This window comes from Zunongwangia sp. L-65 (genome assembly GCF_056859415.1).
This window is the reverse complement of record NZ_JBSXOK010000049.1, coordinates 56,700-156,953: the sequence shown is the minus strand read 5'-3', so window position 1 is coordinate 156,953 and position 100,254 is coordinate 56,700. Positions and strand designations below refer to the sequence as shown.

Genomic DNA, 100,254 nt, shown 5'->3' with positions numbered 1-100,254 from the left:
TGTTAAGCTCTACCACTTTCTTATCAAGCAGCTTGCGCCATTTATGTTTGTCATCCAAATACAGGATTTGGTTAACGATATGGTTCTCGTTTAGCGTAAGCCCTAAGCCATCAATAAACCCTTGGTGAAATACAAAATCGTCTGAAGTGAATTTATCATTGGTTTTGCTAGTCTGTACACTTTCGCCAAAGCACAGTTCGCTGTTGATGGCCAGGGCATCAAAATAGTTTTCGCCGATGTTGACGTTTTTCTTATCTAGAATAATATCGGTGTCAAAGCCTTTGTTAAAGCCATTAAAATATTCTTTGGTTATCGCTTGAATTTCCTTTGGGTTAAGCGGAAAAAATTTCATTTTCCGACTGTTGTTGATAAAGGAAACGGAATCACTTACGGCACTTATAAAATGCTGAACATTGTCATCTAATTCCTGAATTATCGTTTTTGAGACCTTGCGGAAAGGGTTGACATATTTAGAGTTGTTCAGCGCTTTATTTTTGGTTAGGGTAAAGAAGAGATAACAGTTGTGGTTGATATATTTTCGGCCTTTAAAATGATCGCTTGTGGCTTTTTCCAAAAATGTGGTATAGGGAAGCTCTTCAGCGGTATATTGCTTTTTGAGATAGACATCTTGCTTGTGAACTACGGTACCGACAGGCAATGATTTTAATGCCTGAAACCAAGCCCCGTGCATATCCTCAAAATCCTTTTCAGACAAGGAATAGATTTCTGGTAGGTTTCCTTTATAGCATACCACAACATTGCCATTATTGGCAAATAGGATATTGTCTTGGATATCCGCAATGGGCTGATAAGTAGAAAGATTAATTGTGTTCATAATCGAGACCGGAATTTCGTTTGTTACTGATGCTTTTTGGGAAGGTTCGCGCTAGCTGGAAGACCTGGGGATTGTTGATGATTCTTATCAGGGCGATATATAAGACTGTATTAAGAACCAATACGCCGATGATCATTCCAAAACTGAACGAGAAAATAATAATGAGTAAAGAAGCTATGATGGATATTATCATCACCGCAAAGAGGGAGAGGGGCAGTCCAAAAATAACTGCCCTTTTCCTGATGTTTTTATAGACCTCGAACTTCTTCATAACAGATTCATTAACTGCCAAATGTCGCTTAGCGACTTAGACTACGATTCCAATGAGGTAGGTGAAAATGCCCACTACGGCACCGGCAATAAGGACAAAGACGAGCACACGGGTGATCCCTTTTTTGAGGTCAGCATTTTCCCCGAAGAAATGGCCGGCGTTAAAAAGAAAGCCGATCAAGAAAATGACCCCTAGGATGATGGGGAAAATGGTTCTAATGGTATTGGATACATCATCAACGGAATCTTCAATACCACCAATTTGTGCGAAAAGAGAATTTGAGAGAAGCGAAAGAAAGCTTGCCAGATAGATAGATTTTTTCATAACGGAACGGTTTAAATTTTTGATTCGTTTTCGTTATGAGAAAAGTAATGGTTTTATTGTTTAAATATCTGTAAATCAATTATTTGTTGATAAAATATCATTTATAATCAATTGATTTTTAATAGTGTTATTTCATATCAAATTTTATGAAATCTGGAAAGTAGGTTGTTGATAACTTGAAATGTAGAAAGGAAAAAGATGCTCAAAAACGTCAGTTTTGTGATTTTGCTTCTAGAAATGTGTGTGATTTTGGATAAGAACCGGCAACAAGAAAACGTATTCTTATTGATATTGGCCACGTCGGAAAAGACAACGGTGCATCTGAATAAATTGCATTAAAAAATATGGGATATTTGATATCGCCTTTGAAACTTTATAGCTCAAATAAAGTTAGAAAACGATATATATTTACTTAACTTGCAATAGACATACTCTTATTTACTTATCTAAGAGAAAAACTGAATAATGATTTGTTTTTTTACACTCTGTAATCATTCTCTAATTTATCCGTTTCAATTTACTCTATGTTTATTTTTTTCTAGGCTGGTATACTGTAAAATATAGCTGTTGCCATTTTTATATAGATTAGTTACTTAAAAACTCAGAATTTATTTTTGTATACTTTAATATTTTATAATAAAGGAAAGGATAATCCGATTTCAACTTCCCTATAAAATACTTTTGAAATAATTAGACTTATATTTATAGTAGGACTGCTTTTCCTTTTAACCGTAGATCAGTTTTCCTTACGTAAGCGTACTATTAGAGTTAATGTTCTAAAGGGAATTTAATCTATATAAATTTTCCAAAAAATCATTTGTATATAGGTGAAGTAAAAGTAAGTATCCCATTGCAATTTATCTAGCATCGCCTTTTTAAAGCGTATGTTATTTGTCATCGGCATCGTTTACGCTTATTAACTGATGAATCTGGGTTATCAGTTATTATCCTTATAAATGGAAAATAGGGTGCTTTTTGAACAAAGATCCCTTAGCTATAACCATTATATGATTTGGATCAAAACTGTATAGAAGGTAGCCAATCTGTTTTTTATTAATGAAACTATTAGCAACATGTTATATTATGAAGGATTGAAAATCAATAATTGGAAACATTTTAATGGTATTGTGGGGTTTATGCCTGAATGAATTTTTTCTTTTATTTTTTGAAATTTTAATAAAAGGGCGGTTTCCTTATTCTAACTACTCAACAGCAAAGACTTCTACACTATGTTTCCTTCCTTCCAGTATTTGTGACCCTAACGGAGTAACCTTAAAATTTTGGGAAATTTCCTTGTTTTGGTTTACCTGCTCGGAGATGAGTATTTTTCTATTAAAAATTTTACAGAGCCCCTGTATTCTGGAGCATACATTCATGGTGTCACCGTGAAAGGCAATTTCCCTTTTAAGATCACCAATTTCAATAGCTGTAACGATCCCTTCGTGGATGCCGGCACGAAAAACAGGTATTGATCCATAATGGGAATTAAACTGCTTTTCCTTTTTTTTTAACCTTTGATTTAAGGCAAACAAGAATTTAATGGAATTTAATGTATTAAAATGTTCTAATTTCCAGGTGATTACAATCTCATCACCAACATATTGATAGATGTGGGCTTTAAATTTTTTAGCTACCTGATTGACCTCCATGATGCTTTCCTGTATAAAACTACTATACTTGAGATGCCCCAGTTCTTCCGCCAAATGGGTAGAACCTTTGAGATCCAAAAATATAAAAAGTCTGTTTTCTTCCCGGGGGAATCGGTATTTGCCAAGGATCAAGGGCATGGTAAAACCTGGACTGTTTTTACTTACCATTTCATTTATAAAGCTCACAATAAAAATCATAAACAAAGTGTAGGTGAGGATAATGATATCAAAATTCCTTGTATTTGAAGGTGTGGCCATATATCCACTTATAAATAAGTAACTATAATCATTCAATAAATTTTTTATAATATTCAAAATAAGCCATAGAGCAACAAAATAAAAAATAGTCCTGACCAGACTGTCGAAGACTAAGGAGCTACTTTTAAATTGCAATATTTTCAATAGTCCTTCCATTAAAGAAAGTACTGTCCCTGTTAAGAGCCCAAAGGCCATAAAAAAAAGAAAGAGGTTAGGAAATTTAATATTCCAACTAATGCTCAATGGTATATTAACCATGTGGGCCGTATAATAGAGGATAACTGAAAGTACGCCATAAGCTATCAACCAAAAAACTACCTGCCTTAAAAACAACCTCAAAAGTGGGTATCGGTAGACAAGACTTAGTATGAACATTTTTTTATAATTACTCTATTAAAATGAAAATGGGACCCATTAATTTCTTGCGAATTTTATAGGTTGTTCGTTACAAACAAATACTTCGATTCTGCAATCTTATAATTCGCATAAGCATTAGCGTATTCAGTTTCTGCCGATTCTTCTTGTTGCTGCGCGTCTAATAGATCCGTAAGGTTGTTCAGTCCGCTGTTGTAATTATCCCGTTGAACCTTTAGGTTCTCATTGGCATACTCCAGATTGTCCTTAGCATAATTAATTTGCTTATAAGCATCCATCAGGTCGTACCAGGACTTCATAATCCCTATTTTAAGTTCGTCTTTGCGATCGTCGAAATTATTCTGTACAATTTTTTCCTGCAGCGCTTTTTGCTTCACTTTATGGCGACCGGCTCCCCACCAATCGGAGATGGGAATGCTTACCATCCCAAAGGCCACCGGCATAAACTGACTGTCAATCGCATCGTTGAACGTTCCGAAATAACCTGCATTTACTCCAACAGAAACCTGTGGTAATAAGTCGGCTTTTGTGATTTTCGTTTGCAATTGCGATGCGCTTATCGATTTTTCAAGCAGCTTGTAATTATTGTTGTTTTGAAAATCGAGATCGGGGTTAGGGTATTTAAGTCGGGGTGGGGTGACTTGCTTTAACGTATCGGCAACGACGGTGGTTGTATCGTAAATTTTCCCTACATAAAGCCCTAAATCAAGTAATGCCAGTTTACGCTGATTGCCGAGTTTGCTTTGTTGTAAAAGTACTCTACTGCGGTTGGTCCTTACCCGAAGTAATTGATTTTTAGCGATAAGTCCGGCTGAAAGCAAATCTTGTTGTTGCTTCAGTAATTCGTCCAGGTACATTTTGCTGGCGCGTATGGCTTTAAGTTGTTCTTGTACTTGTACCAGTTGCCAGTATTTTTGTTCGGTATTTAGAATTACCGAATCTGTTGCCTGCTCGGCTTGTATGGTTCGGGTTTCTGCCTGAAGACTTGCCAGGGCACTGGCGCTTCTTATTTTTCCTCCGGCGTAAACAACTTCGGTTGCTGTGGCTCCGGCCTGATAAAAATTATCGATTCCATCGGGCAGTATTTCTGGGATGGGCGGGACAAAGTCCTTAAACCCATATAAGCCGATTCCGGTTGCACTAACTTGCGGAAAATAATTGGCAATAGCTTCTTGTTTGGCGGCTTCAGCTTGTTCTATTCTTATTTTTCCGTTTTTGATATCGTTGCTGTACGATAATGCGGCTTCCTTAACTTCTTCTAAATTTAGTTTTTCTTGTGCAAGTAAACTTCCGCAGGACAAAAAACTTAGCATACACCAAATAACAAGGGGTGTACTGTTCTTTATTAGCATCTTTTTCATACTATTTCTAGGCGTTTGCATTATTTTCTTTTGTTTCTTCTTTTTCCTCTTCGTCTTTTTCGTTCCTAAAAAACAACCAGTATAATACGGGTAAAACATATAGGGTAAGTATCATAGACATCATTAAACCAAAGGCGATAACGGTTCCTAATGGTCCCCATAAACTTGATCTACTAATAATCATTGGCGTTACTCCAACGGCAGCGGCAGAGGAGGTAAGGAAAATAGGACGCATTCTTCGTTTGGCGGCGTGTGCGGCAGCTCGGTAAACTGAATGGTCGTGATGAACTCTTAATTCATTGGCAAAATCGATCAAAATAATACCGTTTCTTACCACGATCCCGCAAAGTGCCAATATCCCTAAGAAGGAAGTAAATCCAAAAGGATATTGCATTAACATTAGTCCTAGGGCTGCACCAAATATACTAAGTGGCATTGTGATGAAACTTAATAGGGCTTGTTTAAATTTCCTAAAATGCCAAAGCAGGATAAGGAAAATAATAAGGACACTTATGGATAATGAGATTCCCATAGGTACCAGGTTTTCCTGACTCATTTCGTGTTCACCTCCATAACCTACAGTGATACTGTCTGGAAGCTCCATTTCTTCGATTTTGGGACGAAGCTTGCCTAATATCACATTGGCTACGGCTCCTTTTTCAATATCTACACGTACGGTTAAGCAGCGCATTCCGTTACGTCTTACAATTTGTTCTTGTTCCCAACCCGGGGTTATCTTGGCTACCTGACGTAGTGGTACTGTTTTACCGGTATTAGGTGAGATAATGGATAATTCCCTTAGGCTGGAAACCGATTGATCTTTATGATCTTCAGCCTTTACTTTTACGTTAATGGCATAATCGCCGTCCCAAATCTGTGTGGCATTTAATCCTTCCATATTCATCGCTATGGTGTTGGCGATATTTTCACGGGTAAGGCCTATGCGTGATGCTTCGGCTTCATTAACATCAATGGCAACGGTTTGCTGCATTTCCCCATAATTGGTTCTGGACCAAATGGTTTCTGGGGTTTCTCTTGCCAGGTCAATGATTTTATCTCCGTAGCTTTTTAAGGTGTCGATATTATCACCAAAAAGGCGCACTTCTACCTGTGCGGGTTTGGCAATCATATTTAGCTGTTTCATCCTTAAATACGCGTTGGTAAACATTTCAGCGTATTTTTTATCATATTCTTTCAGCACTTCTTCCGTAGCATCGTCTGAGGTAGTGGTGACCAAAATTTGGGCATAGTTCTTAGCGGGAAGGTTGGGCGCGTAAACCATATGGAAACGCGGTGAACTTTCGCCTATAAAACTGGTATAGTCGTGAATACGCTCGTCTTTTTCTAAAATCTTCTCAAACTCTTTTACTACTTTTTCGGTTTCTTCGAGACTGCTGTTTTTAGAAAGATAAACTTCTACTGCAAATTGGTTCCTTTCAATTACCGGAAACAATTCCTGCGATAGGTTAGAGAAAAAGAATACTCCCACAACTATGGAAAGTACACCAATACCTACTGTAATTCTATAATGCTTCATTGCGCTTTCAACACTCTTATTGAAGAAGTGCTGTAACTTTTCTAGCATCGATTTTTTCTTCTCTTTGTCTTCTTCCTTTTTGTTATGGTGCAATCCTTTTTTAATGAATATGGTATTGAAGAAGGGCACTAATAATACAGAAATGGCGAGTGAAAGGAATAATGCCAGCATTATAGTATAGGGGAAGGTACTTAAAAAGTCTTTCGCGGTTCCTGTCATAAAAAATACTAAAGGCAGGAAGGTGGCCGATATGGCAAGGGTTGCTGTAAATACCGATGGGAAAAGTTCTTTGGCACTGTTAAGGGCGGCTTTCCAAACCGATTGTCCTTCATCTAGTTTCTCTACGTGGTTATCTATGACCACAATGGGATCATCTACCACAATTCCCAATACGATAATTAGGGCGGCTAAGGTTACGGTATTTAGCTCCATTCCCAGCATAAACATTAACGCAAGGGTGGCGAGAATGGTAATAGGAATGGTGGCTGCGGCAACTGAAGCTACACGAAAGGGTAGGAGCAGTAGCGTTACAATAATTACCCCGGCTAGGGCAAAGCCGAATTCTTTAAGGAAGTGGCTTATGGAATGATGAACTACTTCGGGCTGGTTGGCAATTTTTCTTAACTGAATATCCTGCGGAAGTTGTTCTTTAAAGGTGTCGAGTTTTTCATCAATTCGGTCTCCAAATTGTACAATATTGTTACCGGAAGCCATTTCGAGCGTAATGATCATCGCTTTGGTTCCATTGGCGGTAATAAAGGAGTCTGGATCTTCGTATTCTTTTTTTACTTTGGCAATATCTTTTATACGGATCACACGTCCGTCCCGATCGGTGCTTACAATGTGGTTGGAAATATCGGTCACATTTTTAAGAAACACCTCCATATTTATAGGACGGTCAAAAGTGGGCGACTCTAAAGTGCCGTTGGGCCGTATGGTTCCCTGCGATTGCAAGCTTTGCATTAAAGTGCCTGGGCTAATTCCGTATTGTGCCAGTTTATTTTGATCTACGTAAACCGAAATTTGCTCGGTAAGTCCGCCGGAGTGGCTAATTTTTGCCATCCCTTTCACCTGCCGAAGTTGATCTTCTATTTCTTCTACGTGTTTTTGCAGGTCTTTGTAAGGTCTGGTTTTAGATTCTACGGCCAGGATCATCGCGGCAGTACTTCCAAAATCACTGTTCACTATAATTCCCTTAACGCCGGGAGGGACACTACGTTGCTGAAAGATTAATAGGTCGTTTTTAAGCTTGTTCCAAAATTGTTCAGTTTCATTGTGGCCTACACGGTTGGCTACTTCCACATAAATGTACATTTCGCCATCACGGGTATAAGAGTAGGTTTTTTCTTTGTCTACTTCATTATAGCTGAACAGGAATTTTTCGACTTTAGCGGTAAGTTGTTCTTCTACTTCTTGTGAATTGGCACCGGGATAAAACCCCATTACCAATCCTTGCCGAATCGTAAATTCAGGAAATTCGTTACGGGGCATATTGAAAAGCCCTAACAAGCCAATCACCACAAAAACAGAAGCTAATGCCAGTGGAAAAGCTTTGTTTTTCATTGCCCATTCTATCATCGAACCTTGTTTTTTCATAAAATAAGGACTTATTGTTTGTTTATAATTGTAACCGGAGTGTCTTGAGTGAGCTTATGGTAGCCTGAAGTGATAAGTTGATCTCCTTTTTGTAAACCTTCAGTGATGGCGATGCCATTGTTGTATAGTTTTCCGGTTTTTACAATGCGTCTTTCTGCTTTGTTTTCGTTTACTACATAGACAAAATTTTCATTCTTTTCGGTTACCGATACGGTTTCTACAGGAACAATGAAAGTGTTAGAGGCTTCTTCTGAAGTATTTTCTTTTTCGGGAAGTGTAACGGTACAGGCCATCCCGGGCTTTATTTTTTTGTCTTTATTGTTAATGGTAATTTTTGCGGTATAGCTAGGGGTGTTACTGTCTGATTGTACGGATATTTCGGTAATTTCACCTTCATATTCGGTATCTAAGACTTCTATTTTTACAATGGCTTTATCTCCGGTTTGATATTGGTTTACCTGATCGTCTGGAATTGGAATGATGGCTTTAAGCTTATCGATATCAAAAAAATCGACGATGGGTTGGCCGGGTGATGCCAGATCTCCGGTTTCCATCATTTTTTCACCAATATAACCAGTAAAAGGAGCGGTAATACGGGTGAATTTCACGTTTTGGTAGCTGGCTTGCGCGGCTGCTTCGGCCTGTTTGTAATTGGAGCGTGCTTCTACCATTTTTACTTCAGCAATACTTCCTTTTTTATAGACTTCTTCTACACGATTGTAATTGTCTTTTGCCATTTCAGCTTGCGCTCTTCTTGCTTCATACTGTTTTTGATAGGCTGTACCATCTATTTTGGCAATTAGGCTTCCTTTTTGTACAAAATCGCCCATACCTACCGGAAATTGTTCAATGGTCCCGGATACCTGAAAACTTAGTTTTACGCTTTTATCGGCAGCAATTCTACCAGTGGCAGAAAAATGGGCTCCACTACTTTCTAAAGAAGTGTTGCCTACCATTACGGTTTTAACCTCGATGGGTTGAATTTCCCTTTCTTTTTCTTCTTTTTTACAACTTTGAAGCGTTAACGTTGCCAAACAAAACAAAAGGATGAAATGAAACTTGCGCATATGTTATAATTTTAATTTGTGAGGATTTTAGTTATTGATCGTATTTTAAACCTTTAATAAGAATATTGACAAGCCAATCGAGCCTTACTGACATATTTTCTATGGAACCGTAAAGGAGCATTTCTTTTTCTAAACCGCTATAGGCGGTTACCATAGTCATTGCTAAAAATTGCATATTTTCCTGACTAATGGGGGCGATTTCTTTTTTATGGATTGCCCACGTGAGTATTTCTTGAAAAATACTATTCTCTATATGTCTTAACTTCATAAATAGGGAATGAGCAATGTTGAAGTTTTGCTTAATGTCTTCTAGCAAAAAAGTATACTCTTTGGTTTTATTTATGAGACTTTTGAGTTTAATCTCATTATATAACCGTAGGTTTTCTCCAATAGTGTTAGATTTTTTAATTTTCGCTTTGGCAGGTTCTATTATAGAAAAGTATTCCATTTCGGCCACCTGCTCAAAAACTTCATGTTTGTTTTTAAAGTAATAGTAGAGTGTGCTTCTACCTTTATTTGCGGCTTTGGCAATATTATCCATTGTGACTTTATCAAACCCCAATTTTTTAAATACCGCCACGGAAGAATTAATAATGTGATCTTTAACTAAATCGTCTTTCATTGGACAAATATAATTAAAATGTTTAATTATAGATAAAAACCAAAATAATATCGAAATAAAAAATATGAATAATATGATTATCTAAAGTGACAACCAATCCACATAACCTCTTTATTTCCCTTACTGAATTTGAGACGAGAATGAATGAAAAATCCATATTAGAAAGGTTCAATGAAAAAGCACACCAAATTTTAAAGCAGCCGGGGTGTTTAACATAGAAAGATGCGATAATTAATTTATTATAAATTTGGATAAAGCCATAGAGCGTGAAATATTTTCGCATCTGGTTCACGAAGAAATTATTCCAAATTTGACAGATGTCAAAAATTTATTACCTGGCTAGTATAAATGTCTTAACATCGGGGTATACCGCTATTCATGTTAGGGAAGATAAAATAATAATAAAATACTATTAGATTGCTGGAGAAGTGCAAATATCAAAGGATAGCAAAATATTTGATTGAAAAAATAAAACAGAATTATCCAAAAAAAACTTATCAAAGCCACTTGCTACATCCCTCAAAAGGATTTTTTAAGCATCTGAGCTTTGTGCTTAAAAAACTGGATAAAGAACTTAATGGAATAATGATGGAACGTAGAATTGTTTAATAAAAAAAATCTCTAGAATATTTTTTAAGATTAAAAAAGAAAAGATAAACGTACAAATAATTCTTTATGAACATTCCTATGGGGATGCCTGTAGGGATATTCATTACCAATGGCTTATCTAATATTTTGAAGACACTAATATGACAAATCTTTTTTTGAGAGCTCTCTAAAAGAAATCCTATATAAAAGGAATATATTTTCTATACTCTCTAGAAAATTAAATTGTTGTTTCTATTGGGTTGGAAAGAGTTACGGACAAAGAATACACCTTGGTCAAGATGAAATTGAAACCAGATTTCCGAGAATTAAGGATTCGACAGTTGTTAACGAATAAAGCCTTGGAAAAACTCAAGAAATGAAATTGCACAGCATGATTTTGTATACCAATCATCCATTGTTTCTGGTTTTAAATATGTATTGCAAGTATGGTTTCCGGTTTGAGAAACCTTAAATTCTATTGGCAAAGAGAGCGACCAAAAAATGGTAAAGAATTTTTTTCATCCTGAAACCAGTAATTTCTAAGATTTTATACTACACTTTTGTCTTTACTTCTTTATAAAACGCGACTAACTTAAACAGCTGCTGCATTTGGCTGCTTACGCTGTTTCCGTAGCGTTCATCTTCTCATCATCATTAAGGTTGGTGATGATAGTTTAAATCGCCCCCATCCCTATAAATTCTTGGGATTTTCTAATGTTCTTAATGAATTACCATAATCCATATTAGGGTTTTAGATCGTTTTTATTCAATGTTTTCATAACAATCTGCTTCGGTAAAAAATTCCAACAAAAATAACTACTGCTAAAAGTAATTTTATTACGGTTGTCGAACTTCATGCGCTTATCAAACATTAATAATTGTAAATCCCTCTCTTTAAATAATTGCTTTGGAGCAGCATCATTTAGCCAAGTATTGGTCATTAAAAGAGCAAAAGGTTTTTTGAAGTAAAGGGCGCGTTCAAAAATTAAACGTTTGTTGGTAAAGGGTGGATTAGAGATAAGGATATCCCAATTCTTAGGTTCGTAGGTATAAAAATTTTCTCCATTTGAAATATGGGAATATACCACTGGACTTTGAAGAGAAATAAGTTTGACAAACCAACTATCTTTAGTATCAAAAGGACACCAAATGATTTTGCCTTTAGGGATATATTCTAAAATTGGAAGTACTCCATACGCAGGGGTATGGCATTCATCGTTTTTACCATTTGAATACAATATTTTTTTCGAATCTATCATACTCTTTTGTCGTTGCTTTTTTTATCAAAAGCAATTAAATTAAATAGTTCTCGCATCCGGCTTCGCACTCGATTTCCGTAACGTTCTTCAAGTTCATCAGCGTTTAGGTTGGTGGTAGCGTGAGTCTTGACTTTATGTTTGGTTTGCAAGTATAAATCATAACGAGATAAAAGCACTTCTCCCATAACATTCAAATCTTTTCCGTAAAACCTACCGGCGGGTTCTACGCCCAGATCGTCAAAGCAGAAGAATTTAGTATTGCCATATTCTTCAATAGTTTTGAAACCTAAATGATTAAAACTGAAACTTACATTACGGCAAGGGATCATTTCATAGGGGCGTTGAAAAGGAACTAAATGTCGAAGCAACTTCATTAAACTGGTTTTGCCACAACCTACCGGACCGGAAAGGAGGATTCCTTTTTCTAAATCGATATCAAATTTGCTGCAAGACTCACGGTCTCTGATAAAATATGAGCATAATTTCAAAAGTATCTTTTTATCCTCTTCATAAATCCTGAATCTTTTACCGAAAAGTAGTTTACCTTTTGCATCCAGGTAAATCAAGATTTTCAGAAAATCGTATGTTACGTTTTTACCGTCAAATTCACCTAGCGAATATTCCACGCCACCTTCGGTTATTTTAGAGGGGTTGTCCATAGTCTTTGGTTTTAGTGGTACGCAAGTTATCCTCTTTATGATACGCTTGCTTTTTGTTTGGCCTGTTTTCCTGGTCAAACAATTCGGTTCTATCCATCCAGTTCACGGCTAAGGCTTTCCAGTCACGTATGGCTTTTCCATCGCTCGTTTTCCAATCTTTGTTTTCGTAATGATCGAAAAATTTTTCTCCTTCATTTGCATCAAAATTTTTTTCAATAAAAAAATCTAAAACAGCCTGCCTGGCCTTTGGCTGTTTATTATTGTTTTCTTGTTTGTTATTGTTTATAGTAGATACCAATGCTTGTCCACTGGTGGGACGGTGCTGGTTCACTACCGGTTCACGTATGGGATGGTACTGTTCCGCAAGTTGCTCTAATTTGGGATCGTAGTGTCCCAGATCTGGTTCATCACTTGTCCCGATAATGGACATCTTAATTTTACTTCCTTTATAAGGATTATTTGATGGAAAATAGGTGAGGTAATTCCACGAGTTAAGGTCAGTTACCCAACGATGATAAGTAGATTTAGAACCAATCTTGGCCGCGCGCATCAAATCTCTACGGTTCACAAAAAAATCTTCTGCAAAACGGCTACTGTTCCATTCCTGAAACAGCGCCATATACAGACTGATGTGAGTAGGGTTTAAACGGTCATCGAAATAGAACGCTGAAAAAGCCGAATTCAATAGCTTAATGTAGTTCATCTCTTAAGAACTTAAATCGTGCTGAACACGATTTTCTTCCATTACGTTTTGGATCTCTTCAGCATCATAATAAATAATACCACCTACTTTTGTGTAGGGAAGGGTACCATTAATCCGTAAATTTTGAAGTGTTCCAGGACTTATTTGAAGTAAGTCCATCACCTCAGAAGATTTAAGATACTTTTTGATTTTTCCGGAAGATTGTTTGGCTAGAAGGTTTTTGATATCATCCAGTAATTCCATTTTGAATTCTTGAAGATCGTCGGTGGTAATAATACTTGTTGGCATAATAGAACGATTTATGGAAAAGCTTTAATAAATTTAAATAGTTAGCTTTTACCTGATTTAACTTTCGTTCTACGAATTTGGAGAGTTTTATTGGGTTTTCTTCACAAGTCGAACCCAAGTTGTGCAAAGATTTAACATTCTGTTATTTAGTGGTTTTTGAATTGGTTTAATATATAAAAGGCTTTTCTTATTATATAGAATTTGCTAAAATCTACTTTAAAGCAAACACCCAAGTTGAAACCAACTTGGGTGTTTGCTTTATAAATAATCTCTTTAAATTTAATTATCTGCTTCTTTAATTTTTTTCAGGAGGCTTGTTTTCAATAAATCTAAAAATCTAGCGTAATCTTCTTTACGTCCTCTGATTTCCAAAAAGCTTCGATAGTAATTTCCCAAGTTGATGTCAAATATTTTTTCAAAAGCGGTCGCTAAATCCTTAATGTCTCCTTTTACAGTTCCAGATGCTATTAATGAGTAAATAAGTTCAATTAAATCAATTTTATTTGAAGTCCACGTAAGACTCAAACTTTCTAATAATTTTTCATTGTTTGAAATTTTTCTTGTTGATTTTTTCAAGTCATTTAATTCATTGGTGTAATGGTTTAACAATAAATCATATGCCAAAATCTTTGCAACAGCATTATCGTGGCTAGTAGAGAATTCGGCATCGGTATAAAAATGAGATGTATCTGAAAGTAAGCCGATGTTATCATTACCACGTAAAAAATAAAACTCATCTAGAAAAGTAGCATTCTGTCTATAATATTTAATAAACTCAGCATTGTGATAATAATATTCCTGAAGTTTTTTTATTTCAGTGTCTAAGTATTTACGTTTTGACTTATCGGTACCTCTTGGTTTCTGAAGTAGGTATTTATATAATTTAGCATAAAACTTAAGTTGCCCTTAGATGAATGGTTTTTGCTTTTTGAAAAAGAGGATTTCATTTTCTTTATTGATAAAATTATTTTCTCGTAAAACAACTCTTAATTTTTGTAAATATTTTCGAGATATTTTAATGCCTTCTTCAACATTCGAAAATTCATTGAGGTTTTTGTCGTTAACGTCATCAAGCGCTAACTTACATTCATCAAGTATATGTTGTATTTCATTTGTCACTAAAATTTAGTTTTATCAAGCTGATTACATCTTATTGAACCTGCATAACTTCAATGATCATATTAAATCCTTTTCGAATTGATTATTAATATATTTATGTTGATAATCAATTATTTAGGTATGGATATTTTTTAAAACCTAATATAGTTCAATACATACGAAGCCATATTTTCTTAATTCATTAGCTAAAAAGTTATTTTGATGAGGTGGATAATTTACTCTCAATATGTTATCTACATCCTCTAAATCAAAATTCCAGTTTCCAGCTCCCACTAAAATGTCAAGCATTGCTCTAAGTTCATTTATATTGGTCTCAGTTGCTACTGAGGTCCTAAAAATTGATATTTCCATTTTAACCTCAACGTTTCTAACATTTTGTTTTTTAGGTACATTCATTCTATAGTTTCCCACCAATTTTCAAATTTTTGATCAATCATGTCTAGATATACCAGTTCACCGATTTTTGGAGTTATCAATGGAATATTACCCCCTTTATTTAATGCGGTAATTTCTGAAAGGGGTTCATTCCAAGGGTGTGCTGCAAGCGCAAATTTTGAAGAATGTACTGGAAATATCCGTTTCGCTTTTAAATCTACAGCCGCTTTTAATACATCTTTGGGAAGATTATGTATATATCTCCAAGCCTTATCATATTGACCGTTGTCCAATATTACTAAGTCTAAAGGACCGTGTTTTTCTCCAATTTCTTTATAATGGGTATCGTATCCGCTATCACCACCTAGATAGATTTTAAAAAGCGAGGTTTGCAGAACATATGAAGCCCATAGGGTGTTGTTTCTAGATAGCCCTCTCCCTGAAAAATGACGTGCCGGTTCTATAAAAACTATAAAATCCTTATCTAATTCGATTTTTTGATACCAGTCTTTTTCAATTATTTTTTTAGGGTCATATCCCCAATGTTCAAAATGAGAACCTACTCCAAGGCCACAAATAACTTTATTTATTTTGTCCTTTAAAGCCACCAAAGTTTTATAATCCAAGTGATCATAATGATCGTGGGAAATAAACAAGTAATCGATTTCAGGTAAATCTTTTACAGAATAAATATCCGTACCCTCAAATGATTTTATAGTATTTGGAATTGGGGAAGCACTGCCACTAAAAACAGGGTCAACTAAAATTCTCTTTTGGTTTATTTGAATAAAATAGGAGGAATGGCCAAACCAAACTAATACATTTTCATCAAGTGATAGATTTAACAAGTCTGTTTTAATTGAAGGTATTTTATCTTTAGGATAGTGATTAGGTTTATTTTTAATAAGGTTATCATACATCACCTCATAGTAATTATAACCCTTTGCCAAAACGGGAGTGTAATTTAAATTTTGGAATTTTCCATTCCGGTAATTGGGGGAACGTTTTATTTTTTCAAGTCTGGATCCAGTAGGTTTTTTGCCAAACATATCTTGTTGCATATATAAAAATGTAGATGTGATAAGCACGACCATTATTGTAATGAATATTATCATCAAATTTTTTATTATTTTTTTCACCTAAATTTTTTAAATTGTTTATAGATTCTTCGTTTCCTATTTCTTAGATAAGCTAATCACTTTATTAAATATAAAATCGACACCTTTATGAGGAAGAATAGAAGGTAAAGTCCAGTTAAAGAATCTTCCCGGGGTAAAAGTATAGCGTACTTTTGGAGAGGATGTTTCAAAAATTTTAAGGGTGAATTTGGCAATAGATGCTGAAGAGGCTGCATTTTTCTCAGCTTTTACCATCATTTTTTTGAAGCTTTTAAATGGTTGCTCATATCGACTGCCATTATATGATTTTTTATCCAGCTGATCTTTTTCCCATATTTTACTTTTAATCGCACCCGGCGCAAGAATAATTACCTTAATGCCGAATAAACTTAATTCTCGACGCAAGCTGTGTGAATAACCTTCTAATGCGTGCTTAGTCGTCGCATATGCGGAAAGAAATGGAAGGGACAATACACCACCTACTGAACTAACATTTATAATTCTGCCAGTATGCTTATTCGCTTTTGAACTAGTGCCAAGAAGTGGTAAAAGGGTTTGAGTAACGTGCATTAAACCAAAAAGATTGGTCTCGAATAAAGTTCTTGTATCTTCCAAATCCTGAAACTCGATGGGAGAAACAATTTCAATAGCTGCATTATTTATCAATCCATCAAGAAGTCCGTTCAGGGAAATCTCTTTTACATATCTCGCAAGATCGTTGACCTGTTCTGGATTCGTTACATCACATATTATAGGGTAAACATTTTCATTTAGTTCTTTTTTGAGTCTTTCGGCATCCTTGACTTTACGGATTGTAGCAATTACTTTGTAGTTAGCTTCTGAAAATTCTTTAGCAATAGAATATCCGATACCACTGCTAGTTCCCGTAATTAATATAGTTTTTTTCATTTTTTACAATTGAACAATATTTGTCAAAGGTATAATTATATATTGACAAAAAATGTATATTTGTAAAAAAAATATGACTAAGAAAGAACTAGAAGTCTTAAATGCCTCTAAAGCCATTTTTGTAAAGTATGGATATACCAAAACTACAATGAACGATATTGCTGAAGCAGTTGGAATTTCGAGACCTGGACTCTATCTTATTTACCCTAAAAAAGAAGAGATTTTCAAAGCTCTTATCCTTATGTTGTCGCAAGAACTTTCTGCGGAAGTAAAAAAAAGAAACGCTAAATTGAAAGAGCCGCTTTTAAAACTGAGAGAGGTGATGAATATTTGGGTAGTAGAAACGTACACTTGGTTAAATCAATCACCTGAAAGTGCAGAATTGTATGAAAATGAATTTTCTTTCACCAGAAATTGTATGCAAAAAAGTACAGACTTATTTATATCTGATTTAGAGGAAGTGCTAAAACTTTTTCCACATAAAAGCTTTAATAATGATATTGAACCTAGAGACGTTGCTGTTATTATCTCATCTGCGGTTATAGGTATTAAGAAACAGGTTGATGATCTGGATGACTTAAAAAGGCATATTGATTTACTTATACGAATTTGTATCAAGATTTAGATTTAATAATTTAAACTGAAATAAGTAAGTTGAATCGTATAGGTATCTTACTTACAGAAAGTATAAAATATTTATAAAACAATTTGAAATTTGATTCAGGAAATTTGGTGAATTTAATTTTTAATATCTATTAATCAGGTGCTTATTTGTTTTGTGAACTTTTGATAATAAGCAATTCAAATATATTTATCAGTATTACAGAATAATACTTGTCGTTACGAAATATATACAGCAATGTCAATCTATTAATTAAAAATGAATAATATTAATTTCGCGATTGTCAGTATTGTATTATAAAAGGTTTTGTTATCACTGAACCCTAATTAGGACTTCATTTACTAGTACTAGGCTTTCACTTCTAATTCTATATGAAATTCTTTTCAATTAGCTAATCGATTTTATAAGAACGTAAATCTTAATTTAAGTATTTGCCTTCAAAAATTAATAACACTGTCTAGCGCATCATCCGCATCTTTGTGAATAAAGTTAGCTTGATAATTTATCGTGGTGGTAACAGAAGAATGCCGATAAAGCTTCTGAAGCATCTGAATAGGAATTTTGTCACCTGAAATATTACCAAAACTATGTCTAGCAATATGCATACTCATCTTTTTGGTAATGCCTAGTTTAGAAGCAACTTTTTTTAAATGTCTATTCAGGTTTCGGGTTACAGTTTGTGTTCTTATAGAAACCTTTTGAGTGTCTTCCAAGTCCGTGACGGTTAAATAATCGAAAATTAAATCATTATTCAATTGACTGTTTTGGCGATATTTTTTGAAGATTGAAATAGCCTTATCAGGTGTTTTTAGGGTTACGAGCTTACTGTTTTTATTCATCCGGTATCTTAATCTACCATCATAAAAATCAGACCACTTTAGTTTTAAAACATCACCTACTCTTATACCAGCAAAATAGAAACTAATAAGCCATACGTCGACTGCTTTTTGCTGAGCTTCTGTCAAATCTCTGTTATTCTCTAATTTTTGAATTTCTTTTCTAGTTAGTCCAATTTTTTGTGATTCAGGAATTCGTATCTGTACTTTCCCTTTACCAAAAGGGTATCTTCCTCTATCCACTAAAGATTCAGATATCGCCAAATTATAAATAGTTCTTATTAAGATCAGATAATTCACAACTGTTCTTGGCGAGCGTTTTTTATTGTGGAGTAAATATGTTTCAAATTTCCTGAGAAGGGGAACATTAAGTTCATTAAAAGATAACTCATTTTTTCTGAGAAAACTCTTAAACTTTTTAAGGCGACCAAGTTCAGTGTCATATTGATGATATTTTTCTCTGTCCTTTAAGTTTTTAAGATGCATTTCTGCTACTACAAAAAAATCAACTTTTTTCTTCTGCCTAATATTTTTTTTAATTGTTGTTACGGTCTGGTAATCAGAATTATTTTCAGCTTCTAGGACTTTTTTATTTGTTTCGGCAACTTTAGTAAGTAAAAAGTTATTAATGAAATTAGCGTTAGGATGAGATTTTCTAACGCATCTATTTTTCTCATCCCAATATCTTTCTTCAATATATTGACCAGTTCCTAAATAAGAGCTTTTTCTATCTTTGGTAATCCTGACAGCGATTGGATATTGACCTTCAGGATTTCTTTTTTTTCGGAGTACTGCTTTAACGGTGGCCATAATAAATGTTTTAGACTATAAAGATAATAAAAACAGGTACAACATAGGTACAACATTTTGTAGATTTAATTGATGATATTTGATTTCAAATACTATTAAAATTTAATTAGAACATTGAAAGTCAGTATATTTATGTAATATTGATGTTGTGTGATAAAATACTCATAACCCGAAGGTCACTGGTTCGAGTCCAGTTCCCGCTACTAGCAATGACAAGGGTTTCAAGAGATTGAAGCCCTTTTTTTATTTCATATAGTACAGAATAAGTACAGAATCATCACATTTTCGATTTGACATTTCCCTTGATTTCAAATGGTATTATTTTGTAGCAAGAAATAGTATTGACGAACTATTTTAATATTTAAATGCATTTTTCATTAATTCCATTTCATTTCTTGGAATACCTAAATCCGTCGCTAGTTGTTCCCATTGGGCTACATTCTGTTGAATTATATTGATAATAGCATTGGTTTCTTTTTCTTTTAACCGAAAATAAGGAGCGACTTCCCTTACCAAGTCTAAATCCAAAGCATTGTCATTTTCTGAAATATTAAGTTTTAAGCCGGTGGCGTTCGGAGTTGGATTGATATCATAAGCCGGCGAAAGTCTCCAACCGGAATCCGTTAAAAGGAATCCGTGATTACGAAGGTGATCATCCGTATTCGAAATACACACATTAAACGCAATACGTCTCCATAACTTCCGGAGATCATTATCAACATTAGCCCCATTCTGCATCAAAAATTCCACAAGCTCCAAATAACTAACCCCATCTTGATAGTCCGTTCCGTCAGTATATCCTAATAAGGTCATTGCAGAGGCAAAGTGCGTTCGGGTGCCATTGTTGTTACGATCAAATCGTTGTGTTAGAAATGTATGTTGATGATGCGAAAATTTTTCTACCCTTGACGGTGCCATTTCAATACCAGATTTAATCGCAAGTCGATAGGCAAGCATTTCCCAAGCGCCCATATCCTGACGATCATTTTGACTTGGGAATTTAGCAATCCATAAACTTCCTTCGGTATCCCGAATGTTTGCCTTGGGTCTTGCACCTCCCAAAGAAGATCCTGGTGCCATTAGCATATTAAGCCATTTTAGGTATTCCGGATTTTCTGAGGCATCTTCTTTTTCTAGTTGTAAGCTGGCAAATTCAAGATCCCGAAGTGCAGCAAGAGGTGGTGCGGCCATCGCTCCATCATCATCTAAAAATGCACCATCGGACGTTGTTTTAAAACGAAGTCCTCCCATTCTGTTATTATCATAAACTCCGAGTAGGTAATCCGATTCCATTAAAGTGTTAGGCCGACGTTCTTCTTTCCTAGCTTTAGCAGCCTCTTTACGCATCATTAGAACTCGACCCCATCGATCAGGTGAGGAATCCAAGAAAATACCGAAATTGGATTTCTCATCAGTCAGGTACTGGGCTCCTTCGAATAATTGTAAATCTGGATCTATGATCTGGGCATAATCCGATTGTAACCATTCTTTAGCATATTCAAAGGAAAATATTTCTTTTCCTCTAGATGGCGTAGCATATAAACTCCCCATTAAGAATGGATCTTCAATTCCATCCCAATGCGCATATACCAATATTTCTTTTCGTTCCTTTGTCATTATTTCTTGGTGTTTTTGGGACCGCGTTCCTTTACGGTTAGATCGGCATCCTGTATTTTTCTGCCCAATATATCATCGTCAGCCAAAAGCAATATATCCTTCTCCAATCCTAATACTAATAAAACCTGGAGAATAATACCTAAAGAAATTGAAGGACTTCCTTTCTCTAGGGAAGAAAGTGTAGGTCGGGAAATCCCTGCCCGCTCTGAAACCTGATCCATTGTTAGTTTCCTGCGTAAGCGCGCTAACTTAATATTTTCTCCTACAGCTTGTAAAAGCTTCTTATTCTTAGGTAATAATATAATACTGCTTCTGGGCATAACGTTAAATATATTTTACAAATATACATATAAAAGTAAATAGTATTTTACGTTATTTAAAAATGATTTAAAGGGTAGTTGAAAGATTATCCTATTTGGCACAATGGTAAAGGGATTTCATTGAATATAGTATAGCTAAATCTTTGTATAAAATGTATCTCACCACATTACCGCTCTATTCCATGAACAGCTACATTTTGGCGTTACTAAACTATAGCATTGGTTTTTAGATCATTTAGTGATTTTTTAAGTAGATTCAATTCAGCGGTGTTTGGCTAAGGAAAATTTTATTAAATTTTTTGCCCATCGTTCATTGGACACTTTCACGACTTCTTTAGATAATTGATAAACAGATTGCTAAAATTTCTTAGGTTTTGAGAAAAAATTCTAATACAGTAAACGGATGCTCTGGGCTACTCTCAAAACCGAATAATAAGGCAAGTCAACTCAATGGCAAATCTAACTACAATATGTACCAATTAAACTACTTTTTATAGTTTTTATGCCTATAAATTTGTGATTGTATATACTTGAAATTCTGATGGATATGATAAAAGGAAAAGTATTGAAAAAGCTAAAGAACTATTAATTACGTCTTCCCTTTTTATAGCTTAAGTGTAGTATAAACTAGGTTTTGGACATCCACAATCCTTTAGCAAATTGTTTAAATTAAAAACCAATTATTCCCCTTTTAGCAGCAGATTTTTCTACTCAAACTAAGGATCGAAAGGGAATGACGAAAATACCCGCTATAATAAATTACGATAAACAATAAATAATTTTAAGCCTGGAGAACAAGAATAACATTCAAAAAACTAAAAAGCATTGAGAAAGAACAGAAAGAATGCTTACGTTAGAACTAAAAAATTAGAGGAAAATAGAGTTTTAACCCGTAAAATTTATGCTGAAGTTCCGCCCCGTGTTGAATATGAATTAACACGCATTGGTTATCAGTTGAAACCAGTAATTAGTGAACTTGAGACTGGGCTAAAAAACATAAAGAAATAACATAAACCTCACCTTGCGTAGCATACAAAAAATAGATTGTGAAAAACTTCGAAACCTTAATAAAAGAACATTTTGGGCAATTATCAAACCAGGAAGTAGCCTTTATCCGTCCCTATTTTCAGGAAGAAAAACTTCAGAAAAATGAATTTTTTACCCAGACCGATAAAACTTGCGACAAATTGAGTTTTGTAAAATCTGGCATTCTCAGAATTTATACTTTATCTGACGGCAAAGAAATCACCCAATGGATTTCTACCCAAAACTTTTTACTCACAGAAGTAATGGGGTTCTTTTTTAATCAGCCCAATCGGTGGGCCATACAGGCCCTTACAGAAACCGAATTACTAAGCATTACCAAGACCAATTACCTTAAACTTTGCCAGAAATTTCCTAAATGGAATGAGATTGAAAAACAATTGATAATGAAGTGCTTTATGATGATGGAAGACCGGATTTTTTCTCATTTATCAATGACCGCAGAAGAAAGATATGAGTTGTATTTTCAGCAAAATAAAAAATTATTTAATCAAGTGCCGTTGCAATACATTGCTTCCGTACTTGGTATGACCGCTGAAACACTCAGTAGAATACGAAAACGCCAAAATGAAAATTCTTGATTTTTATCAAGAGCTGCTGAATTTAAGTTGAAGACCTTTGATCTCAACAACTAAATGTAGCAATGATGATAAAAATGAGCAATCTTATAAAGCTTGAAGAAGTAGGGCAGTTTTTACTTTCCCTTCTCTTGTTTAATCAACTGGATTATGCCTGGTGGGTGTTCCCTGCCTGTTTACTCTTACCTGATTTGTCGATGTTGGGCTACCTGATAAATCCCTAAATAGGCGCTTGGATTTATAACCTGTTTCATCATAAATTTTTAGGAATTAGCCTTCTGTTATTGGGGTTTTTATGGAATCAACCACCGCTAGGCCTGGCCGGTGTTATCTTATTCGGTCATTCTGCAATGGATCGGATTTTTGGTTATGGACTAAAATATGAAGTCAATTTTAAAAACACTCATTTGGGATGGTTTGGAAAAGATTAAAAAATTTGGCAATCAATTGTTGCCACTTGTTTCTATACATGAACCTGCTTTTCTATTTAGAAAACAATAACAATTGTGGTGATCTACAGGAGTTTTATTTGACTATTTTTATTGGAACATTTCACGTGGAGTGAAGTCGAATGGTTTCGTTGGATCTATTATTTAAAACAACTTATAAGCCAAGCTATGAATAAAAAACAGTTTCTTTTAGGATTACTCTTAGTATGTGTTTTCGCTTGTAAAGATGCAACTAAAAAGTCTGATGAGCATCAATCCCCTAAAAATGAGTCAGCAATCGAACAAACAGGTGACGAAGCAAATTTCTCTTCACCACTCAATAAAGATGAGGTGGTTAAAAATATTCAGGGGAAATGGAAAGAATCGGAATATCCTTACCGAATGCTGGAAATTAGCGGACAAGAAGTTAAATTCACAGAAGAAGGAGTAGTGGAGCCACCAACATTCAAAGCATTCGAAATTTCAAATAAATGCCCTTTCCAGGTGAATAATATAAAAGAGGTTGATAAGAACACGATCATCCTTAGTTTAACCGAAGAGCAACGCTGTGAAAAATTGAAAATTGAAAATGAGACCTTGATTTTAAGTGGTTACAGCACCAATACAGAAGCCGATTATAAAATAGTCTATAAAAAGATGGAATAAGTCGTGATCCATTAAAGAATACACTTATAATTCGTGATTTTTTATAACTAATTACGGATGTAGATTTTTCCTATTCTTCCACCAAAACCAAGAAGCGATTACCCCCAGAATAATCGGTAAAGGCAAAAATACAATTCGCATAAAATCACTAAGTGCATTAGCAGTTTTATAAATGTAGGGGACCCATCTATATTCGTGAGTTGTATAAATGTACAAGTAATACACAATTATAATTCGGAACACCAAAACTAACAGTCCACCATATAAGATTTTTCTATACGACTTCGAAAATGTGGGTAAAGGCAATACGGTATAATAAAAAGTTATTACCAAACAGATAATCATTTCTATAATAACATACACTACGTTTATAAGTGTATAAGTAGGTGTTTGATTTGGATTTTTCGTATGAAGTAGCGATAGAAAATCCAGCACTTCGATAAGCAAGAAAAACGAATAAACCCCATAAAGTATAGCGCACCATCGTACCAGTGTTTTCCATTTGATGAAACTATTTCCCATTACTATTTAATTATATCAATTTAAGTATAGGTACACCAAGCTTAGCACGTTTTAATTATTAGATTAATTGGTACTAATTTACACTAGTATAGAAAATAATACTAACTTTTATTGGATTTATAGGAAACGATATAAGCTAGCTATTCCATCGACAAGCAGTAATTAATTTGTAGAGGCTTGCCGAAATAATTTTTTGAAGTTGTGAAAATCGAATATTAATAAATGCCGGTGAGCTTATCCCACGAGATTTAATTTCTAGCCGGTCATCCTATGTTTAGGATATGTAGGTTGTATTTTATCGTAGTCTAAAAGTTGAAATAAATTATATGAAAATCCTGTTTTAAACAGTTAAATTTATGAACATATTTTTTCATTAAACACTTAATAATAATTGTAAATATGCTAGTAGATATTATTCCCAAATTGCCAATGCGCAATAAAAATGTAACTGTAGATTATTACATGCATAATTTAGGTTTTAAGGAAATAGGTAACTATGAAGGATATTTAATGCTTCGAAAAGAGAATATAGAAATTCATTTTTTTGAATTTAAAGATCTTCGTCCAAAAGAAAATTATGGACAGGTATATATAAGAACCAATGATATTGAAAATTTATATAAATTTTTGCTCGCCAATAAAACAGAAATTCATCCAAACGGAACATTAAGTACCAAACCTTGGGGACAAAAAGAATTTTCAATACTTGACCCTGATACTAATTTGCTAACTTTTGGACAAAGTATTTGAAAATTGAACTTTCGGAAGCAAAAGCCACTAAAAACTAAATATTCCTGTAGACTAACCAATTCCCAATAAACCAAGTCTTAACTAATTCCATCCCGATAATGGTCGGTATTGGCGGTTATCGGCTATATATTGATAAATCTAGTTTTGGCTTAAATTATAAGGGTATAACGTTAGGCTTGGGTGGAGTGGAGAGCAATAAAGGTAGAGGTTTTATCGGCAAACCAATCTAAGGTACTACTGAAATTTATATGCATTTAGGCGTACTTCGCAAAAAATACTTTTAGAAGAGGATATCAAAAATCTTTTTAATTTTACGCTGATTAAAAAGATATAATACAACTTGTAATAGGATGCTAGCTGAAAGCTGAAAAGCCACTTAAACCTTTGAAAAATCATCTTTGAAATTTGAAATAAAATCGTTAATGTATTTCTTTGATCTATCGGATTTTCGAACTACTAAATGATGTGTCCTTTTTAATCCATTTTTTCCAATTCGCTTAAAGATCAAATCTTCAGACAATTTAAACGATTTTAAAGCCCATTTCGGCATACACATTATGCCCATATTGGCTTCGACCATTTCTAAAGCCACCTCGGTAATTGGAATAGCTGAAATTTTGTAGGGTGTAATTTTATTAGGTTTTAAAAACTTGTTATAAAACGAAACCGTTTCCAAAGGAAAAGAGTGGATGATTAAATGCACATCATAAAAATCATTGACCTCTAAAAATTCATCTTTGTTCAACGTATTTTCTTTATGTATAATGGCAAAAACCTCATCTTCATAAATTTCAATACTTGATAAATTTTCATTTTCAGGTTTGGAGGTAACTATAGCAATATCAATTTCGTTTGATAAAATTTTTGGTATGGGGTGGTGGGTTGCTTCAAGAATTAGATCAACATTAATGTCAGGATATAAAAGTGCCATTTTTTGTATAAAAGCAAAGAGGCCTTGATAAAAACTATAACATTCTGTACTTAATTTGATTGTACCAAAAGAGCCCATTCGCAATTGTTCAATATTTTGAAAACCTTTTTCAATACTTTCAAGAATGTTATTTCCTAGTTTATATAGTTCAATACCTTCCTCTGTCAGTTCCCATTTATTTCTTGTTCTAAGAAAAACTTTAAACCCTAATCTTTCTTCCAGTTCCCTTAATTGGTGACTCAAAGCAGATTGAGTTAAAAATAATTTTTCGACAGAATTGGCAATACTACCTTCTTCTGCAATGGTCTTGATTAGCCTAAAATATTTGATTTCCATAGAGCATAAAGTTAATCATTTAGAGCTATAAGGTAGATGAGGAAATTTCAGTTAGCATTTAAAAAAGCTCAATTTCCAAATTTAAATCGGGGAGTTGTTCAGGTTAATTTTGGCAAAAATCAACTTTAGAAATGATGCCAAAACAAATTGAATTTTACAAAAACAAACTCACCTACGAAATGGATCCTTCAGATTTATGGGACGCAATGGAAGATGGCGAGAATATTATAGCTCTGGATGCTCGAAAATCCTTTGGTTTTGATAAAGAACATATTCCAAATGCAATAAATTTTCCTCACAGAGACATGAATGAGGAAAGTACCAAACATTTGGATAAGGCAAAAATCTATGTTTGTTACTGTGACGGGATTGGTTGTAATGCTTCTACAAAAGCTGCTTTAAAAATGACTAAACTAGGATTTAAAGTAAAAGAACTTATTGGAGGAATCGAGTGGTGGAAATTTGATGGATATGCGACAACTGGTACACAGCCATCAAAAGGAGCTCAAATTGAATGTGCTTGTTGAAAGTTAAAAAGCTAATAAAGACATGCTCCAAAAATAATTGCCACAAACTATGGCTTTGTGCAGAGAACACGCTAATGTTTGGAAGAAAATAAGAGAGTAATAAGAATTAATTTATAGCAGCAAGGGCAATTGTTTTGCGATCTCTTAGAGTTGTGTGCAAGCAATAAGGTAACAGTGTCCACCTTAACTTTTAGCTATCTTTATCCCTAACCCACTAAACATATAAAACCTATTACAGCGCGTCTATTTGCCCTATTTGCCGATTTGGAATAAAAATCTCAATTAAAATCTATGGAACAAGATTTTATAATCAAGGTAGTATTAAGCCTTATCGTTGGGGGCATTTGGGTGGCTTCAAGCACCGTCGTTGTTGATAAATTCGGAACCAAAGTCGGCGGATTAATTGCCGGTCTTCCAAGTACCGTAGTGATTGCGTTATTTTTTATAGGCTTAAGTCAGGGAGTGGAAAGTGTCGTAGCATCCACATCTGTTGTTCCCTTAGCCTTCGCTGCAAACGGCCCTTTTATGTTGGTCTATGCAGCGCTATCCAAAAAGGGCTTGTGGTTATCAATGGGAGCAGCATTATTAGTATGGTTTGGCATCTCTTATCTTATCATCCTCTTAGACTTTAATAACTTTATTTGGGGGCTGGGTATTTGTATAGTAGTCCTTATAGTAAGTACTATTCTCTTTGAGAAAACATTCAGTGCATTGTCGATGGTAGGACAAAAAACCGAATATAAGGGTTTAAATCTTTTAGCAAGAGCCCTTTTTGCAGGGATAATTATTGGTGCAGCCGTTCTGGCTTCCAAATTTTTAAGTCCGTTATTTGGAGGGATTTTGGCCTCTTTTCCAGCAGTTTTTGTTTCCACTCTCATTATTTTACATAAGAGTCGTGGTGCAAAGATAGCTATAGGATTAGCAAAAGCATTATTAATAAGTGGATTTATAAACGTAATGTCTTATATAATCGCCATAAGATTGTTGTACACTTCGGTTGGGATATATTGGGGAACATTGATAGGGCTTTTAATTTCATTAGCTACAGCCTATGTAACACACCAGTTTATTCTAAAGAAACTAAAATAAATGAAACATATATTCTTCAAAAATCACCAAATACCGCAACTGTATAACCTGAGCAAAAGCAAATAAACTCAAAAAACAATAATAGTTTTCTATAAGTATTTTAATACCAATCAGAATTGGGAACGAGGATTTTTAGTTAGTTTTATAAGAAAATAATCCCAATACTTTTAGCAACTTATAGTACGCTCTTAAAAAAGCACTACGAACTATCGAATGAACTTGAACGACACCACAAGACTTTCACGGCTTACAGCCATACTTACCCTGTTGCAAACAAAACGCTTAGTCACAGCCACAGCCTTAGCGAGCAAATTTTCGGTAAGCGTTAGAACTATCTATCGTGACATTCGGGCCTTAGAACAGGCAGGCGTACCCATCATCACAGAAGAGGGTAAAGGCTATCTACTAATGGAAGGTTATACCATTCCGCCATTGATGTTTACTGAAGCCCAGGCCAATGCGTTGATCATTGCAGAGCAACTGGTCCTTAAAAATAAAGACACCTCTTTTATAAGAGATTATTCAGCGGCCATTGAAAAAATAAAAGCCGTGTTGCGTTATAGCCAAAAAGACAAAGCCAACCTACTTTCTGAAAGAACACAGTTTGAGCAAATTAAAAGCCTGGAAAGAAACAGCAGCAATTTATCTGACCTGCAATTTGCACTGACCAATTTTTTGCAAACCAAAATCGATTACATCAATGCGGAAGGAAAAACAACAACACGCATTATTGAACCATTTGCATTGTTGAGTACAGAAAACTGGTTGTTATTGGCTAAATGTCGATTGCGAAAAGAATTTAGGTATTTCCGTTTAGACCGAATTAAAAAATTACAGCTCTTAACGGAGAAATTTGAACCCCATCAAATGACTCTACAAGATTTTTTTGATAAAAATCACGATCAATAACACCCCTGACATACCCTTGTCATTCACTCATTTTAGCTTTGAACCAGTATTAATTTAAAAAAGCATAAAATGAACCTTAAAAAAATGATCACAGATTATTCCGCTTACAATTTAAGTGCTAACCGGCAATTGGTAAACTGGTTAAGCAATCAACCCGAAGAAAAACTCCAAAAAGAAGTGCCCTCAAGTTTTAAAGGAGTGCTCCCCACTTTAAATCATATTTGGGCGATTGAGGAAATGTGGTGCGCTCATCTTTTTAAAAATCAGGATGCCGTTAACCGTTATGGGATGCGAGACCTGAATTCTCAGGAAGTATTTGAGGGGGTACTTCACCGTTCAGCGGTCATTGCTGAAAAAGTAAATCAGTTATCAGATGAAGCACTAATCCAAAATAGCTATATCAAAACACCTTGGTTTGAAACCAATATTTCAATTGCCGAATATCTCCAACATTTGTTTAATCACGGTACCTATCACCGCGGACAAATTATTAGCATGGCCCACCAATTGGGTTTTACAGAAATCCCTTCAACCGATTTTTTATTCTTTAGCTTAACAATAGCCAACCAGTAAATAGGACAGCGGTCATAGTGTTCTCACACATAATGACTGCAATGAAAAATAAGAAAAGTGAACAAACAAGAATTCGAATTATTTTATCCAAAGAATAAACAGCATTGGCGTGAATGGCTATTTAACAACCATCACCGTAAAGATGCTGTTTGGTTGGTTTTTTATAAAAAACAATCGGACAGAAAAACCATTTCCTGGAGTGATGCCGTAGACGAAGCCCTATGTTTTGGCTGGATAGATAGCAAAGTCGAAAGCATAGACAAAGAAAGCTATAAGCAATACTTTTGCCAACGAAAACCCAATAGCACCTGGAGTAAAATCAATAAAGAGAAAATTGAAAAATTAACCTCAACTAACCAAATGACCAAGGCAGGTTTTAAAGCAGTAGAAAGAGCAAAACAAAACGGTTCCTGGACTATTTTAGATCAGGTAGAAGCACTTATCCTCCCGGAGGATTTAAAACAAGCCCTGGCCGGTTATAAAAACGCTTTAGAATATTTTGATGGGCTTAGCAAGTCCAATAAAAAAATGCTACTGTATTGGATCATTTCCGCCAAAAAGCAAGAAACAAGACAAAAACGAATCAACGAGCTGGCAGAACTTGCCGGTAAAGGCCAAAAACCCAAACAATTTAGATAGGATAAAAACACTTAAAAGAACGGTAGTATTTACACGAGCTACTCATCTAAAAAAATGGAAACTTAGTTGCGTTAAACCTGTAGATAGTATTCAGAAAAGTAAAAGAGATCAACCTTAATGCATTTTATTATGGTAGCTTAAAGTCTGCCACTTCGCGTAAAAATTGGTTATTATTTTAATATCGATAATAATATGACTTGAAGCTAAAATTAAGTTCTCGATATAATTTTGCTTTGTTCTACTTCACAAAATCATTCAACCGGGCCGATTTTAATTTCTTAATGCCATATGGGGTATAAAAAATGAAATGTATTTTATAGATTCATAGTTAGCGCCACACTAAATGGCGATAATTAGAAATCGGACTTTCTGTAAAACTGAACATTGAAATGGAAAATTATAAAACAAGAAAAATTAAATTTAAAGAAATAGTAGAAATAGGTACTTGGCAAGTAAAAGTATATACCATTTCCAAGAGTGGAGCATTTGACCATCCGCTTTTCTATAAAAGTGTTATTAGTCAACTTCCCAGCTGGTTTCAACAAGAAAACAGTTTCGATGATACGAACGATAAGATGGCATTTTTGATTTTACACGCCGGGACAGAAGGCATATTTTCATTGATTAATTGGTGGGTCGGGAAAAATATGCTGAATACTCATATATTTATGACGAATCCCGAAAAACCCAATGAATTTGAAAAAATATCGGGTGACGGACTCGCTCCCTGTATTTGGGAATTAGAAATAATTAATCACGAAAGGATCTCATGGATCAAGAATGTGCTAAAACAAATACCCAACCCCCATTTTAAAGAATATTTAAACGATACGATTAGTATAGAGCTATGATGAATGAACCAAAAATACGTTTTGTACAAAAAAAGGATTTATTGCAATTAGTGAATTTATGCAAGCTTCACGCAGATTATGAAAAGGCCGACTATGATGTTCAACAAAAAGAAGAATTATTGAATAAACATCTGTTCTCAGATCATCCAAGTCTATACTGCCTGGTGGTAGAGAAAGAACGTCGCCTTATAGGTTATACTGCCTATATGAAGCAATTTTCAACCTGGGATGCTACGAATTATATCTATATGGATTGCCTGTTTATGACAGAAGAATCAAGAGGCTTTGGTATTGGGGGAAAAATAATGGATAAGATTAAAGAAGAAGCCCAAAAACTAGGTTGCGCAATGATCCAATGGCAAACACCAGAATTCAATAAAAGAGCTATAAAATTTTATAAAAGAATCGGGGCCGTCGGAAAATCAAAAGAACGATTCTTTCTTAACGTAGAATAAAACCTATATAACCCTTTTCAAATCCAGTCACTTAATTTCAGCATAAAAACCGCTTTCATAATCATCAGGAGAAGCGGTTTTCTTATTAAGCTTAGCTAAGCTTCAAAAATCAGAAAAATTAACAAAAATCGTAAATAGGGATAACTTTATTCCTTATGGAGTAGCACTAGCAATAACCTTTGTAATCCCTTTGTTTACTTCAGTAGTACTTTTTATTTTAGCATTTCAGATTTTTAAGATTGAAAACTCAACCAATGAAAAATACCGTATTAAAATATCTATTAGTGCTAAACCTATTTGTTACAGCCGGTCTTGTGGTCTATATTGTAAAAAACAATAATGTAGAAATAGACCTCTCCAACGAAGTTTTAAAAGTGAGAGGGCTTGTAGTAGCCGATTCAATAGGCGTGGAGCGCGTGATTATAGGTACACACCTACCACCGCCACAATCCTTTGGGTATCGGTTTTATAGAGGAGACAATTCCGGTGTTTCCGGTGTGATGCTTTACGATCACGAAGGTCAGGAACGTGGAGGTTATGTCACCGACGATTCTTATGGAAATATATTTTTAACCCTGGATTCCAAAATTTCCCAACGTGTTTTATTTATGGCCGAGCCTCAAGGAGCATCCACGCTAAAAATGTGGGGTAAAAATGGAAACCAGATTAATCTTGGCGCTTCTGATGACGGAACCTGGTTGGATGTTTCAGACAACGGAAAAAAACGAAGTCTAATAGAAAGCAATTAATGCAATGAAATTTTATAAAATTACCGTACTCATTCTTACAGTTCTATTTTTCACTAACTGTGAACAAAAAATCACCATAAAGAAAAATAAATTCACTAGTATCAATCCGGTTACCTATACCGATGTCCTTTACAAATCAAACCGTGATACTGTTTTTGTTTCCACCTATAGCGGAAAAATATATGAGCTCATCAATAATAAAGAAAACAGAAAACAAATCGCAAGTATTGATGATGAAATATACAGTCTGGTTTATAATGCCCAAAGTGATGAACTCTATGCTGCAACTTTAAATTCTGGAGTGGTCATCATCAATGCATCAACCGGTGCAGTCACGGGAACCTTACCTATTCAACAGACCTGGGCATCTCAACTTTGCTATAATGAGCAAAGCGGACTCCTGGGAACATTCGACTATAAAGGAAATCATTATATATGGGATCTTAAAAATGATTATAAACTCTTGGAGACCCCAACAGAATTACAACAAATGCGTCCAAAATACATAGCCGATAACGGGGATATTTATTTTGACGGAAAGAGTAAAATCATTCGCTGGAATTATAAAACAAATGACATAGCTTCTTTGAACAGTAGTGGCCATATAGCCGATGTAGATGCTGAGAAAAATGTAGTACTGATAGGCGGTAAGGAGTTTGCTTTTTACAATGCTGAAGTAGATAGCGTCCTTTACAAGGAAAAACATCCAGACTGGCCCATCCATATTTCCGGAAAAGATCGAAAAGACAGCATCGTCAACGTTCCCTTAAGTTTAGAAGTACTGTCAGGCTTGGCAAGCCCTAAATTTATCTATACGTATGGATTAGATAAATCTATACGTAAATGGAATAAGTCATCAGGAAGTTTAGCCGCAACCTATACCAAACACAAAGGCAGTATAAGCGGAATGACAATGAATATCGATCAAAACCAATTGGTCACTATAGATCTTTTAGGGAACATTCAATTCTGGGATTTATAAAACTAATTTTAAGTAAGGGCGTTGAACCACGAGAGGAACTTTCCTTAAAGCATTTCATGGCAAACCCTAATACGTTTTAGAGATTTTCAGAGGAGGAGAGAAACGGGAAATGTTGCTAAACATAAACAACTTTCCATATAAAATTACGCTATACGTTATTTAAGACCACCCGAAATTAAACAGATTAAAATAAATGATAGGGCCAGATAAAAATATAAAATTTCCACTTGAGAATTACGACAGACTTTGTTTCTTAAAAAATGTTGTGAAGAACCCCAATATCATTGTTGGCGACTATACATATTATGATGATTTTGAAAACATAGAAAATTTTGAGAAAAATGTAAAATACCATTTCGATTTTGTTGATGACAAATTAATAATTGGGAAATTCTGTATGATTGCTTCTGATGTTAAATTCATAATGAATGGCGCAAATCATTTGACAGATTCATTATCTACTTATCCTTTTGCTATTTTTGGGAAAGGTTGGGAAAACGCCATGGACGGAAAAAACTATCCGAAAAAAGGGAATATTAATATCGGTAATGATGTTTGGATAGGCTATAATGCAGAAATCATATAAGTTTAAAGTTTAAAGTTTAAAAGTTCAAGGTTCAAAAGTTGTTGTGGGTCTGTAAATTAAACTCTGTCTGATATTTCAATTCCACTGGGGCTAGCCCCAGTGGAATTGGCGTTTATATCCAGTGATATTCTGTCTCCAAATTTAATATAAAATTGCTGGATCGTAAGGCTCCAATTATGTAAAGGAGCTGTCCATTTCTTTTCAATGTTTCTTGTAGCCAGGTAGACCAGCTTTAGAAGTGCCATATCATTGCTAAAGGCTCCTTTAGTCTTGGTTACCTTACGTACTTGTCTATGGAATCCTTCCACGGCATTGGTGGTATAAATAAGCTTTCTGATGGGCTGAGTATATTTAAAGTACTGTGATAGGTGCTCCCAGTTACGCTGCCAGCTTTCAATAACTACCGGGTATTTCTTGCCCCATTTCTCTTCCAGGTTCAGGAGCTGGTCTTGCGCTACTTCTTTGCTGGTAGCACGATACACCAATTTTAAGTCTGTCATAAACTCCTTCTGATCCTTAGAGGCTACATATTTCATCGAGTTCCTTATTTGATGAATTATGCACAGCTGCACCTCTGTTTTCGGGAAAATGCTGAGGATAGCTTCCGTAAAGCCTTTGAGATTGTCAGTACAGGCAATGAGTATATCCTCAAGTCCCCTATTTTGAAGGTCAGTAAGTACCTGAAGCCAGAAATTGGCACCTTCGCTTTCTGAAATATACATTCCAAGCACTTCTTTATACCCATCTTTGTTTATGCCCAGAATATTATAGAGCGCCCTATGTTTTATCTTCCCATCCACTTTGACTTTATAGTGCATGGCATCCAGCCATACGATACAGTAAAGAGGTTCTAAGGGACGATTTTGCCAGGCTTTAATATCAGGGATAATCCGGTCGGTAATCTCTGTTAGAACATTGTGGGAGATCTCAGTATCGTACATTTCTTTGATATGGCTGCAGATATCCCGGTAACTCATTCCCAGCCCGTAAAGACCGATTATTTTCTCGGAGAGGTTATCAGCCAGAATGGTTTGGCGCTTCTTTACGATCTCGGGTTCGAAACTACTGTGACGGTCCTGTGGTGTTTTAATATCAAAAGTGCCAACCCCTGTTTTAAGTTTCTTGTTACCCTTACCATTACGCTTATTTCCATGGGAGCGCTCTTCATGGTCAAGATGGCCATCCATCTCTGCTTCGAGAGCCTTGTCTAAAAAATTCTGTAGAAGCGGTGCAAAAGCACCATCCTTTCCAAATAGACTTTTGCCAGTGGTAAGTTGTTCTAAGGCTTTCTTTTCAATCTTGTTTAATTCATCTTGTGTCATTCTAATTCTGTTTGAGTATTAATATAAAATTTCTCAGACAGACTTCAAATTACACCCTCAGCTTTCACCGAATCATTCAATTAACTGAAAGAACTATAAGACTAATAATATTAAATTGTCTTTGGTATCGTAATAATATCAATTTTTAAAAATCTTTTCTTCCTAATTTCTTAAACTTATATTTTCTAAATTACTTAATATTAATCTTTTAAATCCAATCCAATTATACCTAAAAGATATATTTTAAACTTTTCTGAGAAAAGTGAACCTGATTTTTTAATTAAAGACTGAAAAGTTTGATGGTCATAATTTAAAAAATATGTATTCCCATTATTTACAGAAGCTTTATTAATATTACTAAACTTTCCAATTTCAATTTGAATTGAATACTCATTTTCAATTTCAATTATTAAATTTTGTAATGATGCAGAAAATTGATTTTTATTCATTTTCATTTCACTCAAAATAGAGGGATCTACTTCGGAAATATCTTGGCATGGAATTGCCATCTCTTTGCAAATAATTTGAATAACTGTATTTAAGTTTACACTTTGCTGTGAAACATCATGAAAGCTAACGTTAAAATTGATATTTTTGAAAATAAAATGACCTTTACTTTGCAGGTATTGAATAATTATTTTTTGAAAATCTGAGATTACATTAGAATTAATGCTAAATATAATATCAATATTCTGAGATTTTAATCTCAGAAATACCTCATTCAAACTTCGCCTTTGGTTTTCATATTCAACAATTATATTTTCCTTACAGAGAGAGATTAATTCTTTCTTCGAATAAAAATCTTGGTATGACTTATCATACAGAGGCTTTAATTGGTCATAATTTTGCAAATAAAACTGCAGATAATTGACAACAATTTGATATGTTAGTTCATTGCTAGATTCCAAACAATCTCTAAATAATTTCCTTAACGCTAATGAAATTTCTCTTTGAACCGCCTGTGATTTATCTGTGGAAATAATTTTCGTTCTAGATATATCAAAATCTATACTCTTAGGTGCAAAATTTATTTCTCCAACAATATGTGAGGGAAAACGAAAAGGTAGAATGGCGCTGTTATGAGGACTGATAAAAAAGCCGCAGTAGGAAGCATATAATCCTCTAGTGGAATTATTTAACCCTAACTTTAATGAGTATCTATTATTATCGACTGTGTAAAAAAATGAAGAGTCTTCCATATTCCATCTCTCTTCGATTTTCATTACTGAATCTCCGTGCTTGATTTCTAAATTATTAACATGTCTGCAATATCTTCTTATTGTATCAGAAGCAGTATTAATATCAAAACCTTTTTTTAAGTAAACCCTAATTGATGTACCTGACTTACTTTCTAGTTCATTTTGAGAATTGTTAAAATATTTAAAGCCTTTAAATACATCTTCAATTTCAAATTTGATTGAACCATCTTCCTCAGTTTTAGTATTAATAACTACTTTTTCTGCTGCGATAAAAGTACTAATAAATCCAATCCCAAATTTTGATATAAGATTGGATCTTTGTGTGTTCTCATTATGATCTTGGCTAATGCTTTTTCCTATTACAGCGAAATGGTTTTTGATAACATTTTTAGTCATTCCATCTCCCTCATCATATACTTCGATAAAATTAGATTCAGGATCTATTGTAATTATTATCCTAGGGGATGCATGAGAATTGGTTTCAATAACTCTATTACAAGCATCAACTGAGTTTTGTACAAGCTCTCTTGTGAATGCATATTTATCAGGATATATTGACTCTCCAATCAATAAACCAACTATGCGATCAACATCAGCAGTGTAACTATCTGGTAAATTTTCATCTTCATTATTTGTATCCTCTGCTAATGCGTAAAGTCTTTCAGGCTGTGGTAATGAACCAGATTCCTCTCCATTAGGTATTGAATCAGTATCCTTATCAAATCTATAGCCAGAACCTTTTATAAATTTTCTTGCCGAAATTTTATAAGTTTTTTGATGTGGATCTAAGTCTAAAAGATTATATCCTGGTTGATATAAACTTGATGTTTCACTAGGATTAGAAAATGCGGATCTGCCATTTATGGACAAATATCCGCCATGCCCAGAGATTAGTCTTTCAGCTTCATATTTATGATTATGACCGAAAATAGCAATATCAAAATTCTTGGTTTTTAAAATGTTTTTAATCTCTGATTGTTCATCTCCATTTAAAGCAGATAATGGATGGTGAAATATTGCTAAGTTTAGATCCGTTTCTTCCTTTATAAAAAAATTTCGAGCTTTAAATAATTGATCATGCCCTATAAAGTGTTGATCTCTTTTTAGATCTGGTGAACATCGCCACGAATCATTTATTAATGCGAACCCAATTTTAAATTCTTTATTATTCCAAATATATAAAGAATGCATATTGGAAAATGTATAATTTTCAGTTAAACTATGTAATTCTTTTTCAAATGTTTTAAATTGCTCAATTCTTTTATTTTCATCTTTAATTTCATTTTTTAAATCCTCAACATATTGGTTTGCTAATTTACAGTTTAACTTTTCCGAAAGATAAAATTCATTATCCACTTTAATAAATTCTTTGTTTATATCGTGGTTTCCAGGAATGATCAAAAAATGATTTGAAGGGACATCTAAAGCGGCACTTATTGGCGTAATAAAATTATCTTGAAAAAACTTATATGGTTCTGCACCAAGAGAATTACCTCCCTTGTCGACTAAATCTCCTGTTATAAGTATCAAGTCTATTTTTTTCTCCTGACTAAAATTACTTAAATCTTCAATTAAAGACTCTACATAGTAATTTTTAAGATCTTCTTTATTATTACTATTAAGATGTATATCTGAAAGGTGTACAATTCTCATTAATTGAGCTATTATTTTTATGGATGAAAATCGGTATTAAGAAACTGCTATTTATTTAAGAAGTTTCTCCAAATAAGCCACTTTCTCTTTTTCAGCTTCTAATAACCTTTCATAAAGCTCAACAACTTTATCTATAGGATTAAAGGTTGGATTATTTAATACGGCATTCAAAGCCGAATTATCGTGGAATGAATTTGAAATAATATTTAAGATATTATCCTCCGAAAAATTTTCAATAGCCTCTTTACTTACCCCTAACACCTTAGCTACTTTTTCAAGCTTTTCATCTTCAATATGCTCGCTTTGTTCTAAGCTGGATACACTCTGCTGACTGATTCCTAATTCTGCGGCAAGGGCTTCCTGCTTCATTCCTCGAAGTTCTCTGATTCGGCTGATCTTTCTACCGATATGACTGGTTTTTGTTGCTGTGCTCATAATCTCAAAGATAAACATTCTTTTTAAAAATTGCACTCCTCACTCTTTGCAGTAAAAAACAAGTTTTGGGTTGTTTTTTACTGGTCGTTCTGGTTCGCTACGGTCACTTCTTTTTAAAACTTGAAGGCTCATTGACCATCACTGAAGTTTCACTTTAACATCTTTTGATCTATGCTTACCAATTTGCATCCACCCAAAGTTATCGAATTTGCGTTAGTCCAAATTACAGAAATCCTCATTATCAACCTAAATTTTAAATTATGAACTCAGCTAATTTACCAGAAGCTATTCTAAAGAAACTAATAGCAGTAATTAAATCTATTACAGATGTTCATTCAATTTATTGGATAGGCATACGAACTAATGAACATAAATCTTATTATTATTTCAATCATAAGAAAAATACAACTAAAAATAAAAATTGGGAAATTACGCTTCTCATTGTAAGTAAATCTTATATCAACGATCCAAAGGATTTTATGGGAAAGGTGTTTACCAAAATGAAGCAACAAGTAAAGATTTTTAGTATTCATTATACTTTGAATGAGATTGAAAACCGATTGACGGAAGGAGACAATTTCTTAGGTTTAGTTTTAAATGAGAATAATATAATTTTTCAAGAGAGCCCTTTTTTTCTTACCGGATATAATAATCATCCAATAATGTTTCAACGAATACAAGAACGTTGGGAATCTAGAATGAGTAAAGCAGAATACTTTAATAGTAAATTGGATGTGAGTGATGATACCTATAGCGAACCCGCTAAACTTCTTTTAGCGAATCAAGCTATTTCACAAACCTGTGCAGCGCTCCTTTGGGTGTATTGGGAATATAAGCCACCCATATTTGATTTAGATTATATGATTCATCTATGCCAGAACTTTAGTAAGAGTATAAAAATTGTTCTTCCTAAACATTCCTTTCGATCTCAACGAGTTTATAATCTATTATGCCATGCGCAATACAATTTAAATTATAAATCGCTTCATCATGTCACCATAGAGGACGGATATTATGCTTCCGATTTGGCATTTAAATTTTTAAAAGCTGTACGTGTTGAAGGAAAGAAACGATTAACTGAATTAGCCAAAATTCATAACATCTAATTGATGTATTAAATATGGTTGTTTGATTAGTGGACATGGTTAAAAATTAAATACAAGATTACAAATTACGTGCTAATTCAAGATGTGTGTCTGTGGACACGATCTTGGTTGCGCCCCATGGTTGCAACGAAAAGAAAGAGATGTTTAAGGGAAAACGCATCACAGTAACCCCATCAATATGGTGTTGGATTACTATTCAATTTCTTTAAAAAGGAATTTTAATGCTAAATTCAGTTATGGCCAAAGCGAATATGATTTTGATGAAGGTTTAATGTATTTTATAGCGCCCAATCAGGTTTTTAAGATAGAGCATTCCCAAGACGAACTTAAAAGAATGTAAGGATGGTTGTTACTTATTCATCCCGATTTTTTTTGGAATACTCCTTTATCAAAAACTATAAAGCAGTATGATTATTTTAATTATACCGTAAATGAAGCCCTGTTTCTATCAGATAAAGAAGAACGGGTAATCAATGGCATTATTGAAAACATCAAACAAGAATACCATAACAATATTGATAAATTTAGTCAACGCATTATTGTTTCTCAAATGGAGACCCTATTAAATTACGCTGAAAGGTTTTATCAAAGGCAGTTTGTTACCCGTAAGATTGCCAATCATAGAATTTTAGATGCTTTGGAGCATACGCTGAATCACTACTTTAAGAGTGACGATTTAATCACTAAAGGCATACCTACCGTTCAATATATTTCTGATACACTGAACATCTCGCCCAACTATTTGAGTAACTTATTGAAATCATTAACAGGTCAGAGCACACAACAACATATTCACAATAAATTGATTATTGAAGCCAAACAAAAATTATCGACTTCTAACCAATCTATCCGCGAAATTGCTTATGAATTAGGTTTTGAACATTCACAATCATTCAGCAAACTTTTCAAGGCCAAGACTCATCTTTCTCCTTTAGATTTCAGACAATCCTTTCACTAAAAGACAGCTGAAAATATAGCTTTTCGAAAATAAGAATTTCAAAAGTATTTTTAAGAGAATCAATAATAGGGTGTGATTGATTTTTGATTAGTTTTATCATCCATTACGCACAACATTTTTTTTATATGTGACGTGGTGATTTACAATGAATACGAGATATAAATGCTTATAGCTTCCTTATTGATTATTACAGGTTTTGCTGGCCTTATTTTTGGCGCGAATTGGCTGGTGGGAGGCGCTTCTGCTTTAGCCAAAAAAAACAAAGTTTCAGATCTTGTTATTGGCTTGACGATTGTAGCTTTTGGAACTTCTGCTCCCGAATTAGTAATAAATTCTGTTGCCTCATTTGATGGACTGCCCGACATTGTATTTGGGAATATTATAGGAAGTAATAATTTCAATTTATTTGTGATCCTGGGTATCGCAGGTTTAATCTATCCTATTACCGTACAAACCTCCACCGCGTGGAAAGAAATACCCATTTCCCTGGTTTCCGCCGTGCTTGTATTGTTGCTTGCTAATAATTTTTTTAGTCAGCAGCAATCTGAAATTTCAAGGATTGATGGAATTGTTTTGTTAATCGGCTTTAGTTTGTTCATTTATTATGTTTTTACGCAATTAAAGCATGAAAAAGTGGAGGAGATAGCCTATAAAGCGCAACCAAATTATAAAATTTGGGGATTGATTATTCTGGGGATGGCCGGACTTATTATAGGTGGAAAATTAGTCGTTGATAACAGTATCGCCATTGCAACAGATTTAGGGATTAGTCAAAAGATTATAGGCTTAACCATCATTGCAGCAGGAACTTCCCTGCCAGAATTAGTGACCTCTATTGTTGCAGCTTTAAAAAAGAATAGTGACATCGCTATTGGGAATGTCATTGGATCAAATATTTTTAATCTGCTGCTCATCCTTTCTATAAGTTCTTTTGTAAAACCGATAGCATACAATCCCAATTTCAACCAGCAATTATTCACATTAATTGGAGGAACCATTTTTCTCATCATAGCAATGTTTACTGGGAAAAGGAAAAAGCTTGATCGTTGGGAAGCATTACTGCTGTTAAGTTTTTACGTGATATACACTATTTATTTAGTCACCAAAGAACTCTAAAGGGAGTTCGAAAACTATTTAAAACCTGGGCTAGCTCTTCATTTTTGAAAAAAATAAACAAGTTATGACAAAACAGAATTGCAAATAATTTAATCTTACTTAAAAGGCAGTTAAAAATGGAAAGCATAAAAATTTGAAACTTTTTTAAAAAGAATAGTAGCTTTTCAACTCATAAGAACATTTTATATGGCGGGATATTTACCAAAAGCGAGATATAAACAAAGTACATAAAACCTTATAAAAGAATTCACAGGTCATCGTTCATGTTAGTTTTAGAAGACTCTTTTAAATTTTCCTTTTGTTATTTTTGAAACCGGACAATAAACTATTGTTATAGCATTGATTGTATTTCATCATTAGCCAAATTAGAAATAGCCTTATTTAGAATGAAGATTTTGATATTCGGAGCTTCCGGTTCTGGAACAACAACCTTGGGAATTGAGATTGAAAAGCAAACTCAATTTAAACATTTAGATGCTGATTATTACTATTGGAAAAAAACCAATCCACCTTTTCAGGAAAAGGTAGAATTACAAGAGCGAAATAAACATCTGAAAGCAGATTTTAATAGGTTTGAAAATGTGGTGATAAGTGGCTCCTTGGTAAGTTGGGGAAAAGAATGGGAAACCTCTTTTGATTTGGCAATTTTCATTAGATTAGAAAATCAATTGAGGATGGATCGATTAAAAAGGAGAGAAGAAGAACGTTACGGAGCAAGACTGATCGCAGACAAAGCTATACGGGAAACTTCTAAAGCATTTTTAGAATGGGCCAACCAATATGAGAATCCACATTGTGACGGGCGGTCCTTGAAAACCCATAAAAACTGGATGAAATTATTGAACTGTAAAACCTTAACAATAGATGGGAAAGCAGCATTAAAAGATAAAATAGATATCGTATTAAACGAAATAGAATCCTATAATAATAACTTATAGTGATGCTATAGGCTGTTCGATCTTCTTTCTTAATCAACAATATCTAAAAATGTTATCATTTGGTAGGTATAGAAAATAGGATTTAGGCATCAGCACTGTGTCAATCTGAAAATTTAGTAGCTCTTTTTAGTTAGGTTTAATACAAGAACGGTAGTGATAGATAGGTTTCACATTATAGAAACAAAATAGCTTCTAAGAGTTATAAGAAAGGCTTGTATTGCTTGGATTGTACTGTATAAGAAAAATTATTGATGGAGCAAATGTTAGTAAGCCATATAGAAAAATCCATTACGCTTAGCGAAGATGAAATTACGTATGTGCTATCCCATTTTAGGACCGAAAAGTTTAAGAAAAAGGAGTCAATTATTCAAGCAGGATCCCGGGTGAATGATTGCTATTTTATCATCAAGGGACTTTTGAAATTAGTCTATACCGATAAAAACGGAAAGCCACACCTGGTTTCGTTTGCCATGGAAGAGTGGTGGGAAAGTGATTTTTCAGCATATTTTTCGCAAACTTCCTCTAAAATGTCGTTGCAATGTATAGAGGACAGCATCGTATTTTCCTTAAGTTTTAAAAATTATCAAAAGCTGGTGACTGAAATGCCTAAAATGAGCTATTTCTTTTTAGAGAAGTCAAACGCCGGACATTGTGCTGCCCAAAATCGTATTCTATCCTTTCTTACCGCTAATGCACAGGAGCGCTATGAACAATTACTTCAACAGCAGCCATTATTGCTTCAGCGAGTGCCCAAAACGATTCTAGCTTCTTATTTGGGCGTTTCCCGCGAAACTCTTAGTCGGTTTTCCTTCTAGTACCTCCTAATAATTGTGAGGTATGTCACAACTTAGGAAACGGGTACTTTACATCTTTGCCAAAGAATTTTTAATAATCATCGCAACTTATAAAGTAGCATAAAAATGAAATGCAATGGAAAAACGAGTAATCAATCCCTGGGAATGGCAGAAGAAAAGAAGTTATGTACAAGCTGTAGAAGTAAAAAAGGCTGAAGCCACGCTTTACATAGCTGGGCAAACAGCCATTGATGAAAATGGCAATTCGAGTACGGGCAATATGAAATCTCAACTCTTGCAATCGATTCAAAATCTGGAGAAAATTATAGCAGAAGCAGGATATGAATGTAGAAATATCGTGCGTTTAAACATATATACCACCGCCTCTGAAGAGTTTTTTGAATGTTTTGATCTTTTCGAGCAATGGGTCAATAAACATCACATTCAACAAGCAAGTACGGTATTTGAAGTGAAAAGTCTTTTTGAAACCTTAAAAATTGAGTTAGAAGCCACGCTAGTAAAATAAGAGTTGTAATCCATAAAATAAAGCCACTCTATATAAAAAAGAGTGGCTTATTTGTGAATTATTATTTTTTAAATTTTAAGCAGCGGGTAAATCACCATTACCTTTGGTTGGGAGTTTGCTTTCTCCCATTAGGTATTTATCAGCATGATAAGCTGCTTCACGCCCTTCTGAGATTGCCCAAACAATCAAAGATTGACCACGACGCATATCCCCGGCAGCAAAAATATGAGGGATGTTAGTTTGATAGTCATTATCAGCTTTTATGTTGGTTCTATTGTCTAAGTCCAATCCTAATTGCTGACTTAAACTAGCTTCGGGTCCTGTAAAACCTAAGGCAAGCAAAGCGAGTTCACAAGGCCATTCTTTTTCACTTCCTTCCACTTCTTTAAGTTGTGGACGTTCACCTTTTTTACCTTTAACCCATTCAATTTCGACAGTTTTAAGGCCTTTTAAGTTGCCATCTTTATCTTTAATGAATTCCTTGGTGCTAATACTCCAATTCCTATTTACACCCTCCTCATGAGAACTACTGGTTTTTAGTGTAAATGGCCAATAAGGCCAAGGATTTTGGTTGGTTCTACTGTTTGATGGCATTGGCATTATCTCAAAATTCGTTACCGATTTTGCACCATGACGATTCGAAGTACCCACACAGTCAGATCCTGTATCACCACCCCCAATAACAATTACATTTTTTCCTTCGGCAGATAACTCGGGAGACAATTCTTTTAGGTTATCTACAACCTGGTTGTTATTTTTAAGGAATTCCATAGCCTGAACCACCCCTTTAGCATCGGCTCCCGGAATAGGTAATCCTCTGCGTTGTGTAGCGCCTCCGGTAAGTACTACCGCATCAAATGCTTTTAATTCTTCTACATCATAATTATCACCTACATGGGTATTAGGCTTAAATGTGATGCCTTCATCTTCCATGATCTTAAGTCGGCGGTCGATTACAGATTTATCCAGTTTAAAGTCGGGGATACCATAACGAAGCAGTCCGCCTAATTTCGCATCTCTTTCGAACAAAGTCACCTCGTGGCCAGCACGATTTAATTGTTGTGCTGCAGCCATTCCCGCCGGACCTGAACCTACAACGGCCACTTTTTTACCAGTTCGGTTTTTTGGTGGATTAGGTACAATCCAACCTTCTTTAAAGCCTCGTTCTACGATATATTTCTCAATAAGTTCTATAGAAACCGGAGGTTCTATGATTCCAAGTACGCATGCAGATTCGCATGGAGCAGGGCATAAGCGACCTGTAAATTCAGGAAAATTGTTTGTTGAATGTAAAATCTGTAAAGCCTTTTTCCAATCGTTTTGGTAAACGGCATGGTTAAAATCAGGAATTAAGTTACCAAGTGGGCATCCACTGTGGCAGAATGGGATTCCGCAATCCATACATCGAGCTCCCTGATGATTCAGTTCTTCAGTATCTAATTCTTTTGTAAATTCTTTATAATTTTTTACTCTTAGCTCTACGGCTTCTGTAGTTTCTTCTTTTCTTTCGTATTCTAAAAATCCTCTAAGTTTTCCCATTATTACGCCGTTTTAAGTTCCAGGTTTTCTTCTTTCTTTTTTTCTTCTTCCATTCGTTGTAATGCTTTTTTGTATTCAATAGGCATTACCCTGATGAATTTGGAAAGGTTTTCCTCCCAATTTTCTAAAATGTGGCCTGCAACTTCACTATCGGTGTTATAGTAGTGATTTTGTATTAATTCTTTTAATTCTGAAGCATCGTCATTAGATACATGCTCTAATTCGATCATCTCCATATTAAAATTGTTGTTATCTAAATTGTTATCTGGGTTGTAGATATATGCAATTCCGCCACTCATACCGGCTGCAAAATTACGTCCTATTTTACCTAATATGACTGCTCTACCACCGGTCATGTATTCACATCCATGATCTCCTATACCTTCAATTACTGCTTTAGCACCAGAGTTTCTTACGCAAAAACGCTCACCTCCAATTCCATTGATGTAGGCTTCACCATTAATAGCGCCGTATAGAGCAACATTTCCTATGATGACATTTTCATGAGATTTAAAAGTAGCTTCTTCCGGTTTTTTTACAGTGAGCGTAGCACCACTTAGCCCTTTTCCGAAGTAGTCATTTGTATTTCCGGTAACATTCAGGGTAAGTCCGCGAGTAGCGAAAGCCCCAAAACTTTGTCCGGCAGAACCTTTGAAATTAAGTTCTAAAGTATGTTCCGGAAGACCGGCTTCACCATGAATTTTAGAAATCTCATTACTTAAAATAGCGCCGGTAGTTCTATTTATATTAGAAATATTGAAATCCAGACTCATTTTTTCTTTACGATAGATAGCAGGATGCGCTTTCCTAAGAATATCAAAATCAAGGACATTGTCTAAACCGTGGTTTTGATCCTGTGTTTTATAAAGCGGAAGATCTTTATCAATATTTGGCTTGTAAAGAATATTAGATAGGTCTATTCCCTGAGCTTTATAATGCTCTATCGCATGATCCATATCTAATTTTTGGCTTTGTCCCACCATTTCGTTAAGTGTTCTAAATCCAAGACTGGCCATGATTTCACGAAGTTCCTGTGCTACGAAATACATGAAATTAATTACATTTTCCGGGGTACCTTTAAAGTTTTTTCTTAATTCTGGATCCTGAGTGGCAATTCCAACCGGGCAGGTATTTAAGTGACAGGCGCGCATCATGATACAGCCGGAAGCTACTAACGGAGCTGTGGAGAAGCCAAACTCTTCGGCACCTAATAGACAGGCAATAGCAACATCACGGCCTGTTTTTAATTGTCCGTCACATTCCACTGTAATTCTGCTCCTTAAATTGTTAAGTAACAAGGTTTGTTGTACTTCGGCAATACCAAGTTCCCAAGGTAAGCCGGCATGTCTTAACGAAGTTAAAGCAGCGGCACCTGTACCTCCATCATAACCAGAGACCAGCACTACATCAGCTTTTGCTTTTGCAACACCGGCAGCAATGGTTCCTACGCCAACTTTTGAAACAAGTTTTACGTTGATTCTTGCTTCTCTATTTGCATTTTTTAAATCAAAAATTAGCTGAGCTAAATCTTCGATAGAATAAATATCGTGATGTGGTGGAGGAGAAATCAATCCTACATAAGCGGTAGAATTTCTTGTTTTTGCTATAGCTGGATTTACTTTTGGGCCGGGTAACTGTCCACCTTCACCAGGCTTAGCCCCCTGCGCCATTTTAATCTGAATCTCTTTTGCGTTAGAAAGGTAATTTATAGATACGCCAAAACGACCTGAGGCAACCTGTTTAATAGCACTGTTTCTCCAATTTCCATTAGCATCTCTGGTAAAACGATTTGCATCTTCACCACCTTCCCCACTATTACTTTTTCCCTGTAAGCGGTTCATCGCGATGGCAAGGTTCTCATGAGCTTCTTTACTTATCGAACCAAAAGACATTGCGCCAGTTTTAAATCTTTTTACGATCTCTGTCCATGGTTCAACTTCATCGATAGAAATAGGATTAAGCTGTTTAAACTTAAACATTCCTCGAATCGTCATCAGGTTTTTGGTTTGATCGTTGATGAAATTTGAGTATTCCTTATAGGTTTTATAACTATTTTGTTTCACTGCTTGCTGTAGCTTTGCTACTGAAGCAGGATTGAGCATATGGCGTTCCCCATTTCTTCTCCAACGATAGTCACCACCAATCTCAAGATCTAAACCTGTTTCGGTCTCTGGCGGTGTAAAAGCGCGCTTATATCGTTTCTGGATTTCTTTTTCAATTTCATAAAGTCCGATTCCTTCAATTCTGGAAGGTGTATTCGTGAAATATTTATTGGTGAATTTTTTATTTAAACCAAGAATTTCAAATATCTGTGAACCACGATAAGAATGTAAAGTAGAAATGCCAATCTTATTCATGATTTTTACAATTCCTTTTCCTATGGCTTTATTGAAGTTTTTAATCGCTACATCTGGTTCTTGTTCCTCAATTTCACCTTCTTTAGAAAGTTGGTAAATGATTTCGTTTACCATGTAAGGGTTTATGGCACTAGCACCATAACCGAATAATAAGGCGAAATGATGAGGTTCCCTTGGTTCTGCAGATTCGATAACAATACCAAAAGAGGATCTTCTTTTATGTTTTTTAAGTTCATGATGAACAAAAGAGCAAGCTAAGAGCGAAGGAATAGGAGCAAGCTTATCGCTCACATTTCTATCGGACAGAATAATAATATTTCTATTTTCATCAACCGCTTTTTTAATTTCCAGAACAATTTGTTCAAGTCTCTCTTCAAGACCATTTAATCCTTTTTCAATTTCGTATAATATAGAGATTGATTTTGCACGAAAATCGGGATGGTCTATATATTTTATTTTATCAAGATCTTCATTAGAAATTACCGGATTCTGGATTCTAAGCTTCTGCGCATGCTCTGGGGTAATGTCAAATATATTTTTGTCTTCCCCAATAGATAAACTAATATCAGTTACAATCTCTTCCCTAATTCCATCTAATGGAGGATTGGTTACCTGCGCGAAAAGCTGTTTAAAGTAATTAAAGAGTAATTGTGGTTTATCTGAAAGAACTGCTAATGGCGTATCTGTTCCCATAGATCCTATAGCTTCCTTTCCGCCTGTAGCCATAGGACTGATAATGGTTTTGATATCTTCTATCGTATACCCAAAAACTTTTTGTCTCGTTTTAAAATCTACGGGTTCTACGGGAGTTTTATTCCCAGTATAAGGAACATCAGCTAACGGAAGTAAATTTTTATTCAGCCATTTTCTGTAAGGGCGTTTAGATACAATCTGTTCCTTAACTTCTTCGTCGCCTACAATTCGGCCTTCAACCATATCTACCAGGAACATCTTTCCTGGTTCCAGACGCCCATGTAATTCTACATTTTCAGGTTTTACATCTACAACCCCGGTTTCAGAAGACATGATTACATAACCATCTTTTGTAACGGTATAGCGCGACGGTCTTAGACCATTACGGTCTAGCAAAGCACCAATGTACTGCCCGTCTGTAAAAGGAATAGAAGCAGGACCGTCCCATGGCTCCATGATACAGGCATTATATTCATAAAAGGCTTTTTTGCTATCGCCCATCGAAGGGTTTTTCTCCCAGGCTTCAGGCACCATCATCATAATAGCTTCAGGTAAAGAACGGCCGGTTTGTAACAGCATTTCCAAAACCATATCCATAGAAGCAGAATCTGATTTTCCTTCTAAGGTAACCGGTACGATTTTTTTGATGTCTTCTCCAAAAATCTCACTTTCAAAAAGTTCTTCCCTCGCTTTCATTCGGCTAAGGTTACCTCTTAAAGTGTTGATCTCTCCATTATGGCACATATATCTAAATGGTTGTGCTAAATCCCAGGTAGGAAAAGTATTGGTAGAGAAACGTTGGTGTACTAAGGCCAGTTTAGTTACAAGATCTGGATCATTTAAATCTGTATAGTAAATATTGATGTCCTGTGGCATCAATAATCCTTTATAAATAATAGTCTTTGTAGATAAGCTAGGAAGGTAAAAATACTCTGCTTCTCCTAAATTAGAACTATAGATTTTATGTTCTGCAATTTTGCGAGCAGCAAAAAGTTTTGCTCTAAAAACTTCGTCACTGGTATCTTCGTCTTTACCAATAAAAATTTGCTCAACATTAGGTTCGCTTAAAGAAGCAATACTTCCTAAACATGATTTATCGACCGGTACTTGTCTCCAGCCAATTATATTTAATCCCTGATTAATAATTTCTTCCTCAAAAATCTCTTTACAGATATTTAATTGATTCTTAGATCGAGGAAGGAAAACCATTCCAGCTGCATATTCTCCAAATTCAGGTAAATCAAAATCACAAACTTTTTTAAAGAAATTGTGTGGAATTTCAATCAAAATTCCGGCACCATCTCCGGTTTTTCCATCAGCACTTACAGCTCCACGATGTTCTAATCGTATTAAAATATCCAAAGCTTTATGGATGATGTCGTTTGTGCGCTTACCTTTTAAGTTACAAATAAATCCCGCGCCGCAATTATCTCTCTCAAATTCAGGCAAGTAAAGCCCCTGCTCTTTTGGTCTCATAACCTATCTTCCTTATATTATTACTACAAAAATATCTAAATTAATAAAGAATTTGAAGGTAATAATAAGAAAGAGCTTATTAAATTCATCAAAACTAAATAAACTCTTAATTTTTATTAATCATTTAATAAATGAGGCGGTTATTTCCGAATTTCGCAATGAAAAATATCGGATTTTAATATAAAAAAACTCGCCAGGATTTAGCGAGTTGATTTTGGGTATTTTGCGAACTTATTTTTTTAATATACTTCTGGAAATCACGATTTTCTGTATTTCTGAAGTTCCTTCATAAATTTGAGTGATTTTGGCATCACGCATTAATCGCTCTACATGGTATTCTTTTACAAAACCATTCCCTCCATGAATTTGAACAGCTTCGATCGTAACGTCCATGGCAGTTTGAGAGGCGCTTAATTTTGCCATAGCTCCGCTTAGATCATAATTTTGTTTTTGATCTTTATCCCAGGCCGCCTTCATAACCAAATGCCTGGAGCTTTCTATAGCCGTATACATATCGGCTAATTTAAAAGCAATGGCCTGGTGGTTGCTAATTTCTGTACCAAATGCTTTACGTTGCTTTGAATAATCCCTTGCAAGTTCAAAAGCACCGGATGCAATTCCCAAGGCCTGGGCAGCAATACCAATTCTTCCTCCAGATAAGGTTTTCATAGCAAACTTAAATCCAAAACCGTCCTCACCAATCCTGTTTTCTTTGGGAACTTTTACATCATTAAAATTTAATGAATGGGTGTCGCTTCCTCTAATGCCCAGTTTATTTTCTTTTGGGCCAACTTCAAAACCTTCCCATCCTTTTTCTACGATAAAGGCATTGATACCATGATGTTTCTTCTCCCTGTCGGTTTGCGCAATTACCAGGTAATAATCTGCTGTACCACCGTTGGTGATCCAGTTTTTGGTGCCATTCAATAAGTAATAATCTCCTTTATCGATTGCGGTAGTTCGTTGAGAAGTAGCATCGCTTCCTGCTTCAGGCTCAGAAAGACAAAACGCACCCAGTTTTTCTCCGGTAGTTAGTTTAGATAAATATTTTTCTTTTTGGTCTGTGTTACCATAGGTATCCAGCCCCCAGCAAACTAAGGAGTTGTTAACCGACATGATTACCGATGCGGAGGCATCGATTTTTGAAATTTCTTCCATAGCTAAAATATAGCTGATGGTATCCATCCCGCCGCCGCCATATTCTGGTGAGGCCATCATTCCTAAAAAACCAAGTTCTCCCATTTTCTTAACTTGGGCTTTGGGAAATTCTTGTTTTTCATCCCTTTCAATAACGCCGGGTAATAATTCGGTTTTTGCAAAATCGCGAGCAGCATCGCGAATCATGATATGTTCTTCAGTTAATTCGAAATTCATTTATGTATAAATTTAGAAAAAAGTAATTTTTGTTACCAAATATAAATTTTAAATATGTATTATTCAATAAATATTAGTTAATTTTGAGAATATGAAAAAATCAGACTATTTTGTGATTGGAGTAATGTCTGGCACTTCCCTAGACGGGATCGATTTAGCCTACATTCATTTTGCAGTTGAAAATAACTATAATTTTGAAATTTTGGAAGCTCAGACAGTAGATTATTCCAAAAACTGGCGCGAGAAATTAGATGCTGCTATCGATTTAGAAGATGATAAGTTACAGGAATTAAATAAAGAATATACTAAATATCTGGCAGAAGTGATTTTGGAATTTGTGGCTGAAAATAATATTCAGCGCTTAGATGCGGTCTGTTCGCATGGGCATACCATCAAGCATGAGCCACAAAATGGCTTTACACTGCAAATAGGAAACCTTCCTGAAATCTCTCAATACCTTCAACAAAGGGTGGTTTGTGATTTTAGAGTACAGGATGTAGCGCTTGGAGGACAGGGAGCACCTTTAGTTCCTATTGGTGATAAAATACTTTTTAGCGATTATCGCTATTGTTTAAATTTAGGAGGTTTCGCAAATATTTCTGAAAAACAAAATGATGAGATCCTGGCCTACGATATCTGCGCAGTGAATACTGTCCTCAATCACTATACGAGACAGCTAGGTAAAGAATATGATGATAAAGGAAGAATAGCCGCAGGAGGTGTGCTGAATAAAGAATTACTCCATCAATTAAATAACCTTCAGTTTTATAGTCTTAAGCCTCCAAAATCCTTAGGTATCGAGTGGGTGAAAGCTGAAGTTTTACCGATACTTAATTCTGTAGAACTCCTTATTCCGGATATTTTACATACGTATGTAATCCATGTGGCCCAACAAGTAACAAAAGTTTTAAATCCCAGAGAAAACGCAAAAGTTCTGGTTACTGGCGGTGGTGCTTTTAATGATTTTTTAATCCAAAAGTTTAAAGCATATTCTAAATGTGAATTCGTGATCCCTGAAAACAGAATTATAGATTTTAAGGAGGCACTGATCTTCGGATTGTTGGGCGTACTTAAGTTAGAAGGAAAGGTGAATGTGTTAAGCCTGGTTACCGGGGCAAGTAAAGATCACGCGTCAGGAAGGATATATACACCCTCTTGATTTTAAAATGACTTAATACTTATATTTGAAACAAATCACACACATAATATTTAGATGAAAGAATTATTAAAAGTTTACGAAAATAAAGAACCAGAGATTGTTTTTCACTGGAATGACCCTGAAACGGAAGCTGAAGGTTGGACGGTGATCAACTCACTTAGAGGTGGTGCAGCCGGTGGCGGTACCCGTATGCGAGAAGGCCTGGATAAAAATGAGGTACTTTCTTTAGCAAAAACGATGGAAGTGAAATTTACGGTTTCTGGTCCTGCCATAGGCGGAGCGAAATCCGGAATTAATTTTGATCCTAAAGACCCAAGAAAAAAAGGGGTTTTAGAGCGCTGGTATAAAGCGGTCTCTCCTTTACTGAAAAGTTATTACGGTACTGGTGGAGACCTAAACGTAGACGAAATCCATGAAGTAATTCCGATTACTGAAGATTGTGGAGTTTGGCATCCGCAAGAAGGGGTTTTTAATGGTCATTTTCGACCTACTGAAGCTGATAAGATTAACAGGATAGGGCAGTTGCGACAGGGGGTAATTAAAGTTCTTGAAAATACGGATTATTCACCAGATATCTCCAGGAAGTATACGGTAGCAGATATGATAACAGGATTTGGTGTGGCTGAAGCAGTGAATCAATATTATCAAATTTATGGCGGTGATATTAAAGGAAAGAAGGCTATTGTCCAGGGTTTTGGGAATGTAGGTTCTGCAGCTGCATATTATCTTTCCCAAATGGGAGCAAAAGTTGTAGGAATTATTGATCGGGCTGGAGGTTTGATAAATGAAGATGGTTTTTCTTTTGAAGAGATTAAAAATTTATTTCTGAATAAAGAAGGGAATACGCTAAATGCAAATGAATTGATCCCTTTTGAAGAAATCAATCAAAAAATATGGAATCTTGATGCTGAAATATTTGCTCCATGTGCGGCTTCCAGGTTAGTAACCAGAGAACAAATCTCAAACCTTATTGATAAAAAATTAGAGGTGATTTCTTGTGGTGCCAATGTTCCTTTTGCCGATAAGGAAATTTTCTTTGGGCCGATTATGGAATTTATTGATGAGCGCGTAAGTCTTATTCCGGATTTTATATCAAATTGTGGGATGGCGCGTGTTTTCGCGTATTTTATGGAGCGTAGGGTGCAAATGACCGATGAGGCTATTTTTAATGATACCTCAATGACTATTAAAAATGCCATTCAGAATACCTTCAATAATAATAGTGATAAGACAAATATTAGTAAAACTGCCTTCGAGGTTGCTTTGAAACAATTGGTATAATATTTAGAACTCCTTATGTGTTAGTAATTTCTTAATGAATACACATAAGGAGTTATTCTGATAATTATTTTACTAAATTTGGGCAACAATTTTAATCCGTTTATCACGTTACATTAAAAACCCTAATCAATTAATATGCTATATTTTATTCAGCAGGATGCCGTGACGCAGGCAGCGCAGGATGCTGCAGAGGTTTCAGAAGAAAAAACGCTTTCGATTTTCGATTTGCTTTTAAGTGGTGGTATCGCCGGGCAGATCATTATTTTTGTTTTGTTTGTGTTATTGTTTGCAGCGGTTTATATCTATTTTGAAAGATTGTTTGCGATAAAATCTGCAAGCCAGGTAGATAAAAATTTTATGCACCAAATTAAAGATAGTGTATTAAATGGGAATATCGAATCTGCAAAGATTAGATGTGCCCAAAGTGATAATCCCGTAGCACGATTAACAGAGAAAGGAATTTCCAGGATTGGGAGCCCGTTAGAAGATATTAATACGGCTATCGAGAATGCAGGGCGTTTAGAGGTATATAAGCTAGAAAAAAACGTGAGTATTCTGGCTACTATTGCCGGTGCGGCACCTATGATTGGTTTCCTGGGAACAGTAATTGGGATGGTGATTGCTTTCCATGAACTGGCTACGAGTAGTGGGCAGGCACAAATGGGGTTACTGGCAGAAGGTATTTATACTGCAATGACAACCACGGTCGCAGGGCTTATTGTTGGAATTATAGCCTATATAGGGTATAATCATCTTGTGGTAAAAACAGATAAAGTAGTGCACCAGATGGAAGCTACAGCGGTAGACTTTTTAGACTTATTAAACGAGCCTGCTTAATATGAATTTAAGAGGTAGAAATAAAGTGAGCCCGGAGTTTAGTATGAGTTCAATGACAGATATTGTATTTCTGTTATTGATATTTTTCATGTTAACTTCTCCGGTGATTACTCCAGAAGCTTTGGACTTAATACTTCCAAAGGCTAAAGGGAAGACCACTAACCAGCAGAATGTTTCAGTAAGCATTACTAAAGAACTGCAGGTGTATATTAATGATGAGCGTATAAGTAGCTCGGCATTAGAAAGTACTTTAAAAAGTAAATTGGCGGGTATAGAAAACCCAACCATTATTTTACGAGCTGAAGAAGGAGTACCTATCGAAAAAGCGGTGAACGTAATGGATATTGCTAATCGAAACAGATATAAAATAGTTTTAGCGGTTAAACCGGAATAAATATGGCTTTCTTAGAAACCAATCACGAAAAAAAATCATTTACGATCACAGTAGTGCTTCATGTATTATTGTTGGCTATTTTATTCTTTTTTGGTTTTACATATTTAGACCCTCCACCTGAAAATGGTATAGCGGTTAATTTTGGAACTTCAGAAGTAGGTTCGGGAAATCAGCAACCAACCAAACCTATAGAGTCTGCTCCAAAAAACACAAGTCCTGAAGTTACTCCACCAGAGCCTGAACCTGTTGTAGAAGAGAAAGTGGTTACCCAGGAAATTGAAGAAGCTCCGGTTGTTGAGGAAAAAAAGGAAGTGAAAAAACCCGTTGAAACCGAGAAACCTAAAAAGGTCGAACCTAAAAAGGAAGAGCCGGCAAAAAAACCTGATCCAAAACCAGATAAATCTACTACCGATGCGATGAGTAGTATTTTAAATGGACCAGAGCGTAGCGGTGAAGAAAGTGGAGGAGAAGGTAATGATAATGCTGCCGGAGATAAAGGTTCTCCAGATGGTGATCCCAATGCTCAGAGTTATTATGGTAATGGAGCCGGTCTTGATGGTGATGGTAATTATCGTCTAGGTGGTCGCCGTGCTTTAAATAAAGAAAAATTTGTGCAGGATTGTAATGAATCCGGGATCGTTGTGGTGCGTATAGAAGTGAACCGCCAGGGGCAGGTTATTGCCGCAACCCCAGGGGTTAAAGGTACTACAAATAATGCATCCTGTTTAACAGAGCCTGCCAGAAAAGCAGCTTTGGCTACCCGGTTTAACAGTGATTCTGATGCGCCTTCGCGGCAGGTAGGAACCATAGTATATAACTTCAAATTATCAGAATAATCAATGACGTATCAGCAAACTGTTGAATGGATGTTTCAGCAGTTACCCATGTATCAACGTGTGGGGAGTTCCGCATTTAAAAAAGATCTTTCCAATACTTTAAAATTAGCGACTCACCTTGATCACCCAGAGTTGGGTTTTAAAAGTGTTCACGTGGCGGGAACTAATGGAAAAGGCTCTAGTAGTCATATGATAGCTTCGGTTTTACAGGAAGCCGGCTATAAAGTTGGATTGTACACTTCACCACATTTAAAAGATTACAGAGAGCGTATTCGAATTAATGGCTTATATATTTCCGAAGAAGCTGTAATCGATTTTATTCAAAATAACAAGATATTTTTTGAAGCAGAAAGCCTGTCATTTTTTGAAATGAGTGTAGGAATGGCGTTTTGGTATTTTGCTAAGGAAAAAGTTGATATCGCTGTTGTTGAAGTAGGCATGGGAGGTCGTTTGGATTCTACTAATATTATAATTCCTGAAGTTAGTTTAATTACTAACATAGGTAAAGATCATACGCAGTTTTTGGGTACTACACTTCCTGAAATAGCGGGAGAGAAAGCTGGAATTATTAAAGAAAACGTTCCTGTTATTATTTCTGAAAAGCATCCTGAAACACAAGAGGTTTTTATAAAGACCGCCGAAGAAAGAAACGCTGCAATTGTATTCGCTGAAGAACTTAAAGCTCCTGGACATCTAAGTACTGATTTACTGGGAAGTTATCAGGAAAAAAATATTAAAGGGGTGCGAGCTGTTATTAGACAGCTTATTTCTCAAGGCTGGAAAATTTCTGAAGAGCATCTTCGGGAGGGATTAAAAAATGTTCGTAAAAATACAAATCTTAGGGGAAGGTGGGATATTCTCCAGGAGTTTCCCAAGGTGATTTGTGATACCGCTCATAATAGTGACGGACTGAAATATGTTTTTAATCAACTAGAAGACGAAACTTTTGAGCATTTACATTTTGTTTTTGGAGTCGTGAATGATAAAGACCTTGATGAGGTATTGCCTATTTTTCCAAAAAGGGCTACGTATTATTTTTGCAAACCAGATGTTCCCCGAGGATTGGAAGCGGAAAAATTAATGGCAAAATCTATTGAATTTGGGCTTTTAGGAAAAGTGTTTAATAGTGTGGGAGAAGCTTATGCGGCTGCTATAAAAGCGGCAGGAACAAAGGATTTGATCTTTTGTGGAGGTAGTAATTTTACGGTAGCTGAAATTATTTAAAATTTTTAATTTTTTTCTTTGCGTAGAAGAAAAACTAGTCTATATTTGCACTCGCAATAATGAATGGGGCGCGTAGCTCAGTTGGTTCAGAGCACTTGGTTTACACCCAAGGGGTCAGGGGTTCGAATCCCTTCGCGCCCACAACCATTCAAAAGCTTCCAAAAAGGGAGCTTTTTTTAGCTAAAACATTCATTAGGGCGCGTAGCTCAGTTGGTTCAGAGCACTTGGTTTACACCCAAGGGGTCAGGGGTTCGAATCCCTTCGCGCCCACAAAAAGAAAAAGCTTCCTAATTAGGAAGCTTTTTTTATTTTTAATCATTACCAGAGTGCTATAGGTTTTCTATGATTTTCTCTAATGCAATTCCTCTGGAGCCTTTTATAAGAATGTAGGAATTGTTGATGGGATTAGCGGTTAAAAAAGTTTTTAACTCGGTAGTATTGTCAAATTTCTGATATTCTTCGGGCGTTGAGGTTTCTTTAAAATGTTTGCCTACTAAATAAACATTTTTAAATCCTTTACTATTGCAAAGCTCTACTATACTTTGGTGCTCTTCTTTACTATATTGGCCTAGTTCCAGCATGTCTCCTATGATTAGTGTTTTAGAGAGTGGAGTATTAAGGTTGCTAAAGTTGATGATTGAAGAACCCATGCTTGTTGGATTGGCATTATAAGCATCCAGTAAAAGCGTGTTATTTTTGGTCTTCTGGATTTGTGATCGATTATTGCTGGGTGAGTATTCTTTAATCGCCTCTTTAATAGCTTTAAAAGGCACTTTAAAATATAAGCCTATGGTTAGAGCTGCGGCAGCATTATAAGCGTTATATTGTCCTGTTAATTGAGTATCGAAGACGTCGTTATTATAAGTAAAGGAAGCATATTCAGGGCCATTTTGAGAAATAGTATAATCTATGCTTACGGCTGCTTTTTCCGAACTTCCAAATGTGAAAACATGAGAATAGCTATCCTGTCTTTGTTGTATTTCATCATCCAGATTAAGAAAAAGCAATTTTTTATGATTTTTAAGATGAGTATAAAGCTCACTTTTGCCTTTAATTACTCCTTCTATGCCACCAAAACCTTCTAAATGAGCCTTTCCGAAATTTGTAATATATCCGTAATCCGGTAGGGCAATTTCAGTAAGAAATTCGATTTCTCCCTGGTGGTTAGCTCCCATCTCTACTACGCCAACTTCCGTCGTTTCATCCATTCTTAAAAGAGTGAGCGGTACACCAATATGATTGTTTAAATTTCCGGTTGTAGAAATCGTTTTGTACTTCTTGGTAAGTACAGCGTTAATTAATTCCTTGGTGGTTGTTTTGCCATTGCTTCCAGTGATCGCGAGTACTGGAATACCCAGAAAATGCCGGTGGAAAGTAGCCAGTTGTTGTAAGGCATCAAGGCAGTCTTCAACGAAAATATAATTATCCTGGTCTTTTGCATAGGCCTCTTCATCTACGATGGCAACTTCGGCACCTTTATTTAAAGCTTCTTCGGCAAATTCATTTCCATTGAAATTTTCTCCCTTAAGTGCAAAAAATAAGCTGTTTGGTTTGATGTTCCTGGTGTCTGTGCTTACCCCTGAACTGGTAAGAAACCTACGATGTATTTTAGCTATGTTCATGAATTTAAGGTATAAAAAAAGCCCTAAAAATTAGGGCCTTTTTTGTGAATATTTCTTTAAAACTTAAAAGTCTTACTTAGTTGCTTCTAGCTCTTTTTACATTGTCCATTGATTTTGCTCCTACTTTAGACATGGCATTTCTAAATCCTATGTAATCTGTAGCCATATCCTGAGGTAGGAACCTTCTTTGAGCAGGATCTAGCCAATAAGCTCTATCTTTCCAAGAGCCTCCTTTATACACCCTAACATCGTCACTAATTAAAGTGGTTCTTTCTTTATCGTCGTATTTAGGTTTTGCCTGAGTGGTATCTCCTATCGCGAGACGATCGAAATCTGGAGAGTTGTACATTCTTTTAGAATTGTCTGTGTCCTGAAAAGGCTGATAATATCTACTTGAACTTTTGTCTCCATCTCTAAAGTTCCTATTGTCACTTTTTGAGAAATTGGTTCTCATGTAAGTTTCGTCTTCTGTGATAGGTTTTTGTAAAATCTCTCCTGGCAAATTTCTAGCAACAACTCTTCCCGTACTTAAGGTGTCATATTTAATGTTATCTACTCCAACAACCTGAACGGTACCATCTTCGTTAATTGCATTTTCAGTATATACATTTCCGCGGTAGTAGTTAAAGTCGTTAAATTCATCGTCCACTATTGGTCGGTACACATCAGCAACCCATTCTGCTACATTGCCAGCCATATCATACAATCCAAAATCATTCGCTTCGTAGCTCATTACCGGGGCTGTAATATCTGCGCCATCGTCACTCCATCCTGCAATTCCGCCGTAATCACCGGCACCCTGCTTGAAATTGGCAAGTTGATCGCCTTGTTTTCTAAGGTCTCCGCTACGGGTGTATCTTCCGTCCCATGGATATTTTTTTCGGCCGCGATAGATATTATAATCGCGAATTCCTACAAGGCCTAATGCGGCATATTCCCATTCCGCTTCGGTAGGAAGACGGTATTCAGGATATAAGATTCCATCTTTACGTTGTACATATTGTTTTTTGCCTGATGAGGTTGTCACCGTATTGCCTTGAGGGTCAGTTTGAGTGGTCGTATTATTTTGTGCTAATTTTTGAGATGTTTTACCACTTTGTGTCATTTCGGTATTCCCACCGTATACCCGGCTTGGAGCATTGATGTAAGTTTCAGTGCTAAAAGTTGCTCCGGCATCAGTTTTATATAATGTCTCTTCAGAGATATAACCGGCATCTACCAGTTGCTTTTCGTTAACACGGTCTGTTCTCCACTTACTAAATTCCGCTGCCTGAACCCAACTAACACCAACAACAGGATACTCTCCATAAGCAGGATGTCTTAAATAGTTGTTTACCATGGTTTCGTTATAGCCAAGTCGGTTTCTCCATACTAAAGTGTCTGGTAAAGCCCCGTAGTAAATGTTTCTGTAGTTTTGTTCTGATGGAGGGAAAACCCTTTTTAGCCAGTCTAAATATTCAAGATACATACGATTGGTTACTTCAGTTTCATCCATATAAAAAGACTGGATGTGTTGTTGGGTAGGGGTGTTGTTCCAGTCGTGCATTACATCATCCTGAACCTGGCCCATAGTAAATGTACCTCCTTCAATAAATACCAGTCCTGGTGCTGGTTCCTGTTCTTTGTAGTCTGTATCGTATTGAAACCCACCGTCTTTCGAATTAATACTCCATCCGGTAGCTCTTGAGCTGTTTTTGTAATTTTTGGAATTGTTACATCCTACTAGACCAACGCCAAGGGCGATGGTAAAAATTGCTCTAAAAGCAGTTTTCTTTCTCATTCTCATGTTCTCTTTAGGTAGAATTTAGGCTCTGCAATATAATAATTAACGGTAAAAGTACAAGTTTATTTTGTTCTAACCGCCTTCATATTAATATATAAGAGGCTGCTATAGCTATACTCCTTTACTTTTTTAAAAAGTTAGGCAAATATGCACAAATTAATGGCGTTAGCTGCAAAATTAGTATTTTTTTAATGTCATTTAATGAAATAAATCTTTGCTGTTTTTTGTGAATTTTGGTATTCAGGTGATCCTGAAATTTCTTCTGCTCAACGAATGATAAGGTGCTTTAAGCGAATTTTAAAACGCAGCTACTTAGCTTCTAATAATATTAATATATATTTGTTTATCATTTAGTTTAAGAGATGAAAAAAATTTCAACGATTTTATTATTAGGCTCCATTCTTACTTCCGGTTGGTTACAGGCTCAGGATATTAGGGATAGAGTGATAACTACTGCCGTTCCTTTTCTTCTTGTAGCTGCAGATGCCAGGGCGGCAGGGATGGGAGATCAGGGTGTCGCTACTTCTCCAGATGTCTTTTCACAGCAATGGAATCCTGCAAAATTTGCTTTTGCAACTTCAGAACATGGTATAGGAATATCATATACACCTTATTTAAGTGATATCGTGAGTGATATTTTTTTAGGAGATCTTAGCTATTATTATAAAATAGATGATCGTAGTGCATTTGCCGGGAGCCTACGTTATTTTAGTCTGGGGACTATTGAAATCCGTCAGAATATCGAGCAAATACCGTTATTAGTAAATCCAAATGAATTAACTTTTGATGTTTCCTATTCATTAAAGTTAAGTGAAACTTTTTCTATGGCCGTAGCAGGTAGATATTTAAGGTCTGATCTTGGAGTAAGTGATAGCCAGGATTTAGGTGCTGCCGGAAGTTTTGGGGTAGATGTGGCGGCCTTTTATCAAAGTGATGAAATTGTTTATAATAATTTTGATGGGGTTTGGCGATTTGGAGTCAATATAAGTAATATTGGTCCTAAAATGAGTTATGATGATGCGGGGCAGGAAAATTTTATACCCACGAATTTAAGACTTGGTGGAGGTTTTGATTTTATTCTGAATCCCGATAGCAGATTAGGGGTGTATCTAGAGTTTAATAAACTTTTAGTGCCAACACCACAGGATTTTAATGGTGATGGGGTTATAGATCAGGAAGATGATGACGTTTATAATACCACGACTGCGATAGGAGGAATTTTTGAATCTTTTACCGATGCTCCAGGTGGATTGAGTGAAGAGCTTAAAGAAGTGACCTGGGCATTGGGAACCGAATATAGCTTTAGGGATGCAATTAAATTAAGGGCAGGTTACTTTAACGAAAGTAATGAGAAGGGCTATCGTAAATTTGTATCTGTAGGTGGAGGCTTTAAATATGAGAATTTTGTAATCATCGATATTTCTTATTTGTTCTCAACTTCACAATTTCCCAGCCCTTTAGATAAAACTTTACGTTTTGGGCTCACTTTTAATTTTGGGGATTCATATCTAAACTAATTTACGGATAAAATAATAGAGAAAATCTAGTAAAAGCACCAGTAAGATGATATTGGTGCTTTTTTTGTTTAATTTGTTCCCCCGAAATTAGTGTTATGGAAAAAATAAAGTTTTCAGCAGAATTAGATGTTTTTGAAGACCAATCGCAACTACCGCAGGAAATTCAGAAGGTAATGAAACAGGCTATCCAAGCCAGGGATCATGCCTATGCACCTTATTCCTCTTTTAAAGTTGGCGCAGCTCTTTTGATGGATAACAATGAAGTTGTTATTGGTAGTAATCAGGAAAATGCTTCTTATCCTTCAGGATTATGTGCAGAACGTACAGCTATTTATTATGCTGGGGCAAAATATCCACAAATGTTGATAAAAGCGATAGCGATTTCTGCAAAATCCTTGCATAAAGAAATTACTTCTCCAATACCTCCTTGCGGAGCTTGTCGTCAGGCTATTTCAGAATATGAAGTAAATCAGGAGAAAGGGATTCCTATTTATTTTATGGGAGAAAAAGGGAAGGTATACCGGGCGAAATCGATAAAGGAGTTATTGCCTTTTATATTCGATAAATTTAATCTTTAGTTTATTAGATTTTTGCAGTAAAACAGTTTTACATTCTTATTATAAATAGTATTTTTGTTATTCGCTTGGCGTAATCTATCTGTAAAGCCATAAAAATTTTTAATTAAATGAAGAAAATAACAAAAGCCACATATTTAAAGTGGTATGAGGATATGCTGTTTTGGCGTAAGTTTGAAGATAAACTTGCGCAAGTTTATATTCAGCAAAAAGTAAGAGGTTTTTTACATTTGTATAATGGGCAAGAGGCTATCCTGGCAGGTGCTTTACATGCGATGGATACTGAAAAAGATCGTATGATTACCGCTTATCGTAATCACGTTCAGCCAATAGGATTGGGAGTAGATCCCAAGAGAGTAATGGCAGAGCTTTACGGTAAGGGTACTGGGACTTCTCAAGGTCTTGGAGGATCGATGCACATTTTCTCTAAAGAACATCGTTTTTATGGTGGTCATGGTATTGTTGGGGGACAAATTCCTTTAGGAGCCGGACTTGCCTTTGCAGATAAATATTTTAAAAGAGATGCGGTTACCTTAACTTTTATGGGTGATGGAGCTACGCGTCAGGGGTCATTACACGAAACCTTAACGATGGCCGTAAATTGGAATCTCCCCGTAGTTTTCTGTGTTGAAAATAATGGTTATGCCATGGGAACTTCTGTAGCCAGAACTGCTAAAAGTACAGATATCTGGAAATTAGGTAATGGTTACGAAATGCCATGTGCACCTGTAGATGCTATGGATCCAGAGAAAGTTGCTGAAGCTTTAGATGAAGCAATAACCCGTGCCCGAAAAGGGGAAGGTCCTACTTTCTTAGAGTTAAAAACCTATCGCTATAGAGGACACTCTATGAGTGATGCTCAACATTACAGAACTAAAGACGAAGTTGCAGAATATCAAAAGATAGATCCAATCACCAAAGTGAGAAGCATCATTATCGATAATAAATATGCAACCGAGGATGATATTAAAAAAATCGACAAGCGCGTTAAGGATAAAGTTAAAGAATGTGAGCAATTCGCAGAAGAATCGGCTTTCCCAGAAAAGAACGTAATGTACGATGTGGTTTACGAACAGGAAGATTACCCATTCTTACCACATAAACTATAATAATTATGGCAGAAGTAATTAATATGCCGCGATTAAGCGACACCATGGAAGAAGGTGTTGTGGCAAAATGGTTAAAACAAAAAGGCGACAAAGTTGCTGAAGGAGATATCCTTGCGGAGATCGAAACCGATAAGGCAACGATGGAATTTGAATCCTTCTATGAAGGAACACTATTGCATATAGGGATTGAAGAAGGAGAAACTGCTCCGGTAGATACGCTTTTAGCGATTATTGGTGAAGAAGGTGAAGATATCTCTGGATTGTTAAATGGTGAAGGTGGTTCTACTGAAGAAGCTAAAGAAGAATCAGCAGCCGAAGAAGAAACTGAAGATGATGACAGTACATCTGAAGCTGGTGAAATCCCAGAAGGTGTAGAGATCGTTAAAATGCCGCGCCTTAGTGACACGATGGAAGAAGGAACTGTTGCTTCCTGGTTGAAAAAAGAAGGCGATAAAGTATCTGAAGGGGATATTCTTGCGGAAATCGAGACCGATAAAGCAACAATGGAATTCGAATCTTTCTACGAAGGTACTTTGCTTAAAATTGGCATTCCTGAGGGAGAAACTGCTCCCGTAGATAGTCTTTTGGCAATTATTGGCCCTGAGGGGACTGATGTGTCTAATGTGACTGGTGATTCTACTGGCAAAAAAGCTGCACCTAAAAAAGAAGAAAAGTCTGAAGCTAAAGAAGAGAAAAAGGAAGAAACGACTACAACTTCTTCAGATTCGTCGTCGGAAGGTGGTAGAATATTTGCTTCTCCATTAGCTAAGAAAATGGCCGAGGATAAAGGGATTGATCTTTCTAAAGTAGAAGGTTCCGGAGAAAATGGAAGAATCGTTAAAAAAGATATCGAATCTTACAAACCTTCTGAGGCTCCTGCTCCAAAAGAAACTAAGAAAGAAGCAGAAACATCAGTAGCTGCTCCTTATGTGCCTGCTGGTGAAGAAAGTTTTGAAGAAATTAAGAATTCTCAAATGAGAAAGACGATTGCAAAACGTCTTGGAGAATCTAAATTTAGTGCTCCTCATTACTATCTTACTATAGAGGTAGATATGGAAAATGCAATGGCATCCAGAAAGCAAATTAACGAGATGCCAGATGTGAAAGTTTCATTTAACGATATGGTGATTAAAGCAAGTGCAATGGCACTTCGTAAGCACCCACAGGTAAATAGCCAATGGACTGGAGATGCTATGAAAATAGCCAAACATATTCATATGGGTGTTGCCGTAGCCGTAGAAGATGGTCTTGTTGTTCCTGTTCTTAAATTCGCAGATCAAATGTCGATGACGCAGATTGGCGGAAATGTAAAAGATCTTGCCGGTAAAGCGCGTAACAAGAAGCTTCAGCCAAAAGAAATGGAAGGAAGTACCTTTACGGTTTCTAACTTAGGAATGTTTGGTATTACTGAGTTTACAAGTATTATCAATCAGCCTAACTCAGCAATTCTTTCGGTAGGAACAATTGTAGAGAAACCTGTAGTGAAAAACGGAGAGATCGTTGTTGGTCATACCATGAAGCTTACCTTGGCTTGTGATCATAGAACGGTAGATGGTGCCACAGGTGCTGCTTTCTTAAAGGATCTTAAAACTTATATTGAGAATCCAGTTACTATGCTTGCTTAACAAGCTGGTGATTTTAGAATATTATAGAATCCCGCGTTTACTCGCGGGATTTTTTTATTTTAGCTTTTATGAGAAAACCACTTAAAAATTTAGGAATTCTGGCCTTAGGTTTAGCCGGATTACTTTCTTGTAATGCACAGGAAAGCGCAGCGATACATATTTCTGCAGACGAAATGAAAACGAATCTGGAATACCTGGCTTCTGATGATTTAATGGGACGTAAAACCGGTACGGAAGGTATTGATAAAGCGGCCGATTTTATCACTACAATTTTCGAGGAAAATGGGGTGAAACCTTATTATGATACCTATCGTGATTCTTTTAAGATTGGTGATGTAGACGCCTTTAATATTGTTGGATATCTGGAAGGCAATGATCCTGAACTTAAAGACGAATTTGTTGTTATTGGGGCTCATTATGATCATATTGGTGTTGGTAAAGAGGTTGATGGAGACACCATTGCAAACGGAGCGAATGACAATGCAGCTGGAACAACCGCCGTTGTAGAACTGGCTAAGTATTTTGCCGATATTAAAGATAATAAGCGTAGTATTTTATTTATCCTTTTTAGCGGAGAAGAAATGGGCTTAAAAGGATCTTACCATAGCGCAAAAAGACTTAAAGAAGAAGGTATCGATATTTACACCATGATCAATTTGGAAATGATAGGGGTGCCAATGACCGATAAAGATTATCTTGCTTATGTAACAGGCTTTGAAGAAACAAATCTAGCCGAGAAATTTAATGAGTATACAGGAAAAAACACTTTAGGCTTCTTTGAAGGAGCCAAACAAATGAACTTATTTAAAAGAAGTGATAACTATCCGTTTTATGCAGAATTTAATGTTCCGGCGCAAACTATTTGTACATTCGATTTCACAAATTATCCATACTACCATCATGTAAAAGATGAAGTTTCAGAAATGAATCCCGAACACATGGCGAATGTAGTGAAAGCAATTATTCCCGGAATTCACCAAATCCTGAATACTCCAGAGAAAGAGATAAAAATGAATTAGAAATGAAGAATGTTGTTATTACCGGCACAAGTCGGGGAATTGGTTTTGAATTGGTAAAGCTTTTTGCTGAAGAGGATTTTAACGTATTGGCACTTTCCAGAAATAAAGAGCCCGTAGCTAAGCTAAAATTGGACAATGTAAATAGCTTTTCTTTTGATTTGGGAAATGAGTCTGATTTAAAAAAAGCTTCAGATTTTGTGCAAAAAGAATGGGGCGGTAAAGTGGATATTCTTATCCATAATGCCGGGGCATTTTTAAATAAACCCTTTCAGAAAACCACTTTAGAGGAGTTTAGAGCAATTTATGAGATCAATGTCTTTGGGTTGATAGGTTTGACTCAGCAATTACTTCCTTTTATGACTGCTAAATCTCATATTGTGAGTATAAGTAGTATGGGGGGCGTTCAGGGAAGTTTAAAATTTGCCGGTTTATCAGCGTATTCTTCAAGTAAAGCAGCCATTATTACATTAACTGAATTGCTTGCTGAAGAATATAAAGAAAATGGGCCTGTTTTTAATGTTTTGGCCTTAGGAGCTGTCCAAACCGAAATGTTAGCCGCTGCATTCCCGGGATTGGAGGCGCCGCTTTCTGCGCGAGAAATGGCTACATACATTAAAGATTTTAGTATTACAGGAAGTAAATTCTATAACGGTAAATTACTTCAGGTTTCTAATAGCACCCCGTAAGACTTTAAAATGAATCAGGTGTTATCCAGATATTTGCCAAGCCATGCAGTAGAGCCCGCTTTTATGCTCATTAAAGATAATAATGTGCACCTTAAAGTAGTAGACGAAAGACGTACAAGACATGGGGATTATCGTAGAATGCCAGATGGGACACAGCAAATTACCGTTAATGCAAACCTTAATAAATATCGATTCTTGATCACCCTGGTGCACGAAATCGCTCATTTGCTGGCTTTTGAAAAATATGGTAGAAGGATAAAGCCTCATGGGCAAGAATGGAAGCTGACTTTTCGGAATTTAATGTTGCCATTTATTCGGCCAGAAATTTTTCCGCCCAAATTATTGCCAATTATAGCCAGCCATTTTAGAAATCCTACCGCAAGCAGTGATACCGACGCGAGACTTTCTATAGCTTTAAAAAGTTTCGACCAGCCTAACGATAAAAATTATATTTTTGAAGTGCCCTCAGGGGCTTTATTTCGAATTTATAACGGAAAAATTTTTAAAAAAGGACCAAAAAGAATTAAGCGATACGAATGTCTTGAAGTTAGCACCGGGAAGATTTATTTATTTCAACCTAATGCTGAAGTAGAACTTCTTAAAGCTTGATATTTTATATTTTTCTGAAGCTATGGAAAAAGAAAATGACAATTTAGAAAAAAATGAAGAGTACCGCGTGCAGGCCAAAGGATTTTTGCAGAGTACGAAGATTTTTATAAATGACCTTTTGGATATTAGAACCGATAGTGATCGGGAATCTACGTTAGAAGCTGTAAGAAAGGATATCTCTTTTAAAGGTCATAATGCATGGATTCTTATTTTTTCAATTTTTGTGGCTTCTATTGGTCTAAATGTGAGTAGTACCGCTGTGGTAATTGGAGCCATGCTTATTTCTCCACTAATGGGGCCGATTGTAGGTGTGGGAATGTCTGTAGCTATTAATGATGTAGATACGCTTAGAAAATCCATTAAGAACCTGGGTATAATGGTAGTTTTAAGCGTGCTCACCGCTTTTATATATTTTAAAATTTCTCCGGTTACTGAAATTACACCCGAGTTAGAGGCACGGACATATCCAACAATACTGGACGTATTAGTAGCTATTTTTGGTGGTCTGGCCCTTATCGTAGGAAAGTCGAAAAAAGGAACTATTGCCAGTGTAATTATGGGAGTTGCAATCGCTACGGCCTTAATGCCTCCACTTTGTACCGTTGGTTTTGGTTTGGCCAATTCACAATGGCAAAATGCAGGTGGTGCATTTTATTTGTTTTCGATTAATGCAGTTTTTATAGCGTTGTCTACTTTTGCAGTGACTAAATTACTGGGATTTCCCCTGGTGCGCTATGCGAACAGTAAAAGCAGGAGAAGAACTGCTCAGGTAGCATCTGCGGTGGCAGTCATTGTAATGATTCCAAGTATTATCCTTTTTATTAACCTGCTTAATAAAACTCTTTTTGAGACTAAAGCCAAAGATTTTGTATCTAACGATGTTCGATATCTGGGTGCTGAAGTTTTAAAGCAGGAAGCCGATTTTGATGAGAAAACCATTAATATTTATTTGATAGGAAAACGTGTGCCTGAAGCAACGATTGCCACCTGGCGCTCAAAGCTTATCGAAATTGAAGCCTTAAAAGAATCAAAATTGATTGTGCATCAAAGTGCTGAAGATGGCGGGAATTTAGACGAACTCTCTACACAGGTACGAAGTGGTATCCTGGAAGATCTTTATCTTAAAAATCGAGAGGTTATAGAGGATAAAGATTCGCGAATCAAACTTTTAGAAGATCGGATTAATAGTTATAGAACTTCTCTTTTTGATTTTAACGGACTTAGTAAAGAAGCTCAGGCAAATTATGAAGAGATCGAAAATCTTGGGTATTCAAATCAAATTATTACGGATTTTAAAAGTACTGATACCATCCCTACATTCTCGATAACCTGGAAAAACAATGTGTCTTCGCGAGAAAAAGAAGCCAACAGGCAGAAGTTTGAAAAATGGTTAAACGTACGTTTGCAATTAGATACGCTAACCGTACAGTCACTTAATTAATAACCTTTTAATTGTGCCTTTCTTACTTTCTTAAAAAGATCTGATGAATATACAAAATCCGTCACCGTTTTATCTTCGGTTTTAAAGATTTCGTCTTTTGTGCCTGTCCAGGCTAAAAGGCCATCTTTTAGAAAAGCTATTTTTTCACCAATTTCTAAGACCGAGTTCATATCGTGGGTAATAATAATCGTCGTGATATCAAATTCGTGAGTGATTTTCTGTATTAGATTGTCGATTACTGTTGCGGTAGTGGGATCTAATCCAGAATTAGGTTCATCACAAAAAAGATATTTGGGGCGGTTAACAATAGCACGTGCAATAGAAACCCGTTTTTGCATTCCTCCACTGATTTCTGAGGGCATTTTATCATCGGCGCCAACCAGATTCACTCGTTCCAAAACGTTATCCACCCGTTCTTCCATTTCTGCTTTCTTCATTTTAGTGAACATTTTTAAAGGAAACATCACGTTTTCCTTTACCGTCATCGAATCGAATAACGCACCTCCCTGAAAAACCATTCCTATTTCTTTTCTAAGTTCCCGTCGTTCTTCATCGGTAAACTCACTATAAGGCTTTCCGTCATATTCTATAGTTCCTTCCTCTGGCGTGAAAATCCCAAGCATATTTTTCAGGAAAACACTTTTTCCAGATCCGGATTGGCCAATAATAAGGTTTGTTTTTCCGCGGTCAAAAACAAAGTTTAGCCCTTTTAAAACTTCTTCACCGTTAAATGCCTTACGTAAATTTTTTACCTCTATCATAATTAACTAAGTAATAATTGAGTAGTAGCGTAATTCGTAATAATTAAAACCACGCTAGTCCATACAAAAGCAGTGGTACTGGCCTGGCCAACCTCTAAGGCTCCACCTTTCATGTAATATCCATGATAAGCAGGTACTGTAGCCAGAATAAAAGCAAATAAAAAGGTTTTTATAAATGCGTAAATAAGATGAAAAGTCACAAAATCATCCTGAAGACCGCTTACAAAATCATCAGGTTTTACAAATCCACCTAATACGGCAGCTACATAAGCCCCTAAAATGCCTAAAAACATAGAGATTGCAATTACAAACGGATAAGTAAGCATCGCTATAATTTTAGGGAAAATAAGATAGTTTTTAGAGTTGATACCCATTACTTCAAGTGCATCGATTTGTTCAGTAACCCTCATAGAACCAATACTGGATGTTATAAATGAGCCCACTTTTCCCGCCATAATTATGGAAATAAAGGTAGGGGAAAACTCCAATATTACCGATTGTCTGGCTGCAAATGCCACCAGACTCTTGGGAATAAGAGGATTGTTAAGGTTTAGTGCGGTTTGTATAGCTACAACAGCCCCGATAAAAAAGGACAAAAAGCATACAATCCCTAATGACCCGATAATAAGCTCATCTATTTCCTTAAAAATAAGATCCTTTAAAACCGATCGCTTGGTCATCCTGCCAAAGACGCCTTTTAGCATCAAAAAATATTCACCGATGGAGTGGAGATAGGTCATTCAACAATTTTTGTAAAGCTAAAATACTAAATTTTACTTCGAAAGTATTTAACGTAGAATTAAACTTTAACGTGCTAAGTTTATTACTTTTGAGGTATTCTTCAAATAATTTACTATGAAACGGATATTTTCAGCGGCGTTTATGCTGCTATTTGCTTTTTCATCCAAAGCACAAACCCCTCAAAATAATGCAAATAAGCCCAAACTTGTGGTGGGAATTGTAGTCGATCAAATGCGCTACGATTACCTGAATAAATTTTGGGACAAGTATGAAGAAGGTGGTTTTAAAAGAATCATTAATAACGGATTCAATTTTAAGAATAACCATTACAATTATGCGCCAACTTATACCGGTCCCGGACATACCTCGGTTTGGACAGGTACCAGTCCCATGAATCATGGGATTATAGGTAATGACTGGTTTGATAAGTTTACCGGGGAGATGGTATATTGTGCACAGGACGATGATGTAGCATCATTAGGTACTAAAACTAATGCAGGTAAAATGTCGCCACATCGCATGCAAGCCACAACTTTAAGTGATCAAAATAGGTTACATACCCAATTTAGAGGAAAAACCATTGGTGTTTCCATTAAAGATCGTGGCGCTATATTACCGGCTGGACATACGGCAAATGCTGCCTACTGGTTTTCTGGTGGTGGTGATGGAAAGTTTATTAGCAGTACTTATTATATGGACGAGTTACCAAAATGGGTGCAAAAATTCAATTCATCCGGTAAAGCAGCTTCTTATTTAAAGGAATGGAATACGCTGCTGGATATTGAAACCTATGTAGAAAGCGGTATAGATGAAAACACTTTTGAAGGTGGTTTTCGCGGAAAAGAAAAAGCTACTTTCCCTTACGATCTTAAAAAACTGAGTAAAGAAAATGGAAATTATAGTATTATCCCACAAACACCTTATGGTGATGATATTACTTTAGATTTTGCCCTTGCCGCTATCGAAGCTGAAGAATTAGGGCAAGATGAAGATACCGATATTCTAGCTCTTAGTTTCTCCAGTACCGATAAAGTTGGACATAACTTTGGTGTGAATTCTAAAGAAGTAGAGGATACATATTTGAGGTTAGATAAGAATATATCAGATCTTTTAACTTATTTAGATAAAAATGTAGGTGAAGGTAAGTATACAATTTTCTTAACGGCAGATCATGCTGGTGGTCACGTTGGTGGTTACTTGAATTCTGTTAAGATTCCAACAGGAAATTTAGACTATGGAAAATTAAAAAAGGATTTTACAGATTTTGCTACGAAGCAGTTTGGAGAAGGACTCATAAAAAATGTTTCGAACGATCAAATTTTTCTTGATTATGATTATATGGCTACTAAGGATTTAAACCCTGCGGATGTAGAAACCAAGATCGAACATTTTTTAATTCAGCAACCCGGAGTGTATAAGGTATATACACGTACAGAACTGCAGTCTAACAATTTTTCTAACGGAATAGGCTATTTGGTACAAAACGGATTTAACCAGAAGCGAAGCGGAGATATTATGATTGTAGAGCATCCTGGTAGTGGTTACGGTCGAGGTTCCACTCATGGTAGTGTTTTTAACTATGATACCCATACCCCCTTATTATTTTTTGGAGCACGAGTACCACATGGGGAAACTTACGAGCGTTCAGAAATAGTAGATGTTGCTCCTACAATGGCCGCATTACTAGGGATAGAATATCCTAATGCAACCAGTGGTAACCCGTTAGCAATAATGCTGGATAAAGATTCGGAATAATTAATGAACAATCGGAGTCTAAAGGAACCTTTAATCTTGATTAACTAGTGAAAAAGCCCCTGAAATTCATTAATTTCAGGGGCTTTTTTAATGTATTATTTAAAAACTTTAGCTTTCATTTTTTTCCATCGTAAAGCTCTAATAAATTTTGCTTCTTCTTTGGAAACCAATAAAGTTTCATTAGTTTTTTTGGCCTGGAAATAGCCTTTTAAATAGGCCGGGAATAAACTAAGATCATTTTTTAAGGTTGCTAATTTGGCTGAAGCAATTGTTGTAATTAAAAGCCCATATCCTAAACGATAAAAAGCTTTTCCCTGTTTGTAGCGGGAAGCTTTGGTGTTGTAGTTTGCTCCTGTAGGTTTTAGATGTTTTACGTGTAATTTTTCGGTAGTTTCAATTGTCCATCCATGAAACTGAGCCAAAAGTTCATCTACAGTATCCCAACCCATTGCAGCTTTTAATCCGCCAATCTCTTTAAAGCAACCTTTTCTATAAGCTTTTAAAGCACCTCTAATATGATCTTTGTCGGTTAGGTTTTCGATGATCCATTCTCCGTTTTTTTTAATCGTGCAATGTCCTGCAGCCATGCCGATTTTTGGGTCTTTTTTGAAGATTTCGACGATGGTTTTAAGGTAGTTTTCAGGGAAGATCAGGTCGGCATCAAACTTACAGATCAAATCATAATTTTCGTCCAGCTCGGCTAAACCGGTATTAAAAGCATTAATCACCTTACTTCCCGGTTGGTGTGCTTCAGACGAAGTTGTATTTTTTAGATGAATAAAAGGATGATCTTCGATAAATTTCTGGACAATGTTTGGGGTACTATCAGTACTTTGGTCGTTTACCACTACAATTTTTGAAGGCAAAAAACTTTGTTTTACCAACGACTGAAGGGTTAAACTAATAAAATCTGCCTCGTTATGTGCTGGGATGACGATATAAATTCTCAAAAAATCTTTTTATATGTAAACTTACAATTTTCTATACATTTAATTTGGTTTTAAAACAGCTTCATAATTGGTATTAATTAAATCCCGTATTAAATCTGAGTTATGCTGATTCACTAAAATAACCATTCCCCATTCAAATTTTTTATCATAAGTTAGGATGGAAGAGCATGCAAATGTATCGCCGGTTTTATAGAAAAATAAGTCCTCATTATCTCGTGCCATTTCCTGGCCTAAACCTATTTCCCTTCTCGTATTTTTATAGAAAGTTCGTTCGGTAAGTTTCGTTGCCGCAGCAATTTGATTCTTACCGCTTATTAAAACTTTTATAAATTTCACCATATCTTTGGTGTTTGATTTTAGAAGTCCTGCCGGCGCCGTTAAATGGTTCCAGATAAAATAATCTTGTTTTTTCTCTTCTATATCATAGCCTGTTACTCTATTTTCTACGTGATACAGTTTGGTAAGCGTGTTTTTTAGTTTGGCCGGCTTTACTATTTTTTCTTGTAGAATTTGGTCAAAATCTTTGTTATAAACTTTTTCTAAGATCAGCCCCAATATAGTGTAACTGATATTGGAATAACGGTAATTTCCATAATCTATTAGTGAGGTGCTATCATTTAAGATGTCATGTAGTATTCTATCTGTAATCGCTAATGGCTGTTTTGGATTACTTTTCATAAGTTTTTGAAAATCAAAATCCGGTAAGCCCGACTGATGGGAACCGAGATCTGAAATTTTAATGGTCTCTAGTATATTTTTAGGCAGCTTATATTTAGAGGGAAAATAGTTGCCTATGGGGTCATCAATAGCTAACCTTCCTTCTAATTGAGCCTGTGCGATTAGATTGGCAGTTAATAGTTTTGTGATCGAGCCAATTTCGTAAATTGTAGTTTCATTTACTTTTTTAGAGCTAGTTTTACTAAGCGTCCCATAATTAAAAAAATATTCTTTGCCATGATCTATAAATCCAATGCTTATAGCAACTTCTGGATTTTTACTATGGATGATCTGGCTAATAGAATCGATTTTTTTTGCCCGGGATTGGCCAACGCAAAGCTGACTGAAAAGTAAAAAAATATAGAGAGGCTTGATAATTTTCATTTTATGAATTTTGTGAGGGATATTTATAGAATGAAAGTTTTAAGCAATTTGGTATTTTCGGTTTTTTGATACCAGTCGTTAAATACTAATGCGATATTTTTAACGTGAAAAGTGCCAAATTCGGTGTCCCGGTGCTTTTCTATAAATTCAATCAATTCATCAGGATATTGTAATCTATTTTGAAATCTTAAGATTGTGCTATGCGCGGTTTTGATGGTATAGCGTTTATCTAAACTTTGAGTTAAGTCTGTTTGTTTAAAATGTTCTCTAAGGGAATTACGAAGTATCTCCAGAGTATCATCTTTGGGATAACCGTTTACTAAAATTCCGCTAGGATTAAGGGAAATTCCTTTTAAATGTATTCTGAAGTTATGGATAGTAGATAGACTTTTTCTAATTACTGAAATATAATCCTGAGTATTAATTTTATCCAGGTGGAAGCCAGAATAGCAGGAAATGATCGACATAATCGTAATGTGAAAATCATCTGGTGGATATGCATACTGAAGAGGTTCGATGCCTGTGATTTCCTGAAGAATAGTATGAATTTGTGAGGAGACTTTTTTATCGGGACGTGCAAGCAGTGTAATTCCCCGACGCAAATCTTCAGGGTTATAAATATTTTTATCTATAAAATAACTTCCGCTTTTAACTAATTTTAATCCGTTGGCATGAATGTTTTTGTAATGTCTTTCAAGCTCAAAACTCATTAAAAAATCTATTTTCGTTCTGCGTACACCGCGTAATAACGCGGGGTAAACTGTCTTAAAATTGGTCGAATTCCGATTTTATTTACAGGATTTGTCCATTTTAAACGATCTTTTATTTCCCAGCCAGATTTCTCTAAAAGCCAGTCGAATTGCCAGTCTTCAAACTCGTGATAATGCCGATCTCGCATATCGGTTTTACTGCGATATGCTTTAGAGAACCAAAGATTTAAAGGAACACTGGTAACCAGTTTATCGGCTTCTATATTTTTTAGAATGGTATAAGGGTTTAAAAGATGTTCAAAAATTTCAAATGCTGTTACCACTTTAAAATTCTTTTTGATCATCTCAAATTGTTCATCTAAATCTTCGCCGTTAGTGTTGGTTACCTCATACCCTTGATTCAGCATAATTTCAGAAAAAGGATTTTTAACGCCTAAATCCAGGATATTGGAAGGTGCTTTTATATGCTTATTTAAAAATTCGAGTGTTTTTTGAAATCGTTTGTTGGGATATGTGTTTTCGTACATATTAATATTCGTATACTATGGCATTCACATTCATACCGGCACCCACGCTGGCGAACATAATAATATCTCCCTTTTTTAGTTCCTGCTTATCAATTTGTTTATTGATGACCAGATCCAGTAAAGTTGGGACGGTGGCAACGCTGCTATTTCCTAACTCCTGAATGGTCATAGGCATCACGCCTTCAGGAAATTCTTCGCCAAAAAGTTTATAAAAACGTTTTAGAATGGCCTCGTCCATTTTTTCATTAGCCTGATGGATAAACACCTTTTTTAGATCTTTGATACTTTTACCACTTTTCTCTAAACAGGATTTCATGGCTTTAGGAACGTTTATCAATGCAAATTCATAGATCTTACGGCCATTCATTTTAATGTAACGCACATTAGGATCTGCTTGTGGGCTATTGGATTTTCCAAAGTAGATGTAATGAGCTTCATTATAAGAATAAGTAGCCGACTCATGGGCTAAAATACCACCACCATTTTCGCTGGCTTCTAAAATTGCAGCACCGGCACCATCAGAAAAGATCATGCTGTCACGATCATGCTTATCTACTACACGCGATAATGATTCAGCTCCTATTACCAAGCATTTTTTTGCCATCCCGCATTTAATAAATGCCTGGGCTTGTATCATTGCTTCAATCCAACCGGGGCAGCCAAAAAGTATATCATACCCCACACATCTTGGATTTTTAATACGTAGGTGATATTTTACACGGGCAGCCATACTTGGTACGGTGTCACTTTGAATAGCACCTTTTTTAACGTCCCCATAGTTAGTAGCTACTATAATATAATCTAAGGTTTCAATGTCTATAGCTGATGCTTCAATTGCCTTTTGAGCGGCGAGAAACGCAATATCTGATGCGTTTAAATTATCATCTAAATATCGACGCTCTTCGATACCTGTAATATCTTTAAACTTCTTAATGGTTTCTTCATTGGAATGCGGAAACCTGGTACCATCCAGATTTTTGAATTCATGCAGATGAAAATCAGCATTTTTCGTAATAACATTGGGGATATAACTTCCCGTTCCTGTGATCTTAATATTCATCTTGCGTTTTCAATTATAAAGTGAAGATAAGAATTATATATGATTTTGCTAAAAAAATGTTAACGGCTTTTTAGAAAAAATAAAAAAGGCTATCACATTTGATAGCCTTTCACCAATTTATTATTTTTTGATTATGCTTCCATATACTCTTCTATAGGAGGACAGGTACACATCAAATTTCGATCACCAAAAGCTTCATCAACTCTTCTAACGGTAGGCCAAAATTTATTATCTGCAATATAGTCTAATGGAAAAGCTGCTTTTTCTCTGCTATATGGCAAATTCCATTCGCTTGCTGTAAGCATTTTTATAGTATGCGGAGCGTTTTTTAGTACATTGTTTGGCTCATTTTCACTTGCTTCTTCGATTTCTTTTCTAATAGAAATCAAAGCATCACAAAAACGATCTAACTCTGCTTTGCTTTCGCTTTCTGTTGGTTCGATCATTACCGTTCCCGCTACAGGGAAAGATACTGTTGGTGCATGAAAGCCGTAATCAATAAGGCGTTTCGCGATATCAGTAACCTCAATACCGTTGTCTTTAAATGGGCGGCAATCCAAGATCAATTCGTGAGCTGCACGTCCACGTTCGCCAGAATATAAGGTTTTATAATGCTCTGAAAGTCGTTCTTTAATATAATTTGCATTCAGGATAGCATACTCGGTAGCTTTTTGTAAGCCGCCACTTCCCAGCATTTTGATGTAGCCATAAGAGATTAAACAAACTAAAGAGGATCCCCAAGGTGCTGAAGAAATTGCGCCAATTGCTTTTTCTCCCCCGGTTTTAATTACGGGGTTACCTGGTAAAAATGGCACCAGTTGTTTTGCAACACAAATAGGGCCAACACCTGGACCACCGCCTCCATGAGGAATGGCAAAGGTTTTATGTAGGTTTAAGTGACAAACATCGGCTCCAATATTTCCTGGATTGGTTAAACCAACCTGAGCATTCATATTAGCGCCATCCATATACACCTGCCCCCCATTGTCATGAATAATCTGGGTGATCTCGCGAATAGCCGATTCGAATACCCCATGTGTAGAAGGATAGGTAACCATTAAAGCAGCAAGATGATCTTTATGCTCGATCGCTTTTTCTCTTAGATCATCAATATCTATATTTCCGTTTTCGGTAGCTTTAGTTACCACTACTTTCAATCCTGCCATTACCGCAGAAGCCGGGTTGGTACCATGTGCAGAAGAAGGAATTAAGCATACGTTACGATGGCCTTCACCACGAGATTCATGGTAAGCTCTAATGACCATTAATCCTGCATATTCTCCCTGCGCCCCAGAGTTTGGTTGCAACGAAGTAGCTGAAAAGCCGGTAATTTCTGTAAGTTGATTTTCCAGTTCTTTAAGAACGATCTGGTAACCTTCTGCCTGTTCTACCGGAGCAAACGGGTGGATATTACCCCATTGTGGATTGCTAAGCGGTAGCATTTCTGAAGCAGCATTCAACTTCATGGTACAGGATCCTAAAGAAATCATCGAGTGATTTAAGGAAAGATCTTTACGTTCTAATTTTTTGATATAACGCATCAATTCGGTTTCTGAATGATATGCGTTAAAAACCTCATGAGTTAAGAAATCTTTTTTTCTTGAAACTCCTTCTGGAATGGCATTAATTTCTTTTAATGCTGAAAGTACTTCGGTTTCTTTACCAGCTACTTCAGCAAAAATAGAGGCCACTGTATTTATATCTTCAGTAGTTGTCGTTTCGTTTAAAGCAATAACAACCGTTTCTTCATCTGGATAGTAGAAGTTGTATTCTTTAGCTTCCGCAGCAGCTTTAATTTTTTCAGCATCTGCTTTCACCTGAAGTGTATCGAAGTAAGCTGAATTTACCTGTTTGTATCCTAATTTTTCTAATTGAGAAGCTAAGCTTGTCGTAGAATAGTGAACGGTATCTGCAATGTATTGCAATCCTTTTGGTCCGTGATAGACCGCATACATTCCTGCCATTACGGCCAGTAAAACCTGAGCGGTACAAATATTTGAAGTTGCACGATCACGTTTTATATGTTGTTCCCTGGTCTGTAAAGCCATTCTTAAGGCATGGTTGCCATCTGCATCTTTGGTGACTCCAATTATACGACCGGGAAGGTTTCTTTTGTAAGCTTCTTTAGTAGCAAAATAAGCAGCATGTGGGCCACCGTAACCTAACGGAATTCCAAAACGTTGGGTGGTACCTACCACAACATCTACACCCAGCTCACCAGGAGCCTGTAGTTTTACTAAACTTAAAATATCTGCGGCAACCGCAACCTTTATAGAGTTCTGGTTACAATTATTTACAAAATCTGCATAATCAAAAACCTGTCCGTATTTTCCAGGATACTGTATTAAAGCTCCAAAGAATTCGGCTGAAAAATCAAATTCTGCATGGTCTCCAAGTACGATATCGATACCTAAAAATTCTGCACGGGTTTTAATTAACGAGATGGTTTGTGGTAAAACCTCTTCAGAAACAAAAAACTTATTTACATCATCTTTCTTTTGCTTACGATCTCTAACGGCAAACAACAAAGCCATAGCTTCTGCTGCTGCAGTAGACTCATCTAAAAGAGACGCATTGGCGATTTCCATCCCGGTAAGATCGCTTACCATCGTCTGGAAATTTAATAAAGCTTCTAATCTTCCCTGAGCAATCTCTGCTTGATAAGGGGTGTATGCAGTATACCATCCCGGGTTTTCTAAAATATTACGCTGTATTACCGCAGGTAGAATTCCCTGGTGGTAACCTAGCCCGATGTAAGATTTAAAAACCTTGTTTTTAGCTGCTAATTTCCCAATATGCTCTGCGTATTGATTTTCACTAAGCGCTTTTGGTAGATTTAGGGGTTGTTTTAAACGAATATCGTCTGGGATAGTTTCGTATATAAGTTGTTCTAAACTATAAACACCGATAGTTTGAAGCATCTCTTTAAGATTTTCTTCTTTAGGACCAATGTGGCGAAGGGCAAAAGAATCTGTTCTCATTAAATAAAATAGTTGTGTTTTTGATGCCGCGAAATTACATAATTTCGATGTAAATATTTAATGATTAGGGGATACACTTTTAAAGATTTTTTAACCTGATCTAAGTTGTTGAAAATTAATAAAATTGAATCTGATTTAGCCCAGTATTAAACTGAAGTTTTAAATCGCTATTTTAGCCCCGTGAAACGGCTTAAAAATCTTTTTGAACTTTATATAAACTCTAGTGTTCATACCGGGATTGCGGTGGTTTGTTTTACGCTGGTCACTTTTTTAGAGTTCGGGATTAAAATCGACCATAATCTATTGGGTTTTATCTTCTTCGGGACCATTACCAGCTATAATTTTGTAAAATATGCCAGTGTCGCGAGATTACATCATTCCAGTTTAGCCGGGAATCTTAAGATAATACAGGTATTTTCTTTTTTTTGTTTTGTGGCACTTTTGTGGTTCACCTTAAAGCAGGATTATAAAACCTTGTTTGCATCTTCTATTTTGGGTATGCTTACCTTACTTTACGCGACTCCGGTTTTAAGGGGACACCAAAATCTAAGAAATATCGCAGGTGTTAAGGTTTTTGTTATTGCTATAACAGCTACAGGGACCGGAGTTCTATTGCCGTTACTTCATCAATACGATGTTTCGTTTCAGGATAAATTTTTAGCAATTTTTCAACGAATATTGATTCATGTTGTCTTAATGTTGCCTTTCGAAATTCGGGATCTAAGATTTGATGATCCTTCTTTAAAAACAATTCCGCAATTGGTAGGGGTGAAAAATACGAAACTTTTTGGTGTTGTATTGATGGTATTAGCGGTAAGTATTTCGTTTTTTAGAACCAATATTGGTCATCATAGTTTAACTGGTCTAAGCATATTTTCTATAGTGGTAGTTTTGATGCTCTGGGCTTCTAGAATAAAGCAAAAGCCATTTTATGCTGCTTTTTGGGTAGAGGCAGCGCCCATTTTCTGGGTGCTGATTTTGGTTATTCTGAATGTGATTTTTTAAGTTCTTCTTCTATAGCTTTACGCCAACACTCTTTTTCTTCTTCACTGCAACATTTCAGTTTTGCTTTTTCGATAAGCTCAGTAAGGCGTGTGTTTTTTTCACTGTATTCTCTGCAACGAGGGCATTCGGCCAAATGTTCTAATAATTGAATTTTTTCAATATTATCAGCTTCTTTATACTGGCCTTTATCACAACAGCATTCGGCCTTATCACAATCAATATATTTCTTTTCTTCCTGCATAATTAAAACCAATTTTGTTCCAGACAAGCAGCTAATGCCGTTCTGGCTCTGTGGATGATCACCCAGAGGTTAGACGGAGTGATGTCGAATTCTTTACAAATAACTTCGGTATCCACACCATCTATCGTTTTCATCTTAAAAATTTCGGCGTGTTTAGCATTTATTTTTTCTAAACAATCCAATATGGCCATCCCGAGTTCGGTATTTTCCATATCATCTTCGGCAGTTTTGTCAAATTGATCAGCTACCTGCTCTTCCAGCCAGTCGCCATCATTTTCGCCATCACGATAATTAATATGAACTTCAGCCTGACCTTTCTTAGAATTCATCTTACGGTAATGATCGATAATTTTTCTCTTAAGGATCGAAATTAACCAGGTTCTTTCGCTAGCTTCACCCTTAAAATTTTCCATCGATTTTAGACCGGCAAGAAAAGTTTCTGAAATAAGATCGTTAGCAATCTCACGATCATTTACTCTTACAATTGTATAATTGAAGAGATAATCTGAGTATTTGTCTACCCACTTTGTAGGATCTATGATATGCGTTGACATTGTTTTTGTCGTGAGATTATCAGCCAAAAATAAGAAAACTTATTTACTCTGAATAAGGTTTATATACTTTGAATATCCTTAAAATGATAGTAAGTCGCCAATCCGGATCTAGTATGGAATGACGACTATTCTTAACATTCTATTTTTCGATCAATCCTGCTCTTTTTAATAGCGCATCGGGTTGCGGCTCTTTTCCGCGGAAGCGTTTGTAAAGCGTCATCGGATGCTCTGTTCCTCCCATAGAAAGAATATTGTTTTTGAATTTATCAGCTACTTCTTTACTAAAAATTCCTTGTTCTTTGAAGTATTCAAATGCATCGGCATCTAAGACTTCTGCCCATTTATACGAATAATATCCCGCTGAATATCCTCCCTGGAAAATATGAGAAAAAGCCGTACTCATACAATTCTCTGGAACATCGGGGTATAATTTCGTAGCTTCAAAAGCTTTATTTTCATGCATTTTTACATTGTCGATATCAGACGGGTTAATCGCATGCCAGCTTAAATCTAACATTCCAAAACTTAATTGGCGAAGGGTTTGCATTCCTTCCTGGAAATTAGAGGACTCTTTAATTTTTTCTACTAATTCCATCGGGATGGCCTCATCGGTCTTATAGTGCTTAGCAAACAATTGTAGCGCCTCTTTTTCATAACACCAGTTTTCCAGAACCTGACTGGGTAATTCTACAAAATCCCAATATACATTAGGTCCCGATAAACTTGGGTACACTGTGTTGGCTAACATGCCATGAAGGGCATGACCAAATTCGTGGAAAAGCGTAGTTACTTCATTAAAAGTTAATAATGAAGGTTCTGATTTTGTAGGTTTTGTGAAATTGCAAACAATCGATACATGGGGGCGCTCTTCTTTTTTGTTTTTAACGTATTGTGATTTATATTCGGTCATCCAGGCGCCACCGCGTTTTCCCGGTCTTGGATGGAAATCGGCATAAAATAAGGCTACATCATTGCCGTTTTCATCGGTAACATTGTAGGTTTTTACATCTGGATGATATTTTTCTATCTCCTTGGTTTCATTAAATTGAAGTCCGTATAACTTGCTTGCCACCGTAAAAACACCATCGATTACATTTTCTAATTTGAAATAAGGCTTTAGCTTTTCGTCATCCAAATTGAATAAATTTTGCTTCAATTTTTCACTGTAGTATGCTGAATCCCATTTTTCCAGTCGGTCGATTTGATCTAATTCCTTGGCGAATTTTTCAAGGGCAGCAAATTCCTTTTCAGCAGCTGGTTTTGCTTTTTCCAGAAGTTCATTTAAGAAATTATCAACCTTTTCTGGTGTTTCAGCCATTCGCTCCTGTAATACAAAATGTGCATGAGTGTCAAAACCTAAAAGTTGCGCTCGCTGATATCTTAGTTTGGCGATTTTTAGTACATTTTTCTGATTATCTAAGTCATCACCATGAAATCCTTTTGCGCCAAAAGCAATGGACATTTTTTTACGAAGCTCACGTTTTTTAGCATATTTCATAAACGGGATATAACTAGGGTAGTCTAAAGTGAAAATCCAGCCTTCTTTGTCGCTGGATTCAGCTACGCTTTTTGCTTCCTCTTTAAAACTTTCCGGTAAACCGTCAAGATCTTTTTCATCGATGATCTGGAGCTCAAATTTGTTGGTTTCTGCCAAAACATTCTCACCAAAATTTAGGCTTAACGCAGAAAGTTGCTTATCGATTTCCCGTAATTCTTCCTGTTTTTCCTTTGGAAGATTGGCACCATTTCTAGAAAAAGCTTTGTATTTTTTATCTAATAGCGTCTTTTGCTCTGTGGTGAGATTAAGCTGATCTTTTTGCTTGTAAACCGCTTTTACACGTTTAAACAAATCTTCGTTTAGGATAATGTCATTTCTGAATTCAGAGAGTAGCGGAGAAACTTCCTGAGCTATTTTCTGAATTTCAGCATTAGTTTCTGCAGAATTAAGATTGAAGAAAATACTGGTGACGCGATCTAGTTTTTCTCCCGAAAATTCTAATTCTTCTATAGTGTTTTCGAAAGTCGGTTCAGTTTCAGCTGAAGCGATGGTTTCGATTTCTGATTTTGCTAATTTTATGGCTTCGGTAATGGCAGGCTTAAAATGTTCCGTTTTAATTTTTGAAAACGGAGCATATTTGAAGTCTTGCAATAACGGATTATCTGTACTCATAATACCTTCAATTTTTTTCGAAAATAAAATGAGCAAAGCCTAAGCCATAAACTTGAAAAGGTATCTTATTTCAGGTTTTAAAGATTGATTGCCAGAATTATCGATTTTGAAGCTTTTTTTCGGACGAATTGGCAGGATGTCAATTAGCAATAATCAATAAACAGTTATCAATTAGTAGGCAGTCTTTAGCTTTCAGTAATTAGCAAATTTCATTACAGATTAGTTCTAAAGAAATGGCGAAATCTCATTCAATATTAAGCATTCAAAATTCAAAATAAATTTATCATCCCTCAAAATCTAAAAGCGAAGCGTCTCAATACTCAATTCTAACATCTAACAGCGCAGCGCTCTAATCTTTACTTCTTCTTAACCTCTTCAGCGCCCTTGATCACTTTTTCTTTAAGCCCTTCTTTATACACCAATACTTTATCCTGAACGCATTTATCGGCAGCGCCAATGATTTGTGCGGCTAATATTCCGGCATTTTTAGCTCCGTCTAGAGCAACGGTTGCTACCGGAACTCCGCCCGGCATTTGTAAAATCGATAACACAGAATCCCAACCATCGATAGAATTTCTGGATTTCACGGGAACACCAATAACCGGTAAAGGAGAAAGTGAAGCGATCATTCCGGGTAAGTGAGCGGCACCACCGGCACCGGCAATAATTACGCTAATGCCGCGGGTATGAGCATTTTTTCCGTAGTCGAATAATTTTTCCGGAGTTCGATGTGCTGAAACTATATCTACTTCAACTTCGATATCAAATCCATTTAAAATATCTACTGCTTCCTGCATTACCGGCAGGTCGCTGGTACTTCCCATTATTATTCCTACTTTGCTCATAGTTTATATTTTTTAGCGACTAAACTTTTAATTTATAGTATCTCTTGTTTTTGTCCTTCCGTGACTGACACGGAATCTCATCCTAGTTAAAAAATCTAGTGGGACCTTGAAATAAGTTCACGGTGACTTCTAACTTTTGCTAATTACTTTAATTTCTTCTTTAACCTTCTCCGCAACTTTTCGTGCTTCGTCGATATTTTCGTTTACGATGGTGACATGGCCCATTTTTCGAAAAGGACGTGTGATCTTTTTTCCGTAGATGTGTGGAGTAACACCGTCCATTTTCATGATCTTATCGATGTTTTGATAAATTACTTCACCTTCGTAGTCTTTATCGCCCACAAGATTTACCATGATTCCGCCTACTTTACTATCGGTGTTTCCTAAAGGTAAATCTAAAATAGCACGCAGATGTTGTTCAAATTGATTGGTATAGCTTGCTTCGATACTATAATGTCCGCTATTGTGAGGCCTGGGGGCTACTTCGTTTACAAGAATTTCGTCATTTTTAGTCTGAAACATTTCCACTGCTAAAAGTCCCACATGTTTAAAAGCTTCAGAAACTTGTGTTGCCACGGCTCTGGCTTTTTCAGCAACATGATCTTCAATTCGGGCAGGGCAAATTACATATTCTACCTGATTGGCGGTTGGATGAAATTCCATTTCTACCACAGGATAAGTTTTTACTTCCCCACCGGGTGTTCTGGCAACAATAACTGCAAGTTCATTTTTAAAGGGAATCATTTCTTCTGCAATACACTCGGCATCCGGTAGATCTTTTAAAGCATCGGCTACTTTGATTACAGAAACTCCTTTTCCGTCGTAACCACCTGTGGCACTTTTCCAAACAAAAGGTAAAGATCTTGCGCCAGACTCAACATCAGCGATAAGATTTTCAATTTTTTGATAGGTTTTAAACGCAGCGGTTGGAATTTGTTTTTCAGTATAAAACTGCTTTTGTATTGCTTTATTCTGAATTTTCTCTAGCGTTGCAGCATCTGGGTAGGTTTTAACCCCTTCAGCTTCCAGTGTTTTTAAGGCTTCTATGTTTACGCCTTCAATTTCAAAAGTGAGCACATCTACTTTTCTTCCGAAGTTTAAAACCGTATCATAATCCATAAGATCGCCCTGTTCAAAATAATTACACGCAATTTTACAGGGAGCTTCGTTACTGGGATCCAAAACGTAGGTTTGAATATCATATTTACGGGTGTCGTATAGCATCATTTTTCCTAACTGCCCTCCGCCAAGGATTCCTAGTTTAAAATCTGAAGAAAAATAATTAATCATAGTCGTGCTGTTTGTGCAAAAATAAATTTTTAGCTCAGATTGCCCTATTTATTCTTATAGAAATTGGTAGAGAGGTGTAAATGAGATTCCTTATCTTTGCCTCTTTAAAATTTGAAAGTTTTGATAAAACTACACGATCTTGTATTTGAGCCTTACATAAGCGGTGAAGAAATTAATAAGGCGATAGAAACTATTGCTGAAAAATTAAACGAGGATTTTAAGGGGGAACGTCCAATTTTTTTAAGTGTGCTTAATGGTTCCTTTATGTTTTCATCTGAAGTAATGAAGAGGTTTAAAGAGGAATGTGAAATCCATTTTGTGAAACTCGGTTCTTATGAAGGAACGGACTCTACCGGAAATGTAAGGACATTAATTGGTTTAAATAAATCTTTAGCTGGTAAGAAAGTGGTCATCCTGGAAGATATAGTGGATACAGGAGGAACTCTTAAAGAACTGGATCGAATTTTAAAAGAAAAGAATGTTGCTGAATATAAAATAGCGACACTTTTTTATAAACCTTCTATGTATCGGGAAAAATTCACATTAGATTATACAGGAATTGAAATTCCCAATGAATTTATTGTAGGTTATGGATTGGACTATGACGGTCTGGGACGTAATCTTACTTCTGTATACAAACGTAAATCGTAAATAAATACACATGACAAATTTGGTACTCTTTGGCCCTCCGGGAGCGGGCAAAGGAACACAGGCAGATATTCTTAAAGAGAAATATCAGTTAGTACATATTTCTACCGGAGATGTTTTTAGATATAACATCAAAAATGAAACAGAATTGGGGTTAACCGCAAAGTCTTTTATCGATAAAGGCCAGTTAGTGCCAGATGAGGTTACTATAAATATGCTTAATACCGAAGTAGATAAAAACGCTGAAGCTAATGGCTTTATTTTTGACGGGTTTCCAAGAACCGAAAAGCAGGCAGATGCCTTAGCTGAACTTCTTAAAGGAAAAGGTACTGAAGTTAAAGCGATGATCGCTTTAGAGGTTGAAGATGAAGTTTTAGTGAAGCGTTTGTTAGAAAGAGGGAAAACTTCTGGGAGAAAAGATGATGCAGACGAAGCGGTAATAAGAAACAGAATTACGGTTTATTATGAGGAAACTGCGATCTTAAAAGAATATTATAAAAAGCAAAATAAATATTACGGTGTTGACGGGGTAGGTTCTATAGAAGAAATTACCGAAAGAATCAGCAAAGTAATCGATAACTTATAATTCGAAACTAGATAATGAGAGAAGGGAATTTTATAGACTACGTAAAGTTGCATGTGTCTTCGGGAAATGGAGGATCTGGATCTTCGCATTTGCACCGTGAAAAATATGTGGCAAAAGGTGGCCCGGATGGAGGAGATGGAGGTCGTGGAGGTCACGTGATTTTACGTGGGAATAAAAACCTTTGGACGTTATTTGAATTTAGCTTTAGAAGACACATTCGTGCCGAGCATGGCGGTAATGGTGGTAAGCAACGAAGTTCTGGCGCCGATGGGCAAGACGAAATCGTAGATGTGCCGCTAGGTACGGTAATTAGAGATACCGAAACTGAAGAGATTATTGATGAGGTTACTGAAGATGGTCAGGAAATCATAATCGCCGAAGGCGGTATGGGAGGCCGGGGAAACTGGCATTTTAAAACATCTACAAATCAAACTCCTCGTTATTCACAGCCGGGTATCGATGGTCAGGAATTAGATATTACTCTAGAGCTTAAAGTTTTAGCCGATGTAGGTTTAGTAGGTTTTCCAAACGCCGGAAAATCTACTTTACTATCGGTAATTACTTCGGCAAAACCCAAAATTGCCGATTATGAATTTACTACCCTAAAGCCAAATCTTGGCATTGTAAAATATCGTGATTTTAAATCTTTTGTAGTTGCCGATATTCCGGGGATTATAGAAGGAGCTGCCGAAGGAAAAGGACTTGGTTATCGTTTCTTAAGGCATATTGAACGAAATTCAACACTATTGTTTTTGGTTCCGGCAGATGCAGAGAACGTTGCGAAGGAATATGAAATTTTACTGGATGAACTCCGTAGGTATAATCCAGAGATGCTCGATAAAGATCGTTTGGTAGCCGTTTCGAAAACTGATATGCTAGACGATGAACTGAAAGCCGAATTGAAAGCTGAATTAGACGAGAACCTTCCGGTTCCATATCTGTTTATATCTTCAGTGGCCCAACAGGGGTTAACCGAGCTTAAAGACAAGCTTTGGGAAATGCTGAATAAAGATCCAGAGGACAAACAGTAACTTTAATTATCTAATTTTGCGATTTTTAAAACTTCTTTTTGCTAATTTTTTAGAGAGCTTAGAAGTGGGTTGATTTTTGTGTACTTTTAAAAAGTAGTCAAAAATTATCCAATATGAAGTTAGTCGCTAAACTCGTTTTATTTTGTTTGATCATTAGTTCCTGTAATACACCAAGAACTACGTTCGATTACGATGCAAAAACTAATTTTGATCAATATAAAACCTATAAGTTATTTCCTGATTTTAGAACTGATATGAGTCAGTTAGACGAAAAGAGGATCATCAATAGTATCGATCATTTTATGCGTGAGGAGAATTTAGCTTTAGCTGAGGAAAATCCAGATCTGTACATCAATGTGTATACTGAAAAATTTCAGGAACAAAGTAGTAATACCCTTGGCGTAGGTGTAGGCAGCGGGGGTGGAAATGTTGGAGTAGGAGTCTCTGGCGGAATTCCGCTTGGCGGCCCAAAAGACTATGTGCGTTTTATTATCGATTTTATCGACGTTAAAAAAGATGCTCTAGTCTGGAAAGCAGAAGTCGAGGTGAAGTTCAACTATAATGCGGAGCCAGATCAGCGTCAGGCTCTGTTTGATAAAGTTTTTGCCAAAGCGTTAGAGGGCTATCCGCCCAAAGATTAATTTTCGATTTTAATTCTTATACCTTTAGAAAAGCTAGAGAACTCCGGGGCATACATACTTTCCATTTGCGTAATTCCGTTATAAAAATCTCCTGCGTTGTTTACTCTTAAGTCGTATTCAAATACATACGTTCCTTTTGGTAAATAATCAAAGAAGAAATGTGTAGTCGCATCTTTGGTGCTTTGGTAATAGTTTAAGCCATCTTTATGATGATGCCTAGAAAGCACACTTGTAGGTTCAAGTCCGCTGGCGCGCATATCTTTTAAATGCACAAATTCAAAATCAGATTTTACTTTAATAGTTACACGAACGGTGACTAATTCGCCAACTTTTAGTACTTCTGGTAAGGATTTTAACTGTGGCCCAGCACTAGTATTTTCTTTCAGGAATAACGTCTTATTAATGATGATTTCTTCCCCTTTAGATCGCTCAATTTTATCCAGATCTTCAAAATATTGATGGTAAATGCCACCGTATGCCGGTGCGTTATTGTTATTTTTTATGGTGAAATTCGCTATTTTTTGAAGTTCATTTTTATCATTCCATGTTTTCTTAAGGTAGCCTAAGTTGTTCCTATTGGAAAAAATGGAATCGAGAGGAATAGGCTGGTTATTCATCTTTATATTAGGTTGATTACTTTCCTGAAGCCAGTTTTTTCCATGAGAAAGAAACGCATTTACCGCCATCGTAGTCGATTTTGTAGTAGCCCAACTATTTTTACGTTTGTGCTGCAATAACCAGTTTTTTAGTTTATCGATGTCACTATCTTTTGGATTTACAGCGGCAAAAGCTTCGATGATTTTTGCCTGTGTTTCGATAGGGTGGTGGTACCAAAACCTTCCGGCAGTATTGTTTTTAAAATACATGCCTCCTTTATCGTCTTCGATACTATTTTGCTTAAACCAGTTCACAATTTTTGCAGCTTCCGCTTCTTCATCATAATTTTGGAAACTTACGGCTAGCATTGCCTTAGATTGCAGGCTAAGGTTAAGCCAGTTTTGTTTAAGATTTTCTATCATTTTCTCGATAAATTCTTCTTCTTTTTCCTCAAAGTAAAATTCATCTGCCAGGATGGTTTTGATGTAGAGATATAGAATTTCGTTAGGAGAGAAGCGTGCGCCGGTAAGGTGGTTGTTAAACTTGTCTGCGTAATGTTTTAGCATGTACTCTTTTAAGAATCTGAGTCCATTTTCGATGATTTCTTCAGAAGTTTTATTTAATTCGATCGAGTTGTTCTGAAGCAAATACGCAAAACCACCAAGGATATGGCTGGTGATGTAAAAATTAGATCGGCCTTCTTTAAACCATGGAAAGCCACCATCACCATTTTGCATATTCTGCAATTTTAAAAGGTAAGATTGCAGGTTTTTGGTATCTAATAATTTTGATAGGTTTTGGATGTTTTCGGCTTCAGATTTAGCATCATTTAGCCAGGGAGTTTCCTGTAAAAGAATGCTTTTTAGTTCCTCATTTTTTGCTAATTTGTTGGTTTCTGAATTTTTATTCCAGTCTTTTAGCACTGCTGCGATTTTCGGGTTTTCTTTGAGTATTTTTTCCGAAATAGCCTTTGCGAAATACTTGGAGAACGTTTGTTCACTACAATCGTAAGGATATTCCATAAGATAGGGCAGTGCTTGTAGTACGGTCCAGGCAGGATTGGACGTATATTCTAAAGTGATTTGGTGATTTTGTAAGGTTTCGGAATCATTTTTCTTTAAACTGAATTCTTTTTCTTCTTGTCCCTGAAGCCAAATGGGGATGGTCTTAGTCACCAGCATTCTATTTTTAAGCACGGGTAGTATATTGGTTTCACCATCTTCAAATTGTTTGGTTTTGGCAATAACTTCATAGCGAATCAGGTTAAAGCCTTCAGGAATGTAAAGTTTCCAGCTTAGCTGAGTGTTTCCATTTTTCGCTACAGTAAATTCCTTAATGGCTTTGGTATTGCTGAGGTCGATATCGATTCTGGATTCATCTTCTGCATTAAATAATTTTAATTGAGCATCACCAGATAACAATTCGTCACTCAAATTGCTAATCTTAGCCGAAATAACGATGCTATCTTTTTCCCTTAAAAATCGTGGAGCATTGGGCGTAAGCATTAACTTTTTCTGAGTAACTGTGTAAGCTTCTTTATAGGCAGATTCAGCTTGCTGATTATGTCCAAACAACATTAATCGCCATTGCGTTAAGGCTTCGGGAGAAGTAAACTCTAAATTGATATTTCCTTCAGTATCGGTTTTTAAGTTTGGATAAAAGAATGCAGTTTCATTCAAATTTTGCCGAGCTTTAACCTTCAGGTCCGATTCTGGTAATTTCATTTCAGCATTATCATTAACTACAGCGAAAGGGATGCTTTCTACTGCTTCTGCCTGTACGCTACTTACACCTCGTATTCTAACATTGCTTCCATAGCCGACAGTAACTACTTCTTCTAGAGCTTCGATAGATTCGGCCATTAAAATAGTCAGGCTCTTATCGTCATTTTCTATAAAATAGGCTCCCTGAAATCCCACAAAAGATGCGTCTAATTGATCGCCTTTTTCAGTTTTAATTTCAAATTCACCATCAAAATTGGTTTTTGTTCCCCTGTTGGAACCTTTAATTTTAATTATGACTCCTGGTAGCGGATTTCGATCGGCGATAGAAAGTACTTTTCCTTTTATAAGTCCGCCTTTAGAAGTGTATGCTGTTTTAAAATCTTTGCCCTTAAATAGTAACTGCATTAGGTATTTCCGCTTCGCCTGATAAGGCTGAGAATAGCTAAATCCAAAATAATCTAGTTTGGGTAGCTTAGGTTGCGCATAAGAAAAATAGAAATAGTCTGGATTATGTAAACTAAAATTGACTGGGGAAAATTCGAGAAGGTCTAGATTAGGAAGTTGGTAATATCGCCCGCCAATGTTAATATTCTCTGACCATGAGTGTTTTCTAAATTGATCTAAAGAAGCGTCGTACATCCCGGCAAGTACTTCAAATTGATCTTTTTTATTTTTAGAGATAATTTTTAACGTCCATTTTTCGCGGCTTCCCGGTTCAATCTTATCTCTAAAGGTGTTTAAAATGATTTTTGGTTTTGGCTTTTTAGTTTCAAGAGTAAGTCTTTTAGTAGTTGTAAACGAAGAGTTGTATTTAATACTACTAAATCGTAATGTTAATACTTTACCTTCATGATTTTTCGCCGGAATCTTAATAGTTTCAACTTCTTTTTTTAGATGAACGTACTCTTGAAATATTGATTTGTCTTCAATAAAGGCTTCTAGATTAATGAATAACTCTTTGGCTGCCGTTAATAAAGAGACTTCAATAAAGCCATCTTCAGTAAAATCCTTATTGATGATATGATATTGAAAAAGCTGATGGTCTGAAGCTACTTTAGCTTTTTTATCTTGCAGATTGATAATGCTTTCTTGAGCGATTTCATTTCCTTTTTTATCTTTTGTCTTTAAGACTATTCGATAACTTCCGGCAGGCCATTTTTTAAGGTTTTTGAGCTCAATTTCCTGATTTGAGGATTTGGTGTCCTGATACCAAAGTTTAGCGTTTTTCCATTGGGATGTATCATCTTCATCTAATAATGCAGTATGAGGTAATAATTGATGATATTCATCTTTGCTTATGGCTAAAGTATCTGGCGAAGGCATGTTATTTCCGAAGTTAAGAACTCTATCTGGCGCTTGTAGTTTGTAGATTTCTACAGTCACCGGTAAATCAACTTTTTCATTATTAAGATTGGTGAGTTTTGGCGTGAATTTTATACCGTTTTCTTTGTAATGATCGGCGGGTCCTGAAAACCGAAGTATATTTAAATGGTTTGCGGCATGTACGGTAGTTTCTCCAGATTGCGTTTCGCCATTAATATCGGTTACCGAAACTTCAATGCGATACGAGAAAACCTGGTGTTTTTGTTGTATTGGTGAGGTTTCCGGTTTTGCTATGAATTCTATCGTAAAATCTCCATTTTCATCTGTTTTTAGTTCTCCATTGGCAATTTCTTCAGGGTTCATTCTGGGAAATCTAAAATCGTAACCATAATCTTCAAATCTTAAGATGCGATAATTCACGCCGGCGTTACTTAACCGAGCTCCGGAGAAACTTTCAGCAAATCCTTCAATAACTACCGAATCATTTACGGCAAAGGATTCTATCATTGGTTTAAATTCTATTTTAAATTTGGGCCTTTTATATTCTTCGACAGAGACACTTTTAGTGATATAATATTGCGGTTCATTATTGCTATCTTCTTTAAGTTGAATTGTAAATTGTCCGGTTTTTAAGCCTGTTGGAATTTCGAAACTTCCAGAAACACTGCCGAAATTGTTGGTTTTGGCCTGTTTTTTTTCAATTTCATTTCCGTTGGCATCTAAGAAGTTGATCCATATTTTTTTGCCGGCAATCACCTGGGTAACATTGTTCTTTTTAGAAACTAATATTCCTTTAAAGTAGATGGTTTGTCCCGGTCTGTAAATACTACGGTCGGTGAATAGAAAACCACGTTCTGTATTATCGGATTCATCATTTTTTTGATAATAAGAATAGCGATGGTTTAGAACAATTTCATCTTTATCTTTTTTGATATGATATTTAATACTTCGTAAACGATCAGAAATAGAAGGGAAGCTTAAATCTCCGTTTTTATCTGATGTTTCTTCATTAGAATTAGTTTTATTGTGCGAAGAGAAGGTAGCTTTAACTATAGCATTAGCAATGGGTTTACCCGTTTCACGATGAACTACTTTTAGGCTGATATTATCATCCTGACTAGATATTAGGCTTAACTGGCTTACTTGTATTGTTTGTAGCGCGTATAAATGGTCTAAATTTTTGTCGAGTAAAAGAATTGCATATTTACCAATTTCAAGTTGTGGTGCAATTGTTACTGTAGTTCTTTTTAAATGTTGTTTTTTATTGGATAGTTTAATGGAATTGGAATATTCAGCCTCACCTGAAATTAACTTTTTTAGAAGATTTTGGTGTTTTTTATGTTGCTCTTCGGAATAAAAATTTTTCTTATCCAGAAATTCGAAGTCGGCAGTACTAATACTATAGATTTTCAATTTTAAAGAATCCAGGTTATTATATGAAATAAAAATCGGGAAGTTTTTATTTGGGCTTTGGTAAGGATTTACCTGAACGCTAAGTTCTTTACTGGAGATCTCAGAAATGATATTTTTTGCATTATTTACCAGAAGGGGATTTAAGTTATGCTCTATGATTTTGTTAGCAATAGCTATAGCTTTATTATTATCCAGCGGATATTCCTGCTTGTTGGCTCTTCGTTTTAAGCTCATCGCCTTTTCAAGCGATATTAGATCTTTTGCAAGTGGATTTTTGAATCTATTTTCCAGTTCTTCTATAGCTTCTAGAAATTGGCTTTCAGAAATAGGAATTTTCGATTTTATGTATTTATATCGATCTAAACTAAAATAGGCCAATAGCTCATATTCTTTATTTTGAAAGAGTGATTTTTCAAGTTCTTGGTAAAGTTTTAGAGCGAGATAGTCTTTATTGAAAAGTGAAGAAGAGTCTAAATCAATTGCTATAAACTTGTTGGCAGGAATCAGGTACTTTTTTGTGATCTTAAACGATTCTGAGCTTTTTGTCAGATAATAATTAGTAGACTTAGCGTAGTTCAGGGCACGACTGGCAAGAAGCTGATAAGTGTTGCTGAAGGGAATTGTTGGAGTATCAACCGTATCCAATAAATAGGAATAATCGGCAATATTGGTGTTTTTTAGTGCCTCTTTTTCTTTGAGCGATTTTTGATAGTTTGTTATTATTTCAGAATTGAATTTTTCTACGCTCCAAAATTGAAAGTTAGAAGTGTCATTTTCAGTGTTGGTGCGATCGCGAATTCTGTAGGCATTTTTCTGGAGATATTGCGATTGAAAATCGGCTAAAATTGATAATAGGATTGAGTTGGAAACATTATCTACGTTATTTATTTCAGCAGAGATCATGTCATGGATTACTTCTGCCGAATTTTCTTCGAGATTCATTGTAAATTTTGAACGATAGAAAAGACTTTTAATGAATTGAATGTCATTTTTTTCTTCCTTAGCTTTTTTTACAATTGCTTCTACCAGTTTATTAGCTGTTTTAGTGTTTCCTATTATTTCCTGTTCTTCAACTTTGCTCCATTGAATTTTGTAGAAATCCTGGGCGATAATGGTATTTAAATTGAAAATCGTAATAATTAGAAATACTAGAAGTTTTTTCATGACTGATGCTTTGATGTATAGTAGGGAAGTACTACGTAATTTACGGAAAGTCTTGTAATAAAAAAAGCTCCGGGATTACCGGAGCTTTTAATTTATTCTTAGAGATGCAATTAATCTTCTACAACTTCCATTGTAGTAAATGTAATTACACTTCTACGGTTTTTAGCATATTCTTCTTCAGAACATCCTCTCTCTTCAGTACAATCGTTTACCGGTTGAGATTCACCGTAACCTTTAGTCGTAATATTATTAGAAGAAATACCATGAGCTACTAAGTAGTCTTTTGTAGCATCAGCTCTTCTTTGTGACAACTTAAGGTTGTACTCTTCAGTACCTCTAGCATCGGCATGAGAAGCGATTCTAATTTCAGTTGCATCGCTACCTTTAAGAATGTCGATTACTTTATCTAAAACTTCCTGATATTCTTCAGTTACTTTAGATTTATCGAATTCGAAGTAAATTCTATTTTCGTGAGGAATATCAATTTGTCTTGTTTTCTTAACGTATTTAGTTCTTGTGAAAGAATAAAGATTATCGTTACCACTTCTATTAGAAGTTAGGAAACCTTTTTTCTCTCCCTCGTTAATGATGAAAGCGAAATCGTCATAAGCACTGTTTACAGAGCTTCCTAAGTTTTCAGCTTCAGAATAATTTCCTTGAGATTTGTAAACGTCTAGATTACCAAATCCTAGGTGACCATCTGAAGCGAAGTAAAGAATGTTGTCCTCACTTACAAAAGGAAACTGCTCTCTATGCTCAGTGTTAATTCCAGGACCTAAGTTCTCTGGAGTCCCATATGTCCCATCTTCGTTGATAGCAACCTTGTAAAGGTCAAAAGATCCTTGTCCACCTGGCATATCACTAGCAAAGAAAAGCGTAGAACCATCAGGGCTTAATGCAGGATGTTCTGTAGAATATTCTTCACTAGTAAAAGGAAGCGCTTCAACATTTGTCCATTCACCGTCAACTAATTCGGCTTTATAAATTCTGATGTTAGCTACTCTTAAGCCTTCTTCAGTTTTAAAGCGTTTTTCGTTGGTTCTGTCAAAATACATGATTGTTCCTTCTTTGTTGAATGCTGCTGAACTTTCATGTTCATCTGTATTAATAGCGTCAGAGAAAAGAACAATATTGCTAATCTCACCTTCTTCAGAAATTTCACCTGTATATAAATCTAATGCAGGTTTTTTGTTCCAAGGGTAGATAGGACGAGCTGTATTTCTAGTTGAAGCAAAAGTGATTTTGTCTTCACCAAAATAAGAGATTCCAAAATCTGAAGATGCAGCATTTTCAGCTGGAAGCATTTCTGGCTCGTAGATGTAAAGGTTGCTAGAGTCTACAATGCTTTCTTCAAATTCAGTAATATCTACATCTTTATCGTAATAAGAAGCGAAATATTTATCTGCTTCATCATCCTGGCCTGTAGCACGAAGAGAATGAGCATATCTAAATTCGTATTCTGGCTCTACTGTAGCTTCATATCTGGAGAATAAAGTTCCATAAACTTCAGCTGCGTTTTGCATTTGATTTGTGTAGAAATAGGCGTCTCCAAGATTCTGAAGAACTTCCTGGTTCTTATCTACCACACCTTCGTAGGTCGAGGCAGCATCTACATAAGCACGCTGAGCAAAAAGCTTGTCTGCTTTCCTAATTTCGGCCTTTTGACCGAAAGCTGCGATGCTTACAAGAAGTATTATTAATGTGCTATAAATGTTTTTCATATTAATCTTTTTTAGAAGAATCTAGGAGACTTGTCGTATCCTTTGTTTAAACCGAATAAATCTATATCGAACAATACCATGATCTCATGTGTACCGTCGTTGTAGTTTCCAAAATTCGTAGTAGTATAATCGTAAGCATATCCTACACGAAGTTGAGGAGTGATCTTAAAGTTCACTAATCCTGTTACAGATTCGTCGAATCTATATCCAAGACCAGCTTCTAAGCGATTGTATAAAAGAACATTTGCTGTTACATCTACAGATAAAGGAGAGTCTTGTACCCCTCTAGCCATAAATGCTGGTTTTAATTTCACATTTTGACTAAGATCAAATACGTAACCCCCAGTAATATAATAGTGAATTTCTTCTTCGCCAATTCCCTGAATACCTTGTGAATTTTCAAGGTGAGTAGCAGTGAATAGGTTAGGAGCAGAAACACCTAAATAATAGTTGTCACTAAACCAGAATGCACCAACACCAAATACAGGAAATGCTTCACTGTAATTTTCAAAAGCGGCATCTATTGGATGGTTAAGATTAATTCCGTTTGTGTTAGAATCGAAGGTTGTAACCCCTGCTTTAGCACCAAAAGATAATTTACTGTTTTGGCTTATTGGTAAAACATAGGCGAAATCTGCTGTGATGTTATTTTCTTTTACCCAGTCTCCAACTTCGTCATTAACTACTGTTAAACCAAGTTCAATTCGTTCACTAATTGGAGTGTGAGCGAAGAAGTTGGCGGTGCGAGGTGCACCGTCAACATTTACCCACTGAGCTCTATATATTCCCCCAAGGTTTAATATCCCTGGATCATCTGTTGCATACGCAGGGTTCACTACGCTCATGTTATACATGTATTGTGTGAATACTGGATCTTGTTGAGACATACCTTTTATAGAAAAAAGGATAATGCCTATAAATATTAGGTATTTTGTGATTGTATTTTTCATTTCTTTCTAGTGTTTATCCTGATTATCTGCTTAAGTATACTTTTCCTTGTCTAGCAGGAGTTGATCCGTCATTAAACTCAATCACGTAGAAGTATACTCCCACAGGTAGTACATCATCTCCAAGAGAAGATTCAGTTGGAGTACCATCCCAGTTTGGAGTACTAGCATTTCCTTTGTAAACCATATTACCCCATCTATTATAGATCTCTATCTCGTAATTTGGATATTCATCTTCTAGATATTGGATATCGAAAGTGTCGTTTAGACCATCATCATTTGGAGAAATACCTTCCGGGAATACAAGTGCACATTCTGTAAAGTTTACTGTATAAGCTAATCTTTCAGTACTCTCACATCCAGTAGTGCTATTGTAGGCACTAGCATAATAGGTCATGCCATCTACTAAGAGAGCGCTCTCGCTTATAGCACTTCCGCCTTCAGCAGCATCATACCAAGTGATATCTCCACTACTTGTAATTCCATCAGTTAAGTAAGCAACAGTTCTTTCGTCGTACTCACAAATTTCGAATTGACTAGCATCGATTGTTGGAGTTCCTGGATCGTTAACTGTTACATTAATTGCAGCAGTTACTGATTCACATCCGGAGTCGTTAAACTGCGTTGCATAGTATGTTCCTGAAGTTAATACATCTGTAGCCGCAAGCATATTCGAAGCATTGGCATCAGAATAATAAGTGACATTTTGACCAGCAATGTTAAGATCTGCAACAGTAGCGCCTTCAGCAGCACAGAAACTCATATCTGAAACAGCTGGTGCATCAGGAAGGTCATTAACAGTAACAGTAAGTGTAGCGGTTTCATTACCACATTCATTAATTGTAGTTACCGTATAGGTGAACGTAAAGTCTCCTACTGTCGTTGGATCGAAAGTTGTTACCGTGTTATCATCTTCATCTGTAAAAACACCTCCTGGAGACGCATCCGAGTTTAAGTAATCTGCTAATGTTATTTCGTTATCATTCTCACAAACTGAAATACTCATGTCTGTGCCTGCAGTTACCGTTTCAAGAACGGTTACCGTGAATGTTGTTGAAAGTGGTCCATTTACGCAAGGAGCACTATCATCAAGAGAATAAGTTACGGTATATTCACCTGGAGTAGTTTCGTTGAAGATACCGTCAGTATATCCTTCAAAAGTACCTGTGTTATTTACTCCATCTCCTAAAATAGTGTAAAGATCAGTTTCAACGTTAGAACAGAAGGTTTGATCTTCTATTTCTCCTATACTGTCTGTACTAAACACATTGATAGTAAAGGTAGCCGAATCAGAAGTTCCTGCATTTACACAAGAATCATTTTCGTCTACAGTATAAGTTACGGTGTATGCTCCTGCGGCAGTAGCCATGAACATTCCATCACTTAGCATATCTCCTGTGAACTCACCAGAAGTGATCGCATGATCAGAAAGATAAGGTGAAAGATCCATAGACTCGTTTCCACAAGCATCGAAAGCCATATCATCTCGTGCATTAGCATCGCGTGGAGTGTTAACATTGATGGTAAAGGTAGCCGAGTCAGAAGTTCCTGCATTAACACAAGAATCATTTCGTCTACAGTATAAGTTACGGTATATGTTCCAGCAGCAGTAGCCATGAACATTCCATCAGTTACCATATCTCCTGTGAACTCACCAGAAGTGATCGCATCATCAGAAAGATAAGCTGAAAGATCGATAGACTCGTTTACACAAGCATCGAAAGCCATATCATCTCCTGCATTAGCATCCGCTGGAGTGTTAACAGTGATGGTAAAGGTAGCCGAGTCAGAAGTTCCTGCATTAACACAAGAATCATTTTCGTCTACAGTATAAGTTACGGTATATGTTCCAGCAGCAGTAGCCATGAACATTCCATCAGTTACCATATCACCTGTGAACTCACCAGAAGTGATCGCATCATCAGAAAGATAAGCCGAAAGGTCGATAGACTCGTTTACACAAGCATCGAAAGCCATATCATCTCCTGCATTAGCATCCGCTGGAGTGTTAACAGTGATGGTAAAGGTAGCCGAGTCAGAAGTTCCTGCATTCACACAAGTATCATTTTCGTCTACGGTATACGTTACGGTATACGTTCCAGCAGCAGTTGCCATGAACATACCATCTGTAACCATGTCGCCTGTGAATTCACCATAAGTGCTTGCATCATCAGAGAGATATGCATCAAGATCTATATTTTCATTAAGACAAGCTGTAATTTCAGCATCTTCACCTGCATTAGCATCGGCAGGATTGTTTACTGTGATCGTGAAGGTAGCAGAATCTGAAGTTCCTGAAGTAATACAGTTGTCTTGATCATCTACAGTATAAGTTACCGTATAAGTTCCAGCAGTGGTAGCAGTGAAAGAAGTTCCAGTCACACCGTTACCAGTAAATTCTCCCGAATCATTAGCATCAGCACTTAAATAAGAAAGAAGATCAATAGTTTCATTTGTACAAACATCGAAAGCCATGTCATCTCCTGCATTAGCATCAGCTGGAGTGTTAACAGTGATGGTAAAGGTAGCCGAGTCTGAAGTTCCTGCATTTACACAAGAATCATTTTCGTCTACAGTATAAGTTACGGTATATGTTCCAGCAGCAGTAGCCATGAACATTCCATCAGTCACCATATCTCCTGTGAACTCACCCGAAGTGATCGCATCATCAGAAAGATAAGCCGAAAGGTCGATAGACTCGTTTACACAAGCATCGAAAGCCATGTCATCTCCTGCATTAGCATCCGCTGGAGCGTTTACAGTGATGGTAAAAGTAGCCGAGTCAGAAGTTCCTGCCGTTACACAACTATTACTGGTATTTACAGTATAAGT

The 100,254-nt window shown here is 35.9% G+C and carries 88 protein-coding genes, 2 tRNA genes and 2 pseudogenes (1 of these 92 cut by a window edge); 45 read left to right on the top strand and 47 right to left on the bottom strand.

Annotation, left to right across the window (positions count from 1 at the left end; translation table 11 throughout):
• The 16 genes and pseudogenes from AC13DP_RS06970 to AC13DP_RS06895 all read right to left on the bottom strand — a co-directional run.
• Positions 1–835 (bottom strand): DUF3875 domain-containing protein (locus AC13DP_RS06970; protein ID WP_483067464.1); only part of this gene is annotated, 835 nt, incomplete at its 3' end.
• A 307-nt stretch (positions 836–1,142) separates the two neighbouring features.
• Entirely contained in the window at positions 1,143–1,430 is a 288-nt protein-coding gene (locus AC13DP_RS06965) for a hypothetical protein (RefSeq protein WP_072879957.1), read from the bottom strand.
• A gap of 1,202 nt (positions 1,431–2,632) precedes the next feature.
• The gene (locus AC13DP_RS06960) at positions 2,633–3,337 is read right to left on the bottom strand and encodes an adenylate/guanylate cyclase domain-containing protein (RefSeq protein WP_245812578.1); all 705 of its coding nucleotides are present in this window, start codon (positions 3,335–3,337) and stop codon (positions 2,633–2,635) included.
• A 431-nt stretch (positions 3,338–3,768) separates the two neighbouring features.
• Positions 3,769–5,073, bottom strand: a complete 1,305-nt coding sequence (locus AC13DP_RS06955; protein WP_228249475.1) for a TolC family protein — start codon at positions 5,071–5,073, stop codon at positions 3,769–3,771.
• Between the two features lie 7 nt (positions 5,074–5,080).
• Positions 5,081–8,206 carry an efflux RND transporter permease subunit gene (locus tag AC13DP_RS06950; protein ID WP_072879961.1) on the bottom strand — a complete coding sequence of 1,042 codons (3,126 nt, stop codon included), beginning with the start codon at positions 8,204–8,206 and terminating at the stop codon, positions 5,081–5,083.
• A gap of 11 nt (positions 8,207–8,217) precedes the next feature.
• Positions 8,218–9,273 carry an efflux RND transporter periplasmic adaptor subunit gene (locus AC13DP_RS06945; protein WP_072879963.1) on the bottom strand — a complete coding sequence of 352 codons (1,056 nt, stop codon included), beginning with the start codon at positions 9,271–9,273 and terminating at the stop codon, positions 8,218–8,220.
• Between the two features lie 31 nt (positions 9,274–9,304).
• Positions 9,305–9,895: a TetR/AcrR family transcriptional regulator gene (locus AC13DP_RS06940; RefSeq protein ID WP_013073487.1), complete on the bottom strand. Its 591-nt coding sequence runs from the start codon at positions 9,893–9,895 to the stop codon at positions 9,305–9,307.
• Between the two features lie 1,331 nt (positions 9,896–11,226).
• Positions 11,227–11,742: a hypothetical protein gene (locus tag AC13DP_RS06935; protein ID WP_013073485.1), complete on the bottom strand. Its 516-nt coding sequence runs from the start codon at positions 11,740–11,742 to the stop codon at positions 11,227–11,229.
• Positions 11,739–12,401 (bottom strand): ATPase, encoded by a 663-nt coding sequence (locus AC13DP_RS06930; protein ID WP_072879969.1) that lies wholly within the window; start codon positions 12,399–12,401, stop codon positions 11,739–11,741. Before AC13DP_RS06930 ends, AC13DP_RS06935 begins: the two co-directional genes overlap by 4 nt.
• The gene (locus AC13DP_RS06925) at positions 12,385–13,104 is read right to left on the bottom strand and encodes a hypothetical protein (RefSeq protein WP_347407399.1); all 720 of its coding nucleotides are present in this window, start codon (positions 13,102–13,104) and stop codon (positions 12,385–12,387) included. Before AC13DP_RS06925 ends, AC13DP_RS06930 begins: the two co-directional genes overlap by 17 nt.
• A 3-nt stretch (positions 13,105–13,107) precedes the next feature.
• Positions 13,108–13,392 (bottom strand): helix-turn-helix domain-containing protein, encoded by a 285-nt coding sequence (locus AC13DP_RS06920; protein ID WP_072879973.1) that lies wholly within the window; start codon positions 13,390–13,392, stop codon positions 13,108–13,110.
• 279 nt (positions 13,393–13,671) lie between these two features.
• Positions 13,672–14,283, bottom strand: a pseudogene (locus AC13DP_RS06915) (RteC domain-containing protein); the annotation flags it as partial.
• 15 nt (positions 14,284–14,298) lie between these two features.
• Positions 14,299–14,511, bottom strand: coding sequence for a hypothetical protein (locus AC13DP_RS06910; protein ID WP_347407400.1), 213 nt, complete (start codon positions 14,509–14,511; stop codon positions 14,299–14,301).
• A 138-nt stretch (positions 14,512–14,649) separates the two neighbouring features.
• A complete protein-coding gene (locus AC13DP_RS06905; protein ID WP_139277095.1) occupies positions 14,650–14,922 on the bottom strand; it encodes a hypothetical protein in 273 nt (90 codons plus the stop codon).
• Positions 14,904–16,025: an MBL fold metallo-hydrolase gene (locus AC13DP_RS06900; protein WP_072879978.1), complete on the bottom strand. Its 1,122-nt coding sequence runs from the start codon at positions 16,023–16,025 to the stop codon at positions 14,904–14,906. Before AC13DP_RS06900 ends, AC13DP_RS06905 begins: the two co-directional genes overlap by 19 nt.
• A 36-nt stretch (positions 16,026–16,061) precedes the next feature.
• Positions 16,062–16,913 carry an SDR family oxidoreductase gene (locus tag AC13DP_RS06895; RefSeq protein WP_072879981.1) on the bottom strand — a complete coding sequence of 284 codons (852 nt, stop codon included), beginning with the start codon at positions 16,911–16,913 and terminating at the stop codon, positions 16,062–16,064.
• Between the two features lie 73 nt (positions 16,914–16,986).
• Here AC13DP_RS06895 and AC13DP_RS06890 point away from each other — a divergent pair, with 73 nt between their 5' ends.
• Positions 16,987–17,538 (top strand): TetR/AcrR family transcriptional regulator, encoded by a 552-nt coding sequence (locus AC13DP_RS06890; protein ID WP_175545959.1) that lies wholly within the window; start codon positions 16,987–16,989, stop codon positions 17,536–17,538.
• Positions 17,539–17,972: 434 nt separating this feature from the next.
• Here the strand turns inward: AC13DP_RS06890 and AC13DP_RS06885 are convergent, their stop codons facing one another.
• From AC13DP_RS06885 to AC13DP_RS06875, 3 genes are all read right to left on the bottom strand, one after another.
• Positions 17,973–19,181, bottom strand: a complete 1,209-nt coding sequence (locus AC13DP_RS06885) for a site-specific integrase (RefSeq protein ID WP_072879988.1) — start codon at positions 19,179–19,181, stop codon at positions 17,973–17,975.
• Positions 19,182–19,535: 354 nt separating this feature from the next.
• Complete coding sequence (locus tag AC13DP_RS06880) at positions 19,536–20,798, bottom strand: type II toxin-antitoxin system HipA family toxin (protein ID WP_347407403.1); 1,263 nt, start codon at positions 20,796–20,798, stop codon at positions 19,536–19,538.
• Complete coding sequence (locus AC13DP_RS06875) at positions 20,798–21,118, bottom strand: helix-turn-helix domain-containing protein (protein WP_041579121.1); 321 nt, start codon at positions 21,116–21,118, stop codon at positions 20,798–20,800. Before AC13DP_RS06875 ends, AC13DP_RS06880 begins: the two co-directional genes overlap by 1 nt.
• A gap of 825 nt (positions 21,119–21,943) precedes the next feature.
• Here AC13DP_RS06875 and AC13DP_RS06870 point away from each other — a divergent pair.
• The 4 genes and pseudogenes from AC13DP_RS06870 to AC13DP_RS06855 all read left to right on the top strand — a co-directional run bounded on the left by AC13DP_RS06870 (position 21,944) and on the right by AC13DP_RS06855 (position 23,834).
• Positions 21,944–22,126 carry a winged helix-turn-helix transcriptional regulator gene (locus AC13DP_RS06870; protein WP_347407404.1) on the top strand — a complete coding sequence of 61 codons (183 nt, stop codon included), beginning with the start codon at positions 21,944–21,946 and terminating at the stop codon, positions 22,124–22,126.
• Between the two features lie 38 nt (positions 22,127–22,164).
• On the top strand, positions 22,165–22,743 hold the full coding sequence (locus AC13DP_RS06865; protein ID WP_347407405.1) for a Crp/Fnr family transcriptional regulator: 579 nt from the start codon (positions 22,165–22,167) through the stop codon (positions 22,741–22,743).
• 62 nt (positions 22,744–22,805) lie between these two features.
• A pseudogene (locus AC13DP_RS06860) lies at positions 22,806–23,171 on the top strand (DUF4260 domain-containing protein).
• Positions 23,172–23,357: 186 nt separating this feature from the next.
• Positions 23,358–23,834, top strand: a complete 477-nt coding sequence (locus AC13DP_RS06855; protein ID WP_347407407.1) for a hypothetical protein — start codon at positions 23,358–23,360, stop codon at positions 23,832–23,834.
• Positions 23,835–23,885: 51 nt separating this feature from the next.
• Here the strand turns inward: AC13DP_RS06855 and AC13DP_RS06850 are convergent, their stop codons facing one another.
• A complete protein-coding gene (locus tag AC13DP_RS06850; protein ID WP_347407408.1) occupies positions 23,886–24,356 on the bottom strand; it encodes a hypothetical protein in 471 nt (156 codons plus the stop codon).
• A gap of 399 nt (positions 24,357–24,755) precedes the next feature.
• On the opposite strand from AC13DP_RS06850, the gene AC13DP_RS06845 reads away from it, so the two are divergent.
• The gene (locus AC13DP_RS06845; protein ID WP_228249492.1) at positions 24,756–25,106 is read left to right on the top strand and encodes a bleomycin resistance protein; all 351 of its coding nucleotides are present in this window, start codon (positions 24,756–24,758) and stop codon (positions 25,104–25,106) included.
• A gap of 376 nt (positions 25,107–25,482) precedes the next feature.
• On the opposite strand, the gene AC13DP_RS06840 is transcribed toward AC13DP_RS06845, so the two are convergent.
• Complete coding sequence (locus tag AC13DP_RS06840; RefSeq protein ID WP_483067463.1) at positions 25,483–26,373, bottom strand: LysR family transcriptional regulator; 891 nt, start codon at positions 26,371–26,373, stop codon at positions 25,483–25,485.
• Between the two features lie 131 nt (positions 26,374–26,504).
• On the opposite strand from AC13DP_RS06840, the gene AC13DP_RS06835 reads away from it, so the two are divergent.
• The 10 genes from AC13DP_RS06835 (at position 26,505) to AC13DP_RS06790 (ending at position 33,733) form a co-directional block, all read left to right on the top strand.
• On the top strand, positions 26,505–26,900 hold the full coding sequence (locus tag AC13DP_RS06835; RefSeq protein WP_483067462.1) for a rhodanese-like domain-containing protein: 396 nt from the start codon (positions 26,505–26,507) through the stop codon (positions 26,898–26,900).
• A 291-nt stretch (positions 26,901–27,191) separates the two neighbouring features.
• Entirely contained in the window at positions 27,192–27,989 is a 798-nt protein-coding gene (locus AC13DP_RS06830) for a DUF3147 family protein (protein WP_483067461.1), read from the top strand.
• A 213-nt stretch (positions 27,990–28,202) separates the two neighbouring features.
• Positions 28,203–28,898, top strand: a complete 696-nt coding sequence (locus AC13DP_RS06825) for a helix-turn-helix transcriptional regulator (RefSeq protein ID WP_347407475.1) — start codon at positions 28,203–28,205, stop codon at positions 28,896–28,898.
• A gap of 69 nt (positions 28,899–28,967) precedes the next feature.
• The gene (locus AC13DP_RS06820) at positions 28,968–29,471 is read left to right on the top strand and encodes a DinB family protein (protein ID WP_347407476.1); all 504 of its coding nucleotides are present in this window, start codon (positions 28,968–28,970) and stop codon (positions 29,469–29,471) included.
• A gap of 57 nt (positions 29,472–29,528) precedes the next feature.
• Complete coding sequence (locus AC13DP_RS06815) at positions 29,529–30,110, top strand: YdeI/OmpD-associated family protein (protein WP_347407477.1); 582 nt, start codon at positions 29,529–29,531, stop codon at positions 30,108–30,110.
• Between the two features lie 389 nt (positions 30,111–30,499).
• Positions 30,500–30,961, top strand: a complete 462-nt coding sequence (locus tag AC13DP_RS06810; RefSeq protein ID WP_347407478.1) for a hypothetical protein — start codon at positions 30,500–30,502, stop codon at positions 30,959–30,961.
• Positions 30,958–31,416, top strand: coding sequence for a GNAT family N-acetyltransferase (locus AC13DP_RS06805; protein ID WP_347407479.1), 459 nt, complete (start codon positions 30,958–30,960; stop codon positions 31,414–31,416). The genes AC13DP_RS06810 and AC13DP_RS06805 overlap by 4 nt, the downstream gene beginning before the upstream one ends.
• A 254-nt stretch (positions 31,417–31,670) precedes the next feature.
• Positions 31,671–32,165 carry a hypothetical protein gene (locus tag AC13DP_RS06800; protein WP_347407480.1) on the top strand — a complete coding sequence of 165 codons (495 nt, stop codon included), beginning with the start codon at positions 31,671–31,673 and terminating at the stop codon, positions 32,163–32,165.
• Between the two features lie 4 nt (positions 32,166–32,169).
• The gene (locus AC13DP_RS06795; RefSeq protein WP_347407481.1) at positions 32,170–33,147 is read left to right on the top strand and encodes a WD40 repeat domain-containing protein; all 978 of its coding nucleotides are present in this window, start codon (positions 32,170–32,172) and stop codon (positions 33,145–33,147) included.
• A 193-nt stretch (positions 33,148–33,340) separates the two neighbouring features.
• Positions 33,341–33,733, top strand: coding sequence for an LbetaH domain-containing protein (locus AC13DP_RS06790; protein ID WP_483067460.1), 393 nt, complete (start codon positions 33,341–33,343; stop codon positions 33,731–33,733).
• A 56-nt stretch (positions 33,734–33,789) separates the two neighbouring features.
• Here AC13DP_RS06790 and AC13DP_RS06785 read toward each other — a convergent pair whose 3' ends face one another.
• The 3 genes from AC13DP_RS06785 to AC13DP_RS06775 all read right to left on the bottom strand — a co-directional run bounded on the left by AC13DP_RS06785 (position 33,790) and on the right by AC13DP_RS06775 (position 38,360).
• On the bottom strand, positions 33,790–35,055 hold the full coding sequence (locus AC13DP_RS06785) for an IS256 family transposase (RefSeq protein ID WP_347407483.1): 1,266 nt from the start codon (positions 35,053–35,055) through the stop codon (positions 33,790–33,792).
• 200 nt (positions 35,056–35,255) lie between these two features.
• Entirely contained in the window at positions 35,256–37,907 is a 2,652-nt protein-coding gene (locus AC13DP_RS06780) for a metallophosphoesterase family protein (RefSeq protein WP_483067459.1), read from the bottom strand.
• A gap of 51 nt (positions 37,908–37,958) precedes the next feature.
• The gene (locus AC13DP_RS06775; RefSeq protein WP_347407027.1) at positions 37,959–38,360 is read right to left on the bottom strand and encodes a helix-turn-helix domain-containing protein; all 402 of its coding nucleotides are present in this window, start codon (positions 38,358–38,360) and stop codon (positions 37,959–37,961) included.
• A gap of 242 nt (positions 38,361–38,602) precedes the next feature.
• On the opposite strand from AC13DP_RS06775, the gene AC13DP_RS06770 reads away from it, so the two are divergent.
• The 7 genes from AC13DP_RS06770 to AC13DP_RS06740 all read left to right on the top strand — a co-directional run bounded on the left by AC13DP_RS06770 (position 38,603) and on the right by AC13DP_RS06740 (position 43,780).
• Positions 38,603–39,448, top strand: a complete 846-nt coding sequence (locus tag AC13DP_RS06770; RefSeq protein WP_347407024.1) for a hypothetical protein — start codon at positions 38,603–38,605, stop codon at positions 39,446–39,448.
• A gap of 178 nt (positions 39,449–39,626) precedes the next feature.
• On the top strand, positions 39,627–39,788 hold the full coding sequence (locus AC13DP_RS06765; RefSeq protein WP_347407023.1) for a hypothetical protein: 162 nt from the start codon (positions 39,627–39,629) through the stop codon (positions 39,786–39,788).
• A gap of 6 nt (positions 39,789–39,794) precedes the next feature.
• The gene (locus tag AC13DP_RS06760; protein ID WP_347407022.1) at positions 39,795–40,406 is read left to right on the top strand and encodes a helix-turn-helix domain-containing protein; all 612 of its coding nucleotides are present in this window, start codon (positions 39,795–39,797) and stop codon (positions 40,404–40,406) included.
• A gap of 162 nt (positions 40,407–40,568) precedes the next feature.
• Positions 40,569–41,522 (top strand): calcium/sodium antiporter, encoded by a 954-nt coding sequence (locus AC13DP_RS06755; protein WP_347407021.1) that lies wholly within the window; start codon positions 40,569–40,571, stop codon positions 41,520–41,522.
• 386 nt (positions 41,523–41,908) lie between these two features.
• On the top strand, positions 41,909–42,460 hold the full coding sequence (locus AC13DP_RS06750; protein ID WP_272958089.1) for an AAA family ATPase: 552 nt from the start codon (positions 41,909–41,911) through the stop codon (positions 42,458–42,460).
• Positions 42,461–42,711: 251 nt separating this feature from the next.
• Positions 42,712–43,275 (top strand): Crp/Fnr family transcriptional regulator, encoded by a 564-nt coding sequence (locus tag AC13DP_RS06745; protein ID WP_347407020.1) that lies wholly within the window; start codon positions 42,712–42,714, stop codon positions 43,273–43,275.
• A 115-nt stretch (positions 43,276–43,390) separates the two neighbouring features.
• The gene (locus AC13DP_RS06740) at positions 43,391–43,780 is read left to right on the top strand and encodes a RidA family protein (protein ID WP_347407019.1); all 390 of its coding nucleotides are present in this window, start codon (positions 43,391–43,393) and stop codon (positions 43,778–43,780) included.
• A gap of 75 nt (positions 43,781–43,855) precedes the next feature.
• Here the strand turns inward: AC13DP_RS06740 and AC13DP_RS06735 are convergent, their stop codons facing one another.
• The 3 genes from AC13DP_RS06735 to AC13DP_RS06725 form a co-directional block, all read right to left on the bottom strand.
• Entirely contained in the window at positions 43,856–45,319 is a 1,464-nt protein-coding gene (locus AC13DP_RS06735; protein WP_013073327.1) for a glutamate synthase subunit beta, read from the bottom strand.
• 2 nt (positions 45,320–45,321) lie between these two features.
• Positions 45,322–49,845, bottom strand: coding sequence for a glutamate synthase large subunit (gene gltB / locus AC13DP_RS06730; RefSeq protein WP_347407018.1), 4,524 nt, complete (start codon positions 49,843–49,845; stop codon positions 45,322–45,324).
• Positions 49,846–50,076: 231 nt separating this feature from the next.
• Entirely contained in the window at positions 50,077–51,219 is a 1,143-nt protein-coding gene (locus AC13DP_RS06725; RefSeq protein ID WP_228249515.1) for an acyl-CoA dehydrogenase, read from the bottom strand.
• A 91-nt stretch (positions 51,220–51,310) separates the two neighbouring features.
• On the opposite strand from AC13DP_RS06725, the gene AC13DP_RS06720 reads away from it, so the two are divergent.
• The 8 genes from AC13DP_RS06720 (at position 51,311) to AC13DP_RS06685 (ending at position 57,220) form a co-directional block, all read left to right on the top strand.
• A complete protein-coding gene (locus tag AC13DP_RS06720; RefSeq protein ID WP_347407017.1) occupies positions 51,311–52,378 on the top strand; it encodes an anhydro-N-acetylmuramic acid kinase in 1,068 nt (355 codons plus the stop codon).
• 54 nt (positions 52,379–52,432) lie between these two features.
• Positions 52,433–53,659, top strand: coding sequence for a Glu/Leu/Phe/Val dehydrogenase dimerization domain-containing protein (locus tag AC13DP_RS06715; RefSeq protein ID WP_013073323.1), 1,227 nt, complete (start codon positions 52,433–52,435; stop codon positions 53,657–53,659).
• 135 nt (positions 53,660–53,794) lie between these two features.
• Positions 53,795–54,496: a MotA/TolQ/ExbB proton channel family protein gene (locus AC13DP_RS06710; protein WP_013073322.1), complete on the top strand. Its 702-nt coding sequence runs from the start codon at positions 53,795–53,797 to the stop codon at positions 54,494–54,496.
• A 1-nt stretch (position 54,497) separates the two neighbouring features.
• The gene (locus AC13DP_RS06705) at positions 54,498–54,890 is read left to right on the top strand and encodes an ExbD/TolR family protein (protein WP_013073321.1); all 393 of its coding nucleotides are present in this window, start codon (positions 54,498–54,500) and stop codon (positions 54,888–54,890) included.
• Between the two features lie 2 nt (positions 54,891–54,892).
• Positions 54,893–55,726 (top strand): energy transducer TonB, encoded by an 834-nt coding sequence (locus AC13DP_RS06700; RefSeq protein WP_483067458.1) that lies wholly within the window; start codon positions 54,893–54,895, stop codon positions 55,724–55,726.
• A 3-nt stretch (positions 55,727–55,729) separates the two neighbouring features.
• A complete protein-coding gene (locus tag AC13DP_RS06695) occupies positions 55,730–56,950 on the top strand; it encodes a bifunctional folylpolyglutamate synthase/dihydrofolate synthase (RefSeq protein ID WP_483067457.1) in 1,221 nt (406 codons plus the stop codon).
• A gap of 66 nt (positions 56,951–57,016) precedes the next feature.
• A tRNA-Val gene (locus AC13DP_RS06690) sits at positions 57,017–57,091 on the top strand.
• Positions 57,092–57,145: 54 nt separating this feature from the next.
• Positions 57,146–57,220: transfer RNA gene (locus tag AC13DP_RS06685), tRNA-Val, on the top strand.
• 59 nt (positions 57,221–57,279) lie between these two features.
• Here AC13DP_RS06685 and AC13DP_RS06680 read toward each other — a convergent pair.
• Together AC13DP_RS06680 and gldJ are read right to left on the bottom strand one after the other, a co-directional pair.
• Positions 57,280–58,572, bottom strand: a complete 1,293-nt coding sequence (locus tag AC13DP_RS06680; protein ID WP_483067456.1) for a UDP-N-acetylmuramoyl-tripeptide--D-alanyl-D-alanine ligase — start codon at positions 58,570–58,572, stop codon at positions 57,280–57,282.
• A gap of 76 nt (positions 58,573–58,648) precedes the next feature.
• Complete coding sequence (gene gldJ / locus AC13DP_RS06675) at positions 58,649–60,358, bottom strand: gliding motility lipoprotein GldJ (protein ID WP_013073317.1); 1,710 nt, start codon at positions 60,356–60,358, stop codon at positions 58,649–58,651.
• A 359-nt stretch (positions 60,359–60,717) separates the two neighbouring features.
• Here gldJ and porV point away from each other — a divergent pair, with 359 nt between their 5' ends.
• The 8 genes from porV to AC13DP_RS06635 all read left to right on the top strand — a co-directional run bounded on the left by porV (position 60,718) and on the right by AC13DP_RS06635 (position 68,936).
• Positions 60,718–61,872, top strand: a complete 1,155-nt coding sequence (gene porV, locus AC13DP_RS06670) for a type IX secretion system outer membrane channel protein PorV (RefSeq protein WP_347407014.1) — start codon at positions 60,718–60,720, stop codon at positions 61,870–61,872.
• 95 nt (positions 61,873–61,967) lie between these two features.
• A complete protein-coding gene (gene cdd / locus AC13DP_RS06665) occupies positions 61,968–62,450 on the top strand; it encodes a cytidine deaminase (protein WP_013073315.1) in 483 nt (160 codons plus the stop codon).
• Positions 62,451–62,557: 107 nt separating this feature from the next.
• Positions 62,558–63,556, top strand: coding sequence for a pyruvate dehydrogenase (acetyl-transferring) E1 component subunit alpha (gene pdhA, locus AC13DP_RS06660; RefSeq protein ID WP_013073314.1), 999 nt, complete (start codon positions 62,558–62,560; stop codon positions 63,554–63,556).
• A gap of 5 nt (positions 63,557–63,561) precedes the next feature.
• On the top strand, positions 63,562–65,181 hold the full coding sequence (locus AC13DP_RS06655) for a pyruvate dehydrogenase complex dihydrolipoamide acetyltransferase (RefSeq protein WP_347407013.1): 1,620 nt from the start codon (positions 63,562–63,564) through the stop codon (positions 65,179–65,181).
• 68 nt (positions 65,182–65,249) lie between these two features.
• Positions 65,250–66,200 (top strand): M28 family metallopeptidase, encoded by a 951-nt coding sequence (locus AC13DP_RS06650; RefSeq protein WP_347407012.1) that lies wholly within the window; start codon positions 65,250–65,252, stop codon positions 66,198–66,200.
• 2 nt (positions 66,201–66,202) lie between these two features.
• Positions 66,203–66,886 carry an SDR family NAD(P)-dependent oxidoreductase gene (locus AC13DP_RS06645; RefSeq protein WP_272958177.1) on the top strand — a complete coding sequence of 228 codons (684 nt, stop codon included), beginning with the start codon at positions 66,203–66,205 and terminating at the stop codon, positions 66,884–66,886.
• Between the two features lie 9 nt (positions 66,887–66,895).
• The gene (locus AC13DP_RS06640; protein WP_347407011.1) at positions 66,896–67,495 is read left to right on the top strand and encodes a SprT-like domain-containing protein; all 600 of its coding nucleotides are present in this window, start codon (positions 66,896–66,898) and stop codon (positions 67,493–67,495) included.
• A 22-nt stretch (positions 67,496–67,517) separates the two neighbouring features.
• Positions 67,518–68,936, top strand: a complete 1,419-nt coding sequence (locus AC13DP_RS06635) for a DUF389 domain-containing protein (RefSeq protein WP_228252348.1) — start codon at positions 67,518–67,520, stop codon at positions 68,934–68,936.
• Here AC13DP_RS06635 and AC13DP_RS06630 read toward each other — a convergent pair.
• Both AC13DP_RS06630 and AC13DP_RS06625 read right to left on the bottom strand, forming a co-directional pair.
• The gene (locus AC13DP_RS06630) at positions 68,933–69,697 is read right to left on the bottom strand and encodes an ABC transporter ATP-binding protein (protein ID WP_228252349.1); all 765 of its coding nucleotides are present in this window, start codon (positions 69,695–69,697) and stop codon (positions 68,933–68,935) included. The two genes, AC13DP_RS06635 and AC13DP_RS06630, sit on opposite strands and share 4 nt — an antisense overlap.
• Before the next feature lie 2 nt (positions 69,698–69,699).
• Positions 69,700–70,437, bottom strand: coding sequence for an MlaE family ABC transporter permease (locus AC13DP_RS06625; protein WP_041579103.1), 738 nt, complete (start codon positions 70,435–70,437; stop codon positions 69,700–69,702).
• A gap of 115 nt (positions 70,438–70,552) precedes the next feature.
• On the opposite strand from AC13DP_RS06625, the gene pafA reads away from it, so the two are divergent.
• On the top strand, positions 70,553–72,193 hold the full coding sequence (gene pafA / locus AC13DP_RS06620; protein WP_041579101.1) for an alkaline phosphatase PafA: 1,641 nt from the start codon (positions 70,553–70,555) through the stop codon (positions 72,191–72,193).
• Positions 72,194–72,288: 95 nt separating this feature from the next.
• Here the strand turns inward: pafA and AC13DP_RS06615 are convergent, their stop codons facing one another.
• From AC13DP_RS06615 to gcvP, 6 genes are all read right to left on the bottom strand, one after another.
• Complete coding sequence (locus tag AC13DP_RS06615) at positions 72,289–73,143, bottom strand: glycosyltransferase family 2 protein (RefSeq protein WP_347407010.1); 855 nt, start codon at positions 73,141–73,143, stop codon at positions 72,289–72,291.
• Positions 73,144–73,182: 39 nt separating this feature from the next.
• Positions 73,183–74,244, bottom strand: a complete 1,062-nt coding sequence (locus AC13DP_RS06610) for a serine hydrolase domain-containing protein (RefSeq protein ID WP_347407009.1) — start codon at positions 74,242–74,244, stop codon at positions 73,183–73,185.
• Between the two features lie 23 nt (positions 74,245–74,267).
• Entirely contained in the window at positions 74,268–74,954 is a 687-nt protein-coding gene (locus tag AC13DP_RS06605) for a 2'-5' RNA ligase family protein (protein ID WP_347407008.1), read from the bottom strand.
• Positions 74,955–74,962: 8 nt separating this feature from the next.
• The gene (locus AC13DP_RS06600) at positions 74,963–75,481 is read right to left on the bottom strand and encodes a methyltransferase (RefSeq protein ID WP_228252366.1); all 519 of its coding nucleotides are present in this window, start codon (positions 75,479–75,481) and stop codon (positions 74,963–74,965) included.
• A gap of 1 nt (position 75,482) precedes the next feature.
• Positions 75,483–76,541, bottom strand: coding sequence for a 3-oxoacyl-ACP synthase III family protein (locus AC13DP_RS06595; RefSeq protein ID WP_013073301.1), 1,059 nt, complete (start codon positions 76,539–76,541; stop codon positions 75,483–75,485).
• A 131-nt stretch (positions 76,542–76,672) separates the two neighbouring features.
• Positions 76,673–79,522 (bottom strand): aminomethyl-transferring glycine dehydrogenase, encoded by a 2,850-nt coding sequence (gcvP, locus tag AC13DP_RS06590; RefSeq protein WP_347407007.1) that lies wholly within the window; start codon positions 79,520–79,522, stop codon positions 76,673–76,675.
• Between the two features lie 180 nt (positions 79,523–79,702).
• On the opposite strand from gcvP, the gene AC13DP_RS06585 reads away from it, so the two are divergent.
• Entirely contained in the window at positions 79,703–80,527 is an 825-nt protein-coding gene (locus tag AC13DP_RS06585) for a UbiA prenyltransferase family protein (RefSeq protein ID WP_347407006.1), read from the top strand.
• On the opposite strand, the gene AC13DP_RS06580 is transcribed toward AC13DP_RS06585, so the two are convergent.
• The 5 genes from AC13DP_RS06580 to AC13DP_RS06560 form a co-directional block, all read right to left on the bottom strand.
• A complete protein-coding gene (locus AC13DP_RS06580; RefSeq protein ID WP_013073298.1) occupies positions 80,505–80,768 on the bottom strand; it encodes a zf-HC2 domain-containing protein in 264 nt (87 codons plus the stop codon). The genes AC13DP_RS06585 and AC13DP_RS06580 overlap by 23 nt on opposite strands.
• 2 nt (positions 80,769–80,770) lie before the next feature.
• Positions 80,771–81,322, bottom strand: a complete 552-nt coding sequence (locus AC13DP_RS06575; protein ID WP_228252357.1) for a sigma-70 family RNA polymerase sigma factor — start codon at positions 81,320–81,322, stop codon at positions 80,771–80,773.
• Between the two features lie 139 nt (positions 81,323–81,461).
• A complete protein-coding gene (locus AC13DP_RS06570) occupies positions 81,462–83,492 on the bottom strand; it encodes a M3 family metallopeptidase (RefSeq protein ID WP_347407005.1) in 2,031 nt (676 codons plus the stop codon).
• Positions 83,493–83,848: 356 nt separating this feature from the next.
• Positions 83,849–84,337: a 5-(carboxyamino)imidazole ribonucleotide mutase gene (purE, locus tag AC13DP_RS06565; RefSeq protein WP_347407004.1), complete on the bottom strand. Its 489-nt coding sequence runs from the start codon at positions 84,335–84,337 to the stop codon at positions 83,849–83,851.
• A gap of 129 nt (positions 84,338–84,466) precedes the next feature.
• On the bottom strand, positions 84,467–85,627 hold the full coding sequence (locus AC13DP_RS06560; protein WP_347407003.1) for a 5-(carboxyamino)imidazole ribonucleotide synthase: 1,161 nt from the start codon (positions 85,625–85,627) through the stop codon (positions 84,467–84,469).
• A 120-nt stretch (positions 85,628–85,747) separates the two neighbouring features.
• On the opposite strand from AC13DP_RS06560, the gene hpt reads away from it, so the two are divergent.
• The 4 genes from hpt to AC13DP_RS06540 all read left to right on the top strand — a co-directional run bounded on the left by hpt (position 85,748) and on the right by AC13DP_RS06540 (position 88,533).
• A complete protein-coding gene (hpt, locus tag AC13DP_RS06555) occupies positions 85,748–86,278 on the top strand; it encodes a hypoxanthine phosphoribosyltransferase (protein WP_041579092.1) in 531 nt (176 codons plus the stop codon).
• 10 nt (positions 86,279–86,288) lie between these two features.
• Positions 86,289–86,861, top strand: a complete 573-nt coding sequence (locus tag AC13DP_RS06550; RefSeq protein ID WP_347407002.1) for an adenylate kinase — start codon at positions 86,289–86,291, stop codon at positions 86,859–86,861.
• Between the two features lie 14 nt (positions 86,862–86,875).
• Positions 86,876–87,892 carry a GTPase ObgE gene (obgE, locus tag AC13DP_RS06545; protein ID WP_041579087.1) on the top strand — a complete coding sequence of 339 codons (1,017 nt, stop codon included), beginning with the start codon at positions 86,876–86,878 and terminating at the stop codon, positions 87,890–87,892.
• A 113-nt stretch (positions 87,893–88,005) separates the two neighbouring features.
• The gene (locus tag AC13DP_RS06540) at positions 88,006–88,533 is read left to right on the top strand and encodes a DUF4136 domain-containing protein (protein ID WP_228252361.1); all 528 of its coding nucleotides are present in this window, start codon (positions 88,006–88,008) and stop codon (positions 88,531–88,533) included.
• On the opposite strand, the gene AC13DP_RS06535 is transcribed toward AC13DP_RS06540, so the two are convergent.
• From AC13DP_RS06535 to AC13DP_RS06515, 5 genes are all read right to left on the bottom strand, one after another.
• Positions 88,530–94,754, bottom strand: coding sequence for an alpha-2-macroglobulin family protein (locus AC13DP_RS06535; RefSeq protein WP_483067455.1), 6,225 nt, complete (start codon positions 94,752–94,754; stop codon positions 88,530–88,532). The two genes, AC13DP_RS06540 and AC13DP_RS06535, sit on opposite strands and share 4 nt — an antisense overlap.
• Positions 94,755–94,864: 110 nt before the next feature.
• The gene (locus AC13DP_RS06530) at positions 94,865–96,475 is read right to left on the bottom strand and encodes an OmpA family protein (protein ID WP_483067454.1); all 1,611 of its coding nucleotides are present in this window, start codon (positions 96,473–96,475) and stop codon (positions 94,865–94,867) included.
• Positions 96,476–96,486: 11 nt separating this feature from the next.
• Positions 96,487–97,425: a PorP/SprF family type IX secretion system membrane protein gene (locus AC13DP_RS06525; RefSeq protein ID WP_483067453.1), complete on the bottom strand. Its 939-nt coding sequence runs from the start codon at positions 97,423–97,425 to the stop codon at positions 96,487–96,489.
• 22 nt (positions 97,426–97,447) lie between these two features.
• A complete protein-coding gene (locus tag AC13DP_RS06520) occupies positions 97,448–98,872 on the bottom strand; it encodes a T9SS type B sorting domain-containing protein (RefSeq protein WP_483067452.1) in 1,425 nt (474 codons plus the stop codon).
• Positions 98,806–100,254 carry the 3' end of a hypothetical protein gene (locus AC13DP_RS06515; protein WP_483067451.1) on the bottom strand. It continues 1,635 nt past the right edge of the window, so only the last 1,449 of its 3,084 coding nucleotides appear in the window; the start codon falls outside the window, past its right edge; the stop codon is at positions 98,806–98,808. Before AC13DP_RS06515 ends, AC13DP_RS06520 begins: the two co-directional genes overlap by 67 nt.

Excerpts from the sequence above, each read along its gene's own strand:
- AC13DP_RS06965 (WP_072879957.1), bottom strand. The coding sequence starts at position 1,430 with ATGAAAAAATCTATCTATCTGGCAAGCTTTCTTTCGCTTCTCTCAAAT.
- AC13DP_RS06960 (WP_245812578.1), bottom strand. The coding sequence starts at position 3,337 with ATGGCCACACCTTCAAATACAAGGAATTTTGATATCATTATCCTCACC.
- AC13DP_RS06955 (WP_228249475.1), bottom strand. The coding sequence starts at position 5,073 with ATGAAAAAGATGCTAATAAAGAACAGTACACCCCTTGTTATTTGGTGT.
- AC13DP_RS06950 (WP_072879961.1), bottom strand. The coding sequence starts at position 8,206 with ATGAAAAAACAAGGTTCGATGATAGAATGGGCAATGAAAAACAAAGCT.
- AC13DP_RS06945 (WP_072879963.1), bottom strand. The coding sequence starts at position 9,273 with ATGCGCAAGTTTCATTTCATCCTTTTGTTTTGTTTGGCAACGTTAACG.
- AC13DP_RS06940 (WP_013073487.1), bottom strand. The coding sequence starts at position 9,895 with ATGAAAGACGATTTAGTTAAAGATCACATTATTAATTCTTCCGTGGCG.
- AC13DP_RS06935 (WP_013073485.1), bottom strand. The coding sequence starts at position 11,742 with ATGATAGATTCGAAAAAAATATTGTATTCAAATGGTAAAAACGATGAA.
- AC13DP_RS06930 (WP_072879969.1), bottom strand. The coding sequence starts at position 12,401 with ATGGACAACCCCTCTAAAATAACCGAAGGTGGCGTGGAATATTCGCTA.
- AC13DP_RS06925 (WP_347407399.1), bottom strand. The coding sequence starts at position 13,104 with ATGAACTACATTAAGCTATTGAATTCGGCTTTTTCAGCGTTCTATTTC.
- AC13DP_RS06920 (WP_072879973.1), bottom strand. The coding sequence starts at position 13,392 with ATGCCAACAAGTATTATTACCACCGACGATCTTCAAGAATTCAAAATG.
- AC13DP_RS06895 (WP_072879981.1), bottom strand. The coding sequence starts at position 16,913 with ATGAAAAAAACTATATTAATTACGGGAACTAGCAGTGGTATCGGATAT.
- AC13DP_RS06890 (WP_175545959.1), top strand. The coding sequence starts at position 16,987 with ATGACTAAGAAAGAACTAGAAGTCTTAAATGCCTCTAAAGCCATTTTT.
- AC13DP_RS06885 (WP_072879988.1), bottom strand. The coding sequence starts at position 19,181 with ATGGCCACCGTTAAAGCAGTACTCCGAAAAAAAAGAAATCCTGAAGGT.
- AC13DP_RS06880 (WP_347407403.1), bottom strand. The coding sequence starts at position 20,798 with ATGACAAAGGAACGAAAAGAAATATTGGTATATGCGCATTGGGATGGA.
- AC13DP_RS06875 (WP_041579121.1), bottom strand. The coding sequence starts at position 21,118 with ATGCCCAGAAGCAGTATTATATTATTACCTAAGAATAAGAAGCTTTTA.
- AC13DP_RS06855 (WP_347407407.1), top strand. The coding sequence starts at position 23,358 with ATGAATAAAAAACAGTTTCTTTTAGGATTACTCTTAGTATGTGTTTTC.
- AC13DP_RS06850 (WP_347407408.1), bottom strand. The coding sequence starts at position 24,356 with ATGGGAAATAGTTTCATCAAATGGAAAACACTGGTACGATGGTGCGCT.
- AC13DP_RS06845 (WP_228249492.1), top strand. The coding sequence starts at position 24,756 with ATGCTAGTAGATATTATTCCCAAATTGCCAATGCGCAATAAAAATGTA.
- AC13DP_RS06840 (WP_483067463.1), bottom strand. The coding sequence starts at position 26,373 with ATGGAAATCAAATATTTTAGGCTAATCAAGACCATTGCAGAAGAAGGT.
- AC13DP_RS06835 (WP_483067462.1), top strand. The coding sequence starts at position 26,505 with ATGATGCCAAAACAAATTGAATTTTACAAAAACAAACTCACCTACGAA.
- AC13DP_RS06830 (WP_483067461.1), top strand. The coding sequence starts at position 27,192 with ATGGAACAAGATTTTATAATCAAGGTAGTATTAAGCCTTATCGTTGGG.
- AC13DP_RS06825 (WP_347407475.1), top strand. The coding sequence starts at position 28,203 with ATGAACTTGAACGACACCACAAGACTTTCACGGCTTACAGCCATACTT.
- AC13DP_RS06820 (WP_347407476.1), top strand. The coding sequence starts at position 28,968 with ATGAACCTTAAAAAAATGATCACAGATTATTCCGCTTACAATTTAAGT.
- AC13DP_RS06810 (WP_347407478.1), top strand. The coding sequence starts at position 30,500 with ATGGAAAATTATAAAACAAGAAAAATTAAATTTAAAGAAATAGTAGAA.
- AC13DP_RS06805 (WP_347407479.1), top strand. The coding sequence starts at position 30,958 with ATGATGAATGAACCAAAAATACGTTTTGTACAAAAAAAGGATTTATTG.
- AC13DP_RS06800 (WP_347407480.1), top strand. The coding sequence starts at position 31,671 with ATGAAAAATACCGTATTAAAATATCTATTAGTGCTAAACCTATTTGTT.
- AC13DP_RS06795 (WP_347407481.1), top strand. The coding sequence starts at position 32,170 with ATGAAATTTTATAAAATTACCGTACTCATTCTTACAGTTCTATTTTTC.
- AC13DP_RS06790 (WP_483067460.1), top strand. The coding sequence starts at position 33,341 with ATGATAGGGCCAGATAAAAATATAAAATTTCCACTTGAGAATTACGAC.
- AC13DP_RS06785 (WP_347407483.1), bottom strand. The coding sequence starts at position 35,055 with ATGACACAAGATGAATTAAACAAGATTGAAAAGAAAGCCTTAGAACAA.
- AC13DP_RS06780 (WP_483067459.1), bottom strand. The coding sequence starts at position 37,907 with ATGAGAATTGTACACCTTTCAGATATACATCTTAATAGTAATAATAAA.
- AC13DP_RS06775 (WP_347407027.1), bottom strand. The coding sequence starts at position 38,360 with ATGTTTATCTTTGAGATTATGAGCACAGCAACAAAAACCAGTCATATC.
- AC13DP_RS06770 (WP_347407024.1), top strand. The coding sequence starts at position 38,603 with ATGAACTCAGCTAATTTACCAGAAGCTATTCTAAAGAAACTAATAGCA.
- AC13DP_RS06765 (WP_347407023.1), top strand. The coding sequence starts at position 39,627 with ATGGTGTTGGATTACTATTCAATTTCTTTAAAAAGGAATTTTAATGCT.
- AC13DP_RS06755 (WP_347407021.1), top strand. The coding sequence starts at position 40,569 with ATGCTTATAGCTTCCTTATTGATTATTACAGGTTTTGCTGGCCTTATT.
- AC13DP_RS06750 (WP_272958089.1), top strand. The coding sequence starts at position 41,909 with ATGAAGATTTTGATATTCGGAGCTTCCGGTTCTGGAACAACAACCTTG.
- AC13DP_RS06745 (WP_347407020.1), top strand. The coding sequence starts at position 42,712 with ATGGAGCAAATGTTAGTAAGCCATATAGAAAAATCCATTACGCTTAGC.
- AC13DP_RS06740 (WP_347407019.1), top strand. The coding sequence starts at position 43,391 with ATGGAAAAACGAGTAATCAATCCCTGGGAATGGCAGAAGAAAAGAAGT.
- AC13DP_RS06735 (WP_013073327.1), bottom strand. The coding sequence starts at position 45,319 with ATGGGAAAACTTAGAGGATTTTTAGAATACGAAAGAAAAGAAGAAACT.
- gltB (WP_347407018.1), bottom strand. The coding sequence starts at position 49,845 with ATGAGACCAAAAGAGCAGGGGCTTTACTTGCCTGAATTTGAGAGAGAT.
- AC13DP_RS06725 (WP_228249515.1), bottom strand. The coding sequence starts at position 51,219 with ATGAATTTCGAATTAACTGAAGAACATATCATGATTCGCGATGCTGCT.
- AC13DP_RS06720 (WP_347407017.1), top strand. The coding sequence starts at position 51,311 with ATGAAAAAATCAGACTATTTTGTGATTGGAGTAATGTCTGGCACTTCC.
- AC13DP_RS06715 (WP_013073323.1), top strand. The coding sequence starts at position 52,433 with ATGAAAGAATTATTAAAAGTTTACGAAAATAAAGAACCAGAGATTGTT.
- AC13DP_RS06710 (WP_013073322.1), top strand. The coding sequence starts at position 53,795 with ATGCTATATTTTATTCAGCAGGATGCCGTGACGCAGGCAGCGCAGGAT.
- AC13DP_RS06705 (WP_013073321.1), top strand. The coding sequence starts at position 54,498 with ATGAATTTAAGAGGTAGAAATAAAGTGAGCCCGGAGTTTAGTATGAGT.
- AC13DP_RS06700 (WP_483067458.1), top strand. The coding sequence starts at position 54,893 with ATGGCTTTCTTAGAAACCAATCACGAAAAAAAATCATTTACGATCACA.
- AC13DP_RS06695 (WP_483067457.1), top strand. The coding sequence starts at position 55,730 with ATGACGTATCAGCAAACTGTTGAATGGATGTTTCAGCAGTTACCCATG.
- AC13DP_RS06680 (WP_483067456.1), bottom strand. The coding sequence starts at position 58,572 with ATGAACATAGCTAAAATACATCGTAGGTTTCTTACCAGTTCAGGGGTA.
- gldJ (WP_013073317.1), bottom strand. The coding sequence starts at position 60,358 with ATGAGAATGAGAAAGAAAACTGCTTTTAGAGCAATTTTTACCATCGCC.
- porV (WP_347407014.1), top strand. The coding sequence starts at position 60,718 with ATGAAAAAAATTTCAACGATTTTATTATTAGGCTCCATTCTTACTTCC.
- cdd (WP_013073315.1), top strand. The coding sequence starts at position 61,968 with ATGGAAAAAATAAAGTTTTCAGCAGAATTAGATGTTTTTGAAGACCAA.
- pdhA (WP_013073314.1), top strand. The coding sequence starts at position 62,558 with ATGAAGAAAATAACAAAAGCCACATATTTAAAGTGGTATGAGGATATG.
- AC13DP_RS06655 (WP_347407013.1), top strand. The coding sequence starts at position 63,562 with ATGGCAGAAGTAATTAATATGCCGCGATTAAGCGACACCATGGAAGAA.
- AC13DP_RS06650 (WP_347407012.1), top strand. The coding sequence starts at position 65,250 with ATGAGAAAACCACTTAAAAATTTAGGAATTCTGGCCTTAGGTTTAGCC.
- AC13DP_RS06645 (WP_272958177.1), top strand. The coding sequence starts at position 66,203 with ATGAAGAATGTTGTTATTACCGGCACAAGTCGGGGAATTGGTTTTGAA.
- AC13DP_RS06640 (WP_347407011.1), top strand. The coding sequence starts at position 66,896 with ATGAATCAGGTGTTATCCAGATATTTGCCAAGCCATGCAGTAGAGCCC.
- AC13DP_RS06635 (WP_228252348.1), top strand. The coding sequence starts at position 67,518 with ATGGAAAAAGAAAATGACAATTTAGAAAAAAATGAAGAGTACCGCGTG.
- AC13DP_RS06630 (WP_228252349.1), bottom strand. The coding sequence starts at position 69,697 with ATGATAGAGGTAAAAAATTTACGTAAGGCATTTAACGGTGAAGAAGTT.
- AC13DP_RS06625 (WP_041579103.1), bottom strand. The coding sequence starts at position 70,437 with ATGACCTATCTCCACTCCATCGGTGAATATTTTTTGATGCTAAAAGGC.
- pafA (WP_041579101.1), top strand. The coding sequence starts at position 70,553 with ATGAAACGGATATTTTCAGCGGCGTTTATGCTGCTATTTGCTTTTTCA.
- AC13DP_RS06610 (WP_347407009.1), bottom strand. The coding sequence starts at position 74,244 with ATGAAAATTATCAAGCCTCTCTATATTTTTTTACTTTTCAGTCAGCTT.
- AC13DP_RS06605 (WP_347407008.1), bottom strand. The coding sequence starts at position 74,954 with ATGAGTTTTGAGCTTGAAAGACATTACAAAAACATTCATGCCAACGGA.
- AC13DP_RS06600 (WP_228252366.1), bottom strand. The coding sequence starts at position 75,481 with ATGTACGAAAACACATATCCCAACAAACGATTTCAAAAAACACTCGAA.
- AC13DP_RS06595 (WP_013073301.1), bottom strand. The coding sequence starts at position 76,541 with ATGAATATTAAGATCACAGGAACGGGAAGTTATATCCCCAATGTTATT.
- gcvP (WP_347407007.1), bottom strand. The coding sequence starts at position 79,522 with ATGAGAACAGATTCTTTTGCCCTTCGCCACATTGGTCCTAAAGAAGAA.
- AC13DP_RS06580 (WP_013073298.1), bottom strand. The coding sequence starts at position 80,768 with ATGCAGGAAGAAAAGAAATATATTGATTGTGATAAGGCCGAATGCTGT.
- AC13DP_RS06575 (WP_228252357.1), bottom strand. The coding sequence starts at position 81,322 with ATGTCAACGCATATCATAGATCCTACAAAGTGGGTAGACAAATACTCA.
- AC13DP_RS06570 (WP_347407005.1), bottom strand. The coding sequence starts at position 83,492 with ATGAGTACAGATAATCCGTTATTGCAAGACTTCAAATATGCTCCGTTT.
- purE (WP_347407004.1), bottom strand. The coding sequence starts at position 84,337 with ATGAGCAAAGTAGGAATAATAATGGGAAGTACCAGCGACCTGCCGGTA.
- AC13DP_RS06560 (WP_347407003.1), bottom strand. The coding sequence starts at position 85,627 with ATGATTAATTATTTTTCTTCAGATTTTAAACTAGGAATCCTTGGCGGA.
- AC13DP_RS06550 (WP_347407002.1), top strand. The coding sequence starts at position 86,289 with ATGACAAATTTGGTACTCTTTGGCCCTCCGGGAGCGGGCAAAGGAACA.
- obgE (WP_041579087.1), top strand. The coding sequence starts at position 86,876 with ATGAGAGAAGGGAATTTTATAGACTACGTAAAGTTGCATGTGTCTTCG.
- AC13DP_RS06540 (WP_228252361.1), top strand. The coding sequence starts at position 88,006 with ATGAAGTTAGTCGCTAAACTCGTTTTATTTTGTTTGATCATTAGTTCC.
- AC13DP_RS06535 (WP_483067455.1), bottom strand. The coding sequence starts at position 94,754 with ATGAAAAAACTTCTAGTATTTCTAATTATTACGATTTTCAATTTAAAT.
- AC13DP_RS06530 (WP_483067454.1), bottom strand. The coding sequence starts at position 96,475 with ATGAAAAACATTTATAGCACATTAATAATACTTCTTGTAAGCATCGCA.
- AC13DP_RS06525 (WP_483067453.1), bottom strand. The coding sequence starts at position 97,425 with ATGAAAAATACAATCACAAAATACCTAATATTTATAGGCATTATCCTT.
- AC13DP_RS06520 (WP_483067452.1), bottom strand. The coding sequence starts at position 98,872 with ATGGATCTTTCACCTTATCTTTCTGATCATGCGATCACTTCTGGTGAG.